This window comes from Paenalkalicoccus suaedae, assembly GCF_006965545.2.
In the GTDB taxonomy this organism is placed as follows: Bacteria; Bacillota; Bacilli; order Bacillales; family Salisediminibacteriaceae; genus Paenalkalicoccus; species Paenalkalicoccus suaedae.
In genome coordinates this window covers 2,073,864-2,189,206 of sequence record NZ_CP041372.2, presented here as the reverse complement: position 1 = coordinate 2,189,206, position 115,343 = coordinate 2,073,864, and the positions used below count along the sequence as shown (strand labels likewise).

The following is a 115,343-nucleotide window of genomic DNA, read 5'->3' as shown; positions in this document are numbered from 1 at the left end:
CGTATCGTGGAACATGTCCTTCGACTGCACGATCCACAGATAAACACCCTTCGCCAGAATCTAGATAGGTTGTTTCTTTTGAGGTACTGACAATTTTCGGATTAAATAACGCATATTCAATAGGTTCATCATTTTCATCTGACGTGCGCACAACGATCATGCGTTTAGAAACATTAATTTGTGGAGCGGCTAATCCAACCCCTGGACGTAAATCATATTTCTCCGCAATTTCAGGATCTTGACCATTTATTAAAAACTCCATCATTTGATCAAGTAATTTCTGATCCTCTTTAGATGGTGGTATCGCAACAGGCTCAGCAATTTTGCGAAGAGTAGGGTGACCCTCGCGGATAACATCCTTCATCGTAAGCATAGCTATCTTCTCCTCTCATTCATCAACTATTATCATAATACAGGTCAAAGTAAAAAAAAAGACATTGCTTATGTAAGAGTTAACGCCATCACATGGGATTGTGATGGCGTTAAGTCAAACAAGTGTATATGCTAATTCGTCACTACGCGTGACATTTAGAAGCTCCTACGATAATAAGTAGGATGAATAATACGACGATTAAAGCGAAGCCTTTGCCGCCGTTTGAGCTAACCCCAGCTACTTGTGTAGGGTACCCATAGTTGTAGCAATGATTGTTTCCTTGGTTGCCAAATCCGCAAGGATCACAGCAGAATCCGTTGTATCCACTCATGTTTTTGCCTCCTTTCGTAATCATCCGTGTTGGACGATTTAATCCATCTTATGTAAGAGGTGAAAAGCGGCGTGTGCCATCGCCTATGTGGAATGATTAGGAAGTTATACTTGTAATATGGAGAAAAGTAAGGTAATTTGTAAGACAGTGGGTCTAGCAATAAAAGTGTAGCTTGATATGCTTTTATATCACTTAAGAGAGACAAAGGTACATACATAGGAGGGGCTTTTACGTGAAAATTTGGAAAGGTGTTGCTATTGCACTGGTAGCATCCGTGTTAGCAGGCTGCAGTAATGACACAACGGTTGAAGATATGTATACAGAAATAGAAGCTGCGTTTGCAATAGAAAGAGAAATCGAAGAGCTACAAGCGCCGCTTATGGAAGCAGAACAAAACGAAACGACGCTTTATAATGATATGTTAACTATTTCAGAAGTGGAAGAGATTGAACCATTAGCTACCGAGGCAATCACATCGGCAGAAGAACGTCGGGGTATGATGGAAGATGAGAAAGAAGTGATTGATAACGCCTATGAGCAATTTCAAACAGCATCACCTCTTGTAGAGGATTTAGATGAGGAGCTTCAGCCCGATGCGGAAGCGATGTTTGGCACTATGGAAGAGCGCTATGGCGTTTACGAAGAGCTTCATCAATCTTATTTAACTTCTATAGAAGCAGATATTCTTCTATATGAAATGGTTCAAAATGAAGAAGTCGAAATGGAAGAGCTTCGAGAGCAGCATGAAACAGTAAATGCTGCTAATGCCGAAGTTTCTCAACTAAGTGAACAATTTAATGAACTTACAACACAGTTTAATGATGAAAAGTTAGCTTTTTATGAAGCGGCAGGATTAAATGTAGTGGAGTAACGAAAAAGCCTGATAGGTATTAACTTATCAGGCTTTTCTTTGTAAAATCATTGGTTAATCGAGCTTTTTTAATCAGCCGTACGCGACATTTGCACAAGCGTCACTTTTGTCGTATGATGACGAAAGAGCATGCGAATCACTATAACAGGTGCAACAGATGTTTGAAACAGATTGCTTTACCTACATAAGTCATTTTCCTTTTGTATGATGGTAGATAAGAGCATTTTGTTTGAGATAAAAGCGTTGACGAACATATTCGGCTTCGTGTAAACTAGTGTCGTATGTGAAGGGTTGTATCAATTTTCTTTTAAAATTATTGCTACAGTCCTTATAAATATTTCTCGTTATTTAAGGATTGATAGCCAGGAAGAAAGGGTATACGATCTCCGTGGTTAATTTCTGAACGAGTTAATAGTGGAATACCAGGAGAGACTAAAGCAGGACACTTGCGAGATCCGCCTAGATCCGCAACAATGTAAGTCAATTCGAAAGGATGAGGTGAAGAATTTCATGGAAAAGACGAAAGAACTTCAGCAAGTAGAAGAGCAATTTGAAATGTTTCAAATTCTCGATGAAAAAGGTAAGGTCGTAAACAAAGACGCAATGCCTGAGCTCTCAGACGAGCAATTAAAAGAAATGATGACACGTATGGTGTACACTCGTATTTGGGACCAACGTGCCATTTCATTAAACCGTCAAGGTCGTCTTGGATTCTACGCGCCTGTAGCTGGTCAGGAAGCATCAATGATTGGTACACAGTATGCATTAGAGAAGCAAGACTGGATCTTACCGGGATATAGAGATATTCCTCAAATCCACTTCCACGGATTGCCGTTACACCAAGCTTTCCTATGGTCACGTGGTCACTTCCAAGGTGGTCAAGTACCTGAAGGCGTACGAATTATGCTTCCACAAATTATTATCGGTGCACAAATCACTCAAACAGCTGGAGTCGCTATGGGACTTAAGCGTAATAAAGAAGATGCAGTAGCGATCACGTACACTGGTGATGGTGGAGCGTCTCAAGGTGACTTCTACGAAGGAATGAACTTTGCTGGTGCATACAACGTACCTGCTATCTTCGTTGTTCAAAACAACCGTTTTGCTATCTCTGTACCAGTTGAAAAGCAATCTGCAGCGAAAACAATCGCTCAAAAGGCTGTTGCAGCTGGAATTCATGGTCAGCAAGTTGATGGAATGGACATTCTTGCCGTTTATGCAGCGACAAAAGATGCTCGTGAGCGCGGCTTAGCTGGAAATGGTCCAACATTAATTGAAGCACTAACGTACCGTTATGGTCCTCATACAATGGCTGGTGACGATCCAACACGCTACCGTACTTCAGAGCTTGACGATGAGTGGGAAAAGAAGGATCCATTAGTACGCTTCCGTAAATTCCTTGAAGGCAAGAAGCTTTGGTCTGAAGAGGAAGAAGAGAAGATCGTAGAACAAGCAAAAGAAGATATTAAAGAAGCAATTAAAAAGGCAGACGGAGCTCCAAAGCAAAAGGTGACAGATCTAATCGACATTATGTTTGAAGATGCACCTGAGAACCTTGTAGAGCAACGTGAAGAATATGCAAAGAAGGAGTCGAAGTAAGCTATGGCGCAAATGACAATGATTCAAGCTATTACCGATGCAATGCGTAATGAGTTAAAGAATGACGAAAGCGTACTTGTGTATGGTGAAGATGTAGGTCAAAACGGTGGAGTATTCCGTGCTACTGAAGGCCTTCAAAAGGAATTCGGTGAAGATCGCGTATTTGATACGCCACTTGCAGAGTCTGGTATTGGTGGTTTAGCACATGGTTTAAGCTTAACTGGTCACCGCTCTGTTATGGAGATCCAATTCTTTGGCTTCGTATTCGAAGTATTTGATGCAGTAGCAGGACAAATGGCTCGTCTTCGCTACCGTTCTGGTGGCATGTACAACTCACCTGTTACAATTCGTTCACCATTTGGTGGAGGAGTTAAAACTCCAGAGATGCACGCTGACAGCTTAGAAGGACTAATGGCTCAAACTCCTGGTCTAAAGGTAGTTATTCCTTCTACTCCTTATGATGCAAAAGGACTTTTAATTTCTGCGATTCGTGATAACGATCCAGTTGTATTCCTTGAGCACATGAAGCTTTACCGTTCTTTCCGTGGCGAAGTACCTGAAGAAGGCTATGAGATTCCTCTAGGTGAGGCAGACGTAAAGCGTGAAGGTACAGATGTATCGATCATCACTTACGGTGCAATGGTTCACACCTCTCTAAAGGCTGCTGAGCAGTTAGAGAAAGAAGATATCTCTGTTGAGGTTGTTGACTTACGTACAATCAGCCCACTAGATATCGATACAATCATCAAATCTGTTGAAAAAACAGGTCGTGTTATCGTTGTTCAAGAAGCACAAAAGCAAGCTGGTATTGCAGCTAACGTCGTAGCAGAGATTAACGACCGCGCGATCCTAAGCTTAGAAGCTCCAATCGGACGAGTAACTGCTCCTGATACGGTGTATCCATTTGCAGCTGCTGAGGATGCTTGGCTTCCAAACGAAAAAGACGTTGTAGCAAAAGTTAAAGAAGTTATCGAATTTTAATTCGGGAGGAAGAGGGGAGCTTCCCCTCCTCCTTCTGTGCTTATATTACTTATATTATGAAACGGAGGCATTTCCATGGCGTATGAATACAAAATGCCCGACATTGGTGAAGGTATCCATGAAGGGGAAATTGTGAAATGGGAAGTAAAAGAAGGTGACGAAGTAAAAGAGGACGACGTACTGTGTGAAGTGCAAAACGATAAAGCAGTCGTTGAAATCCCTTCTCCAGTGGATGGAACAGTTAAAAAGATCCACGTTGAAGAAGGTGTTGTTACAACTGTAGGTACAGTCATCATTACTTTCGATACAGATGCAGAGCAACCTGACAGTGGCGAAGAAGAAAGCCAAGAGGAAGAAACTGCAACTGAAGAAAAGACAGAAGCTAAGGAAGAAACTACGGAAAAGAAAGAATCTGCAAGCACGGATTCTGAAGATGAGGAAGTAGACGAATCTGCACGCGTTATTGCAATGCCTTCCGTACGTAAGTATGCTCGTGAGCAAGGCGTTAATATCCGTAAAGTTTCTGGATCTGGTAAAAACGGTCGAGTTCTGAAAGAAGATATCGATTCATTTGGATCTGGTGAACAGCAAGAAACTTCAACAGAAGCTTCTAGCGAGCAGCCAGCAAAAGAAGAGAAGAAATCTGTCTCTGCTTATCAGCCAGTGAACGAAGAGCTTGAGACTCGTGAGAAGATGTCTGGTATTCGTCGTGCGATTGCAAAAGCAATGGTTAACTCGAAGCACACAGCACCTCACGTAACGTTAATGGACGAAATTGATGTAACTGCATTAGTTGAACACCGTAAAGCGTTCAAGCCAGTTGCACAAGAAAAAGGAATTAAGTTAACATACCTACCTTACGTTGTTAAGGCGTTAACATCTGCGATCCGTGAGTACCCTGTACTAAATACATCTTTAGATGATTCTACGGATGAAATCGTACAAAAGCATTACTTCAACATCGGTATTGCAGCTGATACAGAAAAAGGTCTATTAGTACCTGTTGTGAAGAATACAGACCGCAAGTCTATCTTCAAGATTTCTGATGAGATTAACGAACTAGCTGGTAAAGCACGTGATGGTTCATTATCTTCTGATGAAATGAAGGGTGCATCTACAACAATTACGAACATCGGATCTGCTGGTGGACAATGGTTCACTCCAGTAATCAACCACCCAGAAGTAGCAATCCTTGGTCTTGGTCGTATCCAAGAAAAAGCAATTGTGAAAGACGGAGAAGTAGTTGTTGCTCCAGTTTTAGCCTTGTCATTAAGCTTCGATCATCGTATCATTGATGGTGCGACTGCTCAGTATGCGTTAAACCATATTAAGCGTCTGTTAAACGATCCACAATTACTTGTTATGGAGGGGTAAAGCATGGTAGTAGGAGATTTTCCAGAAGAAGTAGACACGCTCGTCATTGGCTCCGGTCCCGGGGGATATGTTGCAGCAATTCGTGCGGCTCAGCTTGGTCAAAAGGTAACAATCGTTGAGAAGGGGAACATGGGCGGCGTTTGTTTAAACGTTGGTTGTATCCCATCTAAAGCACTTATCGAAGCTGGACATCGTTATCACGATGCTTCTAATTCAGAGGACATGGGTATCTCTGTTGGAGAAGTAAAGCTTGATTTCACAAAGGTTCAGGAGTGGAAAGCTTCTGTTGTAAATAAGCTAACTGGTGGAGTAGAAGGCCTATTAAAAGGAAACAAAGTAGACATCGTTCGCGGTGAAGCTTACTTTGTAGATAACTCAACTGTTAAAATTATGGACGACAAGTCTTCCCAAACGTATAAATTCAAAAACTGTATCGTTGCTACTGGTTCTTCACCAATTGAACTTCCAAACTTTAAGTTCAAAGAAGGCAAAGTCGTATCTTCTACAGGTGCATTAGCGCTTGAAGAAGTACCTGAGAAGCTTCTTGTAATCGGTGGAGGCTATATCGGTGTTGAGCTTGGATCTGCATATGCAAACCTAGGCTCTGAAGTAACGATTCTTGAAGGAACAAAATCTATTCTTCCAACATTTGAGAAGCAAATGAGTCAATTAGTTGCGAAGCGTCTTAAAAAAGCTGGCGTGACGATTGAGACAGAAGCATTCGCTCAAGAAATGGAAGAAACAGAGAACGGTGTGAAAGTTACTGCTGAAGTAAAAGGCGAAAAGAAAGAATATGAAGCAAATGTTCTTCTTGTAACTGTTGGACGTCGTCCAAATACTTCTGAGCTTGGACTTGAACAAGCTGGAGTTGAAATGAATGATAAAGGATTCATTCAAATCGACAAGCAGTGCCGTACTTCGGAGTCTAATATTTATGCAATCGGAGATATCGTAGCAGGTCCTGCTCTTGCGCACAAAGCTTCTTACGAGGCAAAAGTTGCTGCAGAAGCGATCTCTGGAGAAGCTTCTGAGATTGACTACACTGCGATTCCGGAAGTTGTATTCTCTGGTCCTGAGCTAGCTAGCGTTGGCTTAAACGAAGAGAAAGCAAAAGAGCAAGGCTATGACTACGTAGCTTCTAAATTCCCATTCCAAGCGAACGGACGAGCTCTATCTCTTAACGAATCTGAAGGATTCTTAAAGATGATTACACGCAAGGAAGATGGATTAGTACTTGGTGTTCAAATTGCAGGTAAAAATGCATCAGACATGATTTCTGAAGCATGTGTAGCAATTGAAGCAGGTATGACAGCGGAGGATATCGCTCTTACTATCCACGCTCACCCATCCCTTGGTGAAATCACGATGGAAACGGCTGAAGTAGCATTAGGAATGCCAATCCACATTGTAAAATAAGTATAGTAAAGAAGCGATCCGGTGATTTATCACTGGATCGCTTTTTACGTTAAATGATTAGAGGCTGAGACAAAGTGGTTTTCATTTGTGTCAGGCTCGTTTGTATTAGGATAATCGAAGCGTCTTATCGGATAATGGAAGGGCTTAAGTGGATAATCAAAGCACCTTTCCGGATAATGAGAGAGCAAAAGCGGATAATCGAAGCACTTTTCCGGATAATGAGAGAGCAAAAGCGGATAATCAAAGCACCTTTCCGGATAATGAGAGAGCAAAAGTGGATAATCGAAGCACTTTTCCGGATAATGAGAGAGCAAAAGCGGATAATCGAAGCACTTTTCCGGATAATTAGAGAGTAAAAGCGGATAATCAAAGCCAAACTTCTTATACATAAGCAAAGAATCTACTAATCGCCACTCGTGTCGAATGAACCACTCTACATACATTAAAAAAGCTGGGACAAAATAATCGGATTTGTCCCAGCTCTTTCAACTATATTATAGCAATCAATTATGATTTCGGTTTCGTTGATATAGGCATTGGTGTTTCTTCTTCTACTATTGATTCGTCTTGGATGACTGCCTGAAGCTCGTTTGATACCGTTTGGTAATCTTTATCACCTTCTAATACAATAGAGGCATTGCCATTTTCAACAAACAACATTGCGGGTACATCACTGACTCCAAAATAATCAATTAAGGCAGTGTCATCTTCTGTAACAAAATATATATCAGTGAGCATGCCAGGATGAGATTGTTGAAAGTCTATTAACGCGTCGTAATATGGATAATCCGTGCTTTCACTTTGACTTGTACTAGTAATAACAACTGTAATAATCTTCTCTTGATTTTCTGCCGAGAACAAATAAGCATGCTTTGATTCGACACTTTGAGATAAGCAGCTTGGGAAGAAAGCGACAATTAAACTAATGATACCTAACACTTTCAAGGCAGATTCTCCTCTCTTTTGCAAGATGATTAGTTATATCCTACCATAAAATGGCCAGAAGGTAGGTCCATGTCATACATTTGTTATGTAATTGAAATGATTATTCGATCCTTTTACACGTTACGGTCATTGTCTTATTAGTATCTATTTTGTCAGTTTATGTGTTAGAATCGAACAGAATGCTTGGAAGAGGGGATGTACAGTTATGAAAAAAATAATGATGATATCGAGTGTCGTACTTCTTGCGGTTGGTTGCTCAAACGCAGAAAATGAGCAGGGAAGTAACGAAGCGACTGAAGTAAATCAAAATAATACAACGAGCAACAACACGAACGTGAACGAGCCTCAAAATGAAGAAGAAGGTGTACATAACGAACAAAATGACGTAGATGAAGTGGATAATGATACGGCCGCTTCAGAAACGAATGTCGAAAATGAGGGTAACGAGGTAGAGATGGAAGATCAAGTCGAAGAAGAGGCGGAGACTCGCTATAGCCTTCAAACGGATCACACGGTTGCACCAATAGACGACGCACCAGCTGAGGTAGTGCTACTTACAATCGATGATGCGCCAGATAATTATGGAGTAGAAATGGCTGAGGTGTTAAGTGAATTAGAAGTTCCAGCGATCTTTTTTGTGAACGGACACTTTATCCAGTCTGACGAAGGTAAACAAGAATTACAGGCTATTTATGATCTTGGATTCGAAATTGGGAATCATACGATGTCGCACCCTAATTTGCGAGATATATCGGATGAGCAAGTAGAAGAAGAAATTGTTCAACTTAATAATGAAATCGAAGATATTATTGGAGAACGTCCTAGGTTTTTCCGTGCACCATTTGGAGCTAACTCAGATAAATCAGAAGAGGTAGTTGAAGCCGAGGGGATGCAAAGCATGAACTGGACATATGGCTATGATTTTACCCCTGAATATATGGAAACGGAAGCATTAGGAGAGATTATGGTCGAAACGGAGCTTTTACGCAATGGAGCAAATCTGCTTATGCATGATCGGGAATTCACCCTAGAAGCATTGCCTGCAATTGCAGAAGGCTTAAGAGAAAAAGGCTACGAATTTGTCGATCCGAAGGAATTGGAATAAGGAGCGCGTGCATGAGAATGAAAATGAATCTTGCTTTACTATCAGTACTACTACTTGCTGCGTGTAGCAATGCAAATGATCAAGTAGAGACGAATGACACAGCAGAGACAAATAACGAAGAATCTATCCCGAGTGATAACAATTCTACTGACGAGGATATCTCCATACTACCTGTAACAGACATGAATGGAGAGTCCTTCATCCCTGTCGCTTCCTTGATGAACGAATTAGATGGTGACTATACCTATGATGAAATTAACAAGGTCTTAACAGTACAACTAGACAATCAAACCTATGAATTTATTTATGAGGTGCCGGTTGTGGAAGCGAATGATATCTATCTGCCTCTTGATTCCGTTTATTTTGAAGAGGACGATAATGGAGAGGTTTATCTAACAACTGCCTTCTTAACAGATGTATTAGAGCTTTCTGTGGAGGAAGAAGCGGATCAAGTGTCGTTCGCTATAGCTGCCGAGGATAGAGAAGTATGGGAGAGCGAAGATCAGGATCGGATCGTTTTAGACGAAACCACACCTGAAGAGATGATTGACTACCTATCTTTTTTACAAACGCCTATTGAGGGTGCAACTGTTAGTACAATCGAATCTCACTTACCAGGAGCCCCTAGAGATTATCGTAACGGGTTTCATGAAGGGATTGATTGGTACGATTTTTCGTCGGGAGTAGAAGTAACGATTAACCGCGATACACCTGTATTAGCTATGGCGGATGGTGTTATCGTCCGAATTGATAACGACTACGAAGAATACCCATCCCCTGAAGTGCGTAATGAAGACTTAGCGGAAGCAGCAGAATTAGGGTTTACACCTAGTTACATTTTTGATCGACTTCGTGGCATGCAGGTCTGGGTACAGTATGAGGATGGCGTCATGATTCGCTTTGCGCACTTAGATGCTATTCCTGAAGGATTTGAAGTTGGTGACACTGTCACGTCTGAGACTGTTATTGGATTCGTTGGTAACTCCGGAACTAGTGGAGCAGTTAATCAAGACGACAGCGAGTTACACCTGCACAAAGATTTACTTATTTACGGAGAGCTTTTTTGGGAGCCTTATACACTTGACGAAACATTGCACATAATTGACACATTATGGGGTCTTTAAGATATCCTAATTAATGGGGCGTTCACAGGAGAGAAGACCTTTTGTGAACGCCTTTTTCTTCTATCTTTTTTCTTATTTTTGCTTATTCGGAGCATTTCGACATACGAAATGACAAAAGACGACATGATTTTATGTCCGTCTATGTTAAGATAATCGCAAATAACTTTTCGGGGGAGAAGAAATTTTAAGAGAGTAGGTGCGTTCTAGATGCGAAAATCAGATTTTCTTGATGAAATGAGACTTGAAGTAGGATTAGCATATGATTATGCAAGAAGTCAGGATGATTTTATAGCACGAATTTTAAAAACTATTTTTGCAATTAGTCGCAAAAAAGCGATGCTAACTCTTCATAAATATTGTGGTAGTTCGAATGAGCTGGTGTACGCACTTGGAATTAAAGGAATGACGAAAGAACAAGAAATGCTTGGACAGGGATTTGTTTCTCCGTCTAAAATGAGAGCAGTAACCTATATAAAAAAAGATCGTCAGCATGTACTGTTTTTACCAATTTATCATGAGGATCAATTAGAGCATATGGTAACGATCCGACTACTAGATAGCGATTATCGTATGTCTAAGCAGGACATGATTTTTGCTCAAGAATTAATTACCTTTATAGAGTCAAAGCGATCGACGCTATTGTAGCGTCGATTTTTAATTTCGTTTGCAAATAAGACAGAATTTTCGTATAATTTTACATAGAAAGGAGGGAGTCCGTTGACGAGTAAAGCGCTTTACAATGAGTTGGAGCAGGTCGACGTTCAGTTTGTAGGAGTAGAGATCTCAGGTGAGCGGCACGACTACTGTATGGTGTATACAAGCTTCTTTTTTGGTAAAGTACTAATGTTTTGCATGAGGACTGGAAAACAAATACTTTTATCGTCAGACTGTTTATTCGATGTGGATAATATGAAAAAAATGTTTCAAATAGAGGATGAGGAGGATATTAATCACTTAATTCTATTTTTAAAGGATGTGATGAGGAAGCGTGAAGATAGTCAGCAAGGTGTTCGTTAATCAAAAAGCAGGCTTTTCTCATTGCGAGAAAACCTGCTTCTTTTAATTAAATAAATGGCTTGCGCTCTTTAATTACTCGAATTGTTTTAAGACTAGCATCTTCTGGCCCTTGAACAGGTAAGCCAGTTTCAATGTTTCTTTCAATATAAGAAAGATTTTCAGCCTCGATGATTTCTCCGGGAATAAAAATTGGAATACCTGGAGGATAGACCATCATGAACTCAGCGCTAATTCTTCCTGCAGAGTCTGAAAGGGCGACTACCTCTGTCTCGGCATAAAACGCGTCTCGAGGTGACAGTGCTAATGTTGGAATGTTAGGCACTTGAACAACATGATCTGACTCAGACCACGTAGCTTTAGGTAAGTGAGCTTTAGATAAGTCTTGAAGTGCTTCAATTAGCTGACTCATTGTCGACTCATCATCTCCAAAGGTGACAATACATAAAAGGTTATAAAGATCAGATAGTTCTACCTCGATATTTTTATTCTCCCGAAGCCATACCTCTGCATCATAACCAGTTATATTTAAGTCACGAACGGAAATAGTAAGCTTCGTTGGATCTATTCGATAAATAGCCTCGTCGTTTAATAATTCTTCTGATGGAGCATACAGTCCTGGAATGTCAGCAATTGTTGCTCTTGCCTGTTTAGAAAGCTTGATAATTCGAGATAATTCCTTGTGTCCTTCCGTTGCGAGATATCTCCTTGCTGTATCAAGCGAAGCTAAGAGAATGTAGGACGTAGAAGTAGTTGTCAACATACTGATAATACTCTGCACGCGCTCGGGAGAAACTATTTTACCTTGCACATTTAAAACAGAACTTTGTGTGAGGGAGCCACCTAATTTATGAACACTCGTCGCTGCCATGTCGGCCCCAGCCTGCATAGCGGACATCGGAAGCTCTTCATGAAAGTGTGTGTGGACGCCGTGAGCCTCATCGACAAGTACCGGCACCCCAAACATGTGTGCAACCTTCACAATCTCCTCTAAATGAGCTGCTACGCCAAAATACGTTGGGTTGATCACTAGGACTCCCTTTGCATCCGGATGTGCCGTGAGCGCTCGATCAACGGCGTCTACTGTGATGCCATGAGAAATCCCGAGCTTTTCATCAACCACAGGGTGAATAAAAATAGGAGTAGCTCCCGAGAAGATGATGGCAGACATGATTGACTTATGGACGTTACGTGGGACGATAATTTTATCGCCAGGACCACATACGGTCATAATCATTGTAATAATAGCTCCACTCGTTCCTTGGACAGAAAAGAAGGTGTGGTCTGCACCAAAAGCTTTGGCAGCTAAATGTTGCGCTTCTTGAATGATTCCTTGTGGATGGTGCAGGTCATCTAATGGTGCAATGTTAATTAAATCAATACTTAATGCGTTTTCCCCTATAAAAGAGCGGTACTCAGGATCCATTCCGTGTCCTTTTTTATGACCTGGTATATGGAATTGAAGGGGGTTTTTATCACGGTGCGCAACCAATCCTTCGAATAACGGCGCACGCTCTTGATTGTTCCTTTGCAATTGCTACACCTCTTCATTGAACTTTTCAAATATGTCGATCTTTGTTAAGCTTTAAACAAGAGAAAGTATAACAGAAACTATGCCGGAAGGGTAGTAGTAAAGAGGTGTACATATGGCAAAGGATATTCCATTTCCATTATCGATGGATTGGTCAACAGAAGAGATAGTCGATGTCATTCATTTTTATGAGGCAGTTGATGCAGTTTACACAAAGGGGTATGATCGCGAAAAATTCTTAGAAGCGTATCGACGGTTCAAACAAATTGTCCCTTCAAAATCAGAAGAGAAACAGCTATTTAACGAATATGAAGAAACGACTGGACAATCCTCCTATCATGCCGTGCAAGCAGCACGCAAATCGGACGATAAGGTGATTAAGCTTTAAATATATAGGATGTTCTAGCATGCTGATGATAAAGGAAGAGCCGACGAGTGATTGCGGTTCTTCTTTTTTGTGTCGTGGGGGCCTATGCGAGGTGAGGAGAGTGTGGTGGGCAGGAGTGGGTAAACGTGCGAGTTGAAAGGTGAATCGCGCGAAAGTCAGCGTGAATTGCGCGAAAAAAGGGTGTGACTGCGTAGGGTAAAAAAAACCGCGCAAGTTGAAGCGCGAACCGCGCGAGTTGAAGGGTGAATCGCGCGAAAGTCAGCGTGAATTGCGCGAAAAAAGGGTGTGACTGCTTAGGCTGGAAAAAACCGCGCAAGTTGATGGGTGAACTGCGCGAGTTAGGGGGTTAATCGCGCGAAAGTCAGCGTGAATTGCGCGAAAAAAGAGTGCGACTGCGTAGGGTGAAAAAAATCGCGCAAGTTGAAGGGCGAACCGCGCGAGTTAAAGCAACAACCACGCAGAAATCACGTCGGAATGCGCGAAAAAGAGTAACAACTGCGCAAACCGAAAAATCCACACTACATGAACCGTAGAAATCTCAAATAGGACCGTCTCACGCCAACGAAGTTTTCACTCACCCGTTCACTCACTCAAAAAAAAGGCTAAGATCGATTATTACCCCGATCTTAGCCTTCTCTTATTTACATATGGACCAAAAATGATTACACAGTTTGCTCGTATAAAGCCATGCTGGACTTATACATAGGCATTAACGTCGAAAAGACGTCTTCTACCTTCGAAATAAAGGCATTGCCATCTTTTAAAATAGGGTCATTGTAATCAAACGTCATTCCGCAAAGCATCTCCGCTTTTTTGATAGTAGAAAGACGAGTAAATAAGCGCTCTAAGTCTTCCTGCTCCATAGAAGAGTGGGGCATTACAGTAGGCTTCATATGATCCTCGCTCCATACAAAAGAGGTAGGTATCTGCTTCGCAATCTCCTCTTGATCACGTAAAAACGCCTGACCAAGCTCACCTTTGACTGGTGATTCATAAATGACAGCGAACCAGACAAACACATGTGATCCGAATAGCCCGATTTGAAAGTGAGGAAGCTTTTTATACCCTCTATTATTATTGCAAAAAGCAACCCACGTATCATTTGGTGGATTCACTTTACGTCTCGCATGTTTCGCTACATGATAGTACATATCTTGCCCTGTAGCTTCTGTTAGGAACCCTTTGAAGTGTTCACCTAAGCCTTCGAGCTTCGGACGAACTTCTTCTTTGAGTGCCTCCATACGTTCATCTAGACCTTCTACAGAAAATACATCGAAGTCTTTCTGTGTAAAACCAGTAAATGTCATTTACAAAAACCCCTTTCATAAAGGCTATTTTAGCAAATCGAAGGGGGAAACGAAAGTAAGCAATACTGCGAAAACGGGTTTGAAAATGAGTCAATTGTGGAAAATTAAAAATAACAACAAGAAATAGTTGCAAATTTCAGATAAATAACATACTCTATGTATAACTATTTTATAAGTAACATAAAGCAATATAAAAAATAGTTAATTTTATGAAAAGGGGTGCGAATTATGGAGAAGGTCATTCAAACGCTGAAGAGAAGAGATGGGGAACGTCGTATCCCTGTATTAAAGCTAGAAATCGACTATGAACTACAAACTCTTTACGATGCAATGGAAGCAAATGAGTTCAAGCAGGTTATTGAAAGTAAAAAGCGACTAAACGAACTTCGAAGTGAATGGCTCCGCTTGGAGGCATAGAAGTGAAGGTAATCGACTGGACTAAATCTTATTCCCTCTTATGCAAAATAGAGACGTGGCATCGTTCAAATTCACTTTGCCCCCTTCATGTAGACATTCGTTTCCATGAGGGGATTTTTATGGGCTTTTCTCCCTTACTCCCTCCTTTTCTTCTGAATTACTAAAGACTCTCCATTTGCACTCCTATCAATCCCTATGATATAAGTGGTTATACATACTAAAGGACGTGATCTGACCTTATGAATAAATTTGAGTTAAAAGATACAGCCGTTTCATGGGTATATGAAGCTGCAACATTTATTAAAGATAAAATGAAGCAATCTATCGAAGTAGATACAAAATCAAATAAAGACGACCTTGTAACGGACGTTGATGAGGGCGTAGAAGCGTTATTCTTAGAAAAACTAAAAGAAACCTATCCAGAGCACCGACTCATGGGTGAAGAAGGCTCATTCGAATCGATTAAAGATTTAGATGGGATCGTTTGGATTTTAGATCCAATTGATGGCACCATTAATTTCGTACATATGGAATCGTTTTTCGCTATTTCAATAGGTATCTTCAAAGATGGAAAACCATTAATTGGTATTGTGTATGACGTGATGAAAGATGATCTCTTTGTTTCTGTAAAAGGAGAAGGGGCGACGCTTAACGGCGATCAATTGTTGCCTCATGCTGATAGAAAGTTAGATGAAGCAATCGTTAGTTTTAATACAGGCTGGTTACTTAAAGATAGACGATTAGAAGAAGTAGTGAAGCATGTCCGAGGGACACGTTCTTATGGCGTTGCGGCTTTAGAAATGGCATACGTAGCAGCAGGTAAACTAGATGCTTATATCAGCTATCACCTAGCTCCTTGGGATGTTGCTGGAGGAGCGGCTCTACTAGATGAGGTGGGCGGTAAGATGACGAATGTAAAAGGAGAGAAGTTGACCTTTTTAGAGAAAGATTCGCTCTTTGCTGCAAATCCATCTATATATGATGCAATTGTTGATGTGTCAGGAATCACGAAGGATTAATGGTAAAGACCAGCTCTAGTTCCATCTAGGGCTGGTCTTCTTTGTGATCTTAACTATTCAATCGTTTTTTACGCGCGAATCCAGTGCCAATGCTCCCAAACATTAAAATAGCAAAACCAATAATCATCAATGCGCTTGTTTGTGCAAAAGCTATACCAAGACCGATCATTCCGACTGTGCCACCTACGGCAAGTAAAAAGAAAATAGGATCAAATGATTTCATTCGTTTACGTCCTCCTTTATCTTCCTTAAGTGTAACGGAAAACGCTTTACGAGAAAAGTACTCCGTTCACGTTGTGTTCACTTTTTATGATGATTAGAGATTGATGTTAGGAGAGGCTTTAAGGTATGCTAAACTAATAGAGATCTTAAAACTAGGAGTGACAACCATGTTATTTGCTACAGCAACCCAACCGGCACCAGCACCGGAGATGACACCTATCGCCACATTTTTAGGTGCAGAGGATCCATCGAATTTTTTATTTGCTTATATTATTCTCTACTTAATTATAAACGCGCTTAGTATTCTTGTATTTAATTTAGGCTTCGCGCGTAGACTTCCAATTTTGCAAACAGTTATTGTTTATGTCTTAATGTTTTTCGGAAATATTTTTATAACGCTATTTGCTCTGACGCTTCCAATTATCGAATCGCTCTTTATCGCTGCATTAATCTTAGGGATTTATAAGTTCCAGCTTCGTCGTCATAAAAAAGAATTGGCGGAAGAAGAATAATACTGAAAAAGCCCTTCTCTATGTCTTCTAGAGAGGGGCTTTTTTGCATAGGAATTAAATATATTCATCTTCGGTTTCTTCTGTATGATGCTTTCTAAATTTCCCAGTTGCCTGTCTAGCCTGTGTTTTAACTTCAATACGGTCCTTACAGGGTTCGCACATGTACGTGTGAATAGGTCTATTGCGGAGCTTTTTGGCTAATGGGAGTTCATTATCAAGCTTCTCAATTTTATCGCATATTACGCATTTTACTCGCATATTCGGTCACCTCTAATTTATTCCTTCAGATACCATTAGTATACCATAGAAAATAGAGGAATATTTTCTTTGAAAAGAAGGAATTATGAAGGTAGAAAGAGAATTAATTGATGTACCACTAAAAGCTCATTTAAGCAACATGAGGGAGGGATTAGATGGCTAATCGTGTAGAAAACATGTTAACCGAAGAATTAGTGGCGAGCCTTCAAGAAGAGCGCTATGTCACGATTGCTACAGTGGATCACGAAACTGGTGGTCCAAATGTAAATGCTATATCCTGGATTTATGCGATTAATGAACAAACAGTTAGGTTTGCTGTAGATTCTAAATCGCGAATCCTCACTAATATTCGCGAGCAACCTTTAGTTACCGTTACAGTGATTGCTGATGGGTCAACTTTTTCCATGTCAGGACGAGCTAAGGTAATGAAAGACAGTATGGAAAATGTTTCACTTCGATTAGGTATGGTAGAGCTTACAGTGAGTGAAGTGAGAGACGTCATGTTTTATGGGGCAAGACTAACTTCTGAGCCTAAGTTTGAAAAAACATACGATTTAGAAGCCGCTGAAAAACTTGATAAGCAAGTTATGCACGCACTAAAACAGTGAAGGGAGGCGGTGTTACTATATCAGTAGCGCCGCTTTTTGTCGTCTTACCAGTTTGTCATGCTGAATCATTCAGGAGGTCTGATCTGTGAAAAAAACGTATATCTTAGACACGAATGTTCTTTTACACGATCCTCTATCAATCTTTGCTTTTGAAGATAATCACGTTATTATTCCAGCGGTTGTTTTAGAGGAATTAGATGCAAAAAAACGATATATGGATGAGATCGGCCGAAATGCAAGAGAAGTAGCTCGTTTACTTGACCAACTAAGAACGGAGGGTCCTCTGCATAAAGGAGTGGAGCTTCCTAATCATGGAACGTTAACCGTTGAATTGAATCATCGTTCTTTTGACAAGTTAGCAGCACAGCAACTCGAACCGTCGAATGATAATCGTATTTTGGCTATCACGTTAAATATTATAGAACAATCTAAACAAGCTGTTATTATCGTTAGTAAAGATGCTTTACTCCGAATTAAGGCAGATGCGTTTGGAATTCATTCAGAAGATTATTTAACTGATCGTGTTCCACAGTACGATCATATATATAAAGGCTACCAGGAAGAATGGCTTGACGCAGATTTAATGGATAAACTTTATAAAGAGAGAATGCTGACGTTTAAAGAAGCAGGTCTTACTCCAACTCATCCGAATCATTTTTACGTGTTTAAAGATGCTTCAAGTGGATCCCGTTCTGCCATTGCAATGACCGATGCGAAGGGAGCATCAATTAAGCTGTTTCACAGTGATACGGAAGGTGTTTGGGGAATTCGTCCTCGCAATGTTCAACAGAGAATGGCGTTAGAGCTTCTCACGAGAGAGGATATTCCTTTAGTAACGTTAGTAGGAAAGGCTGGGACGGGCAAAACCTTACTTTCGTTAGCAGCAGGATTATATTTAACGGAAGATTTGGGGCACTATAAAAAGTTGTTAGTAGCACGACCAGTCGTTCCGATGGGGAAAGATCTTGGGTATCTTCCGGGCGAAAAGGAAGAAAAGCTTCGTCCGTGGATGCAACCAATTTATGATAATCTAGAATTTTTATTTAACACGAATCGGGCAGGCGAATTAGATGATATTTTAGCAGGTATGAATTCGATTCAAGTGGAAGCTTTAACGTATATAAGAGGTCGAAGCATCCCGGATCAATTTATCATTATTGATGAAGCGCAAAACTTAACGAAGCATGAAGTAAAAACGATCATCACTCGAGTGGGTGAAAATAGTAAAATTGTGCTGATGGGAGATCCGAAGCAAATTGACCACCCGTATTTAGATGAATATACTAACGGGTTATCATATGTAACGGAACGAATGAAGCACTTAGATATTTCTGGACACATGAAGCTTGAAAAAGGAGAACGATCTGGCTTAGCTCAATTGGCTGCTGATCTTTTATAAAAAAACAGGAGCCACCGGCTCCTGTTTTTTTATGTAATCTTATACAATTTCAAAGCCGGTTACATTTACAATAGGAGCATCTTTATTCGATCCGTCACCAAAATAAAAGTGGAAGGGTCCATCGTCTTTAAGAGGCGATCCCTTTTCGGAGAATTTTATAAACCCGTTGTTAACAACATCTAGAGGTAAGCTTTCTTCTTGTTGCTCTGTAAGAAGTAGCTTTACCATTGTGGCTTCCTCTAGAGGCGAAGCATTTTGAATAAACGGAGCGATAGAGATTCCATAAGACTTTTCTTTAAGATCTCTTCTACTAACAGAAACAATATTCTGGTTGGATTGAGGCATTGCACCTTCCTTACGTTGACTATCAAATGCGGCTCCAAGCTGTCTATATTCTTTATCTGAAGGAGATTCCGCTTTCTCATCGAAAATGGTAGCCATGTCGACACGTCGTTCATCAAATATTAATGTACCTGGATCAATATACACAGGGTACTTAACTTGACCTTTAATCGAAACCATCATTTTATGCACACCCTTTCAATGGCTAGTATACGATATTATCTTACTAGTAGACAGACATTTGTTGCAATTTTGTTGCATAAAAGATAAGATAATGACAGAGCGCATCATTCGTTTGGTGCCTACACGTTAAGAAGCAGGAGGGATTCACATGTCAATTGAAACCCTATCCGAACAAAGTGAAAAAGCTTATGCCCTTCTTAAAGAGGATGCGAATAAGATCGTAAAGCTAATCGAAGTTCAAATGACGAATTTGACTATGCCACAATGCCCGCTTTATGAAGAGGTTTTAGATACTCAAATGTTCGGTTTATCACGAGAGATAGATTTTGCTATTCGACTCAAGCTTGTCTCAGAGGATGATGGGAAGCTTATTCTAAATGAGCTAGAACGTAGACTATCTGCGTTACATGATGCAACAATGAGAGCGAAGGAAGCAAATGGGTGAGATTGTTTACGTTCTCTAAAGGAAAAGTTGGTCCGTTTCAAAAATGGACTGGCTTTTTATTTTTGTCACGATTACAAGAGAAAAATGTTTATTAGCATGAAAACAGGGAAATAGTGATTGGTGTAGGAAGATGAATAGTTTAAGGAGATGATTCATATGGCACATAAACAAACTTCTGAAATTCTTAACAGACACGTTTCGAATTGGAATATTATGTTTGTTAAGTTGCACAATTATCACTGGAATGTAAAAGGTCATCATTTCTTTACCCTTCACGAGAAATTTGAGGAGCTCTATAACGAATCTGCTGAGCATATTGATGAATTAGCAGAGCGATTATTAGCACTTAAAGGTCGACCAGCGGCAACGATGAAACAATATTTAGAAATCGCGACAATAGAAGAAGCTGATGGAGAAAAAACATCAGATGAGATGGTGCATGCATTAATCGATGATTTCACCACTATCTCGGATGAACTTAAAAGAGATATAGAGACGTTAGAAGATGATGCGGATGACGAAGCAACAGCTGATATGCTAATTGCTATTCGTCAATCTGTTGAAAAACATCGTTGGATGCTTCGAGCGTTCGTTGGAGAATAAAAAACTGCCCCTTGGGGCAGTTTTTTTTACTTTGCGTCCGATCGTGACGCTATCAGAGCTGTATAGCACGCAGATCCAAACAATAGACTAACGATAAATGCGTGTGCAATTGTCGCATTAAGATTAAAACCTGAGAAAATAATAATGGCTCCACTAGTGACCTGTGCACTAATAAAAATAAATGTTAAAAGACCACTTAAAAATAATGGTTTATTGTCTCTATGGTGCTTTAACAGTTGAATAAATAACCCCAATACAATAAAGAATAGTAATCCAGCTACTACTCTATGACCGAACTGAATGGCAGCGGGACCAGTCAGAGTAGGAATTAATTCTCCGTTACATAAAGGCCAGCCTGCGCAGGCACCGCCAGAATTCGTATGTTTTACATAAGCACCTGTATAAACGACAAAATAAATGAACGCGACTACGAAATAAATATATCTGCGAACCCTTTTTTTAATAAATGGCTTCGTGAGCTTCGCAGGTTTTCCATCTTCAAAAGCTAGTAACGTTAAGAGTAACACGGATGCAAAAGAGATAAGAGAGAATCCAAAGTGTAACGCCATGACGGCATCAGATTGCCCCCAAACTACTGCAGCTGCTCCAAGAAGTCCTTGAAAAACAATAAAGATAACGGCCAAAATAGAAAATAGTTTTGTTTCTCTTAAATGACCGATCTTTCTCCAGGACCAAACCGCAAGGCCGATAACCATGAGACCTAGAACTGCGGAGACGACTCTATGTGTATATTCTATCATTGTTTCTATTGCTGGATTTTCTGGGATTACTTGGCCTAAGCAAAGGGGCCATTCAGGTCCGCAGGCGTCTCCAGATCCTGTTTGTGTTACTAGTGCTCCTTGAATGATGACTAAAAGCATTCCAAGTGTTGTCAGAATGCCAAACATTTTTAACGATCGATGCATGTGTTCACCGGCTTTCTATATGAATAAAAATATATTAGAATAACAAATGGCGCTTCTGTATAAAAAAGAAACATATCGTCAATAGTGTAGAGATGACAAGGTCACTTGTCAACGTGAGGTCTATTGGAGAGCTGTTTTTAGCTATCCTACAATTAATATAAATCAATCTGAGAAAGAATAATTCAATTTCACATAATTGTCACAAACATATGTGACGTAAAAAGGAACCTGAAAAAATGTGGTGAAAATACAGCAGTCTTCCTTTATAATGTGAATGAACGGTGCAAACCATTGTCTTTTCGCTTGAGACGACAGTTGTTGTCGTTTTCAAGAAATAATGATTCAGTGAATCAAAGATAATGTAATTGATAGTTAGATTAGGGGGTGAACGAAATGAGTAAACTGAGCACAATGTCTTCAGCGGATACAGTAAGCAATGTTCACGAAACAGAGCATAGTTCGGTGAATTGGCGAGATTACGTAGCAATCTCTAAAACTGGTATTGTCATGTCCAATTTGATTACTACGTTTGCAGGTTTATACTTAGCGATTTATTATACTGGTTCGACGCTTCTAGACAATGCGTTGACTGCTTTACTTACCTTGGTAGGATCAGCCTTTATTATTGCAGGGGGCTGTGCGTTAAATAACTTTGTAGATCGTGATATTGACCATTTAATGGAGAGAACGAAAGAAAGACCGACGGTTACTGGTAAATTATCCGGTCGTCAAACTCTCGCATACGGACTTGCCATTTCTTTAGCAGGTACGGCTCTATTAGCAGCGGCATCCTTAATGGCTGCATTAATAGGCGTGATCGGTCTCCTCATATATGTGGTTTTATACACGATGTGGACAAAGCGTACAACAACGTTGAACACAATTGTAGGAAGTTTCGCCGGAGCAGTTCCACCATTAATTGGTTGGGCAGCAATTGATCCGGGCCTTCATCCATATGCTTGGTCGATGTTTTTAATTATGTTTATTTGGCAACCGCCTCATTTCCTTGCATTAGCAATGAGACGGTCAGATGAATATAAAGCAGCTGGAATTCCGATGCTGCCAGTAGTAGCAGGCTTTGCACTTACAAAGCGTCAAATTATCTGGTACATCATTGCATTAATTCCAGTATCACTACTTGTGGCTAACTTTGGTATGATTTATACAGTAGCTGCTGTTTTACTCGGCGGAGGCTGGTTAGCGCTCGGGCTAGTTGGCTATCGTAAAAAAGACGACCTTGAATGGGCGACGGGTATGTTTGTTTATTCCATCAACTATTTAACGATCATGTTTGTCCTAATGGTTATTGTACACATGTTCTAAAAAGTTAGAGAGAAAGAGGGGTTTATAACGAGATGAAGCACTTATGGCGACTACTTCCATTTTCGTTCATATTGCTGTTAGCAGGATGCGGAGTGGAAAATCTTTCCGCACTTGACCCGCAGGGTCCTGTAGCTGACATGCAATTATCATTAATTCAGTTAAGCTTGTACATCATGATTCTTGTTATTGTGGTTGTATTTGCTGTGTACTTGTTCGTTCTTATTAAATTTAGAGAGCGTCCAGGCGACACACACATTCCAAAACAGGTTCATGGTAACAGAACACTGGAATTTATCTGGACAACTATTCCAATCCTTCTTCTATTAATGCTTGCAGTACCGAACGTCATGGATACGTTTACACTTGCTGAGACGAGTATTCCTGAAGCAGATGAAGATGGCGTGGAGCCAGTTCCAGGAGAAGATTATGTAACAATTCGAGCAACTGCTCACCAATTCTGGTGGGAATTTGAGTACCCAGAGTTAGAAATTAATGCTGGGCAAGAAATGTACATTCCAACAGATACACGAATTATTGTGGAACTTGAAGCGAGCGACGTTATTCACTCCTTCTGGATCCCCGCACTAGTTGGTAAGCAAGATAACGTACCAGGTATTACAAACGACCTTTGGTTTGAAGCACCTGAAGAAGGAGTTTTCTTCGGTAAATGTACAGAAATTTGTGGACCTTCCCACTGGTTAATGGACTTTAAAGTAATTGCAGTAGATCAGTCTACATTTACAACTTGGGCTGATACGATGGCGGCACCTCCAGCTGAATTTACGGAGCCACAAGGTGAAGTAGCTGTTGAAGGACGTCAAATCTTTGAAGCTAACTGTATTGCTTGTCACGCAATTGGTGATGAAGGTGGAGCAGTTGGTCCTAACTTCACAAACTATGCAGACCGTGAAGTTGTGGCAGGTTTCCTAGAGCACACAGATGAAAATCTACGCGAATGGATCCGTGATCCACAGAGCTTAAAGCCTGGAAACGAAATGCCTGCTTTCGATGAATCAACTTTATCTGAGGAAGAGTTAGATTCTTTAATTGAGTATATCGATACACTACAAATACTAGAGTAAACGCTCTTAAAGGAGGTAATTTCACGTGTCTAACGCTAAGGCGCAGCCTAAGAGTGTTCTCTGGGATTGGCTAACAACAGTTGACCATAAAAAGATCGGTATTATGTATATGGTCGCTGGTTTGTTCTTCTTTGCACTAGGTGGTTTAGAAGCCATCCTAATGCGAATCCAGCTCATGTTTCCAGAGTTTTCATTTTTAGGTTACCAAACATACAATGAAGTATTAACTATGCATGGTACAACTATGATCTTCCTAGCTGCCATGCCGCTATTATTTGGTTTTATGAACTTTATCGTCCCGCTTCAAATTGGAGCGCGTGACGTAGCATTCCCATTTTTAAACTCACTTGGTTTTTGGTTATTCCTCTTTGGGGGACTTCTACTTAACGTGAGTTGGTTTACTGGTGGAGCACCTGATGCTGCATGGACAGCTTATGTGCCACTATCGAGTGACTCTCCAGGTCACGGGGTAGACTATTATGTATTAGGTTTACAGGTGTCTGGTGCAGGTACACTTATCGGGGGGATCAACTTCCTCGTAACGATTATTAACATGCGTGCCCCTGGTATGAGTATGATGCGTATGCCACTATTCACATGGAGTACATTCGTAACATCAATGCTTATTCTATTTGCTTTCCCAGCATTAACAATTGGACTTTTACTACTTATGCTTGATCGCATCTTCGGAGGAGCATTCTTTGATGTTGCGGCAGGCGGTAACGTTGTTATCTGGCAGCATTTATTCTGGATCTTTGGACACCCTGAGGTATATATCTTAATCTTACCTGCATTCGGTATGTTCTCTGAGATCATCGCAACATTTGCAAAGAAACGCCTATTCGGTTATTCCGCAATGGTTTTCGCAACATTAATCATTGGTTTCTTAGGATTCATGGTATGGGCTCACCACATGTTTACAGTTGGTATGGGTCCAGTAGCAAACGCAATCTTTGCTGTAGCAACGATGGCAATTGCAGTCCCAACAGGTATTAAGATCTTTAACTGGCTCCTCACTCTATGGGGTGGTCGAATTAAATTTACAGTAGCAAACCTGTTTGCATTAGCATTCATTCCTTCCTTCACAATGGGTGGGGTAACAGGGGTTATGCTTGCAACAAGTGCTGCTAACTATCAGTTCCACGATACGTACTTTGTAGTAGCTCACTTCCACTACGTTATTATTGGTGGGGTAGTATTCGGTATCTTCGCTGGAATGTTCTACTGGTGGCCAAAAATGTTTGGTTATCGTTTAGACGAGACATTAGGAAAAATCTTCTTCTGGTTATTCTTAATTGGTTTCCACTTAACATTCTTTGTTCAACATTTCCTAGGCTTAATGGGTATGCCACGTCGTGTTGCATCTTTCCTAGATGGTCAAGGATTAAATGAAATGAACCTAATTAGTACTATCGGAGCATTTATGATGGGTGTAGCATTTATCATCCTTGTCATTACATTAATCGTATCTCGTAAGAATACAGATAACGTTGATGATCCATGGGATGGTCGTACACTTGAGTGGGCAACTCCATCTCCAGTACCAGAGTACAACTTTGCTCAAACGCCATTAGTACGTGAATTAGATGCTTTATGGCATGAGAAGTACGAAGGTGACGGTAAGATGAAGGCAGCAGAACCACTTGATGACATCCACATGCCTAACGGATCGATTTTACCTATCTTTATTTCTCTTGGTTTAACAGTAGCGAGTTTTGGATTAATTTATTCCACACACGTTATTACTGTAATAGGACTTCTGATCACGTTTGGAGCAATGTTCGTTCGATCTATTAAAGAAGATCACGGATATCATATTCCTGTTTCTGAAATCAAACGTGGGAAAGGGGAGCGCTAATAATGGCTACGAATGAAGCTGTAGATCAGCATACCCTTCCACCGAATCCCGAAAAAGCGACGCTGGAAGGTCGTAATAAGTACTTAGGATTCTGGTTCTTCCTTGGTGGAGAAACTGTCCTGTTTGCAAGTTTATTTGGTACGTACCTTGGTCTGCGTAATAGTACTGCAGGCGGTCCTGGTGGAGCGGATCTTTTCCACCTTGACTTAGTATTTATCATGACAATGATCCTTTTAACGAGTTCACTTACGAGTGTGTTCGCGATCATTAATATGAGAAGAAACAATTATAAAGGTTTATTAATGTGGATGTGGGCTACTGTATTATTAGGTCTTACATTCCTTGGCTTTGAGGTTTACGAGTTCTATGAGTATTACCACCAAGGTCTAGGCTTTACAACAAGTGCCTTTGCATCTTCCTTCTATACATTAGTTGGAACGCACGGAGCACACGTAACGTTCGGTGTTCTTTGGATTATCACATTACTCGTGCGTTATCGTAAAACTGGATTAACGTTAACAAATGCACCGAAGTTCTATACGGCTGTTTTATATTGGCACTTTATCGACGTCGTATGGGTATTCATCTTCACAGTTGTATATCTACTAGGAATTGGAGGTTGATCTTATGAGCACACATTTAGATCCAAGTGCACCGTTACAGGGCAGTGCTTCTAAAGCGACGGAGCGTAAGCTTAAGCAAGAGGCACGTACTCAGGTCGTCTCATACGTGTTTATGATCTTCATCACATCCACAGCATTCCTAACAATTGCGACAGATATTATTCCATCAAGCTTTGGTATTCCATTCATTCTATTGCTTGCAGGTGTTCAAGTCGTTATGCAACTTTACTTCTTCATGCACATGAAGGATAAAGGTACTGGTTGGGTAAATGCGATGATCTGGTCAGGGATGTTCGTTGCCGCTATTACTGTAGCAACGCTCATGCTTCTACTGGGTATTAACAAATACTAACGCGCGTACAGACTACTCTGGGTATCCTGGAGTAGTCTTTGCTTTCTTAAATTCGACACTTTCATGAACGAATGGATTATTCCTTGACCGTCATTAGTGCTAGGACTTATGATGAGGGAGGAAAATATCGTTTGTTACTTTAGAAAGCGAGGCAGCATGATGGCAACATTCTTACCGTTTATTAGCACAGTTTTTATTGGGCTAAGCGCCCTTTTTGTAGCAATTGGTTGGTACCTTGTTTCTCAAAGAAAGATAGAAGCTCATAAAAAAGTGATGTTTTGGGCAGCGGTATTAGCTGTAATCTTTTTTGTTACTTACCTGTCAAAAACATTCTTTATCGGCTCCACCTCGTTTGGAGGACCAGATAGTGTTGTTTTACCTTATACGATCTTTTTAATATTCCATATTACAATGGCTACAATTGCCGCAGTGTTAGGAATTATACAGCTTACAACCGGATATAAAAACCGGTTGAAGTCTCATAGACGTTTAGGGCCAATTACATCAATTATATGGTTTATATCTGCAACTACTGGAATTGCCGTGTATTTGCTCTTATATGTCATCTATCCACCAGGAGAGACTACTAACTTATTTAATGCTATCTTAAATACAGTTATTACGTCCTATTAGATAGTGTAGGGAAATGGAATAGAGAAAAAGCAGAAGCCGCTATGTGGCTTCTGCTTTTTTCAGTTTTATGATGAGATGCAGGAGAAAAGAAGAGTGTTTAGGCACGTAGTAAAGGAACAGAGTTCGTGTCAGGAGGGAAACTGTGCGTTTTGATGTTGAAAACACGAAAGGTAATAAAAACCACGCAAGTTGAAGGTGCGATCGCGCGAAAGTCGAGAGGAATCGCGTGAAAAAACGATACGACTGCGCAAGTTTGTAAAAATCGCGCAAGTTAAAGGGAGAACTGCGCGAGTTGAAGGTGTGAATGCGCGAAAGTCGAGGGGAATCGCGTGAAAAAACGATACGACTGCGCAAGCTCGTAAAAACCGCGCAAGTTAAAGGGAGAACTGCGCGAGTTGAAGGTGTGAATGCGCGAAAGTCGAGGGGAATCGCGTGAAAAAACGATACGACTGCGCAAGCTCGTAAAAACCGCGCAAGTTAAAGGGAGAACCGCGCAAGTTGAAGGTGCGATCGCGCGAAAGTCGAGGGGGACCGCGTGAAAAAACGATACAACTGCGCAAGCTGTAAACACACGCGTCACCTTAAATCTAGCTCAACAGCATAATAAAACAGCCGACAAAAAAGAGGCTGAGTCCTACCCCAACCTCTAAATTTTAAAATTAAGTTTGATGATCCCTGCTTCACGTGCGCTAGTGAATAAGATAACTGCTAGTGGTCCTAATACGAAGCCAATAGCACCAAATAGCATTAAACCCACATAGAGCGAAATCAGTGTTGCTAACGGAGACAAACCAATGTGATGTCCCATCACTTTAGGTTCAACTGTACGTCTGATTGCGAGTAGAATAAACGCGAGTACTAAAAGCTGAATGCCAATACTTGGATTTCCGACCATGAGGTGATATAAAGCCCAAGGGGCTAAGATAACAATAGATCCTATGATTGGAACGAAATCAATCAGCCAGATAATTATTGACATAATTAAAGCAACTTCTGGGGCTATAATTAATAAACCTATAAACGATACAACAAAAATGATAATGCTGACTAAAAACTGAGCTTTAAAAAATCCAAAGATGACATAAGAAAGTCTTGCAGACATAAAGCGAACTTTCTCAGCAGTTTCCTCTTTGAAATAGCCAAATAGTTTTGTTTTAAGCCTTGGTAAATCGACTAAAAACATGAATAAGGCAATAAGATAAACGAGCAATGAGACAATATACGAAGGTATACGTATCAAGATATTCGTCACATGTCCAATAAAGTCTACGCTCTGAATCGTATCTCGTAAGTCTGCGAGTTGCATCGTAACAGCTCTATCGATATCGTTAACGATATCCTGAGATAAGTAATCAAATTGTTCACGTAAATTCTCTAGGAAAACCATCCACGCAACATTTATATCGTTTATTATGTTTGGCAGGTTTTCAATAAATGAATTCAGTTGCGTAATCGCTCTTGTTAGTGCGAAGTAAGTAATTATAGCAAGCGTTGCAACAAACAGCATGAACACAATAAAGACGGAGAATGTTCGTGTTAACTTCGTCTTACTCTCGAGGGCTTTAACAGCTGGAGAAAGAAAAAGGGCTGTTATGAACGCTAGAATAAGCGGTAGCGATACTGGTAAAACGAAGTACAGCAGTAACGCAATAAGGATAACGCCTAAAAGTATGTATAGCGTTTTTTTCTTTTGCGGTGTCAAAACGTAAGCCCCTTTCTTTAACCCTACTAAGTGTTTAAAAAAACTTTCGATCAAATAAGACGTATTTCATGTCTTTAGCATTAGATCGAAAGTTAGCGTTCTAGATTAGTCCTGCTTTTCAGCTTCAATCTTGCCTTGTACAAGGTTGAGCTTTTGTGCGCATTTATCTAATACGCGTGTTGGGAATTCTTCATCATACTCGATGCCGTGTGGATAGTAGTGCTTACCTACGTAAGGTACCATCATGCGGACTGTTGAGCCTGCTTTAGGAATTTCGCCTTGTTCCACGTGGGCTGGGATTCGGAAATAGTACGTATCGTTTTTAACTTCATCAATCATTTTGTAATCGAATGTTACTCGTTCGTAGTCAAACTGATAGTCAAATCCTGATTCGTTCATAATTTCTTCTAGTACTTGGAACTCGATAATAACACCTTCGAGCTTATTTTCTTTAAATTTCATCGTGTGCCTCCTAACAGCGTGGTTACTTCATCTCTTTCATCATATTATGAAATCGCAGCGGTTGCAACGATGACTGAACAAAAGAGAGAATAAATTTTCTGTGACCACACATACTAGTCTCTGAACGATTTTAAAAGGAGGCTATTACTATGCAAAAAGTCCGTGATATTATGACAAAGAACGTAGAAACGTGTGACCCAACTGACACAATTTATGAAGTTGCAGTTAAAATGAGAGAGCAGGGAGTCGGATCTATTCCAATATGTGAGGGAGAGAAGCTCATTGGAATGGTTACCGACCGAGACTTGGTCATTCGTGATATCGCGTTAAAAAAAGCCAATTCTTCGCCTATTAGTGAAATTATGACCGATCAAATTTATACGGTTAAAGAAGAAGATTCTCTTGAGCGTGCTGCTGAGACAATGGCGAGTCACCAAGTCAGACGTGTCCCCGTAGTGGAGGGAGAAACGCTTGTCGGTATTGTCGCCCTAAAAGACATCTCTTTAACCAATACAATGGCTCATGAAGCGACTGAAACGCTTCACGATATTTCTGAATCACATGGACCAGTTAATTAACTAGGGGGCGCAATTTGCGTCCTCTTTACGTTCTTCTGTATAATAGAAAGTAGGAAGGACGTGACATGTGTGAAGTTTTTTGTGTTTGCTGCAGCATTTGTAGCTATTTTAGCCGTCGCATTTTTCTATCAGGAAGAAGAGCAAGTAGCTCCAGAGTCGCAGGTTGAGTATGAGGCTGAGACTGAACCTATCATGCAAGAAGATGGGTGGTCAAAAAATCTATCCTCATTGATGACTATGACAGAAACGGAGCTAATAGAAGTATTCGATGAACCTACAAGGATCGATGGTACACCATATGGCTATGAGTGGTATGTGTACGAAAATGAAGTACCTAGCTTTCAAGTAGGGATTAGTAATGGTGAAGTCGTAACAGCTTATTCAAATGAAGAACAGATAACGATCGAAGACTATATAGTAGGGGATGCTTCCACTTTTACATCACCAAACGAAATAACCCTCGCGAGTGGGCTAAATCGTTATACATTCCAATTAACAGATGAAGAGCTACAAACGAAGCCGCTAATAGAGGTTGGAGAAGGTTTATTTGCGCAAGTATATCTTGATCGGCACGATCAAACCATTTCCTCTATTCGATTAATGGAGGAGGACGTATTGCTAGCGCACCGTCCATACACGGTTTCATACCGAGGAGAACTACCTGAGCAGCCTACTAGCGAAGATTTTGTAGCAAATGATTGGCGAGATGGGCAGGAGGAGCAAATCCTTCACCTCACAAATGTGATTCGTGATAGACGAAGTCTTCAAAATGTCGAATGGCATGAGGAAGCAAGTGAGGTAGCGTATTCCCATAGTAGAGAAATGGATGAGCTTGGTTACTTCGCGCATGATTCTCCAGTCAGCGGGAGTTTGTCTGATAGATTTCAAGCACAAGACATTCTTTACATGCTTATTGGCGAAAATATAGCAAGTAATTACGTAGACGGGATAGATGCCGTTGAAGGCTGGCTAAATAGCCCTGGTCATAGGGAACAACTATTTAACGAAGAGTGGACACACTTAGGCGTTGGTGTGCACGATCGTTTTTACACGCAAAATTTTATCGTTCCTTATTAAGTCACAAGATAGGAGCCTCCTGCTTATACTAATAATAAAAGCAGGAGGTCTTTTATATGACTCAAGATAAATCGGTATTAATTGAAGAGTTTAAGCAGTACGTGTTGGATCATCCGGAGTTTATTGAGACAAACAAAGAAAAATCCCTTCAAGACTTATTTGAAGAGTGGCACTTATTTAAAGACGAGGAAAAGCCAAGTTCTGCTTCAGAGCTCCCCTTCCTAGATGTGTTGAAGAAGTTTAACGTACAAGATCTTCAGCAACATTTAATGCAGTTAGGCTCCGTATTGGGCTCGGTTCAAGAAGTTATGGCACCTTTTAAACAGCAGCAACAACCGCCGACACAACCCGAACCCCCTAGACAGCGTTCTATCTTTTCTTTAGGAGATGATTAAATGTCTCCAGAGCTACTTACCACTGTGCGAAACAATAAAGATCTGTATCGCTTCGTTCAGACTCACCCGAGCTGGTATCGTTATTTAAGCAGGCATCCTAGGTATTTAGAGAAGGCTCAAAAAGAGGCGATCATATTTGCGGGTAAATCAATTCCTCAGAGAATCGATAAGCTATCAAACCAAGTTCAGGCTGTTCAATTTTTACTTGAGGTTATAAATATGAATAGGGGCTAATAACGAGCCCTTTCATTTCAAGAATTAAACGTGTTATACTCTACCTTAGGAGGTGGCGTCTAACAAATGATGACATTAACGGATGTATCCATCCTTTTTGAAGCAGAGGATTTTGGTGACATAATTGTAGAATCGGAAGTTTTCCACCATTATATAGAAACAAAAGAAGCGTTACTACACGATGAGCTTGCTCAAAAAAAGCTCGCCCACTTTAGTAAACTAAAAGAAAAGTATGAAGAAGTGCAGCGGTTTGGTAAATATCACCCAGACTTCCGTACGGTTACAACGGAAGTGCGTGAATACAAGCGAACGGTAGATACCGAGCCTTCTATTGCAGCCTTTAAAAAGGCGGAAAAAGAGCTCGAAACATTATTAAGAGAAGTAAGTGAAGTAATTGCTCATAACGTATCCCCTCAAATTATGGTGCCTACTGGCAACCCATTCTTTGATGCGAAGGGATGCTCAGGTGGCTGTGGCTCCGGCGGAAGCTGTAGCTGTAGCGCTTAAGGAAAGGGGATTCGTATGACAGATCGCGTCGGTTTAGCCGTGTATATCCATTCTCTCAAGCAAGTGCGTCAGCTTAAGCGTTTTGGTCACATTCACTACGTTTCTAAAAAAATGAAATATGTCATTCTTTATTGTGACGTTGATCGTTCGGAAGAGACGATGAAAAAGCTCAAAAGCTTTCATTTTGTGAAAGAAGTGGCGATGTCTATGAGACCTTGGATTAAAACAGAGTATGAAAGTAAAGTACCAAACAAAGAGAAAAAAGATGACTATAAAATGGGCATTTAAAAAAATAACCTGCAGTTAAGTAACTGCAGGTTGCCTCATTGCAAGAACCACTCCTTGCAAGGCGATGGGAGAGGAGAAATAAAAGCGATACGCCTATGGGGAAGTAGGCGCATAGCTCTAGCAGCGCATGCTGCTTTTTTTAGTATAGACAGGCTTTTAGTGAAACATACATAGAATAACGAACACAGGTGATAACGATGAGAGTAATTAGTGGAGATAGAAGAGGGATGCAACTGAAGGCCGTTCCAGGTCAATCGACAAGACCTACAACGGATAAAGTAAAAGAATCTATTTTTAATATGATTGGTCCTTACTTTGATGGCGGAATGATGCTGGATTTATACGGTGGGAGCGGATCTATCGGTATCGAAGCGATTTCTCGTGGCATGAGTCATGCTATTTTAGTCGATAAAGATAAAAAAGCAATTGATACAATAAACGCAAATGTAAAACAAGCTCGCTATGAAGACGAGATTGATGTATATCGCAATGATTCGGAGAGAGCGCTTAAAGCGATTGTAAAAAAAGAACATCAATTTGCGCTTATTTTTTTAGATCCTCCTTATAAAAATCATCGTTTAGATAAGGAACTACTTTTTATAGCAGAAAATAAGTTACTAGAAAAAAATGGTATCATCGTCGTCGAACACGCTTTTGATGAACCGTTACAAGAACAGTACGAGGAATTAATGTGTATTCGTGAAGAACGTTATGGAGATACAATGATCAGCTTATTTGAGTGGAAGGAGCAGTCTGAATGAAAACAGCTTTAGTACCAGGTAGCTTTGATCCAATTACGGCCGGGCATGTAGATATTATTAAGCGAGCAGCGACGTTATTTGATCATGTCGTTGTAGCCGTGTTAACGAATAGTAAAAAGCAGCCCCTATTTTCGACAGTAGAACGGAAGGAATTAATCCGTACAAGTTTAGAAGGGGTCGAGAATGTTAGCGTTGAAGCCTTCGATGGGTTACTCATGGACATTGCTAAGCAAAAGGATGCTGTTGCCATAGTAAAAGGCCTTCGCTCGGTGACGGATTTTGAATATGAAGCGGCTATGTCTTCGATGAATCAAGCGATCGATCCATCCATTCAAACTGTGTTTTTACAAACAGACCCAGCACTATCCTTTGTTAGTTCATCTATTGTAAAAGAAGTAGCTAAATATGAGGCACTCCCAGAGAATTTAGTGCCTCCTCACGTAGCTGATGCGCTGCGTGCTAAATTTGCGGATAAGTAATATGCCGTAAATAAGTAAGGTTAATGCCGTGACCCAAGGAAGGCCGTACGTAGAGATGCTTAATTCAGGTTGATTAAAAACTGGAGTATCCGATAATGATAAAAATGGTAAAGCGATAGTCATGAGCCCAGCAGAGATGGTCCCGTGGAGAAGTCTGCTTAGTAAAAACATACGATACCTGACGGGTGTGTGTGCCAAAATGCTCGCTACTTGTGCGTGCACACTCAGCCCGTTAAAGCCGAGTAAAAAGGAGATGAGTATGAGTTTTATCTGGATGGAAGCAGAGGATGACCCAATTAACTCCGCACCAATTGTCAGCTCAAATATACCTGCTACGAGGCCATGCGTTAATGCCTCATCTAAGAATGGTAGAGCGATCAAGAGTACATCTGCGATGGGCAAAGACGCTTGTATGACAGAAAAGACGATCATTAGTCCACCAATGAGTAAAAGAGTTTCCGTCGCTTGCTTAATGGAATCCGATAATAGCTTACCAATTGGTGCTTCTGATCGAACCGGAGTTAGAGAAGGCATCGAGCGAGCGTTGTTTTTATAATACATTCGGAGTAATAGCCCGACGAATACATTTCCGATGTAGTGACACGCAGCTAAAAAAATTCCAGTGCGCGGCTCATGTAAAAACCCTACCGCAATGGCGCCCGTTATAAAGATGGGATTCGATGCATTTGTAAAGCAAACAAGATGCTCGGCAGTTTGCTTCGTAATGGCTCGCTTTGAATAAAGTTGTTCGGTTAATTTAGCTCCCATCGGAAATCCGGCTACTGTCCCCATTACAAGAACAAAACCGGCTTCTCCAGGAAGGCGAAACAAAGGTCTCATAAAAGGGGCAAAAAGCTTACTTACATAGGAGACAACTCCTCCTTTTATAAGCAAATCAGTGAGCACAAAAAAAGGTAAAAGTGAGGGGAATACGATATTCCACCACGTTGTCATACCGCGAGTAGCGGCGGTAAGTGCGGTATCCGGAGAGAGGATCATCATGATCATGGTCAAAGCTGTGAAGCAGCTAATAAGCTTTAGTGCAGTCATGGATTTTCTCCCCTTTAGAAATATTTCGCTACTAAAAAGCATATGACTGTATGGACAAGTTAGAACGAGGGCGACTTATTAGCAAAAGTAGTCTGATTACGGTAATCTTATAAGTAATAGATCACACCAAGATTGGAGTTGTCCTGTGATGAACGGTAAAAGCAGCTATATTAAATGGGGGATTGTCCTGCTAGTAGTGATAGCAGTGAATTTTATACGTCTTCCATATTATTTTACAGTACCTGGAGAAGCACTAGAGCTCTCTGAGGTTATTGAAGTAGAAGGGGCAGAATTCGAAGAGAATGGCTCCCTCATGCTGACGACAATTCGCATGGGCCAGGCAAATACGGTAAATTACTTATGGTCACTCATTAGTGATCGTCGGGATATTGTTCCTGAGGATCAAGTGAGACCTCCAGGTGAAACGGATGATATGTATAACCACCGTCAAATGATGCTCATGTCAAGCTCACAGGAGCAAGCAGTTATAGTCGCTTACCAAGCTGCGGGTGCAGAAGCGTATTTTGAAGAATACGGGGCACTCATTACGTCCGTCATCCCTGGTATGGGAGCGGAAGGGATTTTAGAAGCTGGCGACCGAGTTATCGGAATTGATGGTGAGGTTATAAGCGATGTAGATGAGCTGTTTGCAGCGCTTGAAGGTAGATCAATTGGTGATGTCGTTGAAGTAACGTTTGAACGCAACGAGGATGAAGTGACTGAAAACATTGAAGTATTAGCGTTCCCTGAGGATATGGGAGCGGAAGAGGGACGTGGCGGTGTAGGTATCGCGAATCCGATTACTGATCGCGAGCTCGTACGTAATCCAGACGTAGATATTGATACGAACCGGATCGGTGGTCCATCTGCTGGCCTCATGTTTTCATTAGAAATTTATAATCAGCTTACTGAGGAAGACATCACACAAGGCTTAAACATCGCTGGTACTGGCACAATTAATGAAGATGGCGACGTTGGTCCAATTGGTGGCGTGAAGCAAAAAGTATATGCATCACATGAAGCGAACGCAGACGCCTTCCTCGTGCCAGCTGAACCGCCTGCAAACGGTGGGAACTCTAACTATGAGGATGCTGTTGAGGTAGCGGATTCCATAGGAACAGATATGGATATCGTTCCAATTTACCACTTCGATGACGCCATTGATTATTTAGAGTCCATTTCTTAATGGAAGTGTGGAAGGAATGCCGAGCAGCGCTCGGCATTCTTTTTTTAAAGTTAGGGAGCTTATTCAAAGTTGCGCTTGAAGAGTTAACCAATGACGTATACTTAGGGTGAAGTGACGCACTCTCATTCTTGTTACATGCAAACGATATTTGAAGTGATGCAAACAAGCTTCTAACTGATGCAAAGCGATTTACTGAACGCAACAAGCACCCGCCTACCGCGAACAAATTTACATCCATATAATCGAACCTAATATGCTCAGGCAGTTTTACCTAATCTCGTATAATAATGCGTCGTTTGTATTCTGGGGTTGGACTAGACAGAACGGATTGATGAACGGTTGCCGCTAATTCATCTAAAACTAAAGCGGGATGATTATCTGACGCACCGCCGGTTGCCTTTGTTAACAAAGGTACCGTAAGCTTCTTTTTACGTTGATGTAAAAAGGTGCGACCTGTTTGTGACATTCCTAAAATACGTAAATAGGGTGGAGAGTCAGGCGCCAATAATTCATCCATGTCTCGTTTTTTGACATTGAGTAGAATATGAGAGAGCATGCGTTGAAGTCTTGTTCGCGTATAACGTTTGGTTTTTAGTTGCTCGATAAATGATTCAAACGTGAGAGCACTTGAAGCGGCCTTCTTTAATCGGTATTCAAGCCCTTCGACGCATTCATAGATGTCTCGGAGCTCCTCAACAGAGCTAGTTAAAATGCGATATCTTAAAAGAGAATAGTAATTCTCCCAAGTATGAAATGTTCCTTCTGACTGCAAGTAGTGTTGAAGCTCTTCGTAACTCGATTGTGGCATATAGTGCTGAATGGAGGCTAATTCACCACTTATGATGGACTTACGTATCGATGTTGCACTAGCGATGCTTTCCTGTGCTGGCAATTCCTCATCATGATAATCGGCAACGGATCGCGCGATTGTATGTAGCTCGATGGGGTGCTTTTTATCTAATGCAGCTTTTACATAATGATAGCCTAAGATATTGTTCGGCTTGTCGAGCGGCAAGACATTCGTTTCATCAGGCAAAGATTTGTAAGCACGTGCCATAGCCTCAGGATAGCTTACGCCAAGTGAGATCTCCTTTTTAAGCGTGTGCTGGATCGTTAATTCGTGCTTCTTCATCCACTCGTAAGTATGAGTAAAAGAGTGGATATCTCCGGATTCGCTACCAAAGCAGAGTGCATCCACTTGGAGGGCACTTAACAAATCCACTGCGCCTTGCGCAAAAAATTCAGCTTTTTGGACAGCATACATGTATGGGAGCTCAATAACGACATCCGCTCCGGCTTTTAATGCCATGTTGGTGCGACTCCATTTATGTACAAAAGCGGGTTCCCCGCGTTGCAAAAAATTTCCGCTCATCACAGCCACAACAACTTCCGCTTGTGCAATTCGTTTTGACTGCTTAAGATGATAGAGATGACCGTTGTGGAACGGGTTATATTCAACAATAACTCCTACGGATTTCATTTTCCTACCTCCTTTGTTATCCTATTAGTATACGCTTGTTTTTTGACAGAAAAAACAGTGTTTATAAGGTCAAAAAAGAAGGTAAATGTTTCGCAAGGAATGTAAAGAGATTATCTTGACAAACCTTTTTTAGAAAGATATAATTACATTTGTTGTCTTGAGGTGAATATATAATGAAATGGTCGGTACAACAGTTGCAAGCCCTTAAACATAAGGGTCTGCATGTAGACGAATCGGTCGATGTATCAACGTTGAAAGAAATAGACCGTGAAATTCGTGAGGTGACTCCCGTACATGTTGTAGGAGATGCTTCATTTGCGAAGGATATCATAACGTTTACGTTACAGATTTCTGGGTCGATGACATTGCCTTGCGCGCGTACTCTAAATGATGTGGAGTATCCTTTTTCCATCCAGGCAATGGAAACCTTCCAATTGTCAGAATGGGCCACCTTCGATGAGGATGAAGAAGTTCACGAATTGGTTGATAACACGGTTGATCTAATGCCTTATGTGCGAGAGCAGATTTTACTTGATAAACCTTTGCGTGTCTATAGCGATAAAACAGAAGGACCTGCCCCAGAGGAAGGCCCCGGTTGGACGCTTACGACAGAGGAAGCGCAAAAAGAAAAAGTAGATCCGCGATTGCAAAAGTTGCAAGAGTTCTTTAAGAATAACGAATGATCTCGAAGGAGGTGGGACTGATGGCAGTACCTTTTAGAAAAACGAGTAAGACTAAGAAAAGAATGCGTCGTACGCACATTAAGTTGCGTGTACCTGGAATGGTAGAATGTCCTGAATGTGGTGAGATGAAGCTTTCTCACCGTGTCTGCAAATCTTGCGGAACGTACAAGGGACGCGACGTTGCTAAATAAGTCGTGTTAAAACAGGAGGGTCTAACCCTCCTGTTTTTTGTGTTTATACATGCTTTTTGATCGTACATAGAACTATGCCATGTGAAAAGATCGCGCAAGTTTGCGGGTGGACTGCGCAAGTTGAAGCGCTGATCGCGCGAAAAGTAGGTAGAACCGCGCGAGTTGAGGCTCGAACTGCGTAATGAGAAAAAAATCGCGTAAGTTTGCGGGTGGACTGCGCAAGTTGAAGCGCTGATCGCGCGAAAAGTAGGTAGAACCGCGCGAGTTGAGTATCGAACTGCGTAACGAGAAAAAAATCGCGCAAGTTGGCGGGTGAACTGCGCAAGTTGAAGCGCCGATAGCGCGAAAAGTAGGTAGAACCGCGCGAGTTGAGGCTCGAACTGCGTAACGAGAAAAAAATCGCGCAAACCCACACACCACCGCCGCCTTTTTGCCTCATCCAAAACTAATCCATAATCCGCGGTGTCCGCTAACTCATGCGATACATATACATCCCCGCGCAGCAACATCATTCATCCAGCTCACTCATTTAAACTAACGAAAGGACGAAACCCTGATGAAAACGATCACTTACTCCATAAAAGATCAACTAGCTACCGTGACTCTCAATCGACCCGACGTGCGTAATGCCGTTAACTTTGACATGATAAAGGATTTCCAACACGTGCTCACTCTCATCAAACAAGACAAGCCTACGCATGTGCTACTAACGGGGGCGAATAATGCTTTTTGCAGTGGTGGAGACTTACGTGATTTTCATTCCTTAAAATCAGAAGAAGAGGCTAAGACAATGCTCGAGCCGATGGGGAAGGTGTTAAGAGAGTGGGTGCAATTGCCAGCTCTTACGGTCGCGTATATAAATGGTCCTTGTGTTGGAGGAGGGGCGGAGCTTGCGATCGCCTGTGACGTCCGCTATGGATCAGAGGAGGCGCGAGTTGGCTTCGTTCAAGCGAGCTTAGCCATCACAACAGGATGGGGAGGGGCTTCGCTTTTAAAAGAGCGAGTCGGCTATGCCACGGCCATAAATTTACTCTCACAAGCGACGATACATGATGCATCATCCTTAGAGAAGCTTGGCTTTTTAACAATTTTATCGAAACAAACGGTACTCGACCAACTAAACTCGTATCGAGGTAAACGGGAGTCGATTGCAAGCTATAAAGAGCAACTGCGCACGCCATACTTGTTAGAAAATATGGAGCAGGAGGTCGTAGCCTGTGCCAAGCTTTGGGAACTGGATGCGCACCATCAGGCAGTAGAGGCATTTTTAAACAAATAAAAAACCAGGCCGTTAAGCCTAGTCTTACATACACTTATTTTTGCTCTGTTACGCCTTGAGGGAACCACACAAATGGATTCTCGCCGCGATCGCGCACCGTGTCATACGTAACCGCCTCAAAGCCTTGCTTCGCCCAAAAATCGTCTGAACGTTGGCGAGCATTTGTTTTTACTGGCAATCCTAAGCTTTTCGCAAACTCAACGAGCGCGTGACCGATCCCTTTTCCTTGGAAACCAGGTAGAACCTCTAGCTTCCAAAGCTCATAATAGTCCTGTGGGGGATCGAAGTACTTATCGTACTTCCCTTCTACACGGTAAAGGCTCATTCGACCGACTAATTTGTTACCGAAATAAACACCATAAAAGGGAGATTCTCCATCGTTCTCCACGATATTATGTTCAAGATCTTCCTTCATCGAAAGTTCTTGTACACCATATTCACGAAAATTTTCGAATTCTTCTAATGTTTTAAAGTTAATATTAAGACGTACCACTTCATGTTTGTCCATTGTATACGACCTCCAGCCTGTAAATAAGAAAAAATGTAAGCGTTACCTCCTTAAGTATAATCTAAAAAAAGTACTTCGTGAAGAGATTCCTAGTATTGTGCTAGAATTAAATTTATTAGGAGGGAGACAACATGACAATAGCAGTGATTGGATCTGGTGCAATAGGGCTTTTACTAGCCTCCTACTTGGCAGAGGACCACCTTGTACAATTATATACACGAAGAAGAGAGTCAGCTAACGCACTTCGTGACGGTGTGATTCGATACGATGCAGCGCAAACTGCAAAAGCGATAAAGCAAGTAGATGGATACGTGTTATCTAAAGTCGATAGAATTGAGGCATCGCTCTGTATTGTCACAACGAAGGCGTATTCCATTCCATCCGTCATCGATGAACTATCATCTAAACTTCCAAAAGACACTCCTGTACTATTTGTTCAAAATGGGATGGCGCATGTAGAGATAGCAGAAGAAAGCTTTGCGAATTCAATCCTTGCGACAACAACACACGGTGCAAGAAAAATTTCTGAGAATGAAGTCATTCATACAGGAATTGGGGAGCTGACTGTAGAATATCCTTTACAGCTAACAGTACCAGATGACTTACATATAAGTGTAGACCCTGAGATTAAAAAAGCGCTTGAAAAAAAGTTGCTCGTTAATGCCGTGGTGAATCCATTAACAACCCTTTATGAGGTGAAAAATGGAGATCTACGCTTGTTTCATCATGAAGAGGTAAAAGAGATTGCGGATGAATTGTCGGCATTTTTGAGTATACAAGACGGGACGAGTTTTGTTGATTTAGTGTTAAACAAAACAGCAGCGAATCATTCTTCGATGTTAGTTGATTATGCAGCTAGTAGAAAAACGGAGTTTGACGCAATCTTAGGCTACTTAAAAAAACGAGCCGATAGAGAAGGCGTCCAACTACCTGCATTTATGCACATGTTTGACAGAGTGAAACGTAAATTGGGGGAGTAAATAGTGGGGGATATTGCAATTTCACTTATTGGATTAATTATCACAGTGCCACTAATAAGTATGCTACTTGTATACGTGGTTTTACGCAAAGTGACAAAGCGTAAACATAAATCGTTAAAGCTTGCGGTAGACAGCCATGTCCCTATTTTTGCTGTGTCTATTTATTTTTTAGTTAGGCAGCTATTTCATTTTTCGGCGGTGGGCGTATTATTAATTGCGCTTCTTACGTCTGCTCTCGTATTTATGATTATTCACTGGCGACTGACGGAAGAGATCGACATGCGCAGAATTCTTAGAGGTGCTTGGCGATTCCAATTCCTCCTCTACTTATCTGCCTATATTGGTCTCATTGTCACAGGGCTTATTTTAACGTACTAAGCATCTTGCGTTGGTCGTTCTACAGGTATCTGTTATAATAAACCAGACTTATGTACAGAAAGGTTGACCATCATGCAGGTACTAACAAACACGACTTACGAAAAACCATCATTTTTACATAGCTATATCAAGCACGATGCACAGGTTCATCGATATTTTGACTACTCCCTAGACGATACGCGCGCAAGGTATGATGAGATAACTAAGTATACGTATCAACGAACGGAATTAACGAGCGCATTACGCGCTTTCCAGGAAAACTATCATCCAGATCCATCAGCATACGCTCAGATTGAACGACTTAAGGATCCAACCTCTGTCGTTGTCGTTGGCGGACAGCAAGCGGGATTTTTAACAGGACCACTATATACAGTCAATAAAATCATTTCGATCCTGCATGAAGCAAAACGAGTGGAGCGAGCGTTATCGAAACCTGTCATTCCTCTGTTTTGGATTGCTGGAGAGGATCATGATGTGGATGAGGTCAATCACACCTATGTGCACGATAAAGAGGCAGTGAAGCGTATCCGACTACCGGAACGTAACGACGTAAAAACACCGGCTAGTGAACGTTATATTGATCCTAAAGCAGCCAAAGAGCAGGTGCTTACCTTGTTTAAGCATTTGCCAGAGACTATGTACACAGAGAGTCTCTTAGAGGAACTTTTAAACGACCTGACGAAAGAAGTGACATATACCACTTGGTGTGCGATGATTTTACATCGTCTATTCGAAGGGACTGGGCTTGTGCTCATGGACGCCGCTGACCCATCCATTCGAGAGATTGAACGACCGATCTTTGCTGATATGGTAAGTCAGAACGAACGTATTCGCGCCAATTTTTTAGAAACAGCGAGAACGTTCCAACAGGAAGGCTATGGAGAGCCAATTACGATTGAGGAAGAGAATGCTCATCTTTTTTATCATGATGGTGATCAGCGCTTTTTACTATCTGCTACAGAGACTGGTTTTGTTGAAAAGAACGGGTCACGGACTTGGACAAAAGAAGAACTCTCGGATGCGGTTCAAGCGGGTAACATACAGCTTAGTAATAACGTTGTGACAAGGCCAGTCATGCAGGATATGCTGTTACCGGTGCACACGTTTATAGCGGGTCCTGGCGAGTTAAAATATTGGAGTGTGTTAAAGGATATCTTCCACTTGTTCGGTCACCATATGCCTATAATCAGGCCGCGCCTGCAGGTAACTCTTCTGTCACGCTCAGTTTCAAAGTGGCTTGACCATTATGAACTTGATCTCGTCCGTGTTTCGCAGCAAGGGACAGAAGAGCTTCGAAATCAAGTGATTAATGAAAGTAAAGTGGTGGACCATGAAGCATTATTTGAACACGTGTCTCACGTAGTAAACAACGAATTAAACGATATGCTCCAAAAACTTGCGCATATTGAGCAAATAGAAGGCATTCATGAAACAGCAAAATCAAAGCTTATGAAAACGCTTGGCCATTATGAAGCGCGAGTGACAAAGAAAGTGGAACAAAAGCAGGCTGTAAAGCTCTCGAGATTATTAATGATTGAAGCAGAGATGAAGCCAGAGGAATCTCTACAAGAACGACAGCTCAATGTCTACAGCTTCTTAAATGCACATGGAGGCGACCTAGTTAAGAGAATTTCACACATTGTGGAAGAGTTAGATGTTGATGCTGCTACACACATTTATTTAAAGCTATAAAACAGGTTTAAAGCCCGTCTCATAACGGTTTATGAGACGGGCTTTTTGTATGTCTATAAACGTTTATGAGGGTAGTTTTGCTGTTTTGATAAATTTTCAGAAAATTTTACGTAGAATTGAAAATTCGTAGTGGTACAAAGTGGGGGATTGTGGTAGATTAGTGGTATGAAGTGGGGGAGGAGTGGACAATCATGTTCATCGGTGAATTTAACCATCAGATGGACACGAAAGGACGAGTTATTTTACCATCTAAATTTCGCGAGCGACTTGGAGAATCCTTTGTCGTGACGCGTGGTATGGATACGTGTCTTTTTGTCTATCCTCAGGAAGAGTGGAATAAGCTCGAAGAAAAGCTACGCGCCCTCCCATTTACGAAAAAGGATGCACGCGCTTTTACAAGGTTTTTTTTCTCAGGAGCTACGGAATCAGAATTTGATAAACAAGGAAGAGTTACCATTCCCCAGCCACTTAGAAGCTATGCGGGCCTCGATAAGGATTGCACCATTATTGGCGTTTCGGGGCGAGTAGAGATTTGGTCTAAGTCGACGTGGGACGAGTACTTTAATACGTCGCAGGAATCATTCTCGGATATAGCTGAAGGGCTAATGGATATTGACTTTTAGTGAAGGAGGAGCAGTTGTTGTTTGAGCATGATACGGTTTTAAAAGAAGAGACAGTCGAAGGATTGAACGTAAAGAAAGACGGGATATACGTTGACTGTACACTTGGTGGTGGAGGACATAGCGAGCGCATCTTAAAAGAGCTTTCGGATGAAGGCAGACTTATTGCGTTTGATCAGGACACTACTGCATTACAAGCAGCGAAAGAAAGGTTAAACAACTCCGAAAAAGTGACGTTTATACATAGTAACTTTCGGTTTTTAAAGTCAAGACTGGCGGAGATTGGGATTACGCAAGTAGATGGGATTGTTTTTGATTTAGGAGTTTCTTCTCCGCAGTTTGACGAGGCATCACGTGGCTTTAGCTATCGATTTGATGCTCCGCTTGATATGCGAATGGATCAGACTCAAGGCGAAACAGCGTATGACATTATTAATCATGCGAGCTTTCAGGACATTCATCGCATTATTGCTAGATATGGAGAAGAGAAATTTGCCAAGCAGATTGCTCGTAAAATCGAACAGGCGAGAGAGAAGGCACCGATCGAGACAACATTTGAACTTGTAGAAATCATTAAGGATGCAATTCCAGCACCAGCTAGACGCAAGGGTGGTCATCCAGCAAAGAGAACCTTTCAAGCGTTCCGTATTGCAGTAAACGATGAGCTTAACGTATTTCGAGAAGCATTACTTGATGCCATTGATATCGTGAAGCCTTCAGGCAGAATTGCAGTTATTACGTTCCACTCATTAGAGGATCGCATCTGCAAGCAGGTGTTTAAGGATAAAAGTAGTACGCCAGAGTTGCCTCGTGGACTTCCAGTTATTCCAGATCATTTAAAACCTGAATTAACGTTAATAGCTAGAAAGCCAATTCTCGCATCAGAGGGTGAGCTTGAAGCGAATAATCGTGCTCATTCAGCGAAGCTTCGTGTCGCAGAAAAAAATGAATAAAGGAGGACAGAATCATGAGCCCAATGCTTGAGAGACAGTATCAGCCACAGCATGAACCGAAACGACACAAAAAGGTTCGCGAACGCGTATTTAAAGGAGGAATAACAAAAGGAGAAAAGCTCGTTTATGGCCTTTCTATACCTGCAATTGTTATTCTAGCGTTTATGATAATTTCAAACGCTGCATCTCTTTACGCATTAAATCACGACATGCAAGTAATTGAAGCAGATATTGCTGCTCAAGGTGCGAGTAATGAGGCACTTTCTTTACAAGTAAAGGAGCTTGCTGATCCGGAGCGTATTCTTTATATTGCAAAAGAAGAGCTTGGTATGGAGCTTCATGACGAAAGTGTTAAGCTTATTCACGACTCGAACTAAGCGTAAAACATAGTGCCGTTTTTAGAATCGTTTACATAAATAACGGAGTCGAGGACAACTTACGTCAGTTTAAGGAGTATCAGATTCGATTGTTTTAGTAAACAGACACCTCCGCTATGGTCTATCATAGCGGAGATTTTTTCATAAGCCTTCAAAATAGTTATTAAAATAAAGAGGTGGCAGTATGCTTATGCAACAAAAAAGCAAAACGTTAACAAGGCGGGCACTCATGCTTCTTGTCGTTGTCGTCATTATGATAGGCGCACTATTCTCTCGGTTCATTTACATACAAGCAGCCAAAGAGGTCCAGGGAAGGGATTTACAGGAGTTACTTGAGCAACGATGGTCTCAAACAGCTGTGCTAGATGGTCAGCGAGGCACGATCTATGATCGCAATGGGGAGACGATCGCGGAGGAAATTCCCTCTTATACCGTATTAGCTGTATTAGACGATCAGTATGAATCACACGTTGCCGATCCAGAAGGGACAGCACGCGCATTAGCGGAGGTACTAGACGAGGAGCAGGAGTTTTTATACAACCAGCTAACTCGTGATGCCGTCCAAGTAGAGCTAGGACCAAGAGCCAAAAATATTAGTTATGAGAAGCGTCAAGAGCTTGAAGAATTAGAGCTTGAAGGGATCCTATTTCGAGAGGACCCAAGAAGGTACTATCCTCGTCAAACGTTTGCCTCTCACGTAATTGGCTACACAGAGCGAGATATGTCTGTCGCTCGTATGGGCCTTGAGAGTAGCTTAAACGATTATTTAGCAGAAGAGAATGGATCGATTCAATATCAAAGGGACGGACGCAACAGACGTCTCTATGGCGCGGAGGAAACGATTGTGGAGCCTAAAAACGGGAGCAATGTGTTCTTAACACTAGATTCTCGAATTCAGCAGTCCATGGAGCAAACAATGGCGCAGGTGGACGAGGAATATAACCCTGAGCGAATGATGGCCATCGTTGCGAACGCCAAAACAGGTGAAATATTAGGAATGTCGAATCGACCAAGCTTTAACCCAAATCAGTATGAGTCGATTGAGAACTATACGAATTTTGCTGTTTCGTCACGTTTTGAGCCTGGTTCTACGCTCAAAATCTTTTCTCTAGCAGCAATGATTGAAGAAGGCGTGTACGATGGAAATGCGTACTATGAGTCTGGTTCGTATCGTGCATTTGGAGAAACGATGCGTGATCATAATAATGGTAGAGGTTGGGGAACGATTACGTATGAAGAAGGTGTACAGCGCTCCTCAAACGTAGCCTTTGCTAAACTGACGAATGAATATTTAGGTGGAGAGAAGATTTATGAGTATATGGAACGCTTCGGGTTTAGAGAGCCGACGGGAGTCGATTTACCGAATGAAGCGTCAGGCGTACTAGCGGAAAATGGTCCACTTGATGCATTAACAACATCTTTTGGGCAAGCCTCGGTAGTAACTCCAATCCAACAAATTAAGGCAGCGACAGCTATAGCAAACGATGGACAAATGATGAAGCCATACATTGTAAAAGAAATCATCGATCCAAATTCGGGAGAAGCAACGCTCGTCAATGAACCAGAGGTGGTTTCAGAGCCGATTTCTGCTGAGACCGCAACGGAGGTTCGCCGTATTATGGAGACGATCGTTTCTTCTGAGAACGGAACTGGTCAACCGTATGCGATCGATGGATTTGAAATCGCAGGTAAAACAGGGACCGCTCAGCTTGTCGGAGATGATGGCCTATACATGAGAGGGCACGGTAACAATATTTTCTCCTTTATCGGAATGGCACCAGCAGATGATCCTGAAGTAATTGTTTATGTGGCAGTTGATAGACCGGATTTAGAGGAGTATCAGCTAGGTAATGAGCCTGTATCTCTTATTTTCCGTCAAGTTATGGAGCAGTCGTTGCAATACTTAAACATTGCACCGTCAGACGAAGAGGATACCGCAACGCTTGAGACGGGGAAGGAAATTAGAGACTATGAGGGCGAACGAGTCGACCTTGTCACAGAGGAGCTCACGGCAGCTGGACTTGAACCAATTTTAATTGGGGACGGGACGATGGTCGAAGCTCAGTCTATAGAAGCCGGTGTGTATTTGGCTAAGGGAGATAAAGTGCTTCTTTTAACCAATGCTGAAGCCATTAGCATGCCAGATATAACAGGCTTTTCTGTTAGGCAGGTGTATCGTTTAGCAGAGATGCTTGATATTACGGCTGATGTAGAAGGTATGGGATTTGTTTACGGGCAACAGCCTGAGCCTGGAGCGGATTTGACTAACGCTACGAAAATACTTGTAGAGGCAAGTCCGGAAGAGCCAGAAGAGCCGGAAGAATCTGAGGATGGCGAAGCGGAATCTGAGGAAGAGGAATTCTTCATGGACTAGAAGAAGGAGGAGGACAAGGTTCTACCTTGTCCTTTTTTTGCATATCGTGAATCAGTCCTGATAGATAGGGAGTGAGGAAGGAATGCGACAAATACCTAGCAGAGTGAGAAATAATCGTTTACTCTTCGTTTTGCTCATCGGCTGTGTGATGATTTGTGCATTAGCTATTCGATTAGCGTATGTGCAGCTCGTACAATCAGCTGATATAACAGAGCTTGCGAGCGATCTTTGGGGTCGAGAAATCCCATTTGAAGGTCGACGAGGCGACATTTTAGATCGTGAGGGGAAGCTTTTGGCGACCTCAATTACAGCGCAAACGCTGTTTGCAATTCCTCGTCAAATTAGCGATAAAGAAAAAACAGCAGAGGTATTAGCGCCATTATTATCGATGAAAGAGGAAGAAGTTTACGCTCTCCTCACACAAAATGAGTCGATAGTTCGAATGAAGCAAGGCGCAAGGAAGATGAGTGCAGAACTAGCATCAGAAATTCGAAAGCTTCAGCTCGAAGGGATTTATTTAGCAGAAGACTATAAAAGGTACTATCCAGAAGGAGCTTTTTTATCGCATGTCCTTGGATTTGCAGGTATTGATAATCAAGGACTTGCGGGACTTGAGCTGTTTTATGATAGTTCACTAAAAGGAGAAAAGGGGAATCTCTCTTTTTATGCTGATGCGAAAGGCAGACGCATGGAACAGATGGGAGATGAATATAAAAGCCCGAAGCCTGGCAATAATTTAGTGCTCACAATAAACAAAGATATACAACAAATAGTTGAAAGAGAATTAGATCAAGCTGAAGCGGCATATAGTCCTGATGGGGCAATTGCGATAGCCATGAATCCTAAGACTGGTGAAATACTTGCCATGTCTTCAAGACCTCACTTTGATCCGATGCATTTCCAAGACGTTGCACCTGAAATTTTTAACCAAAATAAACCTGTATGGAGTCAGTATGAGCCAGGCTCTACTTTTAAGATCATCACACTCGCTGCAGCACTGGAGGAAGGTTTAGTTGATCTTGAACGAGATCGTTTTTATGATCCTGGGTATATCGAGGTAGCAGGATCACGTCTGCGCTGCTGGAAAAAGGGGGGACATGGATCTCAAACCTTTTTAGAAGTTGTTCAAAACTCCTGTAACCCAGGGTTTGTCGTATTAGGAGAAAGACTTGGTAAAGAAAAGTTATTTTCTTACATTCGTGAGTTTGGTTTTGGGTCAAAAACGGGCATAGATTTACAAGGAGAGGGAACCGGAATCTTGTTTGATGAGGATAAGGTGGGGCCTTTAGAGCTCGCGACAACGGCATTCGGTCAAGGCGTTGCTGTAACGCCGTTACAGCAGGTTGTTGCCGTCTCAGCTGCTGTTAACGGGGGAAATGTGATGGAACCATACTTGTTAAAAGAATGGCGAGACAGTAACGGTACCATTTTGATTGAACGAAAACCAACGTTAAAACGTAACGTCATCTCTGAAAAAACGTCTAGTGAAGTGCGAAATGCGTTAGAACATGTTGTTGCAAAAGGAACTGGTAAAGGCGCATTTGTAGATGGATATCGTGTAGGAGGTAAAACCGGTACAGCCCAGAAGGCAAAGGATGGTCGTTACTTAGAAAACAATCATATTGTGAGCTTTATTGGTGTTGCGCCAATGGACGATCCTGAAATAGTCGTATATGTGGCGATAGACAACCCGAAAAATACGGTGCAATTTGGTGGTGTCGTTGCAGCTCCAATAGTGGGGAACATAATCGAAGATAGTCTCATTACGCTAGATGTACCAAAAAGAAAAGATCAAATTGAAAAAGAGCGAACGTGGCTTGATCCTGAAGAGACGCTTGTTCCTGATTTAATTGGACGCACCAAAAAAGAATTAATGGAAGGGCACTATCAGATAAAGATCGAGCCGAGAGGTGATGGCAATGTTGTTATTTCGCAATCACCTGAGCCAGGATCAAAAATTCAGGCGACGGATACGATTCTTATATATATGGGTGACAAATAAACAAAGGCAAAGTAAAATGAAAACTGAGCAAACGGAAGGTTCCGGGGGAGAAGGATGATTAGACATGAAGCTAAGAGATTTAGAAGCGTTATTACCAGTATCAAAACGAGTTGGACAAAATCAAGAAGATATCGACATTCTTCACATAGAAATGGACTCCAGAACTGTCTCTCCAGGGACGTTATTTTTTTGCGTGCCTGGGTACACAGTGGATGGTCATGATTTTGCAACACAAGCTGTTGAAAATGGCGCGAGTGCTCTTGTAGTAGATCGTGAGTTAGATGTGAATGTACCGATGATTCTGGTACCTAACGTTAGACGAGCAATGGCGCAGTTGGCAACACATTTTTATGATAATCCTAGCAAACATTTAAGGATGATAGGTGTAACAGGTACAAACGGCAAAACATCCGTTACTCATTTTCTCGATCAGTTACTAACAGAGCTTGGTGCAAAGACAGGGTTAATTGGAACGATGTATGCTAAATACGTAGGTAAAGAAGTAGCAACAAGTAATACAACACCAGAATCGCTCGTTTTACAAAGAACGCTTCGCGATATGTGTAAAGAAGGTGTAGAAACGGTGGCAATGGAAGTGTCTTCTCACGCTCTTGAGCTTGGGAGGAGTCATGGTACTTCCTTTGAAGTAGCGGTATTTACTAATTTATCGCAAGATCATTTAGACTATCATGAAACGATGAATGATTACGCTCATGCTAAATCACTATTATTTAGCCAGCTTGGAAATACGTTTGATCGACACCGTCAACCCAAAGCTGTCATTAACAACGACGATGCGTATGCTGGCAAAATGATTGCAAGTACAGCTGCGCCTGTCTTGACATATGGGCTAGGTGAAGCTGATTTTCAAGCAATAGATGTGCGCTTAACTCCTTCTAAAACGAGCTTTACCCTACTTGCTAAAGGGCAAAAGTATAAAGTTGAAACGCATTTACCTGGAAAGTTTTCTATTTCAAATATTCTTGCGACTATAGTAGCATCCTATGCATTAGGCTATGAACTGGAGCAGATAGTGAAAATCGTCCCTAGCCTTCGCGGCGTTCCGGGTAGATTTGAACCAGTCATTACGGAGGCTCCTGTGCATACTATTGTTGACTATGCACATACGCCAGATAGCTTACAAAACGTTTTAGAGACAGCAAGAGACTTAACGTCAAAACGAGTTATTGCTGTCGTCGGATGTGGTGGTGATCGTGATAAAACAAAGCGTCCTTTAATGGCGAGAATTGCGGAGGATTTAGCTGATAAGGTCTATGTGACGTCTGACAACCCTCGTACGGAGGATCCTCAAGCTATTTTAGACGATATGATAGTTGGACTATCTAAAGATAATCATGAAGTAATTGAAGACCGTGAGCTAGCTATTAAAACTGCGATTGCTCATGCGGAGCCTGAGGATGTTATACTTATTGCTGGCAAAGGGCATGAGACCTATCAAGAAATCGGTAAAGTCAAATACCCGTTTGATGATCGAAAGGTGGCATATGACGCGCTAAAGGAGTGGAAATAGATGAGTCGTATCTCCGTTAAAGATCTAAACGACCTGTTTGGAGGGACAGTTTTTAAATTAGATCCATCTACTTCGTTTGCTGGTATAAAAGCCGCAAGCGGCGACGTGCAACAAGGAGACTTGTTTGTTCCGATTCGTCACGGGATGTATGATGGACACTATTTTATTGAAGAAGCAATTGAGAATGGCTGTATTGCCTCTTTATGGAGGCAAGGGGAGCCGAGGCCCGCTTCCATATCAGACAAATTTCCACTCATCGTTGTTGAGGATCCGGAGACCACGTTTCAGAAGCTTGCAAGTTATTATGCGAGTACGTTGCCATCGAAGGTTATTTTAGTAGTAGGAGATTACACTACTCAATTAGTTGCATCTATTTTACAAAACCGTTTAGATTGCTCTGTCTTACACATTGATTCGTTACACTATACGAATATATATGAAGCAGTAGTAAATGCACCTAACGACCAACATGAGTATTTAATTATGACTGTAGTAGAGAAAGAGGCCTGCATACTATCATCTTTAGTCAAACCAGAGGTGTCTATTGTCACGTCTACTTTACCTAGTGAGATCGTTGAAGCCATTATCCATGATTCAAATAAGACGTTTATTGCAAATGAGGAGAACGATTTAATAAATCATGATTGGTTGCATGCTTTCAACAAACAAGTAACCGCATCGATTAACACATTACAGTACCTGGGCGAAAATGAAATCGAACCAATTTCCTCGTCTGACTTACATATTCATGTGAGTAACGTATTCCATTCTCAAGTAATCATGGAGGATGTTGCCTTTGATGAAGAACGAATGCATTATTCCATTGGTTTACTTGCTCATTTAGGCACAGCTTCTTCTCGCATTCTTATGATCGATGAAGGATTTTTGAATAGCTCAGACCATAAGATTATTCACGAATTTTTTGCTAAGCACTTGCCTCGTGAGATCACAGAAATTTATGCGATAGGCGAAAAAGCGTTTTGGGTCGTAGATGCATTGAAACGAAACGCTTCGTCAGTGAAGGCAACGTATTATAAAACGCACATCGAAGCTATCAGAGATTTATACGATGTATTACAAAGTGGCGCTTTACTTTTATATAAAGGCGCAAATAAAGAAATGATCAATTCCATAATGAACGAATTGTCATAGAAGTAGGAAGGGGATTGTTCCATGCTGGAACACGGTTTATTATATACACTTTTATTAGCATTTTTACTTACGGTGCTCATGTCACCGATTGTTATTCCATTTTTAAGAAGGCTCAAATTTGGCCAGAGTATACGTGAGGAAGGGCCACAGTCGCATTTGAAAAAAACAGGTACTCCTACAATGGGTGGAGTAATGATCATCTTTTCGATCATCATTGCATCTTTGATCTTTACAAGTCAGTTTGACACCATCGGTTACGATGTTTTATTACTCATCCTCGTTACTGCAGGCTTTGGTCTTCTAGGATTCTTAGATGACTATTTGAAAGTAGCGCGTAAAAAGAACTTAGGATTAACTTCAAAACAGAAATTTTTAGGTCAAGTTGTTATTTCGGCTATCGTATATGTGGTGTTACTTCAAGTTGGTTTATCTACGGAGATTGCGGTACCAGGTACCGATATGTCTCTTGATATTGGTTTATTATACTTCCCGTTGATTATTGTCATGCTCGTTGGTGCGAGTAACGCCGTTAACTTAACGGATGGATTAGACGGTCTAGTTGCGGGAACATCGGCAGTGGCTTTCGGTGCATTTGCTATTATTGCTTACTCGTTAGAGCTTTGGAGCGTGTCTATCTTTTCGATAGCGGTAGTAGGGGCTGTTCTCGGATTTCTTGTTTTTAACGCGCATCCAGCCAAGGTTTTTATGGGAGACACAGGCTCCCTAGCACTTGGTGGTGCTATAGCGATGATCGCTATTTTAACTAAAACGGAGCTTCTATTGGTCATCATTGGCGGTGTGTTTGTTATTGAAACGCTCTCCGTAATCCTACAAGTAGCATCGTTTAAACTGCGCAAAAAGCGCATATTTAAGATGAGTCCATTACATCATCACTATGAACTCTCCGGATGGAGTGAGTGGCGTGTCGTCGTCACTTTCTGGACAGTCGGTATTATTTTTGCCGTCATAGGCGTTTACGTGGAGGTGTGGGTATAATGACACATTCTCGCTGGCAAGGAAAACATGTGCTTGTATTAGGATTAGCAAAGAGTGGTACTGCAGCTGCCCGTATATTAAAACAGTTAGGCGCTAAGGTCATTGTTAATGATCAGCTAGCATTTGATCAAAATGATGCTGCCAAAGAGCTACAACAAGAAGGGTTTGACGTTGTTTGTGGAGAGCATCCTGAATCACTTGTTCACGAAGGACTTTACGCAGTCGTAAAAAACCCAGGAATTCGCTACGATCATTCACTTATTAAAAAAGCATTAAAGCTTCAAATTCCTGTATTAACCGAGGTACAAATCGCTTATGATATCGCGCCATGTGACATGATTGGAATTACTGGCTCAAACGGTAAAACCACAACCACAACATATATTCATGATATGTTAGTTGGTGGAGCCAAAACACCTCACATAGCGGGTAATATCGGTGTTGTAGCAGCTGAAGTGGCAAATCAAGCGTCCGAGTCCGATATCATGGTCGTAGAACTGTCTAGCTTTCAGCTAATGGGCACAGATACATTTGCCCCAAAGATTGCTATCCTTCTTAACTTAATTGATGCTCACCTCGATTATCACGGAACGAGAGACGAGTATATAGAAGCAAAAAAGCAAATTTTTATGAACCAAACAAAGAGCGATTATTTAATCTATAACGCGGACGATGAGATCGTGTGTGAGATGATTAAAGATGCTAAAGCAACACTCGTTCCGTTTTCAACAAAGAAAAAAGTGGACGGAGCATACGTGGAGGATGGATATTTACAATTTAAAGGAGAAAAGATTGTAACGGTCGACTCTTTCTCCTTACCAGGCGAGCACAATGTGTCAAATGCTCTCTCTGCGCTCGCAGCAGCTTTCTTAGCTGGAGGGAATATAAAAACAATTCAAAACGTTCTCCAAACGTTCAGCGGTGTCGAGCACCGTCTCCAGTATGTCACGACTAAAAAGGACCGTAAGTTTTATAATAACTCTAAAGCGACGAACGTTGCGGCTACTGTAACGGCTCTCCAAGCGTTTGAGCAACCCATTGTACTTATAGCTGGTGGACTTGATCGCGGATTATCGTTTGATGAGCTCGAAAAAGAGCTTACGAATGTTCACACACTAGTATCGTACGGAGAGACAAGTGAGCTATTAGCAGAGGCTGCTACAAGAGCTGGTGCAAAAGCAATTGTCACTGAGACCCTTTCTGAAGCAGTTCCGCATGCTTTTAGAGAATCAAACAAGGGCGATGTTGTTTTATTGTCTCCTGCATGCGCATCGTGGGATCAATTTAAGACGTTTGAAGAGCGAGGCAAAGCGTTCTTAGACGCTGTTTATCACTTAGACGATTAACTATCATAGGAACACGTTTGCATTCATAGATTAGTACGAGCAGAGGCTTGTACGCTTATGGAAGCAGAGGTGTTCCTTTTGAGTTATAAAAGAGATTGGTGGCTACTAAGCGCAATAACGGTACTGATTATTTTTGGTCTTTTAATGGTTTATAGTGCAAGCTCCGTGTGGGGAGAGTTTCGCTTTTCAGATCCCTTGTTTTTTGCTAAAAGGCAATCCCTATTTGTATGTATTGGCATTTTATTGATGATCGTACTTTCTAAAGTTCATTATTCCATCTTTGCCACATACAGTTATCTTCTTGTAGCAGGGTGCTTTTTATTTTTAATCCTTGTTTTAATTCCAGGAGTAGGGCTAGTGCGTGGAGGCGCTCAGAGCTGGCTAGGGGTTGGGATCTTCTCTATTCAACCATCTGAGTTTATGAAGCTTGGGCTTATTCTCTTTCTCTCTAAACGATTATCAATGGGGGACATTGATATAGCTTCGTGGAAAGGATTATTTCATATGCTTTTATGGATCCTCGCTGCATTTGGATTAATTATGCTACAGCCTGATTTAGGGACGGGAACGGTTTTAGTAGGCACGTGTATTGCCATACTATTTGTAGGCGGAGCATCTTTAAAGCATTTCTTTGTCTTATTTCTTGGAGCCGTGGCAGGCTTCGTTGCCTTAATTGCTTCTGCCCCTTATCGTTTGAAGCGTATTACTGCCTTTTTAGATCCATGGGAGGATCCTTTAGGAGCAGGATTCCAAAGTATCCAGTCTCTTTATGCAGTTGGACCAGGGGGGTTACTAGGTACAGGATTTGGGGGGAGTAGACAAAAACATTTTTATTTACCAGAGCCACAGACAGACTTTATTTTTGCTATTACCGCCGAAGAACTAGGGTTTATTGGAGCGTGCCTTATCCTTCTTGCCTTTTTTGTACTCTTTTGGCGAGGAATTCGGATCGCTATTCTCGCTCCGGATCGCTTTAGCTCGTATGTCGCAACAGGGATTACTTCTATGATCATGATTCAAGTTTTTATCAATATTTCTGTAGTCATTGGGTTAATGCCCGTCACTGGAATAACGCTACCGTTTTTTAGCTATGGTGGGTCCTCTTACACGCTTTTATTAGTGGGGCTTGGTATTTTAATGAATATATCTCGTCAGATCAAACGCTAATTACTCATTTGATGCTAAAAACAATGGTATAGTGTGAAAAACGAAGAATCACCTTAATTTTTATGCAAAAATGCTGTAGAATAGCTGTATAACGTCATTTAGGGGGAAAATAATGAAAGTATTAGTATCAGGAGGAGGTACGGGTGGGCATATTTACCCGGCACTTGCGCTTATTAGACATATAGCTTCAGTAAATCCAGAAGCTGAATTTTTATACATCGGTACAGAAAATGGACTTGAAGGCTCCATCGCACCAAAATCAAATATACCATTTAAAACTGTGACAATCTCAGGCTTCAAGAGAAAGATTTCCTTACATAATGTGAGAACTGTTTATCAGTTTTTAAAGGCCGTTACGGATTCAAAGAAATACATGAAAGAATTTCGTCCAGATGTCGTCATAGGTACAGGTGGCTACGTATGCGGACCTGTCGTCTATGCTGCTAGCAAACTAGGTATTCCCACTATTATTCACGAGCAAAATAGCGTCCCGGGACTTACGAATAAGTTCTTATCAAAATACGTGACGAAAGTGGCTATCTCTTTTGAAGAGGCAGCTTCGTATTTCCCTAAAGAAAAGACGATCTTTACAGGTAACCCAAGGGCGTCTGAGGTTGCGGCTAAAGCGAAGTCGGAGTCTAAAGAAGCAATTAAGCAGTTAGGTCTCGACCCAACTAAAAAGACATTATTAGTTGTTGGTGGAAGTCGGGGAGCTCGTCCACTCAACGAGGCCATGTTAGCATCACTTGAAGAGTTTGGATCTAAGTCCTACCAGTGTATTTATGTCACTGGAGACGTTCATTATGATTCGGTCAAGCAAAAGATGGGAGAGGCAACTCCGAACATCTTAGCGGTGCCATACATCCATGATATGCCAGCGCTATTACTGGAAATTGACGCTGTTGTGGCGAGAGCAGGAGCTACGACGTTAGCAGAATTAACAGCGCTTGGAATTCCATCTATTTTAATTCCTAGCCCATATGTGACAAATAATCATCAAGAAAAAAATGCGCGAGCTTTAGAGAAGGTAGGCGCTGCCAAAGTTATCTTAGAGAAGGATGTCACACCTAGTGTGCTCCTCAAAGCTTGCGATGATCTACTTGAGAATAACGAAGCATGGTCTCTTATGAGCAGAAGTGCATATGAAGCTGGAATGCCAGAAGCATCAGCTAAACTAGTTGGTGTCATGGAATCAATTATAAAAGTTAGTAAGTAAAAGGCGGGGAAGGCCAGTGGCAAAGCGTAAAGTGGTCGATATAGAGAATCGAATTCCGCAACTAAAAGAGCAGAGACGAAGGCGAACGAATAGGCGTCTAATTTCTTATATCATCGTTTTTTTCTTATTGATTGCCTGTATTGTTTATTTGCAAAGTCCTCTAAGCAACGTGCAATCTGTTTCGGTTGATGGGAATACTGAAGCGACATCAGAATCGGTGATTGAAGCATCTGGATTATTAAATGATGTAAATATGTGGAATCTTGATCAAGAAGCGAGAGAGGGTCGTATCGAAGCAAACCCTGCTATTTCCTCTGCGACTATTTCAAGAACCGGACTTACTAGCACGTCTATTACAATTGAGGAGCATGCAATTGTTGCATTTATGTACGAGAATGATGAATATATTCCATTACTTGACACTGGAGAAAGACTTGATCGGATCGAGTCGACACCAGCTGAAGCACCAATCATGCGAGATTTCAGCAGTGATTCTCTTCAGCGAGAGCTTGTTACCGAGCTATCGAAATTATCTACACAGGTAAGTGAGCGTATTTCAGACATTCGTCATACGCCAGTGGAAAACGATTCTGGGCGAATTACATTATTTATGACAGATGGTTTTACAGTTAGTTCAACGGTACGAAACTTTGCTTCACGAATGGCTACGTATCCAGCAGTTGTTTCTCAATTAGATGCATCTGTTGAAGGAGTCGTTCATATGAGAATGAATCCTTATTTTGAGCCAGCGAACGCCTTGGAAGAAGGAGAATTGGAGGAAGGAGAAGAGGTAGGTGAATCGTAGTACAACCTATATCATGTTAACATTTGTTTTACTCGTAACTGGATTTTTGGTTGCGTGGAGTATGCAAACGACGAGTAACCGAGCGAGTGAGTCACAAGTGGACTCGTGGGAGCTAGATGACGAACTTCGTCTAGAGCTGTTGAACGAGCAGGAAGCAACGCTTAGTTTGGAAGAGGAGCTACAGTCTGTGCAACAAGAGCTCCAAGTTCTTGAAGATACTATTTCTCAAGAAGAGCGCACCTATTTTAATTATATTGAGGATATTGATAGACTGAGAATGGTAACCGGAGAAGTTCCTGTAAAAGGTATGGGCATTGAGGTCACACTTGATGACGCGGAGTACATACCTGGGTCAGACAATCCGAATGACTATATTGTACACGAGCAACATCTACAGGTTGTGATTGATGAGCTATTAGTAGCTGGAGCGGAAGCCATTGCGATCAATGGATATAGGATTAACCATCAGTCAGCGATTAACTGTATAGGTCCGGTCATTGATGTGGATGGGAATACGTCGTTTGCTCCATTCGTAATTACTGCAATTGGCGAGCAAGAAACATTAGAGGAGTCTTTGCAGTTAACTGGCGGAGTTACGGATCAGCTCGTTAATGAGAATGTTCAAGTACGAGTGGAAAAGCAATCGGAAGTATATCTTGAACGAATCGCTAGTGAAAGAGGTTGATGCACGTGAAAAAGGCAGTTTTTGTTTTTACGTGTGTAACATTTGTTATTGGGTTTATGATAGCTGTTCAATTTCAATCAGTAGGAGAGACAGCGTCAAACGGAGAACGAAACGCTGTCGAAATTAGACAGGCTTTATTAAGTCAGCAGGAAAGACAACAGCAGCTGCGAGAAGATATTCGTACGCAACGAGAGCTTTTAGCTCAATATGAAGATATGGAAAATATTGAAGGCACAATGACGGAGATCCTTACAGCACTTGAAGAAGAAGCGGGACTGACAGAGGTATCAGGTCCTGGAGTTGTGGTTACAGTGGATATTGCTCTGTCATTAGACTATGACGGCGGAGGTATTTCTACCGTTCCTGCCTATCTACTCAGAATGCTTTTAAATGATATTAATACAATAGGAGCTGCTCATATTTCTGTAGGAGCAGAACGACTTGTTTCAACAACAGCAATTCGTGAAGCAAATGGACGAACGTTAGTAAATGGAAAGTGGCTTCCCTACTTCCCATTAGAAATTCATGTCATTACAGATAATCCAGAAGCCCTGCACTTTGCCTTAATGTCTGCAGAGTCGCGCGAATTATTTTTGTTGGAAAACCTCACCTTCCACTCTGAGCCAGTTGAAGAACTGACGGTACCAGCGTTTGATAGCTCTCACCGAGTAAGGTACATGGAGACAGTGGAGGAGGAATTATAATGTGGATGCTACCCGTACTAGGATTATTGCTCGGGCTGATCCTCGGATTTTTTGCTGATATTACGCTCACGGATGTCTACGCAAGTTATTTATCAATTGCTGTATTAGCAGCACTAGATACCCTTGTTGGAGGGGTTCGAGCACAGCTTGAAAAAGTATTTGATGAACAAGTGTTTGTAACTGGATTTATTACAAATATATTGCTTGCGACTAGTTTAGCTTTTCTCGGTGTATATCTTGGTGTAGACTTATATTTAGCAGCAATTTTTGCATTTGGCGTTCGTCTCTTTCAAAATATTGCAATCATCAGAAGAATATTACTACAAAGATGGAAAAGCCGGTCGTCAAAATAAAATGTTTTTCGAACAAATAAAAAGGGAATTGATTGTTCGTATCGAATAGGTTCAATAATGAACGTTATTGAATGAGTTTGGTCGCAAAAGGAGGTGCCTATAATGAATCAAGAAAGTACATACGTGGCGTTAGATATTGGCACATCATCCGTTAAGATTATTATTGGAGAGATGACGAACGGCTCTCTTAACATAATTGGAGTCGGAGAAGCTGAATCTAAAGGGATGAAAAAAGGGGCAATCGTCGATATTGATGATACCATTCAGTCTATTCGTTCCGCAGTAGAAAAAGCAGAACGAATGATTGGAATGTCTATTAAAAACGTAATCGTTGGAATTACAGGGAATCATATCAAACTTCAACACTGTCACGGGGTTGTCGCTGTATCAAGTGATGATAGAGAAATCGGGGACGTTGATGTAACACGAGTTATTGAAGCTGCACAAGTCATGTCAATCCCACCTGAGAGAGAAATCATTGATGTTATTCCAAGGCAGTTCATCGTAGATGGGCTGGATGAAATTAATGATCCTAGAGGCATGATTGGTGTTCGTCTTGAAATGGAAGGGACGATCATAACGGGTTCTAAAACTATGTTACATAATGTACTAAGGTGTGTGGAGAAGGCTGGACTAACTATTGCAGACCTAGTCTTCCAACCTCTTGCTGCAGGCTCTATTGCACTGTCGAAGGATGAACGTGGTCTTGGCGTTGCTCTCATTGATTTAGGTGGCGGTCAAACGACTGTCTCTGTTTTTGAAGGTGGCGTTATGCATGGAGCTACTCAAATACCAATTGGTGGTGACCATGTCTCAAATGATATCTCTATTGGCTTTAGAACGTCGGCTGAAGAGGCTGATGTCATTAAGCTGGAGCATGGACATGCGCTTATTAGCGAAGCATCAGACGACGATGTTTTCCAAGTAACAGAGATTGGGAGTAATCAAAAGCAAGAGTTCTCACAGTGGCAGCTAGCAAATATTATGGAGCCTCGTTTAGAGGAAATCCTTACACTAGTTGCTCGCGAAGTGGATCGTTTAGGATTTGACAATTTACCTGGAGGGTTTGTCTTAATCGGTGGTAACGCTAAAACCCAAGGTGTGTTAGAATTAGCAAGAGATGTCTTGAATGCCAACGTTCGCATATCTGTACCAGATTATCTTGGTGTTAGAGAACCACATTTTACAAATGGGGTTGGCCTCATTACATTTGCACATCGAAATGCGAAGATTCAAGGAAAAGAATTGCGTAATGGAATAACAGATCATGCGCCAAGAGAAGAAGAGCCAAAGCGTGATCGAAAAGAAAAGGTACCCGCCCAGAGGCAAGAGAAGGAAGGGCCTGGATTAAAATCACGAGTATCAAAAATGTTTAAGTCATTTTTAGAGTAAGCTAATTAGATTGGGGGATCGGATATGTTGGATTTTGAAATGGATACAGAGCAACTAGCCACGATTAAAGTCATCGGTGTCGGTGGTGGCGGTAGTAACGCAGTAAATCGAATGATCGAGAATGGATTACAAGGTGTTGATTTTATTGCAGTCAATACAGATGCACAAGCATTAAAGCTTTCAAAAGCTTCTGAACGTTTACAGTTAGGTGGTAAACTAACGCGCGGTCTTGGAGCTGGAGCGAATCCTGAAATCGGGAAGAAAGCAGCAGAAGAAAGCCGTGAGCAGTTAGAAGAGCAACTTTCAGGTGCTGATATGGTCTTCATCACAGCTGGAATGGGTGGAGGTACCGGTACTGGTGCTGCACCAGTCATCGCTGAAATCGCGCGCGAATGTGGCGCGTTGACTGTTGGTGTTGTTACTCGCCCGTTCACATTTGAAGGTCGTAAGCGTATGAACCAGGCTACTGGTGGTATTCAAGCCCTTAAAGAAAAAGTAGACACGTTAATCGTCATTCCTAATGATCGATTACTTGAGATCGTTGATAAGAATACACCAATGCTTGAAGCGTTCCGTGAAGCGGATAACGTACTTCGTCAAGGTGTACAAGGTATCTCGGATCTTATCGCAGTGCCAGGGTTAATCAACCTTGACTTTGCTGATGTTAAGACGATCATGAGCGAAAAAGGTTCAGCTTTAATGGGTATTGGTGTTGCTACTGGCGAAAACCGTGCCGCGGAAGCTGCGAAGAAAGCTATTTCTTCTCCATTGTTAGAAACATCGGTAGACGGTGCACAGGGCGTCCTCATGAACATTACTGGAGGAACGAACCTAAGCCTCTTTGAAGTACATGAAGCCGCTGAGATCGTTTCTAACGCTTCTGATAGCGAAGTAAACATGATCTTCGGTTCTGTCATTGATGAACACCTAAAAGACGAAATCATCGTCACAGTAATTGCAACAGGTTTTGAAGAAGGTAAACAAGAGCAAGCAAACCGTGCTCCTTCTAGCCAACCGAAAAAACAAGTTGCTAAAAAAGAAACTGCTGCTTCAACTGAAGAAGCACCACCAACAAGAGAACAGTCTCAAGAAGAAGTGGATACGTTAGATATTCCAACATTCTTACGAAATAGACGTAACCGTTAAGGGGCGTTATAAGAATAAGAGTTTTGGGATTGTGCTAATTAAATAAGTAATATAAAAAGAGAAACCGATGCATGATATCGGTTTCTCTTTTTTTGTGTTTAGGAGCATTAGATGGAGAGAGTAGTTGGTGGTTGGAGTATGTGAGGGAATTGAGTGAGTTAGTATGATGGAAAGAATGCAGATAGAGAGTGGGTGGTGGAATGCATACGAGCGTCTGAGAAATGCATGCTGTATGGGGAAAATGCACGCGGCTGAAATGAATGCAGACAGAAGAGGAGGAAATGCACGTGGTGAAGAGGAAAATGCACGCGAGCCAACAAGAAATGCACACCACGCAGAAGGAAATGCACACGGCAGAAAAGAATGCAGACAGAGAGAGTAGAAATGCACATGGTGAAGAGGAGAATGCACGCGAGCAGCCTATAAATGCACACCACGCAGAGATAAATGCACACGGTTGAAAAGAATGCAGACAGAGGGGGTGGAAATGCACGTGGTGAAAAGGAAAATGCACGCGAGCTGCCGATAAATGCACACACTCAGCCATTATATACGTGGTAACGATAAACCTTCACTATAGACCTCCTCAAAATAACTTCTTCTATACATAAAAGCCTTTCCTTACATAAACCGCCAAAACTAGTGCTAATTTTCCTCACTGTTAGACACACTTTTTAGACATGATCTTTTACACTTTTACTATGCAAGAAGGGGGGAGAGTGGGGCATGTTTGTTGATATTCTCTTTGCAATGAATATCATCATGGACTACATGATTTTAACGTTGACCGCATTGGTTATGAAGGAACAACCAAGCATAAAACGAAAGCTTGGTGGTGCGTTACTCGCTTCTCTGTATCTGTGGGTCATGCTAGTACCAGAGATTGGATTTTTACTGATGCCAGTAGTTAAAATTCTTTATTCACTCCTTATCATCCGTGCGACGTTTGGTAAACGACGTATTATCCGGCTGCTACAACTGACTGGGACGTTTTATTTTGTACAGTTTGCGATCGGTGGAGGGATGCTTGCGGTACATTATTTTCTGACAGTCGATCAATCGTTCGCGACAGCTTTAAAGAACCCTGGATTTAGCCCATATGGGTCCCCTTTATCGTGGGGGTTTATCGTGATCTCATTTCCAGGTCTCTGGCTATTTGTAAAACACCGAGATTTTTTACTTCGCGCGATTAAACGAATGGAAGAAAAAATAGTGCCTGTCATACTAGCATCTAAGGAAGCAACGGTGAGATTGAAAGGATTTATTGATACTGGTAATCAGGCAATGGATCCATTGACAAAACGACCGATTATATTTGTCAATGAAGACAAGCTTCAAGAAGTATTAGCAGAAGAGCAGATACAGAAGCTTATAACGAATAATATGGACAACCTGTCGATTGACATGACGGTTGTACCAATTAGAACGGTTGCTGGACAGGCACTACGAGTTGTTTGGAAACCAAGCTCTTGTAACTTAGAAAGGAACGGTCAAAAGGAATCATGTCACGTCTATGTTGCCCTAAGTGAAACATTAAGTGATACAGATAGATACAACTGCTTACTACACGAATCTATGGAAGGATGAGGGGGATAATCATGTTTGAGAAAATGTATGTAAAGCGCTGGTATTATAAGCTTCTAATGAGGTTTCATGTAAAAGGGAAAGAGGTCTATTATATCGGTGGAAGCGAGGCATTACCACCACCGTTGTCCAAGGATGAGGAGGCTGCGGTCCTTGCTAAGCTACCTGATGAAGCGGCACGCGCAACGCTAATTGAGCGGAATTTAAGGCTTGTTGTATATATCTCCCGTAAGTTTGAAAATACAGGGATAAACATTGAGGATCTAATAAGCATCGGAACCATCGGGCTAATTAAAGCAGTTAATACGTTTAATCCTGAGAAAAAAATAAAGCTTGCTACTTATGGATCTAGATGTATTGAGAACGAAATTCTCATGTATTTGCGTCGAAATAATAAACGCCGATCAGAGGTATCTTTTGACGAGCCTTTAAATATTGATTGGGACGGCAACGAACTACTATTATCTGATGTGCTGGGTACGGAAGAGGATATTATTACAAAAGGAATGGAGGAGACCGTAGATCGACGCCTCCTTAAACATGCACTACTCTCATTAAATGATCGAGAGAAGCAAATTATGGAACTTCGCTTTGGTCTATCGGGGGAAAAAGAGCGTACACAAAAAGATGTTGCAGACTTATTAGGTATCTCTCAGTCCTATATTTCTCGCCTAGAAAAGCGGATTATTAGACGCCTTCAAAAAGAATTTAACAAAATGATGTGAAAGAACGCATGTAGACGTCTGCATATAATTCTTCCTTAAGGAGATACTGAGCTTGTAAGTAATCTCCTGACTGGAGGGATCATCATGGCGCGAAATAAAGTGGAGATTTGTGGCGTGGATACTTCCACACTTCCAGTATTAAAAAATACAGAAATGCGGATTTTATTTAAACAAATGCAAGAGGAAGAGGACGACGATGCACGTGAAAAACTGGTTAGTGGAAATTTAAGACTTGTACTTAGCGTGATTCAACGATTTAACCATCGAGGAGAGAATGTCGACGATCTATTTCAAGTAGGCTGTATTGGACTAATGAAATCGATCGATAACTTTGATCTCTCACAAAATGTCAAATTCTCGACGTATGCAGTCCCGATGATTATAGGGGAAATAAGACGCTACTTGCGAGATAATAACCCAATTCGAGTCTCAAGATCACTAAGAGATACAGCGTATAGAGCGCTTCAAGTCCGAGACTCTCTCATGGCAACTAGACCACGAGAACAAGAGCCAACCGTGCAAGAGATTGCCAAAGAATTAGATATTCCTACTGAGGATATTGTATTTGCACTTGATGCGATTCAAGATCCTGTCTCCTTATTTGAACCGATTTATCAGGATGGTGGAGATCCAATTTTTGTGATGGATCAAATTCGTGATGACCGAGAAAAAGATACGAATTGGTGCGATCAGCTAGCGTTAAAAGAAGCGATGCTCCGCCTAAATGATAGGGAGAAAAAAATCGTTCGTATGCGCTACTTTGAAGGCAAGACGCAAATGGAAGTAGCAGAGGAAATTGGAATTTCTCAAGCGCAAGTATCGAGGCTTGAAAAATCGGCAGTAAAAGATATGAATCAGCTAGCACGTGACTAATAGGTTTTGCGAAATACCGAGACGAATTCTCGGTATTTTTTGCGTGTTTGAATCGTACGGTGTAGAAGTAGAGTAAATTGAGTTAGGGGGATGTATCATGATTACGATGACAGAGCTTGCAACAAAAGAAGTGGTGAATGTCTCGACTGGAAAGCTATTAGGCCACGTCGTAGACTTAGATGTCGATTTAGATAAAGGGCTTGTACAAGCTATTATTATCGGCCAAGGAAGGGTGAGATCCCTTTTTAATAAAGAAGCGGAGCTATTTATACCGTGGGTACAAATTAAGAAAATTGGACAGGATGTCATTCTCGTTCAAATCGCTGAAGCGGCTTCTATAGGAAAAGATTGATAGTACGACCAACTTTCTTTATTATTAAGGGTAGAGTCCTAAATGGTAAAGAAGGAGGTCTTTCCTTGTCTGTAGTAAATAACCTTGAAGAAATTCGTACGCGCATTGCACAAGCATGTCATAAAGTGGATCGTAATCCGAACGATGTGACAATTGTTGCGGTGACTAAATACGTTTCGATAGAGACAGCAAAAGAAGCACTTAAAGCCGGTATTACAGATTTAGGTGAAAATCGGTTAGAAGAAGGTATGAATAAATTTGATGATATTAAGCATGATGCTACTTGGCACTTTATCGGGACCCTTCAATCTCGGAAAGTAAAAGAGATGATTCATGCGTTTGACTTTGTACATTCGATCGAACGTGAGTCGATTGCGAAAGAGATTGAAAAACGAGTGGAAGATGGGCGAACTATCTCTGCCTTCGTTCAAGTTAATGTAACTGGCGAAGAATCGAAGTCTGGGTTAACACCGGACGAGGTGTTGCCGTTCATTGAGAAGCTAGCAGAGTATAAGGCGGTTCGAATCGTTGGGTTAATGACAATGGCTCCGCACGTCGAGGATCCTGAAACAGTCAGACCCGCGTTTCGTGCGCTAAGAGAGCTTCAGCAAGAGATCGCGTCAAAAAACTTCGCTCATGCACCGTGTACAGAGCTGTCTATGGGAATGTCTAATGATTATGAGGTAGCTATTGAAGAAGGCGCAACGTATATTCGACTTGGCTCATGCTTAGTTGGTAACGAAAAAAAGGGGTGACGTAAGTGACGATTAAAACGAAGATCAAACGTTTCTTTGAAATGGAAGATGATTATGAAGAGCGAGAGGTTGAAGTCGAGCAAAATCGTGACGAAGACATCCACCTCCCCGTTACAAACAAAAAGCAAACAAAAGGGGACAAGCCTAATGTTGTTAGCTTAAGCTCCATTCAACAAACGTCGAAGATGATTCTTTTAGAGCCTCATTCGTACGATGAGGTGCAGGAGATTGCGGATCACTTAAAAGATCGTCGCGCCGTTGTCATTAATCTGCAGCGCATCCCACGTGAACAGGCGAAACGAATAGTCGACTTTTTAAGCGGAACAGTTTACGCTATAGGTGGAGATATTCAAAAGCTTGGGGACAATATCTTTTTATGCACGCCTGATAACATTAATGTTTCAGGATCGATTTCAGAGTTATTTCAAGACTAGGAAGGTGAGAAAGAAATGGAAGTCTTATTAAATGTTATATTAACAGCAATGAATGTTTACTGGTTCATGTGTATTATTTATATATTTATGTCTTGGCTCCCTAATGCACGCGAGTCGAATTTCGGACAAGCTCTTGGTCGTATGGTAGAACCATACTTTGAGCCGTTCCGCAGAATTATTCCACCACTTGGAATGATCGATATTTCGCCACTTATTGCAATCTTTGTGCTCCGTTTTGCGCAAAATGGTGTTCAGTTCTTATTTTATAACTTTTTGATCTAAGGAGCGATTGTCTTGTCAGTCTATCAGCACTATCGAAAGGAAGAGCACGCGTTTGTCGACCAAGTGCTTGATTGGAAAGAAATCGTAGAACGAGAGTATCGCGCAAAGCTAACAGACTTTTTAGATCCTAGAAAGCAACGAATTTTACTATCGCTTATTGGGGCTAAATCGGAAGTGCTCGTCTCTTTTCACGGGGCGTATGAGGGTGCAGAAAGAAAACGAGCGCTTCTGCACCCAGATTATTTAGATCCAAGCATAGAAGATTTTGAGCTAGCTTGTTATGATATCCGTTATCCTGAAAAATATACGTCGATTGAACACCCTCAAGTACTCGGTTCTTTAATGGGGCTTGGAATGAAGCGAGAAAAATTCGGAGATATCATTATCGCATCCGAAAGAGCGCAGATCATTGTTGCAAAAGAAGTTTCTGGTTTTGTAGAACAGGAGTTTACCCACGTCGGTAAACACGGAATAACGCTAGATTCCTTACAACCAGGTTCTCTCGTGACACCTGACGAAGAGATGAGAGAGCAGTCAGGCACTATATCATCCCTTCGACTGGATGCTGTGTTGGCGGAAGTATTTAAGCTATCACGTGCTAAAGTAAAACCACTTATCCAATCTGAGAAGGTAAAGGTTAATTGGCAAATTATTGAGGATCCTGCATATCTTTTGAAAGAAGGAGATGTTCTTTCACTTAGAGGAAGTGGTCGCTGTCAAATTATCGAGCTTGGTGGCGAGACGAAGAAGGGTAAACAACGTATCATAGTTGGAATAATTGGCGCATAGCTACATATTTTAAATAAATTCGCATTTTTATTACTAACTTAGAGGATATTTGACTTGCTTGTCGAATCAAAGATAAATTACGTAAATTTTCGGAGGTGCAACATTAATGCCACTATCGCCATTAGATATTCATAATAAAGAATTCACACGTGGATTCCGAGGTTATGATGAAGACGAGGTTAATGAATTTTTAGATCAAATCATCAAAGATTACGAGCTTATCATTCGAGAGAAAAAAGAGCTGTTTGATCGTGTCAACGAGCTTGAGGATAAGCTTACGCACTTTTCAAACATAGAGACTACGCTAAATAAATCTATTTTAGTGGCCCAAGAGACTGCGGAAGAGGTAAAGCGAAGTGCCTCTAAAGAAGCAAAGCTCATCGTAAAGGAATCGGAGAAGAACGCTGATCGGATTATTAACGATGCGCTAGCAAAATCGCGAAAAGTGTCGTACGAGATTGAAGAGCTTAAAAAGCAATCATCTGTCTACCGTACAAGATTTAAAATGCTGCTTGAAGCGCAGCTTGAAATGCTACATACCGATGACTGGGATGAGCTTGCGGATGACGCAGAAGATCGCGAGCAATTGTCCTACGAGAGCCGCTAGTAGTACTTGACTCAGACATCATCCTCAGATATACTTTATAAGAAATTTACAGTTTGCGTTGATAGGGATAGTAAAGTCGAATGAGCTTTTAAAGCGAGCTAGGGACGGTGTGAGCCTAGCAAAGAAGTCGATTTGAAGATCACCCTGGAGCAGTGCACCGAAAAGCGATGCTTAGTAGGCTGCACCGAGTCATGATCGATACGTCATGCTAAGTGAGTGCAGGTTTGCACTACATTGGGTGGTACCGCGGGTGTAACTCGTCCCTTTTTAGGGGCGAGTTTTTTTGTGTTTTTACATCCCATTATACACGACAGGTAATCTATTAACTCTCTAAGGAGGATTTATCATGAATTATAAAGACACATTAAAAATGCCAAAAACAGAATTCGCGATGCGCGGTAATTTACCGAATCGTGAGCCGGATATGCAAAAGGATTGGGAAGAAAGACGTTTGTACGAGAAGGTACAGGAGCGTACAGCAGGTCGACCAACGTTTATTCTTCACGATGGACCACCGTATGCAAACGGTGATATCCATATGGGTCACGCATTAAATAAAATCCTCAAAGATTTTATCGTGCGACATAAATCCATGACAGGCTTCCATGCGCCTTACGTTCCAGGCTGGGATACACACGGACTTCCGATTGAAACAGCACTAACGAAAAAAGGCAAAGTGGATCGCAAGAAGCTAAGCATTGCTGAATTCCGAAAGCTTTGTGCTGAGTATGCGTTAGAGCAAGTAGATAGCCAGCGTGAGCAGTTTAAGCGTTTAGGTGTCCGCGGAGATTGGGATAATCCATACGTGACACTACATCATGGATACGAAGCACAGCAAATTAAAGTCTTTGGTGAAATGGCGAAAAAAGGCTATATCTACAAAGGTAAAAAGCCAGTTTATTGGTCTCCTTCTTCTGAATCTGCGCTAGCAGAGGCAGAAATCGAATATCACGATAAGCGTTCTCCTTCTATCTATGTAGCGTTTGATGTAACAGATGGTAGAGGAGTACTACAAGGGGACGAAAAGTTTGTCATCTGGACAACAACACCTTGGACGATCCCAGCAAACTTAGCGATCGCGTTAAACGCAACGCTTGACTACGTGACAGTTGCCGTAAACGGAGCAAAGTATATCGTTGCAGAAGGATTGCTTGAAGAGTTAGTTGGTCAGTTTGAGTGGACAGACTACGAAGTAGTCGCTACTCACAAAGGAGCGGAGCTTGAGCATGCAAAAGCAAAGCACCCTCTTTATGATCGTGAGTCCCTGATCATCTTAGGTGATCACGTGACACTTGATGCAGGTACAGGCTGTGTCCATACAGCTCCAGGCCACGGGGAAGATGACTATATCGTTGGACAGCAGTACGGCCTTGACGTACTTTGCCCAGTTGATGATAAAGGTGTCTTCACAGATGAAGCACCTATGTTTGAAGGACTGTTTTACGACGCAGCAAATAAGCCAATCAGTGAAAAGCTAGAGGAAGTCGGAGCGCTACTTAAGCTCAACTTCTTTACGCACTCGTATCCACATGACTGGCGTACGAAGAAGCCTGTTATCTTCCGTGCGACGTCTCAGTGGTTTGCTTCTATTAAAGACTTCCGCGAAGATTTACTCCGTGAAGTAGAAGAGACAACTTGGCTACCTAAGTGGGGCGAAACGCGCCTTTATAACATGGTACGCGATCGCGGTGACTGGTGTATCTCAAGACAACGCGTATGGGGAGTGCCAATCCCTGTTTTCTACGGCGAGAATAATGAGCCAATCATTACGGATGAAACGATTGAGCATGTATCTGACCTATTCCGTGAGCACGGATCAAACATTTGGTTTGAGTGGGATGCAAAGGAGTTACTTCCTGAAGGATTTACGTCAGAACACAGCCCGAACGGGACGTTTACAAAGGAAACAGACATTATGGATGTATGGTTTGACTCAGGATCCTCTCACCAAGCTGTCCTGCATGAGCGTGACGATTTAGTACGACCAGCTGACGTGTATATCGAAGGATCTGACCAATATCGTGGATGGTTTAACTCGTCTTTATCTACTTCTGTAGCTGTGACAGGCAAGGCACCTTATAAATCTGTCATCAGCCACGGGTTCACATTAGATGGCGAAGGGAAGAAAATGAGTAAGTCACTTGGTAATACGATCATTCCTAATAAAGTGATGCAACAGCTTGGAGCTGACATCCTTCGTTTATGGGTTGCTTCTGTAGATTACCAGGCAGACGTACGCGTATCGGATGCAATCCTAAAGCAGGTTGCTGAAGTATATCGTAAAATTCGTAACACATTCCGCTTCCTTTTAGGGAACCTAGAAGGGTTCGATCCAGCTAATCACCGAGTTAGCTACGAAGACCTGTCTGGTTTAGATCAGTACATGCTTGTGAAGTTAAATGACCTTGTGAGAGACGTTCGTAAAGGCTATGATGAGTACCAGTTCTCAACGGTCTATAACAAAGTTCACAATTTCTGTACGATCGAACTAAGCTCCTTCTACATGGATATCGGTAAGGACTACCTATATCTAAAAGAAGAAGATCATATCAGCCGCCGCCGCATCCAAACGGTGATGTATGATACACTAGTGACACTGACTAAGTTACTTTCTCCAATCCTTTCTCACACGACAGAGGAAGTTTGGGGATTCATTCCTGGCGTGTCAGAAGAGGCTGTTCAGCTAACGGATATGCCGGAGGTTCAAGAGTTTACTGGAGTCGAAGAGCTTGTAAAGAAGTGGGATCGTTTTGTCCTTCTTCGTGATGATGTCTTAAAGGCATACGAAGATGCTCGTAACGAAAAAGGGATCAATAAGAGTGCGCATGCAACACTAACTCTATCTGGTTCAGCAGATGATGTCGCACTGCTTCGTTCATTAAATGAGCTTCACCGCTTGTTTATTGCGGTCGATGTAAAGGTAGAAGACGAAGCGCCTGTTGGTGCAACAAACTACGAGCATGTAGCTGTATTAGTAGAGCAAGCTGAAGGGGAAGTATGCGAAAGGTGCCGCTATGTCTCAAATGAGCTAGGCACAGACAGCGATCATCCAACCCTATGCCCAGAATGTACAGAAACAGTAGTGACGCATTACCAAAATGCATAATGGATAGTCGGACGTATCAGAGACGTTGCTCTCTGGTACGTCTTGATGCGAAAACGGAGGACGATAAACGTGATATATTATGTAATAGCTCTCGTCATTATTGGGCTTGATCAGCTGACGAAATGGCTCGTCGTTCGCAACATGGAAATTGGAGAAAGTATTCCGATTATCGAAAACGTCATTTACTTAACGTCACACCGTAACGCTGGTGCGGCTTTTGGCATTCTTCAAGGTCAACAGACGTTATTTGTTATTGCGACGGTAATTGTTTGTTCAGTCGTTGTTTATATGATTAAAACGCAAGTAAAGAGTCCGTGGTATGGTATCGCACTAGGACTAATTTTAGGTGGGGCAATTGGGAACTTTATTGACCGCGTTCGTCAAGGCGAGGTCGTCGATTTTGTTGATACGTATATCTTTTCCTATAATTTCCCCATCTTTAACGTTGCAGATGCTGCGCTTGTAGTAGGTGTAGGTATAGCGATTATTTACATTTTCTTTGAAGAGCGAAGCGAAAAGAAGGAGAGAGTAGATGGAAAAGCATGAGTTTGTAAGTGATGTAAAAAGTGAGCGACTAGATAAGTGGCTGACAGATCAGCACGAGGATTTTACTAGAAGTGCTGTACAGCAATGGATTACAGAGGGACATGTGTTAGTCAATGGCGAAACGTCTAAAAGTAATTACAAGTTAAAGCTTGAAGATGCCATTGTCGTAAATGTACCCGAAGTACAAGAGTTAAAGATTGAAGCAGAGGATTTAAACTTAGATGTTGTCTATGAGGATAGCGACGTTATCGTCGTTAATAAGCCTCGTGGTATGGTTGTTCACCCAGCGCCAGGACATTCTAGTGGAACACTAGTCAATGGTCTTATGCACCATTGTCGTGACCTCTCAGGTATAAATGGTGTTGCAAGACCTGGTATTGTGCACCGTATTGATAAGGACACGTCTGGGCTACTTATGGTTGCTAAAAATGATAAGGCACACGTGTCGCTTGTTGAGCAACTTAAGAACAAGACGACAAAACGTCGCTACGAAGCGATTGTTGCAGGCATCGTTCCTCACGATAAGGGAACAATTGATGCTCCGATCGGCCGCGACCCTGAAGATCGTCAAAAGATGACAGTTACAGAGCAAAACAGTCGTGATGCTGTCACTCATTTCCAAGTAATGGAGCGCTTTGAGCGCCATACACACGTTGCGTGTGAGTTAGAAACTGGTCGTACGCACCAAATTCGCGTGCATATGCGATACATTGAATTCCCTATTGTAGGTGATCCAAAGTACGGACCAAGAAAAAAGCATGACTTCCCAATTGAGGGTCAGGCCCTGCATGCTCAGCTCTTAGGCTTTGTGCATCCGACAACAGGGGAAGAGATGATCTTTACTGCTCCAATTCCAGAAGATTTTAAGAAGTCTTTAGCGCATGCAAAGAAATTTGAGCGTTGACATCTAGTATTAAATCTGGCACACTTATGAAAGATTAATTGAAACATCCTTTAAGAAGCGTCCCGTGAGGCGGTCAAGGATACGTGTAAGCAGGATCAGTCTGTTTATTTATACACGCCCTGACGCTTCTAGCCGTCAGGGCTTTTTTGCGGCTAATTTTCATAAATAGGAGGGGTACAGATGTCCAAGACTATCTTAGACGAACAAGCAATCAGGCGCGCGCTAACTCGAATTGCACATGAGATCATTGAGCGCAACAAAGGGACAGATGATATCGTCCTAGTCGGGATTAAAACACGAGGAGCTTATCTTGCGGAGAGATTAGCAGCTCGAATTGAAGATATCGAAGGCAAACGTGTTGCCACTGGTGAAATTGATATTACGCTATACCGAGATGATTTATCTCACAAAAATGCGTCCAATGAGCCAAAGCTTCACGGGACAGATATTAAAACGGATATCGCGAACAAAAAAGTCGTGCTTGTTGATGATGTGTTATACACAGGCAGAACGGTGAGAGCAGGACTCGATGCCATTATCGATATTGCAAGACCCGCTCAGATACAGCTAGCGGTCCTCATAGATCGTGGACACCGCGAGCTACCAATCAGACCAGATTATGTAGGTAAAAACGTACCAACCTCTAAATCGGAGGTTGTGGATGTCAAGCTTACTGAAGTAGATCAAGAAGAGCAAGTACGCATCATTTAATAAACATCCTTTAACGTAGTCCAGAGAGGCTACAAAGGGGTCTTATTCCTGCATATATAGCGCGAATAAGCCTCTTAAGCTCAATGAATTTAGGAGGAATAAGACATGAATAAAGAAGTCGGCATTCAAGAAATCCCACGTTTTGACAAATGGTTCGTATTGAGCCTCCAGCACTTATTCGCCATGTTTGGCGCTACGATTTTAGTACCTCTACTAACTGGCTTAAGCCCAGCAGTCGCTCTCGTATCGAGTGGCCTTGGGACACTAAGCTATCTCCTTATTACAAAGGGTCAAATTCCTGCCTACTTAGGCTCATCCTTTGCATTTATCATTCCCATTCAATCAGCGATTTTAATTGGCGGACCAGAAGGCGCCATGATCGGAAGCTTCTTTGCAGGTATCCTATATGCAATTGTCGCACTTATTATTAAACGCACTGGCGTAAGGTGGTTGATGCAACTACTACCGCCGATTGTCGTAGGACCAGTTATCATGGTCATCGGTCTCGGCCTTGCCGGAGTTGCAATTGACATGGCCATGAACAATCCAGAGACTGGCGCATATGATGGCACGCTGTTTGCAGTCGCACTGGCAACACTCGCCATTACGATCATTGCTTCGGTGTTCTTTAAAGGGTTCTTCGGCCTTATCCCCATCCTCATCGGGATAGCAGCAGGTTACTCACTCGCGCTAGCTACTGGCATTGTTGATCTGACGGCCATTAGAGAAGCCGCTTGGATTGAAGCACCACCATTCTTAGTCCCATTCGTCACGTACACACCATCTGTGTCATGGGAGATCATCCTCATCATGGTGCCTATCGCGCTTGTCACATTAACTGAGCACCTCGGAGATCAAATGGTACTAAGCAAAGTTGTTGGCAAAAACTTAGTTAAAAAGCCAGGTCTACACCGCTCTATTTTCGGAGATGGTTTTGCGACGATCATAAGCTCCTTCTTAGGAGGACCTCCAAACACGACTTATGGAGAAAATATAGGCGTTGTCGCGTTAACGAGAGTCTTTAGCGTATTCGTCATAGGTGGAGCAGCAACACTAGCTATCCTCTTCGGCTTTATCGGTAAAGTATCTGCTTTTATTACAACGATCCCAACAGCAGTAATGGGCGGAGTATCCATCCTGCTCTTCGGTATCATCGCATCAAGTGGTTTACGAATGCTTATTGATAATAAAGTCGATATTGGGAACAAACGTAACTTAATCATTTCTTCTGTTATCTTAGTGATTGGAATAGGTGGAGCAATGATTCAAGTAAACGAATCATTATCCATTCCTGGAATGGCACTCGCAACAGTTGTCGGGATTGTATTAAATCAAGTTCTTCCTGGTAAAGATCCTGTGAGATCTGAAGAAGAAATGTTTGAAGCAATGTCGAGTGAACAAGAGAAACACCCAGCAGCATAATAAGCCCTTTAAGGCTGTCCCGTGAGGCAGCCAAGGGTGCAACGATCGAGGCTACTTGCCTCCTTCTTTCCTGCACCCTCCTTACCTTGGTTGGGTGCTTTTATGTGCAAAAAATGACGAGGAGGAAGTAAAATGAAGCATTTTTTAACGTTAGATGATTTTTCTGTGAGAGAGATCGAGGAGCTATTAAACCTTGCTGAACAGGATTTAACGCTAAAGGGGACAGTCGCGAATTTGTTTTTTGAACCAAGCACTCGCACAAAATACAGCTTTGAAATGGCTCAATATAAGTTAGGTCTACATCCCTTCGATTTTACAGAATCGCAGTCAAGCACACAAAAAGGAGAGACGCTCTACGATACAGTTAAAACGCTAGAAGCAATCGGCGTAGACGCAGTAGTGATTAGACATCCTCAAAATGCCTTCTATCAGGAGCTGTCGGGCATTACGATTCCAATCATCAATGCAGGAGATGGAACAGGAAATCATCCATCGCAAACACTACTTGATCTACTAACAATCAAGCAGGAGTTTGGCCATTTTCAAGGCTTAGATATTGTCATCGCTGGTGACATCTCGCATAGTCGAGTCGCACACTCCACGTCAAGAGCGCTTCTCAGGTTAGGAGCAAACGTCACCTTTGTCGGTCCACAAGAGTGGGGAGGGTCAGGTGTGTCCATGGATGATGCAACGAGAAGAGCGGACGTAGTCATGCTACTACGCGTGCAGACAGAACGCCATCAAATTAAGAAGCTATTTACAAAAGAGGATTACCATACAGCCTTTGGATTAACGGTAAAAAGAGAGAAGCGGATGCAAGATCATGCGATCATTATGCACCCTGCTCCAGTAAATAGAGATGTGGAAATTGCATCAGAGCTTGTGGAATGTGAGCGCAGCCGAATTTTTAAGCAAATGCAAAATGGCGTTTTAGCACGCAAGGCCATTATGTGGCAACTATTACATAGCAAAGGGGCGGTATTTGCATGAAAACGAAAATCGTAAATGGATCCGTATATTATAAAGGGATGTTACAGGAGCTTGAGCTACTACTTAAAGATGGTGTCATTGAAAAAATCGCTCCATTGATCGAAGAGTCAGCAGACACGATCATTGATGCAGGAGGATTGCTTGTCTCACCAGGACTCGTTGACATACATGTCCATCTAAGAGAACCAGGTGGCGAAGCAAAAGAGACGATTAAAACGGGTACAAGATCTGCAGCCCGCGGAGGCTTTACATCCATTTGTGCGATGCCTAATACTCGTCCAGTGCCAGATTCAAAAGAAAAAGTAGAAGAGCTCTACGCAAAAATCGAGCAGGATGCACTTGTGCATGTATACCCATATGGAGCGATCACGAAAAACCAAGTTGGTAAAGACTTAGTACCTTTTGAAGATCTGGATGTGTTCGCCTTTACGGACGACGGTGTAGGTGTCAAGGATGCTGGAGTTATGTATGAAGCGATGAAAAGAGCAGCTAATGAACAAAAAGCAATCGTTGCTCACTGCGAGGACTTAACGCTTGTAAACGGCGGAGCCATGCATGACGGTGAGAGAGCAAAAGAGCTTGGCATAAAAGGGATTACCTCTATGTCAGAATCGGTACATGTTGCACGAGATATTCTGTTAGCAGAGGCTGCGGGTGTCCATTATCACGTATGTCATGTGAGTACGAAAGAGTCTGTCCGCGTCATTCGCGATGCGAAGCGAGCAGGTATTAACGTGACCGCCGAGGTATCGCCTCATCACCTACTTTTAAACGAGAACGATGTGATCAACGATGCAAACTTCAAGATGAATCCACCATTGCGCTCAAAAGAGGATCAAGAGGCACTCGTCAGAGGCTTACTGGATGGCACGTTAGACTGTATAGCAACGGACCACGCCCCTCATACGGAAGACGAGAAGCGTCAGCCGTTTGAAGAAGCACCTTTTGGGATTGTTGGTTTGGAGACAGCATTCCCGCTACTCCATACCTTCTTTGTAGAAACAAAGCAGCTTGATGTCACACAGCTACTCGATTTTCTCACGAAAAAGCCTGCAGAAGTGTTTGGATTAAAGGCGGGAGTCATTGAGGTAGGAGCAGTGGCGGACCTCACGTTGATTGATCTAAATCGTGAAGAGACAGTGAGAAAAGAGGAATTTTACTCAAAGGGACGTAATACGCCATTTGACGGCTACAAGCTTAAAGGAATTCCAGTCACAACGATCGTACGCGGAGAAGTTGTGTACAGCAAAGAGGAGGCGCTCGTATGACGACATTGACATTAAGAACGGGAGAGACATTTGCAGGGAAAGGCTTTGGAGCTGACGTCGCATGTAGTGGCGAAGTGGTGTTTAATACGGGGATGACGGGCTATCAGGAAATGATGACAGATCCATCCTACGCTGGTCAAATTCTCGTCTTTACGTATCCGATGATCGGAAATTACGGAATTAACAGACGCGATGCGGAGAGCATTAAGCCGAGCTTAAAGGGTGTCGTTGTTAAAAAGGCATCGCATAGGCCACACCATCATCAAGCCATGATGAACCTGCACGAATGGCTGACGCTACACGGTATTCCTGGATTAATGGATGTAGATACGCGCATGCTCGCAAGACTCATTCGTGAGCGCGGCACGGTTACAGGTAGCTTTGGGGAAGGTGGAGACATCTTAACGAACCAAGTAGCACATGTTGCGAGTGAGAAAGCAACGTGGATACCTGGAGGAGAGAAGCGGGTTGTGTTACTCGACTTCGGGTCGAAGAAAGGCATTATCCGTGAGTTAACGAGACGAGGCCTAGAGGTGATCGTGGTGCCACACACAATTTCCGCCCGAGAGATTGATGCGCTTCACCCAGATGGGATCGTCATTAGTAATGGACCGGGAGATCCTGTCGATGTAAGTCATGTGTTACCTACGATTCAAACGCTTTGTAGCACGTATCCGACATTTGGGATTTGCCTTGGACATCAGCTGATCGCGTTAGCGCATGGCGCGAAGACAGAGAAGATGGTATTTGGTCACCGCGGTGGCAATCATCCCGTTATGGATAAGCGTAAGAACGTCGTCTCCTTATCCTCTCAAAATCACAGCTATTCTGTCGTGCGTGAGTCATTAGCTCAGACCGATTTTGTGGAAACATTTGTGAATGTGAACGATGATTCAGTGGAAGGAATCATGCATAAAGAATTGCCGGTAATGAGCGTGCAGTTCCACCCGGAGGCAGCTCCAGGCCCAGTTGATACAAGCTACTTATTTGATGAGTTTATGACAATGATGGTGAATGTGCAAAAGAGGGGGATGACGTATGCCTAAACGTACAGATATAAACAAAATCATGGTGATCGGTTCAGGACCTATTATTATTGGGCAAGCAGCAGAGTTTGACTATGCTGGCACACAGGCGTGCGAAGCGTTAAAAGAAGAGGGCTACGAGGTTGTTCTCGTAAACTCGAACCCTGCAACGATTATGACAGACAGTGATACAGCGGATACCGTCTATATGGAGCCACTTACGCCTGAGTTTGTTACCTCTATCATTCGAAGAGAGCGTCCAGACGGCATCATCGCTACGTTAGGTGGTCAAACAGGACTCAATCTAGCGATGGACCTTTCTAAAAATGGTGTGCTAGAAGAGTACAACGTGGAGCTACTCGGAACGGATTTGCGTGCGATTGAAATGGCGGAGGATCGTGATTCTTTCCGAACACTGATGAGAGAATTAGGAGAGCCTGTACCAGATAGTGAGATCGTCACAACGGTGGATGCTGCCGTGACGTTCGCAAATGAAATTGGCTACCCAGTCATCGTTCGACCTGCCTATACGTTAGGTGGAAGTGGCGGCGGAATGGCCTACAGCGAAGAAAATTTAAGAGAAATCGTCGCAAATGGCTTATTCGCAAGCCCTGTTAATCAGTGTTTAATTGAGAAAAGTATCGCAGGCTTCAAAGAAGTAGAGTACGAGGTGATGCGAGATAAAAACAATCAAGCAATCGTTGTTTGTAACATGGAAAACATTGACCCAGTTGGTGTGCATACAGGAGATTCGATCGTCGTGGCACCTAGCCAAACACTTTCTGACCAAGATTACCAAATGCTACGAAATTCCTCACTTAAAATTATTCGTGCATTAGGAATCGAAGGCGGCTGTAACGTACAGTGTGCGCTAGATCCTAACAGCGACCAGTATTATATTATAGAAGTAAATCCGCGCGTAAGTCGTTCGTCTGCTTTAGCTTCTAAAGCAACAGGATATCCAATAGCAAAGCTATCAACAAAGATAGCGGTAGGGTATACGCTTGACGAGTTGCAAAATCCTATTACAAAAACAACGTTTGCAAGCTTCGAGCCAGCGCTTGATTATGTCGTGACAAAGTGGCCGAGATTTGCCTTTGACAAGTTTGATTCTGCCAATCGTACGTTAGGCTCTCAAATGAAGGCAACTGGTGAGATTATGGCGATCGGTCGAACGTTTAGTGAGTCTATATTAAAAGCGGTGCGATCTACAGAGACAAATGCGATGCATCTCGTTCCCCCTAAAGAGCTTCCATTAGAAGAAAAGATCAAAAAGCAGGATGACGAAAGACTTCTGTACGTCGTCGAAGCGATTAGACAGGGAGTTTCTGTTGAGTTAATCCATGAGTGGACAAAGATTGACCCGTATTTCCTCTATGAGTTTGAAGATATTGTGCACATGGAAGAGCAGATAAAGAGGGAGCAAAAAGCGAGCTACGTAGAGGCAAAGCGAGCAGGATTCTCTCATGCTGCCATTGCGCATTATGCGGGAGTAGAGGAGGCGACAGTTGAGGCGTGGCAGGAAGAGTTTGCGCTTTATCCAACCTATAAAATGGTCGATACGTGTGCCGCTGAGTTTGCCTCTAAAACGCCTTACTTTTACAGCACATTCGAAGAAGAGAACGAGTCGATTGTAACGGATAAGCCCTCTGTACTTGTATTAGGATCCGGCCCGATCCGCATCGGTCAAGGCGTCGAGTTCGACTATGCAACGGTGCATACGGTGCGTGCTTTAAGAGCACAAGGCTATGAAGCGATTATGTTAAACAATAATCCAGAGACAGTATCAACCGATTTTGCAGAATCAGACAAGCTTTACTTTGAGCCATTAACATTAGAAGACGTGATGAACGTGGTACGTCTAGAGAATCCTCATGGTGTTATCGTTCAGTTTGGTGGTCAAACAGCGGTTAACTTAGCAGAGGGCTTAGCGCTTAAAGGCGTGCCGATATTAGGGACAACGCAGGATGCGATGGATATTTGCGAGGATCGCGACAAGTTTGAGCACGCGCTCAAGATGCTTGATATTCCAATGCCTATGGGCGAAACCGCGACATCAGTTGAAGATGCCGTTGCAATCTCAAGACGCATCGGATATCCAATTGTCATTCGACCATCCTACGTTCTTGGTGGACGCGCGATGGAGATTTTATATCACGAGGATGAGCTACTTACTTACATGGAACGAGCAGTAAAAGTAAATAAGCGCTATCCCGTGTTACTTGATCGCTACTTAACTGGGAAGGAAATCGAAGTAGATGCCATCTCTGATGGAGAAACAGTCGTCATTCCTGGGATCATGGAGCATATTGAGCGAGCTGGCGTTCACTCGGGGGACTCGATCGCGGTGTATCCTCCTCAATCACTAACAGAGGAGCGTAAACAGCAAATTGTTGATTATACGACTCGTCTAGCAAAGGGTCTACACATTAAAGGTCTCATGAACATTCAATACGTGATTCATAAAGAAGAGCTATATGTACTTGAAGTGAATCCGCGCTCTAGTCGAACGGTTCCATTCCTATCTAAAATTACGGAAGTGAATATGGCTAAAATTGCAACAAATATTATGATTGGACAAAGCCTAGTGAGTCAAGGGTTCACAAGTGGAGTCTTGCCTGAACCGAAGGAAATCTCCGTTAAAGTACCGGTCTTTTCATTTGCGAAGCTTCGAAGCGTCGATATTACGCTAGGACCTGAAATGAAGTCAACTGGGGAAGTAATTGGTCGAGATCACACGCTTGAAAAAGCGTTGTATAAAGGACTAACAGCTGCTGGAATGGCCATTCCGGAAGCGGGAACAGCACTTATTACCGTCTCCGATAAAACGAAGCAGGAGGCCTATGAGCTTGCGAAACGTCTGCAGGCACTCGGATTTGACCTTGTTGCGACAGAAGGAACAGCCAATTACTTAAGGGAGCGTAACCTGCGCGTAAAAACAGTGGCGAAGCTGAAGCAAGGAAAGCCAGACGTGGTTGATTTGATTGCATCAGGAAGCGTACACGTCGTGATTAACACGTTGACAAAAGGAAAAACGCCACAGCGTGATGGATTCCGAATCAGACGTGAGGCAGTGGAGAGAGGGATCCCATGCTTCACCTCCTTTGACACAGCTTCAGCCGTGATTTCGGTCATGGAATCGATGCATATGTCGACGATGCCAATGAACAAGAAGGAGGGTCTGCTCGTATGATGCTAAGCTTAGAAGTGACGAGCAATCGCTTTTTAACGAGTGACGTGGTGCAAATGGAACTTACGTCAGAGCAAGATCTAGGACGAGGCTCTGTCGGGAAATTTATTCATATTGACGTCGGTCGAACGCTTAGAAGACCTATTAGTATTTGTGAAGTAGATGGACATTCGCTTACGATTGTTTATCGAATCGAAGGTACAGGAACTGCCTGGCTGTCAGAGCGACAGTCAGGAGAAGTCCTGAACGCCTTAGGTCCACTCGGTTCGGGATATCCGATCATGAAGTCTGGCAAAGCGTTACTAGTAGGTGGGGGGATCGGTATACCGCCACTTCTTCAAACTGCAAAAGAGCTTGCTAGTAATGGGGTGCAGGTGACGACGATACTAGGCTTTCGCTCGGAGCCTTTTTTAGTAGAAGAATTTGCTACGTATAGTGACGTACACGTCGTGACAGAGGACGGCTCTCATGGAACTAAAGGCTTTGTCACAGACGTAATGGATGCATTCACCTACGACACGTTTTACTCGTGTGGTCCGAGAGCTATGCTTCAAGCAGTTAAACAGCGTGCGACGTCACCTGGCTATCTTTCGCTAGAAGAGAGAATGGGCTGTGGGGTCGGAGCCTGTCTCGCCTGTGTGTGTGACAAGGCGGATGGCACGTACGCAAAGGTATGTACGGATGGACCAGTGTTTGAATCAGAGGAGGTCGTACTATGACAAACATGCACGTATCACTCCCGGGACTAGAGCTTAAAAATCCGATTATGCCGGCATCAGGCTGCTTTGGATTTGGTCGCGAGTATGCACAGTTCTACGACCTCTCGAAGCTTGGCGCGATCATGGTCAAGGCAGTAACGCCAGAAATGAGACGTGGAAATGCGACCCCGAGAGTTGCGGAGACAGAGAGTGGGATGCTAAACGCGATCGGATTACAAAACCCAGGTCTTGAAGCAGTTATGGAGCATGAGCTACCATTTTTAGCTGACTACGACGTGCCGATTATTGCGAATGTGGCAGGCAAAACGCCAGAGGATTATGTCGAGGTTGCAGCAAAGATCTCCCAGGCTCCAAACGTCCATGCGTTAGAGCTGAACGTATCCTGTCCAAATGTAAAAGAGGGCGGCATCCAGTTTGGAAGCGATCAAGAGCAGCTAGCGATGCTAACGCGTGCGGTTAAAGAAGTGAGCGAGGTACCTGTTTACGTAAAGCTCTCGCCAAACGTCACGGATATTGTTGGGATGGCGCAGGCAGCTGAGCATGCTGGTGCGGATGGACTGACGATGATTAACACGCTAATAGGGATGCAACTTGATCGACGAACAGGTAAACCGCTTTTAGCAAATGGACGTGGAGGTCTTTCAGGACCCGCTATTAAACCTGTCGCGATCCGGATGGTGTATGACGTTAGTCAGGCGGTATCGATTCCGGTGATCGGAATGGGTGGGGTGTCGACAGCCGAGGATGCGCTAGACTTTATGTATGCCGGAGCGAGCGCAGTCGCTGTCGGCACAGCAAACTTCACAAATCCAATGGCCTGCATGGATATCATTCATGGCCTTGAGACGTTTATTCATACAGAAAATATCGACATAGGTGACATTGTAGGAAGGAGCTATCGAGCATGCGAGACGTTATCATCGCGTTAGACGTACCAACAAAGGATCATGTCACAACGTTTTTAGAGCCATTTAAGGGAGAGAACCTGTACGTAAAAGTGGGCATGGAGCTATTTTACCGTGAAGGGCTTTCGGTCATTTATGCGCTTAAGGAACAAGGGCACCGTGTGTTTTTAGATGTGAAGCTTCATGACATTCCAGAGACCGTGAAACGAACGATGCAACAGCTCTCAAGCCTTGAAGTTGATATGGTAAACGTGCATGCACTAGGCGGTAAACGAATGATGGAGGCTGCGCGCGTTGGCTTAACAAATCCTACTTCCACACTTTTAGCAGTAACGCAGCTTACAAGCTCCTCCGAGGAGATGATTCGAGGGGAGCAACAGCTTGCGATTTCTCTTGAAAAGTCGGTTCTCTCATTAAGCTCGCACGCAAAGGAATCAGGAATTGACGGAGTTGTGTGCTCGGCGCTTGAAGCAGAAGGTATTAAGAAACAAAACGGCTCATCATTTTTAACTGTGACTCCAGGAGTAAGACTCGCAGGCAGTGATCGGCACGATCAAGTGCGAGTTGTTGAACCAAAGGATGCGATTCACAGTGACTATTTAGTTGTTGGACGCGATATTACACGATCAGAACATCCAGTTGCAAGCTACCGTACATATATCGAAGAATGGGGGAAAGCATCATGCAAAACATCGCAATGACGTTATTAAATCTAGGTGCCGTGCAGTTTCGACCGGAGAATCCATATACGTGGTCGTCAGGAATTAAATCTCCGATCTACTGTGACAATCGTTTACTCATGTCAGATGTAGATGGACGTAAACAAACGACAGCGGCTTTAGAGGGCGCCATTAAAGAGCTAGGTCACATTGATGTCATTGCAGGGACGGCGACTGCTGGAATCCCACATGCTGCTTGGGTTGCTGATCGCATGGAGCTTCCAATGATTTATGTAAGAAGCTCTTCAAAAAAACACGGCAAGCAGAATTTAATTGAGGGGCAACTGCATCGCGGTCAAAAAGTAGTGATTGTGGAGGACTTGCTCTCAACAGGAGGATCGGCGATTGCAGCTGCAAAAGCCGTTGAAGAGGCCGGTGGTGAAGTGGTTGCCATTGTTGCGATCGTCACCTACGATTTGCCTATCCTAGCAGAAAGAAAGAAAAACCTTCCTTATCAAGTGCTAGCTCTCACTCATTTTGATACAATAGTACAAAAAGCAGTAGAGCGAGCTGATCTAACAGAGAAACAGGCTAAAGAAGTGTTAGCGTGGAAGGCATCGCTCCAGATGGAGGCAAATCGTGAGGAAATTTTCAGCAGCTGAATTTGATTCACGTACGGAATTTTTTGATGAAATGGCACAGACGAGTTGGTTAAGTGCGATCCACGAAGAAGTCATCGCTTTTGGTGGAGACTTAACGCAAACAAACATCGTTGATATCGGCTGTGGTACTGGACGTTTGCTGATGCGAGCTAAGTCGCTTGCTAGTTCGTTAACAGGCATTGATCTATCAGAAAAAATGATAGAAAAAGCTACTAGCTTATTTGGCGAGCACGCAACATTTTTAGTGGGAGATGCCACTGATTTACCATTAGATGATAGTGTCGCTGATGTTAGCTATACGACATGCTTACTGTTTTTACTTCCTCATCCAGAAGAGTCTATAACAGAGCAACGTCGCATTTTACGAAGCGGTGGTCTGCTTGTTACGTTAAATCCGTCCCCACAGTTAACTACCGAACAGGCTGATGTCTACGCGAACAAGCATCATTTATCAGAGGGAGAGGCCGACTTTTTAAGACAGTGGGCACGCGTTGCAGAACGCCGACATCAGTTTACACCAAAGAGTCTGCAGGAGCTGTTAGAAAAGCATGGCTTCTCTGATGTCGAAACAAGATTTTCGTCCAATGGGTTAGGAATGATGACAAAAGCAATTTTAGCATAGTAGTTAGAGCTGTCAGTGGAGGAACTGACGGCTTTTTGTAGTTGGAGTAGGTGCTTTCGTTATTTTGAGGGTTTTCGTTGGTATCATTTTATACTTTGTTTGCTGGAGGTCAGTTGCTTTGCATAAGTTCGATGCTCGTATGCATCACTTCGGAGGCCGTTTGCTTCAAATGGAAGCTTAAGTGTATCACTTCAATCCCCGTATGCGTTGAGTCAAATTGCTTTGCATCAGTTTAAGGCTAGTTTGCATCAGTCAGCCAGCTGTTTGCATCAGCTTGCAGTCCGAATGCGTCACTTCGATCCCCTTATGCGTCAAGGCAAACTGCTTTGTATCAGAAGAAATTGGTCATACGTAAAGGGGATTTCAAACAATCGTTCCCCACACCAAAACCGTAAATAGCAGGAAATAGAACGAAACAGTCTATAATTGCATGTAGACTCACAATTTTCACGCTATTTGCACAAATATGCCCTGATATACGTGTCGATTATTACTTCGGAAACCGATATATTAGAAGAACTGTCTAACTAACTACATAAAGGGAGGTGTCTGATTTGGACACATTTAAACGGCTTAAAGATTTTTACTGGCCGACAAAGCGTTATTTTATCTGGTCTATTATTTTACTACTATTTGTTACTGCTTTTACCGTTGCGTATCCAGTCATTCTACAAATCACAATCGACTCAATTATTTTAGATCAAAACTATAGTTGGATACCGTATGTTGCAATCGGTTTCTTCCTCATCACGATGTTAAAAGGGGTTGCGGTATTCTTTCATCAATATTTAGGAGATTTATTTGGGATTCACGCCGTTTACGAACTTCGTAATGCCCTCTATAAGAAGCTTCAATACTTACCATTCCGCTATTATGACAATGCGCGCACGGGAGACTTAATGTCGCGACTGACAGCCGATGTGGAGGCTTTCCGATTCTTTCTTTCCTTCGGGTTTGCGCAATTAATCAACATCGTTATGCTAGTTCTATTAAGTACTGCAATCATGTTTTATTATAGTATTCCACTTGCCCTCGTGACATTTGCGGCGCTACCATTTCTCGCGGTCACTGTGTATCAGTTTGATAAGCGCGTTCACCCCGCCTTTTCTGATATCAGAAAATCGTTAGCAGGGATGACAACAAAGGTACAAGAAAATATTAGTGGAATGTCTACGGTTAAATCGCTCTCAAAGGAATCGTATGAAATGGGACGATTTGATGTAAAAAACACCGACTACAAAGATAAGTATATTCACACAGCTAACATTTGGGCAAAATACTTCCCATTTATGGAGCTGATCGGACATATTTGTGTCGTCATTTTACTAGGCTACGGTGGGCTTTTAGTGATTAATGGAACGATTCAACCTGGAGTTCTAGTCGCATTCTTTAGCTTAATTTGGTTTATTATTAACCCATTAATGAACCTTGGATTTATCGTTAATACATTTTCTCAATCGAAGGCATCTGGAGAGCGTTTGATCCAAGTGTTAGATGAGCGAGAAGATATTTTTGATAAAGAAGGGGCACTCGAGATGGGGCGCCTATCCGGGCACGTTGTCTTTGAGCAAGTAAGCCATCAATATGATGAGGAAGAGGAGCTTGCCTTACAAGATATCTCCTTTGAGGCGTCGCCAGGTAAAACAATTGGATTAATTGGTGCAACTGGCTCTGGTAAAACGTCGATCACACAGCTTATCTCACGCTTTTATGAGCCGAGTCGCGGTCGAATTCTCATTGATGGTAGACCGATCACGGACTATACGTTAAATACGATTCGTCGCAATACTGGCGTTGTGTTGCAGGAATCCTTCCTATTCTCTTCTTCCGTAAAAGATAATATTTCTTACGGTAGACCAGACGCAACAATGGATGAAATCGTCGATGCTGCCAAGCGAGCGGATGCGCACGATTTTATCTCGGAGCTTCCGAATGGCTACGATACCGTGTTAGGAGAGCGAGGAGGCGGCTTATCTGGTGGACAAAAGCAACGTATCGCGATTGCGCGAGCTATTTGCGTCGACCCATCCATCCTCATTTTAGATGATGCTACGAGTGCCGTTGATATGGAAACAGAGGCAAAGATTCAAGCAGCGTTTAGGGAAGTCATGCACGGTCGCACAACGTTTATCATTGCGCACCGGATCTCCTCTTTATTACACGCAGATGAAATTATCGTGTTAGATAAAGGGAACATCGTCGAGCGCGGCACGCATGCTACGCTTATGCAACAAGACGGCGCATACAAACGAATTTACGATTTGCAGTATAAAGATCATAAACAGTTCCTGCAAGGAGCGAGATAGGAGGTGGCGAATTTGGATAAAAAGCAAAAGGAAGCACCGCGTACGCTACGGCGATTCCATTATTCGATGGATGAAGCAATTGAAAAGCCGTTTAACTGGAAGCAAATGTCCCGATTACTTACGTACATGAAGCCATATACAAAAACCATTTTACCAATCGCCATTTTAGGCATGTTGTTATCTACCGCAGTAAGGCTCCTTGCACCAGTCTTAATTGGAGCTTATGCGCTAGACCACATCATTGAGGTTGGGGACGTTAATTTCCTCATGATCATGGTTGGTGTTATCGCGTTTATGTACATGATCTCGTGGTTCGGTAACGTAATCCGTATCAAATACATGAACAAGCTTGGTCAATATATCATTTTTGATTTACGCAAAGCCTTATTTAATCATATTCAACGGCTGTCACATCGGTTCTTCGACCAACGATCAGCCGGATCGATTCTAGTTAGAATCACCAATGACGTAAACAGTTTACAGGACTTGTTTACAAATGGTGTCATTAATATGCTCATGGATATCATTATGCTTATCGGGATCATTGTCATCCTCTTTGTTATAAGCCCTGAGCTAGCATTAGCCATTATGGTCGTCCTACCACTTATGTTCTTTATCTCGACGAAGCTACGTAAAAACATTCGTCGCTCGTGGCAGGATGTGCGCTTAAAGCAATCTATGATCAACTCGCACTTAAACGAGAGTATTCAAGGGATTCGCATTACACAATCCTACACGCAGGAAAAGCATAATATTGGCTTCTTTAAAAATATGAACGGATTAAACTTCGAATCGTGGAGACAGGCGACGATGCGCAGTGCGTTCTTCCGTCCATTCGTTGAAATGAGTGGCGCGATCGGAACGGCTGTCCTCCTTTGGTACGGTGTTGTTTTGATTCAGCAAGGGTCACTATCCATCGGGGAATTCTTCACTTTCTCCTTATTTTTAGGAATGTTCTGGGAGCCAATCTCAAGGCTTGGTATGGTTTACAACCAGCTCCTTGTCGGAATGGCATCCTCGGAGCGAATCTTTGAATTCCTAGATGAAAAACCATCGGTTCCTGAGAAAAAAGAAGCAGTAAAGCTTAAGGATATGAAGGGACATATCATCTTTGATAACGTCGAGTTTGCTTATAATGCGGAACGAAAGGCGTTAAAAGGTATTAGCCTTGAAATGAAGGAAGGTCAAACAGTCGCACTTGTTGGTCACACCGGAAGTGGTAAAACGACGATCGTCAACTTAATCAGCCGCTTTTATGATCCAACAGGAGGAAGAGTTCTTTTAGACGGGTACGATATTCGCGATATTCGCCTAGATAGTTTGCGTGAGCGAGTTAGCATCGTCCTGCAGGATACCTTTATTTTCTCCGGAACGATCATGGATAATATTCGCTTCGGACGACCAGACGCGACAGACGAAGAGGTCATAGAGGCCGCAGCTACTGTTGGGGCGGATCCATTCATTCAACTCCTTCATAACGGCTACGAGACGGAAGTAGAAGAGCGTGGAAATGTGCTGTCAGTAGGAGAAAGACAGCTTATCTCCTTTGCCCGAGCACTCCTAGCAGATCCACAAATCTTGATTCTAGATGAAGCAACAGCATCAATCGATACAGAAACAGAGCAGTTAATCCAGCGAGCTTTAAAGCGATTATTGAAGGGACGAACTGCCATTATGATCGCTCACCGCTTATCAACGATCCGAGAAGCGGACAATATCTTTGTCTTAGAGCACGGCACAATTTTAGAGCAAGGCAACCACGATGAACTCATGGACCAACGTGGAGAATACTATGAGCTAGTCAAATCGCAATTTAAAGCGATCGAAGCAGGATAATCAAAAAAGGCGATTCCTTTATTAACAGAGGGAATCGCCTTTTTTTCACAAGGAGTGAAAGGCAATGATCGAACGCATCTTACAAGTAGCAAACGAATACGACGCTATTCGCGCGGTATCCTTGCACGGGTCTCGCGTGAACCCATCAGTTGAACCAGATCGCTATCAAGATTATGACATCGTCTATTACATCAATGAGGAGGAGCTTCCTGACTTTACGACGCTTTACGGAGACATTCTCATCATGCAACAACCTTCGCCTCACGCAAACAATACGGCTATTTATCTGATGCTTTTTGAAAATGGGGAAAGACTGGACTTAACCATTCGCTCTGTTTCATTAGGACTACAAGACGACTCCTTAACACAATTACTACTCGATAAAGATGATCGGTTTAACCCCGTCGAACCTAGCGAAAAAGGCTATGTAAGTCATTTGCCTTCGCAAGAAGACTTCGATGCAAGCTACAACGAAGTCTGGTGGTGTCTACAGTCTGTTGTAAAAGGATTTCGTCGAGGACAGTTCACCTACGCAAGTTCGATGCTCGAACAACCAATACGATCAGCCATCTTCGACCAGCTAGGCTGGATAGCCACATCCTATCATGACGAGCCAAAAAATATTGGGATGTGGGGCAAATTTACGGGGGAGCTCTTACCAGAACCATTCATAAAATTGCTCGAGCCTACATATCGAGAAGACTTAGCACAGGCAGTCGTTGCCGTGATGACACTAGCAGAGAAAACAGAAGCATTCTTAGCCGAGCGTGAAGGATACAAACGCACAGATTATTCACGGGTGAGGGCTTACTATGAGAAGTTACTAAATGAATGATTTTCTTATAGAATCTTCGATTCTCCTTCGCTTACGGCTGGCGCTTTCCAAGGTAAGAGCAGTCAGCTCTACGAACACCTTACGATATTAGCAGGGTCAGTGCCTAAGCCTACTCGTCGGCAGGTCGCGGCTTGCGCCTTCACCTAAACGCCTTCCTGCGTGGTCTCAGTCCCTGCCTATTCCTGCTAATTGTCTTCAGGTATTCTCCGAGTCTGCCTCCTCTTGAGCTTCTTTAAGGAGGTTTAAAACCAAAACCAGCTTTATAAGTTCTATTTGCTATTGCTACTAAACGTAAACCTTCGATTCTTCTATGCTTACTGACGAACGCGTTCGGCAGGGCTACAGAGGGCTTTCCACCCGGCTAGCGGCCGTGTGAAAGGATTCTCGGAAATGCTAAGTGCTCCTGCCTAAGTCGCCGCCAGATGCTCCGGAGAATCGAAGGTAACAGTTCTTTAATTGTACGAATACTTTTTCTTTACATCACTAGGCAAAAAATCGTTGCCTAGCTTTAAAATTATATCTTGCTCACGGTACATAAATCTCGTATACCGTACATAAATTTTCTATACGGTACATTAATCTCAAATACGGTACATAAACATCCTAATTACCTAAGAATTACTTATCAAATGCTAAAAAACAAACAAAAAAGAGCCTCTTTAAAAAAAAGGCCCTTTTATATGCCGTTTTTAAATCAAACAGAGAGCTGGCAGACCCGGAGGACATTCGGAGACAATCCATAGGAATAGGCAGTGGCTGAGACCACGCAGGAAGGCCGAACCTGCCTGACGAGTAGGCTCAGACACTGACCCTATGGATGTCGTAGAGTGTCCGTAGGGCTGACAGCTAGGAGTGAAGATTTAAACTAGTTAGCTCTTTAGCAATTGAAGCTCGAAGAGCTTACGAACTTGATCTTAAACTAGTTAGCTCTTTATCAATTTCAACCCGAAGGGTTGAAGCACTCTTTAAAAATCGAATCAACAACTACGCCTTAAGCTTCCTCACCACATCCTCATCCGGCGTTACATAAACCGTCGTCTGCTTATCATACGTCACATACCCAGGCTTCGCCCCACTAGGCTTTTTCACATGGCGAATGAGCGTATAGTCAACCGGAACGTTCCCCGACATACGACTTTTACTGAAGTATGCAGCTAAATTCGCAGCCTCCATTAATGTCTCTTCCCCAAACGACGTACTCCTGATTAACACGTGTGAGCCAGGGATATCCTTCGTGTGAAGCCATGTGTCATCCTGTCTACTTAGCTTCGTCGTTAAATATTCATTCTGCTTATTATTTTTACCTACATACAAATCGATACCCTCTGATGATACGTAGCGCTCGACGCTCGGTTTAGAAGGCTTCTTCTTTTTCTTTTGTTGCTTACGGTCACGCATGTATCCACCCGCAATAAGCTCTTCGCGAATATCTTCAATATCACGCGTTGATGCAATCGACATCTGCTCTAATAGATTCTCAAAATATGCAATTTCCTCATCGTTCACTCGTAGCTGCTCATTCACATAGTTCACGGAGTTTTTAAGCTTCGTATACTTTCTAAAGAACTGCTGTGCATTATCAGATGCTGATTTGTGTGAAACGAGGGGGATTGTGATTTCATTTTGATCTTCATCATAATAGTCCACGACTGTGATGCTCTTCATTCCGGGCTTTATTAGATGCATATTTGCTGTTAAGAGCTCTCCAAATTTCTGTTGCTCCTTCGCTTTATCCGCATCTTGAAGCGTTGATTCTAGCTTTTTGCGTTTCTTTTTATTCTTCTGATATTCATTACGAATAAACCGTTCTAAATCGTGCGCGCGTTGCTTCACACGATCTCGTTCCGATTTATCATGATAAAATCTATCTAACATCTCATGGACAGAAGCAAGCTCTGTACGCTCTCCCTCTATATGCGTTAAAGGAATCACGCTAAAGCCTTCCTTCTTCGCGTTACGATAAATAAAAGGCGAATAATCATGCTGCTTAACAGGCTCCAATGTTTCTAAAAAGGCTTGAGGTAGGGTATCACTATTCGCAAACTTAGCGCGATGTAAAATCTCCTCAATCACCTGTGGGCTCAGACCGCTATAAACCTGCTGGATTTGCTTCAATAGCTTCCCACTATTAAAATCAATCGCACGGAGTAGCTCGTCGCGATCGGTTTGTAGCGGATGCAACTTATCCATATGAGGCGGGCTCACATACATTTGTCCAGGCAATACCGTACGATATTGAGAGAGGGACGGTGGAATGTGCTTAATGCTCTCTAAAATCATCTCATTATCTAAGAAAATCAAGTTACTGTGACGACCCATTAACTCTAACTTTAACTTTTTATATGAGACATCACCAAGCTCATTACGACCTTTAAACGAAAAAGTAATGACTCTCTCGAGGCCATCCTGTTCAATTGCTTCCACGATGCTACCTTCTAAATGTTTTCGAAGCACCATGCAAAATAGTGGTGGTTCAGATGGATTATCAAACTTAATATTAGTTAAATGAAAGCGCGCAAAGGATGGATTGACGGAAATAAATAAGGAATGGTTCTTCCCATGCGCTCTTACTGTAATGACTATATCAGATGGGTGAGGTTGATGAATCTTAGTGATTCGCCCACTTACTAATGTTTGCTTTAGATCATGTGTTACGGCTCTTGTTACAATTCCATCGAAAGACAAAATCGTATCCTCCTTTACTCTTACAGACTACTAGCCATTATAGCAGAAAAAACAGTTGCAGGAACAACGAGCGAGAGAGCGAATAAGGTCATAACAGACAAGCCCTTGTTGAGAAGGCAAAAATTGTTTAGAATGAGAGAGTGGATGTGATACATATGATGAGAAGTATGACAGGATACGGACATGCTGAGGAGATAATCGCAGGAGGTCGACTAGCAGTCGAGCTTAAGTCCGTCAATCACCGATTTTTAGAAGTAAGTATTCGTATTCCAAAGGAATGGAATCGCTTTGAGTCAGCTATTCGCAAAGTAGTGTCTACAAATGTTTCGAGAGGGAAAGTAGATGTATTCGTTCGGATAGATGGTTCTTATAAAACGAGTCAGCTCGCAATTAATCAACAATTAATTGATCAATTTGAAGAGGCCTTTAACGAACTGAAGGGAAATTATGCTGTAACAGATACGTTTCCGCTTGCACAAATTCTTTTGTCTGACCAAGTTACTTCGATCGAAGAGCGTGAAATAGACGATCCAGAGCTCACGGACAAGCTTCTTGCCTGCGTGTCAAAGGCAACGCTCGATTTAGTAACGATGCGAGAGAATGAAGGACAAGAGCTATCAGCTGTTTTAAAAACAGGTGCTACTCGAGTGAAAGCATTAAACAGAGAATTACACACGTATGCAGATGACGTGCATCGCCATTATACAGATAAGATTATCAAGCGAATGCGCGCCATAGGATCTGATATTGATGAAAGCCGGATTTTGCAAGAGGCAGCCCTCTATGCGGAGAAAGCCGACGTCACTGAAGAAATAACTCGAATTGACAGCCACCTTGTCCAGTTTGACGAGATAATCCAGTCAGACGAACCGATAGGAAGAAAGCTAGACTTTGTGCTTCAAGAGCTAAATAGAGAAGTAAATACGATTGGCTCAAAAGCCTCCGTGAAAGAAATGAGCAAGCTTGTTGTTGATATGAAAGCAGAGCTTGAAAAACTTCGTGAACAAATTCAAAACATAGAATAACGCATTAGGGGGCATACGAACATGGACATTAAATTAATTAACATTGGTTTTGGTAACATCGTATCAGCAAATCGAATTATTTCGATCGTCAGCCCAGAATCAGCACCAATTAAACGAATCATTTCAGACGCACGTGATCGAAATATGCTAGTAGATGCAACGTACGGCAGACGCACAAGAGCCGTTATCATTGCCGATAGCGACCACGTCATTTTATCGGCCGTTCAGCCAGAAACAGTCGCGCAACGAGTGATTTCAAGTAAAGAGGACGCAGCGGAAGACTAACGTGTAGCGAGGAAAGTAAACATATACTTTCCTCGCTATTTCATGTTAAAATGATTTGTACTAATTGTTTGGAGGATAATATGAAACGAGAAAAAGGCTTATTGATTGTGCTTTCCGGTCCATCAGGCGTTGGGAAAGGCACTGTTTGTAGTGCGCTCCGTGAACAGGATACGCACATCCGTTACTCAGTATCAGCTACAACACGTCATCCAAGAGCAGGAGAAGTAGATGGCGTTAACTACTTTTTTAAATCCAAAGAAGAATTTGAACGATTGATCCAAGACGGTGAAATGATTGAATACGCACAGTACGTAGGTAATTACTACGGCACACCTCGTGCGTACGTGGAAGAAATGATCGAAAAAGGCCACGATGTCATTTTAGAAATTGAAGTTCAAGGAGCTATTCAGGTTAAAGAAACATTTCCTGAAGGTGTTTTTATCTTTCTAATGCCACCAAGCTTAAAAGAACTAAGAAATCGTCTAGCAGGCCGTGGGACCGAATCTGTCGATCTCATTGATAGCCGTATGACAGTAGCTCGCGAAGAGATTGAACTCATGGACAAATACGACTACGTTGTCGAAAATGACGAGGTGCATTTAGCTGTAGACCGTATTAAATCTATTGTAACTGCCGAGAACTGTAAGAAGGATCGTCTAATTCATCAATATCAATCATTAGTGAAGGAGTGATTTTGTCATGTTAAAACCATCAATTGATTCGTTAATGTCAAAAATCAATTCAAAGTATACATTGGTAACAATCTCTGCTCGTCGTGCAAGAGAACTACGTGAGCAACCAGAGCTTTTCAGTGAGCCAGAAAACGCACGTTCCGTAAACTACGTAGGAATGGCTCTTGAAGAGATTGAGTCAGAATACTTAAGCTACGATATTTCAGAAGATAAGGATAAAGAATACGCTGAAAGATAAGCCTACACGTGAGGCATTTCTTAGCGCTACATGTAAAAGCTACTGAATGGTTTGTTCAGTGGCTTTTATTTTGTTTTACTGACAGATCTTTAACCCCTTTTAGCAATCCCTTGGATTGCTGGTTGCTAAAGGGCCACTTATTTTTATGTGGTAACAGGAGTCAGCTCTACGAATACCCTTCGACATTAGAGAGAAGTCTGCGATCTTTGCAGACGATCGAAAGCATCAAAGAAGCGAGCGTTGCACTTAGAAATCAGTGGGTGCTTTTCCTGCTGATTTCAGGCTAGCGATTGATGCTAAATATATAAAAGGAGTCAGCTCTATGAACACCCTACGACATTAGTAGGGTCAGGACCTGAGCCTACTCGTCGGCAGGGTGCGGCTCACGCCTTACCCTAAGCGCCTTCCTGCGTGGTCTCATTCCCTGCCTATTCCTACTAATTGTCTCCGGGCATTCTCCGAGTCTGCCTCCTTCTGCACGAATAGAGAAATGAAGCGAATTATTATAATGATGAAAAGAATACAAGCTATTAAGTAAAGCAAAATGCCGGAAGTGACGCGCAATGAAGGGAATTGACTAACTATCTTCAAGTGATGCAAACTCTTAACGTTGTGAAGAGAAAACAAACTAGAAGAAATGACGAGAAAGAACACAATTATACATACTGACTTAAAAAACGCTCTTCTTTATGCTCCTTTTAAATCAAACGTAGAGGTGGCAGACCCAGAAGACATTCGAAGACAATCCATAGGGGAAAGAGGTCTTTGAGATCCCACAGAAGGCGTTTAGAGAGAGACGGCAGTCGAACTCTGCCAACGAGGAAGCTCAAAGACCGGCCCTATGGATGTCGTAGAGTGTCTGGCGGGCTGACAGCTCGGAGAGCAGATTTAAACTAGTTAGCCCTTAGTCAATTTAGCTCGAAGAGCTAAGGAAGTTAGATTTAAACTAGTTGGCACTTTATCACCATCAGCTCTAAGAGCCTATGCAATAGTTGTCTGACCGAGCTTTTTTAGGTAGAGTGAAGAGAGACAACTTATTGCTAAGAAAAAGACAGGAGAGAATATCCATGACACGAAAAAACCGAGTACTATTAGCTGTGACAGGAGGAATTGCTGCATTTAAAGCAGCCGCCCTTACAAGTAAATTAGTTCAAGCCAATTTTGACGTTAAAGTAATGATGACAAACTCTGCACAAGAATTCGTCACTCCTTTAACGTTTCAAGCACTCTCTCGTGATCATGTGTATACAAATACATTTATTGAACCAGATCCGACACATATTGCACACATTGATATCGCAGATTGGGCTGACCTTGTGCTCGTTGCGCCAGCGTCAGCAAACACAATCGGAAAGCTTGCTCATGGAATCGCAGATGATATGGTAACGACTACTATGCTTGCAACAACGGCAGAAGTCATGATCGCACCTGCGATGAATGTCCATATGTATAGTCATCCAGCAGTTACACGCAATATGGAGCAACTGAAAAAAGACGGCTTTATTTTTGTGGAACCAAACGAAGGCTATTTAGCGTGCGGGTATACAGGGAAAGGTCGTATGGCAGAACCCGAAGACTTACTTGCTATGGTCGAACACTATTTTATTAAGCGTGACTATCCTAACTGGCATGGGAAAAAACTTATCGTAACAGCAGGCCCAACCCAGGAAGTTATTGACCCTGTTCGATTTTTATCAAATCGATCATCCGGTAAAATGGGGTTTGCTATTGCACAAGAGGCCGCTGCAAGAGGGGCTCATGTCACACTAATAAGCGGTCCAGTTGAGCTAGATACACCGCATGGAGTCAATCGTATTGATGTCACATCCGCCGAAGATATGTATAAAGCCGTGATGCATCATGCAGACAATCAGGACGTCATTATTAAAGCGGCAGCAGTATCAGACTATAAGCCGAAAACATCCGAAGAAGAAAAAATGAAGAAATCAGATAAAGATATTCCATTAGAAATGGTGAGAACGAAGGATATCTTAAAAGATTTAGGTCAACAAAAAAAGAAACAGATTTTAGTAGGTTTTGCTGCAGAATCATCCAATATCGAAGAGTATGCGAAGAGAAAGCTAGAAACAAAAAATGCAGATATTATTGCAGCAAATTCCATTGTGGAAGAAGGACATGGATTTAGAGGAGATACAAATGCTCTTACGCTATTTACTCGTAAAGGTGACCAAATAGACGTCCCTCTAACATCAAAAAAACAAGCTGCTAAAGTATTATTAGATGAAGTAGAAAAGTTGTTTGGTGATGCTACATGATAGCAAGTGTTATTGTTGATGTTGCCGCAAGACAAACGGATCGAATGTTTGATTATCTCGTTCCAAATGAGCTTGCAGACACGATTGTACCCGGAGTTCGTGTGCATGTTCCTTTTGCAAACAGGAATGTGCAGGGGTTTGTGATGAAGCTTCACAACGAGCCTCAAATCGCGATCGAAAAGCTTAAACCAATTTCTGATCAGCTCGATTTAACTCCACCGGTAACGGAGGAGCTTTTACTCCTATCTGAAGCTATTAAAGAAGAAACGCTTTCTTATCATATAAGTGTTTTAAAAGCGATGCTACCGGCTGCCATGCGAGCATCCTATGATAAAGAGCTTTACTTGGAAGAGGAAGATCCTGAACTTACCGGTTTATTCGTTGATGGGGTGATTGCGAGCTGGAATGAGTTTACGAAACAAGCTCCTGAAAATGATATTCAGCTCATAACGAGGCATATTCGTAAAGGAACGATTCGCGTAAGCCCGATCGTTACAACAAAGGATGCAAGAAAAAAACAGTTGCAGGTCACGTACGTGCAAGAACCTGACCTTACCCAATTTTCGCAAGCGAAAAAGCAATTATTATTATCCGAGTATTTATTGACGTGTGAAATCGGCACAAGCTTTACGCTAAAGGGTCTAGCAGAGGAAGCGAACGTCACGACAGCTGTTATTAACCAGCTTGTTGATAAAGGTGTACTGAAAAAAGACTATGCCACAGTGGGGCGCGATCCATATGCAGGGCGAACGTTTAAGTCGTCGGTTCCGATGGCGCTCACAGAGGAGCAACAGGAATCCATACGTCCAATTGAGGAAGCCTTTCAGACAAACAAGCACGAAACGTTTTTATTGCACGGTGTCACTGGAAGCGGAAAGACAGAAATTTATTTACAGTCGATTGAGCAGGTGTTAGATAAGGGGAAGGAAGCGATCGTACTCGTACCTGAAATCTCGCTTACTCCTCAAATGGTAACGAGATTTAAGTCGCGTTTTGGCTCGAGGGTAGCCGTGCTTCATAGTGCGCTATCTAAAGGGGAGAAGTATGATGAATGGCGCAAGATTCGTGAGGGAAAGGTAGATGTCGTGGTAGGGGCTAGATCAGCTGTATTTGCTCCCTTTACAAACCTTGGCATTATTATTATTGATGAAGAGCACGAGATGAGCTATAAGCAGGAGGAAGCGCCACGCTACCACGCAAGGGATGTTGCAATAAAGCGCGCAAGCTATTATAACTGTCCTGTAATCTTAGGAAGTGCTACACCTTCTTTAGAAAGCTTTGCACGAGCAAAAAAGGGTGTTTATACGCTCCTATCGATGCAAGAGCGAGTGAACCAAACAGCGATGCCACCGGTGCATGTTATCGATATGCGAGAAGAGCTTCAAAACGGGAATCGCTCGATGTTTTCGACCTCTGTTTTGGAGGCTATGCAGGATCGATTAGCTAAAAAGGAGCAAATGGTGTTGCTCTTAAATAGAAGAGGCTATTCTACCTTCATTATGTGCCGTGACTGTGGGTACGTAGCGGAATGTCCGCACTGTGATATCTCATTAACCTATCACCGTAATGATCAATCCTTACAGTGTCACTATTGTGGACATCGCGAGACAATCCCAACGGTTTGTCCATCTTGTCAAAGTGACTCTATTCGCTTTTTTGGTACAGGTACACAAAAGGTAGAGCAGGAGCTTGCAAAAGAGCTTCCAGATGCAAGGGTAATTCGGATGGATGTTGATACCACAAGGCGTAAAGGCTCTCACGAAAAGCTTTTGCAGTCTTTTGAGAAGGGAGAAGCGGATATTCTCCTTGGCACACAGATGATTGCAAAAGGTCTTGATTTCCCTAACATTACGCTTGTCGGTGTCCTGGCCGCAGACTCTATGCTTCATTTACCAGACTTTCGTTCTGCCGAAAGGTCTTTCCAGCTCCTTACCCAAGTTGCTGGCCGTGCTGGGAGACATGATAAGCAAGGCGAGGTATTCGTACAAACCTATACGCCGGATCACTATAGCGTCCAAGACGTTAAAACGCATAACTTTCTTTCTTTTTACGAAAAGGAGATGAAAATGCGTCAGCTTGCTGGCTATCCTCCGTATTACTTTTTAGCGGTGGTGCACGTTAGCCATGCAGATCTTAACAAGGCTGTGGAGGTAACGACCAACATTGCGTCTTATTTACGAAGAAGTCTAAGTGACTCTGCTAAAATATATGGACCGTCAGCTAGTCCGATACCTCGAATAAAAGATAGATATCGCTATCAGTGCATGATAAAATACAAAATCGAACCAAACCTTCATCATGTTTTACAGGAATTGATTGAATCCTATCAAAAAGAAATAATGAAAACAGACTTGCAACTTCACGTAGATACTAATCCATATATGATGCTGTAAAGAGAAGAAAGGATGATTTGATGAATATCGTATTTATGGGAACACCGGATTTCGCGGTACCTGTTTTACAAACTATAATAGATGAGGGACATACAGTATCCCTTGTGGTTACACAGCCGGACCGTCCTAAAGGTCGTAAGAGAGAGCTTACACCGCCACCTGTTAAGGTAGCGGCCTTAGAGCTAGGATTACCCGTTTTTCAACCAGAAAAGATACGACATGACTATCAGGCTGTGCAAGAGGCTGCGCCAGATTTAATTGTAACTGCAGCCTTTGGTCAACTACTCCCAACGGAGGTCCTGGAGATTCCAGCTAAGGGCTGTATTAACGTCCACGCGTCTCTGTTGCCTAAATATCGCGGCGGTGCGCCTATCCATCAATCCATTATCGACGGAGAGGCAGAAACAGGGGTTACGATCATGTATATGGTAGAAAAGCTGGATGCTGGGGACATGCTTTTAAAAAGAGCTATTCCAATTACAGACGAAGATAACACGGGAACGATGCACGATAAGCTAAGCAAGCTTGGAGCGCAAATGATCAAAGAGATGCTACCAAAGATGGAGGCGTCCGTTGTAGAGGCAGAAAAACAGGATGAGGCAGCTGCAACCTTTGCACCTAACATAAAAAAAGAGCAAGAGGTCATTGATTGGACGCAGGATGCGAGAAGCGTCTTTAATCACATTAGAGGGCTTGCACCTTGGCCAGTTGCTTATACGACGCTTGGAGAGACAAGATTAAAGCTATGGTCCTCTGTAGTAGCGGAAGGCACAACAACAGAAGCTCCTGGTACTATCGTAAAGTTGGAGTCCGATTTACTGCATGTGGCGTGCGGCGACGAGACGGTGCTTGCATTAAAAGAAGTCCAGCCAGCTGGTAAAAAACCGATGAACGTAGAGACATTTTTGCGAGGAGCCGGCGCAAAGCTTGCGTTAGGCGATAAGTTAGGAGATTTATAGATGAAAAAACAAGAGGCAACAGTGCGTGAGGTTGCGTTAGATACGTTACTTAAGATCGAACAGCAACAAGCCTATAGTAATTTATTGTTAAATGATATGATTAAATCATCGAAGCTAGCTAAAGTAGACGTGCCATTACTGACTGAAATAGTCTATGGCACGATTCAGCGTCAAGCTTCGTTAGATTTTGTGTTAAAGCATTTTAGTAAAAAACCATTAGATAAACTGCAAGACTGGGTACTCGTGTTACTAAGATTAAGTGTTTATCAGCTACTTCATTTAGATCGCGTGCCTGATCACGCTATTTTAAACGAAGCGGTAACAATCGCAAATAAGAGAGGCCACAAAGGAATCTCTGGAATGGTAAACGGAATTTTACGTAACGTGTTAAGACAAGGTGCTCCGTCATTCGATTCTATTAAAGAGCCTATCGAGCGTTTAGCGGTAAAGGGATCCCATCCGCAGTGGTTTGTAAACCGATTAGTAGACCAATATGGGTTTGACGAAGCGGAGAAAATCGTTTTTGCTAACTTAGAGCACCCCGTTTCCTCCATTCGTGTAAATGAATTTAAGTCGGATAAGGATACAATTAAAGAGATGCTCTTAGAAGAAGGTGTCGAAGTAGAAGAAAGCCCGTTCATGCCGCATGCACTTCGAGTTACACGAGGGGCTGTTCAGCATACGGACGCGTTTAAAGAGGGATACGTATCCATTCAAGATGAAGGCTCGATGCTTGTTGCTCTCGCGCTTGATCCAAAGCCTGGGGAGCGCATTCTAGACGCGTGCGCAGCTCCTGGAGGGAAATCCATGCATATTGCCGAGCTCATGCAAAATGAGGGGCAATTAATTAGTGGAGATATTCACAAGCATAAAGTCGAGCTTTTAGAAGCACAACAAAAACGCCTAGGATTATCAATTATTGAAGGTGTCGCCCAAGATGCGAGAAAGCTTGATGAGGCGTCTGAGCCGTTTGACCGTGTTTTAGTAGATGCTCCTTGCTCTGGACTTGGTGTATTGCAAAGAAAGCCAGATATTAAGTGGAAGAAAAAAGAATCGGATATTAGCAGGTTACAAGAGATCCAAGCGGACATACTAGATGCTGTATGGAAAACATTAAAGCCGGGTGGTAGACTGATTTATAGTACATGTACTATAGATAAAAATGAGAATGATCATCAAATCACATCCTTTTTATCTAAACACAGTGATGCGTCGCGTGACACATCTCTAACCGCTGTGCTACCGAAAGCTTACCATAGTGCTATCGGTGAGGATGGTAGTATGGTCCAGTTACTCCCAGGTCAATTCGGTACAGATGGGTTTTTTATCACTTCTATCAAAAAAGCAGAAACTATAGAAGAAGTTGCCGAATGAACGGTTATGGGAAGTAGAAAGAGGGGATCGTTTTTGGAATATACATCGTTAACGGATATAGGTAAATTACGATCGCATAATGAAGATAGTGTTGCTGTTGCTAAAAAAGACAACGGCCAGCTATTAGCTTTAGTTGCTGATGGGATGGGTGGTCATCAGGCAGGAGACGTTGCGAGTAAGCTGGCAAAAAAAGTGCTCCTTGAATCCTGGCAAAGTAACGATAGTCTTCTCTCTCAAGAAGAAGCAGAAGATTTCTTACGAACAACCGTTGTAAAAGCAAATAAACACATTCTCGACTATGCGAATGAGCATACCGATTGTAAAGGGATGGGGACGACCCTCGTTGCGACGATATGCACAGACTCTTTCATTTCTTTTTGTCATGTAGGAGACTCTCGCATTTACTTGTATGAAGAAAATGAACTTACGCAATTAACGAAAGATCACTCTCTAGTAGGAGAGTTAGTTAGACGTGGAGAAATTTCCGAGCAGGAAGCAGAAGTGCACCCTCGCAAGAATGTATTAATGAGAGCACTTGGCACAGAGCCAACTATTGAAATTGATACTGGTGTCGTTGCGTGGAATTCAGGATCGTTACTTGTACTTTGCACGGATGGGTTAACAAACAAGCTATCTGCTATGGATTTGTCTGCGATCTTTAACGATCAAGAAATTCCGCTCGAGGAAGCTGCTCGCGCAATGATTAATGAGGCGAATAATCGCGGTGGAGAGGACAATATCACCGTAGCGCTCGTTAGGCATCAAAAGGAAGTGAATGCATCATGATAGGAAAACGTTTAAACGATCGCTATAAATTAATTCGTCCAATTGGCGGCGGCGGGATGGCAGACGTTTATTTAGCGAAAGATCTTATTCTCGATCGTCATGTCGCTGTAAAAATGCTCAAAACGCAGTTTTCTAATGACGATGAGTTTATTCAACGATTTAGACGCGAAGCAGAAGCGGCAACTAGCCTCTCTCATCCGAACGTTGTTAGTATATATGACGTCGGGGAAGAAGAGGATTTATATTATATTGTTATGGAGTACGTCGAGGGCGAAACGTTAAAGGACTATGTTGTTGCGAATGGGTCGCTTTCGGTTGATGAGTCTATTCGTATTTTAAAACAAATTGCCTCGGCGCTCTCTCACGCCCATGCGAACCATATCGTACACCGGGATATAAAGCCTCAAAACATATTGATTGGTGTAGATGGCATTGCTAAAGTAACAGATTTTGGGATTGCTCGTGCGATTAACGAAGCAACCATTACGCATACAAATTCTGTGTTGGGCTCGGTTCACTACTTATCGCCAGAACAAGCACGTGGTGGACAGGTCACCTTTAAATCGGATCTTTATTCCTTAGGGATAATCGGGTTTGAAATGCTAACGGGTGAAGCACCGTTCAAAGGGGACACAGCTGTTTCTGTTGCTATTAAGCATATTCAAGAACCCATTCCTTCTGTGACAGAAAAAGCGCCGCATGTGCCTCAAAGCGTGGATAATATGATCATGAAGCTAACAGCGAAAGATGTTACGAACCGCTATGAGTCAGCAGATGAACTGCAACGAGAATTAGCTACTATACTGGATCCTTCACGAGTGAATGAGGCGCCAATTGAGCGCGAGGACGATCCTGAAGCGACAAAAGCTATTCCTGTTATACCGGCTGATGCGCCGCTTGAAGGTGACCCAACGCTAGTAAGGAAGCCGGACGAGGCACCTGCTCAAGGTCCTGCAGCAGAACCTGCTAAAAAGAAGAAAAAGCGTGTAGGGAAATGGATTGGCTTATCGGCTCTATTTCTTGCTTTACTGTTATTTTTAGTGTTCTTCCTTATTCCAAGACTACTTTATGTAAATGATGTGACGATTCCTGAAGGGTTAGTTGGGCAGCCGTCCTCAGAAGTAGTAGCAGAGCTTGAAACGCTAGGTTTAGAAGTAGAGCTCACGTATAGAGAAGACGATACTGTGGAACCAGACCATGTTATCTCAACGAATCCTCAAGGTGGTAATAACGTAAAAGAGGGCTCTTTAGTGACGGTATTTGCTAACGAAGCGAATGGCACGGTCGACATGAATGATGTAGTTGGTCTATCACTTGAGGAAGCGGAAGAGCTTTTAGCAGATTTTGAGGATATAGAAGTTGTTTATGAAGAGAGTGCGACAGAAGATGAAGGAACAGTTTTATCGCAGTCACCAGAAGCAAATGAACCAGTCATTGCAGAAGAAACAGTTGTCACTCTTACGGTTAGTGAGGGTATGACGTATGTGATGGATAATTTGTTTGGAATGACGCGTTCTGAGGTACTCGATCAGATGGATGATAATCCTTATGTAACATTAAGATTCGAAGAAGATTTCCATCCATCCATTGAGTCAGGATTAGTTATTGCACAATCTCCATCAAGAGGGACAGAAATTAATGCTCCTGTAACAGTAGAGGTTACTTTCTCACGTGGACCTGAGCCATCGTCTTCAGGGGGATCTTCTGAGATTGAGACTCCTGAGCCAGATCCAGAACCGGAGCCAGAGCCAGATCCTGGCGAAGAGGACGGTCCAGTTACAAGTGACGTACCATTTTCAGTAGAAGTACCGCCTGCGCCAGAGGGATCAGAACCACCTGAGTATCGTATTCAAATCTCTATTATTGATTCTGAGAGCGATACACCTAGAGAAGTCGTTAGCGAGTCCATCACGGAGACGACTAGATTTACGCTACCTATGACGTTAAACCCAGGTGACACAGGATATCTGCTTTTATATGTGAATGGACAAGAATTCTCAGAGTCACCTTACGAATACACCTATGAGGAATTATTAAGCTATCAATAAATGGAGGTTTGCATGGCAATTGGGAGAATCGTAAAAGCATTAAGTGGATTTTACTATGTCGAAAACGAGGACGGCATTTTTCAGTGCAGAGGTAGAGGGAACTTTAGAAAGAGAAAGCTAACGCCACTAGTTGGAGACTGGGTTGTTTTTGAAGCGGAAAATCGTACAGACGGATATGTATTAGAATTACATGATAGGACGAATGAGCTCATTCGTCCTCCAATAGCGAATGTTGAACAGGCTGTACTCGTTTTTTCTGTCCATGAGCCGGCGTTTAGTCCACTATTACTAGACAAATTCCTTGTGCATATTGAAGCAAACGACATTCAACCACTTATATGCTTATCTAAGATGGATTTATTGCCAGAGGAAAAACTAGAAGAGATTCGTCAGTATAAAAAGGAGTATGAAAAAATCGGCTATGAAGTGATATCTACATCGGTTCACCAAGCGGATACGATCGAAGAGTTGAAGCCTGCCTTAGCAAATCGTGTGTCTGTTTTTGCTGGACAATCGGGTGTTGGTAAATCATCGCTGTTAAATGCGATAAAGCCGGAGCTAGATTTAGAGACGAATGCGATCTCAAAAAGCTTAAATCGAGGGAAGCACACCACGAGACACGTGGAGCTTATTCCTATCGAAGGTGGCTATGTAGCAGATACTCCTGGTTTTAGTTCTCTAGATTACCATGGTATTACCGAGGACTCTCTCTCCGCCTGCTATCCTGAAATGGCTGATCGAATACAGGAATGCAAGTTTAGAGGATGTACGCATTCAAATGAGCCTAAATGTGCGGTCAAGGCAGCTGTCGAAGATGGAGAGATTGCGCAGCATCGTTATGATAGCTATATTCAATTTTTAGAAGAAATTAAATCGCAAAAGCGGAGGTACTAGCATGTCAGTTAAAATTGCACCATCTATTCTTTCAGCTAATTTTGCCGAACTAGGTAAAGAAATTAAGGATGTCGAGGAAGGAGGAGCGGATTATATTCACATCGATGTAATGGACGGTCATTTTGTTCCGAACATTACGATTGGACCGCTTATTGTTGAAGCTGTGCGTCCGATTACGACATTACCGTTAGATGTGCACCTTATGATCGAAAATCCGGATCAATATATTCCTGACTTTTGTAAAGCTGGAGCGGATATTATTACGGTACACGTAGAGGCATGTCCTCACTTGCACCGTACGATTCATTTGATTAAAGAAAATGGGGTTAAAGCAGGCGTTGTATTAAATCCGGCTACTCCAGTAGATGTGATCAAGCCAATTATTGACGATATTGATATGGTATTACTTATGACAGTAAATCCAGGCTTCGGTGGGCAATCTTTTATTTCTTCCGTGCTACCCAAAATTACAGAAGTAAAAGAGCTTGTCGGAGATCGTGATATTGAGATTGAAGTCGATGGTGGCGTCAACGAAATGACAGCAAAACAGTGCGTAGATGCTGGTGCAAATGTTCTTGTTGCGGGATCGGCTATTTATAATCAAGAGGATCGACACGCTGCCATTGCGAAAATTCGTCAACAGTAGTAAAGTGAAATTACTTAAACGAAATTAAAATAATGAACCACAAGGGGAGTCTTAGAGGACTGAGAGGAAGCATGCGCTTCGACCCTTTAAACCTGTAAGTTGATACTTGCGTAGGGATGTGGAGATGATGCTAACAGACAGCTGTTGCCTTCTCGGCATAAGCTGTCTTTTTTTGTGGTTCTAAAAAAAGGGGATTATTTATTATGAGACAAAACAAACGATTACTTATTATGCTCGAAATCGCTATTATGAGCGGTCTTGCTTATGTGTTAGACTTAATTCCACTGTTTCAAATGCCTCAAGGGGGATCTATTACGCTCTCTATGCTTCCAATCCTTATTCTCGCTTATAGACGAGGAGTTATTGCTGGGATTATAGCTGGCGGATTGTTTGGCACATTAAATCTAATGTTTAATTCATTCGTGGTTCACTGGGCGCAGGCATTACTCGACTATCCGATCGCCTTTTTAGTGATAGGTTTAGCTGGTATTTTTCGTTTTTCAAGTCAGGCTTCGTTCCGTAAAAAGCTTACACTTCTTATCGCAGGAGTGGCATTAGCATCTGCATTACGATTACTTTCACACTTTACTGCAGGTGTAATTTGGTTCGGTAGCTTTGCCCCTGAAGGGATGTCGCCAGTATGGTATTCATTTATCTATAATCTAAGCTATATCGCACCTACATTTGTTATTTTAGTCATTATCATGGTCTTATTTGCTAATAAGGGAAAAGTCGTGCTACACCCCTCTAACGGACGTGTAGCATGACATATTTGTTAGTAGCAGGAGGTCCAAAAGTGGACCTTCCATCCCTTCAAGAGCTTTGCGACGAGCTTAAACCGACTGGCATTATAGGCGTTGATAGAGGAGCTTATTATCTTTTAGAGGCTTGTATTACACCAAATCTTGCTATCGGGGACTTTGATTCAATCGGAGAAACATATTTAAAGCAACTAAAAGCAGAATCAGTAGAACTAACCACTTTCCCTGCAGAAAAAGATCAGACAGATATGGAGCTGGCACTTGATATTGTTAAAGAAAGATTTAACGCTAAAAAGCTTATTATTGTTGGGGCGACAGGAGGCAGATTAGATCACTTTTTAATGAACGTGCAGTTGTTAGAGGTTGCTGCTACACGTGGGATTGAAGTGGAGATACTCAATACTTCCAATCGAATGAGTTATCTAGATAGCGGCGTCAAACATGTAAAGCATTCCATATACACCTATTTATCCTTATTAGCTATTACAGAAAAAGTTTCTGGAATAACGCTTACTGGAGTGAAATATGAATTAACAAATGCTCAATTAAAGCGTGGTTCGAGCCTTTGTGTTAGTAATGAAATCGTAGATGACGAAGCAATTGTGAAGATTGAATCAGGTAAAGTAATCGTGATTGAGTCCAAGGACGAAAATTAAGTGGTACTATCTGTGGCAGACTGAATATATATGTAATAGAATCGCTTTTTTCCGTCAGGAGGGAGTAGCATGAAGTTTTATACGATCCGTTTGCCGAAGTTTATAGGGGGCGTTGTGCGAGCTGTACTTGGCACAATTGGAAAAGGGTAATACAAAGAAAAGGACTCCTAATCCGATTAACGGATTAGGAGTCCTTTTACGTAATAGGTCACAAAATTATACGCGCTGAACTTTACCAGACTTAAGTGCGCGAGCTGAAACGTATACGCGCTTCGGCTTACCGTCCACTAAAATTCGTACCTTTTGAACGTTTGCGCCCCAACGACGCTTCGTTGAGTTAAGTGCGTGTGAACGCTTGTTTCCAGTAGATGGACCTTTACCTGTAATAACACATCTGCGTGCCATGGAAATCCCTCCTTCTTTCAAACCGTAACTTTCAATCACAGTTATTTCAAACAACATACTTGGATATATTAGCATAGCATTCTGTTAAATACAAGTGATTTCAGAGATATTTCAAGTAAAAAACCTTGACAGCCGATTCGCTTCAGGTAGTATATATACCGGAGTGCCTTTCATAATGTTCGGTTTTATAGTAAAATGGCGATAGCCTTTCGGTAAAAACCTTTTTGAGGAGGCAATGACATTTATGACGATCGAAATTAAAACAAACTATGGAAATATTGATGTATCTAAAGAAGTAACGGCAGTAATCGCTGGTGGGGCCGCAGTAGACTGCTACGGGATTGTTGGCATGGCATCTCAAAAGCAGCTAAAAGACGGCATTACGGATCTTTTAGGCCGCGAAAATTTAGCGCGGGGTGTTGTTATTCGCGAGGATAATGACGACGTACATATTGATATGTACATTATCGTAAGCTATGGGACAAAGATTTCAGAGGTAGCTCATAACGTACAACAAAAAGTAAAGTATCAGCTAGAACAAATGCTAGGACTTAAAGTAACGTCTGTAAATATTTTTGTATCAGGTGTTCGCGTAGCGAACGATTAGATGTGATTAGTTAGGAGGAACACGTGTGGTTAACAAGATCGAGGGAGATAAGTTTGCGCAAATGCTCATTGAGGGTGCAACAAACCTCTCTAATAACTCAAAGAAAATCGATGCACTAAATGTCTTTCCTGTTCCGGATGGTGATACAGGGACAAACATGAATTTAACCATTACTTCAGGAGTGAAAGAAGTAAAAAACGCACCGCATGACCATGTAGGAAGAATAGCTCAAGCATTTGCTAAAGGTCTTTTAATGGGTGCTCGTGGCAACTCGGGAGTTATACTTTCTCAGTTATTCCGAGGATTTTCAAAGTCTGTAGAGAAAAAAGAAACACTCCAGGCAAAAGATTTAAGCCTGGCTCTTCAGCATGGAGTAGACACTGCCTATAAGGCTGTTATGAAGCCTGTTGAGGGAACAATCTTAACAGTTGCTAAAGATGCAGCTAAACAAGCAGTAGCTTCTGCAGAGAAGAAGACAGACGTCATTGAGGTTATGTCTGATGTGCTAAAGGAAGCGAAAGCATCCTTAAAGCGTACTCCAGACCTACTACCTGTATTAAAAGAGGTTGGTGTAGTTGACTCAGGTGGACAAGGGTTAGTCACTATTTATGAAGGCTTCTTAGCAGTTCTTAAAGGAGAAGCGATTCAGACTGCAGAGGAATCAGCTCCATCTCTAGAAGAGCTTGTTAAATTTGAGCACCATCAATCTGCTCAGAGTCATATGGCTACTGAAGACATTGAGTTTGGTTATTGTACAGAGGTCATGGTGAAGTTTGAAGACAAGAAACTTGAGCAATATCCATATGATGAGCAGGCGTTTCGTGAGCAACTAGACAAATACGGTGACTCGTTACTCGTTGTTTCTGACGAAGATCTTTTAAAAATTCATATTCACGTAGAAAACCCTGGGAATGTTATTAATGATGCACAAGCATACGGTTCTCTTGTAAACGTTAAAGTAGAGAATATGCGCGAGCAACATTCTAGTTTACTAGGAATGGATACACCTCACCAAAAGCCGGAAAAAACGGAGTATGCGGTGATTACAGTCAGCATGGGATCAGGCATTAAAGAGCTCTTTGAGGGTCTCGGTGTTAAAAAGGTCATTGAAGGTGGCCAAACGATGAATCCGTCTACGGAGGACTTTATTCGCGCTATTGAAGAAGCCAATGCAGAAAAGGTCATCCTATTACCTAATAACAGCAATATTATTATGGCAGCTAACCAAGCAGCGGAAGTGGCGGATGTAGATGTACAAGTTGTTCCTTCTAAAACGGTACCACAAGGCCTTGCTGCTATGCTCGCTTTTAATGCTGAACAGGAACTATCTGATAACGTATCTGATATGACGGACGCGCTTAAAGGTGTTCGTACAGGAGAAGTTACGTACGCAGTGCGAGATACTAGCTTAAATGGCGTCTCCATTACAAAGGGTGACTTCATGGGAATCTCGGAAAAAAATATTGTTGCTAATGGCGCTGACGTTGCTAAGGTTGCAGAGGAGCTTGTGAAGAATCTTGTCGATGAGGATTCGGAGATCGTGACAGTTATTTACGGGGAAGATCGTACAGAATCTGAAGCTAATGCTCTATCTAACTATATCGAATCAAGCTTTGAAGACGTAGAAGTTGAGGTTCATAAAGGGAATCAGCCACTTTATTCGTACATTTTAGCAGTTGAATAAATATTGGAGGACATTCATATGACTATTCAAATTGTTACTGATTCAACTGCAGATATTCCAAAGGATATTCTGCAGGAGCTAAATATTCATGTCGTTCCTCTAAAGGTCCACTTCGGCGAAGAGACATATGAGGATGGAATAGACTTAACACCTGCAAATTTCTACGATAAGCTTGAGTCTTATGAGTTTGTCCCGACTACATCTCAGCCAACTCCACTCCAGTTTGAGGAAGTATATACATCATTATACGAAAAAAATAAAACGGAAATTATTTCGTTGCATTTATCCTCGAAGCTTAGTGGTACTTTCCAGTCTGCTTATATGGCAGAGCAAACACTCGGAGAAGAAGTACCTGTAACTGTAGTGGACACAAAACGTGCCTCTTATGCGATTGGTATTATCGTGGTAGAAGCTGCAATTTTAGCAAAGTCTGGTGCTACGAAGGATGCTATCATGCAACGGATTAACGAAATGCTTGAGACAACGTCTGTTTACTTCTTAGTAGATACACTTGAGTATTTACAAAAGAATGGTCGAATCGGTAAAGCATCTGCATTAGTTGGATCTTTATTAAAAATTAAGCCGATCCTTTCTTTAAATAAAGAGGGCGAAGTTTACCCGTATGAGAAGGTACGTGGACAGAAAAAAGCGATTCAAAAGATTATCGATCGCCTAAAAGATGAGTATGAAGGTAAAACACTTCATGTCGGAATCTCGCACGCAAAAGCTTCTGACGATGCAGCTATGATTATGGAAGCTGTTAAGTCTCAGTTTAAGGTGGAGCGAGAGGTTATCACAGATATTGGACCGGTTATCGGGACACACGTAGGCCCTGGTACGGTATCGGTCTCTGTTACACCTATGTAGCATACTAGGAGCTTTTCGTGTTCGTTCACGATCGGCTCCTTTTGTTTTGAAATCTTTTTGATAATTATTCGCTCTTCGATGCTTCGTTTGTTAAAATAGACATGTATGCGAAGAGTATAATGATGAAAGCGATTCCATATAGACGTACAAGGGGGAATCTATGGTGAAATATAGAAGTGTATTTGATATTATTGGTCCAGTCATGATCGGTCCTTCAAGCTCACACACGGCAGGAGCAGCAAGAATTGGCTTGGTAGCTCGCCAGCTTTTTAGAACAGAGCCCAAAAAGGCCATCTTTAGACTATATGGATCGTTTGCTAAAACGTATCAAGGTCACGGTACCGATGTAGCACTAGTTGGAGGGGTATTGGGGTTTGATACGTATGATGAACGATTAAAAGAAGCATTTAAATTTGCGGAAGAAAAAGGATTAGCCTATGAATTTATTGAAGATGATGCTGTTTCAGCGCATCCAAATACGGTTAGAATTACCTTATCCGATGACGAGAAATCGATGGAGCTTGTAGGTATTTCTATCGGCGGAGGGAAAGTAGAAATAAAAGAGCTAAATACATTTGAGCTTCGTTTAAGTGGAAATCACCCCGCAATTATCGTCGTACATGATGATAAATATGGAGCTATTGCGAAAGTCGCAACCTTACTTGCAAATAATGAAGTAAATATAGGACATATGGAAGTATCGCGTAAAGACCTTGGTAAAGAGGCACTGATGGTCATTGAGGTCGACCAAAATGTGACGGAGGAGCTTCTGCAAGAAATTGCGACGTTGCCTCATATTAATCAAGTAACGAAGATACACGAATAGGAAGGAGTGTCTACCAATGTTTCGTAACGTAGAAGAATTAGTAACGCAGGCAGAAGAACAAGGGGAGCTACTCTCCGAAATTATGATTAAACAAGAAATGGCTATTCATGACCGAACACGTGAAGAGGTTATGGCGCAAATGGAGCGGAATTTAGACGTGATGGAGCGAGCGGTTAATCGAGGAATTATGGAAAATGTCCGCTCCGTCTCTGGACTTACAGGAGGGGACGGCAAAAAGCTTCATGAATATATGATGATTAACGAAACATTATCAGGGACGCTTTTACTTGATGCGGTTGCTAAAGCGATGGCAACGAATGAAGTAAATGCAGCGATGGGAACGATTTGTGCTACTCCTACGGCGGGAGCCGCTGGCGTCGTTCCGGGTACGCTATTTTCGGTAAAAGAGAAGTTGAATCCAACTCGCGAGCAAATGGTACGTTATTTATTTGTAAGTGGAGCATTTGGATTTATTATTGCCAATAATGCGTCGATCTCTGGCGCAGCAGGAGGCTGTCAGGCGGAGGTTGGATCGGCTACTGGTATGGCAGCCGCTGCTATTGTAGAAATGGCGGGAGGTACGCCTAAACAATCAAGCCATGCGATGGCAATTGCGCTTAAGAATATGCTTGGCCTCGTCTGTGATCCTGTTGCAGGACTTGTGGAAGTGCCGTGTGTGAAGCGTAACGCATTTGGTGCATCTAATGCACTTGTCGCGGCAGACCTAGCACTAGCTGGTATTGAGAGTAGAATTCCGGCTGATGAGGTTATTGATGCAATGTATAAAATCGGACAAAACATGCCAACTTCGTTAAAAGAGACGGGTGAGGGCGGCCTTGCAGGCACGCCAACAGGTAGACGATACCGAGATCAGATATTTGGCACTGCTGGAAAGTAGGGGGAAGGCATGACACGAGGCATTCAAGAATTATCCGGGATCGGTGCAAAGGCGGCAGAAAGACTCTCCGCATTAGGTATTACTACCGTTTATGACTTGCAGTCGTATTTTCCTTTTCGCTATGAAGATCACTCTATTAGACGAATTCAAGAAGTGGATCATGAAGAAAAAGTAACCCTCTCTGGCACCGTTCACAGTGAGCCAGAGCTCCGCTTCTTTCGAAAACAATCATCTAGGCTGACCGTTCGCGTTCTCGTGGACGGTTTATTAGTTCAAGCTATTTTCTTTAACCAACCCTATTTAAAAAAGCAAATTGAGCTTGGACAAGTGATTAGCTTTCACGGCAAACTCGATAAGAATCGCCTCGCTGTAAATGGTGCAAAGCTCATTGGTAAAACAGAGGGGCAAGGGTTGGACCCCGTTTACTCTCTACGCGGCGACATAAAAATGTTTATGTTAAGAAAATGGATTAAACAATCCTTCGATGAGTTTCCTGATGACATTGAAGAGATCCTGCCTTATCAACTCATGCAAACGTATAAATTAATGGATCGTCGTGAGGCATTTTATCGTCTTCATTTCCCAGAGAAAGAGAAGGCATTCCTACAGGCAAAGCGTCGTATGATTTACGAAGAGCTTTTGTTATTTCAACTTAAAATGCAAGTTTTCCGAAAGAAGCAACGAGAATCCACGCACGGTGTGACAAAGACGCTTCATAAAGATGAGGTGCAAGCCTTTATCGCCTCGTTACCATTCCCACTCACGCAGGCTCAGGATCGTGTGATAAACGAGATACTTGAGGATCTTGAAGGCAAGCATCGCATGAGCAGGCTACTCCAAGGAGATGTAGGCTCAGGTAAAACGGTTGTTGCAGCCGTAGCGCTGTATGCCTCTGTCTTAGCTGGATATCAAGGTGCGTTAATGGTTCCTACAGAAATTTTAGCAGAACAGCACGTGGAATCCTTAACAGAACTTTTTGCGAACACCCCGGTGAGGATTGGGTTTTTATCGGGATCATCGAAAACAAAAGAGCGACGAGAAACGTTAGCAAAGCTCGAAGCACATGAAATTGACGTTTTGATAGGCACGCACGCACTTATTCAAGAGCCTGTTATATTCGCAAATTTAGGACTCGTCATTACCGATGAGCAGCATCGGTTTGGGGTTGGGCAACGACGCGTTCTAAAAGAAAAAGGATTAGAGCCAGATGTCTTATTTATGACAGCAACGCCGATACCTAGAACGCTTGCAATTTCTGCTTTTGGCGATATGGACGTATCCACGATCGACGAGATGCCGAAAGGACGTAAGGTTGTTGAGACGCATTGGGCAAAGCAGGACATGCTCCCTAGAGTCCTAACCTTTATTGAGAAGCATTTGAAGAAAGGGAATCAAGCATATGTAATTACCCCTCTTATTGAAGAGTCAGAAAAGCTTGATGTTCAAAATGCGATTGAGCTCCACCAACAGCTACAAATGGTTTTAACTGACTGGAATGTCGGGTTAATGCACGGGCGACTTCATGCAACCGAGAAGGATGAGGTAATGAAGCAGTTTGCTCAAAATGAGGTACAGGTACTTGTATCGACGACTGTCGTGGAAGTAGGGGTAAACGTCCCTAATGCAACAGTTATGGTCATTTACGATGCTGATCGATTCGGACTAGCACAACTGCATCAGCTTCGCGGAAGAGTTGGTCGTGGGTCTGATCAAGCTTATTGTATTTTACTAGCTGATCCTAAGTCTGAAAACGGGAAAGAACGCATGCAAATTATGACGGAGACTTCTAATGGGTTTGAGCTATCCGAGCGTGATTTAGAGCTTCGAGGACCAGGTGATTTCTTCGGAGTAAAGCAAAGTGGGTTGCCAGAGCTTAAGGTTGCGGATATTGTAGAAGACTATCGTATCCTCGAAATTGCACGAGATGATGCTACTAAGCTAGTGAAATCAACTGCATTTTGGGAGACTGATGACTATAGAGGAATTAGGGAAGAACTAGCTAGACAAGGCGCATTTTTGCAGGATAGGCTCGATTAAACGCGTTTTCTGTTGAAATTATGGCGCTACCTCTATATACTACAGTTAGTACCTAGTCCTAATAACGGATGTGATAGAGAATGAAGTGGTCAAAAAAAGAGCGACAACCAAAATTAAAAGAGAAAATTGAAACAGATCCTTTTGTAACGGATGATGCGCTGGCAGACTTATTTGAAGTCAGCGTGCAAACCGTTAGGCTGGATCGTTTAGAGATGAATATACCAGAAGTAAGAGAACGTATTAAACATGTGGCGAAAAAACAATATGATACGGTAAAAGCACTTCCTATTGATGAAGTAAT

The 115,343-nt window shown here is 42.4% G+C and carries 120 protein-coding genes, 1 riboswitch and 1 other annotated feature (2 of these 122 cut by a window edge); of the genes, 104 read left to right on the top strand and 16 right to left on the bottom strand.

What is annotated here, in order from left to right:
* Together def and FLK61_RS20340 are read right to left on the bottom strand one after the other, a co-directional pair.
* Positions 1-373, bottom strand: the 5' portion of a protein-coding gene (gene def / locus FLK61_RS11585; RefSeq protein ID WP_176009615.1) for a peptide deformylase. Its footprint begins 206 nt before the window's first position; only the first 373 of its 579 coding nucleotides appear in the window; its start codon is at positions 371-373; the stop codon falls past the left edge of the window.
* A 142-nt stretch (positions 374-515) separates the two neighbouring features.
* Complete coding sequence (locus tag FLK61_RS20340; RefSeq protein WP_176009614.1) at positions 516-704, bottom strand: YjcZ family sporulation protein; 189 nt, start codon at positions 702-704, stop codon at positions 516-518.
* Between the two features lie 232 nt (positions 705-936).
* Here FLK61_RS20340 and FLK61_RS11575 point away from each other — a divergent pair, with 232 nt between their 5' ends.
* The 5 genes from FLK61_RS11575 (at position 937) to lpdA (ending at position 6,945) form a co-directional block, all read left to right on the top strand.
* On the top strand, positions 937-1,575 hold the full coding sequence (locus FLK61_RS11575; protein WP_176009613.1) for a YkyA family protein: 639 nt from the start codon (positions 937-939) through the stop codon (positions 1,573-1,575).
* Positions 1,576-2,085: 510 nt separating this feature from the next.
* Positions 2,086-3,174 carry a pyruvate dehydrogenase (acetyl-transferring) E1 component subunit alpha gene (pdhA, locus tag FLK61_RS11570; RefSeq protein ID WP_176009612.1) on the top strand — a complete coding sequence of 363 codons (1,089 nt, stop codon included), beginning with the start codon at positions 2,086-2,088 and terminating at the stop codon, positions 3,172-3,174.
* A gap of 3 nt (positions 3,175-3,177) precedes the next feature.
* Positions 3,178-4,155 carry an alpha-ketoacid dehydrogenase subunit beta gene (locus FLK61_RS11565; protein WP_176009611.1) on the top strand — a complete coding sequence of 326 codons (978 nt, stop codon included), beginning with the start codon at positions 3,178-3,180 and terminating at the stop codon, positions 4,153-4,155.
* 75 nt (positions 4,156-4,230) lie between these two features.
* Positions 4,231-5,529: a dihydrolipoamide acetyltransferase family protein gene (locus FLK61_RS11560; RefSeq protein ID WP_176009610.1), complete on the top strand. Its 1,299-nt coding sequence runs from the start codon at positions 4,231-4,233 to the stop codon at positions 5,527-5,529.
* A 3-nt stretch (positions 5,530-5,532) separates the two neighbouring features.
* On the top strand, positions 5,533-6,945 hold the full coding sequence (lpdA, locus tag FLK61_RS11555) for a dihydrolipoyl dehydrogenase (RefSeq protein ID WP_176009609.1): 1,413 nt from the start codon (positions 5,533-5,535) through the stop codon (positions 6,943-6,945).
* 507 nt (positions 6,946-7,452) lie between these two features.
* On the opposite strand, the gene FLK61_RS11550 is transcribed toward lpdA, so the two are convergent.
* Entirely contained in the window at positions 7,453-7,890 is a 438-nt protein-coding gene (locus FLK61_RS11550; RefSeq protein WP_176009608.1) for a hypothetical protein, read from the bottom strand.
* A gap of 205 nt (positions 7,891-8,095) precedes the next feature.
* On the opposite strand from FLK61_RS11550, the gene FLK61_RS11545 reads away from it, so the two are divergent.
* From FLK61_RS11545 to FLK61_RS11530, 4 genes are all read left to right on the top strand, one after another.
* Complete coding sequence (locus tag FLK61_RS11545; RefSeq protein ID WP_176009607.1) at positions 8,096-8,995, top strand: polysaccharide deacetylase family protein; 900 nt, start codon at positions 8,096-8,098, stop codon at positions 8,993-8,995.
* Between the two features lie 11 nt (positions 8,996-9,006).
* Positions 9,007-10,119 (top strand): M23 family metallopeptidase, encoded by a 1,113-nt coding sequence (locus FLK61_RS11540; RefSeq protein WP_249777586.1) that lies wholly within the window; start codon positions 9,007-9,009, stop codon positions 10,117-10,119.
* A 207-nt stretch (positions 10,120-10,326) separates the two neighbouring features.
* Positions 10,327-10,764, top strand: a complete 438-nt coding sequence (locus tag FLK61_RS11535; protein WP_176009606.1) for a hypothetical protein — start codon at positions 10,327-10,329, stop codon at positions 10,762-10,764.
* 72 nt (positions 10,765-10,836) lie between these two features.
* Positions 10,837-11,136, top strand: a complete 300-nt coding sequence (locus tag FLK61_RS11530; RefSeq protein ID WP_176009605.1) for an SAV0927 family protein — start codon at positions 10,837-10,839, stop codon at positions 11,134-11,136.
* A gap of 46 nt (positions 11,137-11,182) precedes the next feature.
* On the opposite strand, the gene FLK61_RS11525 is transcribed toward FLK61_RS11530, so the two are convergent.
* Positions 11,183-12,667, bottom strand: coding sequence for an aminotransferase class I/II-fold pyridoxal phosphate-dependent enzyme (locus FLK61_RS11525; protein ID WP_176009604.1), 1,485 nt, complete (start codon positions 12,665-12,667; stop codon positions 11,183-11,185).
* A 112-nt stretch (positions 12,668-12,779) separates the two neighbouring features.
* Between FLK61_RS11525 and FLK61_RS11520 the strand changes: the two genes are divergently transcribed.
* Positions 12,780-13,052, top strand: a complete 273-nt coding sequence (locus FLK61_RS11520) for a UPF0223 family protein (protein WP_176009603.1) — start codon at positions 12,780-12,782, stop codon at positions 13,050-13,052.
* A 662-nt stretch (positions 13,053-13,714) separates the two neighbouring features.
* On the opposite strand, the gene FLK61_RS11515 is transcribed toward FLK61_RS11520, so the two are convergent.
* Complete coding sequence (locus tag FLK61_RS11515; protein ID WP_176009602.1) at positions 13,715-14,359, bottom strand: YktB family protein; 645 nt, start codon at positions 14,357-14,359, stop codon at positions 13,715-13,717.
* Between the two features lie 228 nt (positions 14,360-14,587).
* Here FLK61_RS11515 and FLK61_RS11510 point away from each other — a divergent pair, with 228 nt between their 5' ends.
* A complete protein-coding gene (locus tag FLK61_RS11510) occupies positions 14,588-14,776 on the top strand; it encodes a hypothetical protein (protein ID WP_176009601.1) in 189 nt (62 codons plus the stop codon).
* A gap of 239 nt (positions 14,777-15,015) precedes the next feature.
* The gene (locus FLK61_RS11505; RefSeq protein ID WP_176009600.1) at positions 15,016-15,795 is read left to right on the top strand and encodes an inositol monophosphatase family protein; all 780 of its coding nucleotides are present in this window, start codon (positions 15,016-15,018) and stop codon (positions 15,793-15,795) included.
* 49 nt (positions 15,796-15,844) lie between these two features.
* Here the strand turns inward: FLK61_RS11505 and FLK61_RS11500 are convergent, their stop codons facing one another.
* Complete coding sequence (locus FLK61_RS11500; RefSeq protein WP_176009599.1) at positions 15,845-16,018, bottom strand: DUF5325 family protein; 174 nt, start codon at positions 16,016-16,018, stop codon at positions 15,845-15,847.
* Between the two features lie 166 nt (positions 16,019-16,184).
* On the opposite strand from FLK61_RS11500, the gene FLK61_RS11495 reads away from it, so the two are divergent.
* Positions 16,185-16,529: a YlaH-like family protein gene (locus FLK61_RS11495; protein WP_176009598.1), complete on the top strand. Its 345-nt coding sequence runs from the start codon at positions 16,185-16,187 to the stop codon at positions 16,527-16,529.
* 54 nt (positions 16,530-16,583) lie between these two features.
* Here FLK61_RS11495 and FLK61_RS11490 read toward each other — a convergent pair whose 3' ends face one another.
* Positions 16,584-16,787 (bottom strand): YlaI family protein, encoded by a 204-nt coding sequence (locus tag FLK61_RS11490; RefSeq protein ID WP_176009597.1) that lies wholly within the window; start codon positions 16,785-16,787, stop codon positions 16,584-16,586.
* Between the two features lie 155 nt (positions 16,788-16,942).
* Here FLK61_RS11490 and FLK61_RS11485 point away from each other — a divergent pair, with 155 nt between their 5' ends.
* Both FLK61_RS11485 and FLK61_RS11480 read left to right on the top strand, forming a co-directional pair.
* The gene (locus tag FLK61_RS11485; RefSeq protein ID WP_176009596.1) at positions 16,943-17,395 is read left to right on the top strand and encodes a pyridoxamine 5'-phosphate oxidase family protein; all 453 of its coding nucleotides are present in this window, start codon (positions 16,943-16,945) and stop codon (positions 17,393-17,395) included.
* An 85-nt stretch (positions 17,396-17,480) separates the two neighbouring features.
* The gene (locus FLK61_RS11480; protein WP_176009595.1) at positions 17,481-18,794 is read left to right on the top strand and encodes a PhoH family protein; all 1,314 of its coding nucleotides are present in this window, start codon (positions 17,481-17,483) and stop codon (positions 18,792-18,794) included.
* 39 nt (positions 18,795-18,833) lie between these two features.
* Here FLK61_RS11480 and FLK61_RS11475 read toward each other — a convergent pair whose 3' ends face one another.
* On the bottom strand, positions 18,834-19,319 hold the full coding sequence (locus FLK61_RS11475; protein WP_176009594.1) for a peptidyl-prolyl cis-trans isomerase: 486 nt from the start codon (positions 19,317-19,319) through the stop codon (positions 18,834-18,836).
* Between the two features lie 148 nt (positions 19,320-19,467).
* On the opposite strand from FLK61_RS11475, the gene FLK61_RS11470 reads away from it, so the two are divergent.
* Together FLK61_RS11470 and FLK61_RS11465 are read left to right on the top strand one after the other, a co-directional pair.
* On the top strand, positions 19,468-19,764 hold the full coding sequence (locus tag FLK61_RS11470) for an Fpa/YlaN family protein (protein WP_176009593.1): 297 nt from the start codon (positions 19,468-19,470) through the stop codon (positions 19,762-19,764).
* A gap of 156 nt (positions 19,765-19,920) precedes the next feature.
* Positions 19,921-20,367, top strand: coding sequence for a Dps family protein (locus FLK61_RS11465; RefSeq protein ID WP_176009592.1), 447 nt, complete (start codon positions 19,921-19,923; stop codon positions 20,365-20,367).
* A gap of 26 nt (positions 20,368-20,393) precedes the next feature.
* Here the strand turns inward: FLK61_RS11465 and FLK61_RS11460 are convergent, their stop codons facing one another.
* The gene (locus FLK61_RS11460) at positions 20,394-21,293 is read right to left on the bottom strand and encodes a COX15/CtaA family protein (protein WP_176009591.1); all 900 of its coding nucleotides are present in this window, start codon (positions 21,291-21,293) and stop codon (positions 20,394-20,396) included.
* A 393-nt stretch (positions 21,294-21,686) separates the two neighbouring features.
* Here FLK61_RS11460 and cyoE point away from each other — a divergent pair, with 393 nt between their 5' ends.
* The 6 genes from cyoE (at position 21,687) to FLK61_RS11430 (ending at position 27,164) form a co-directional block, all read left to right on the top strand.
* Positions 21,687-22,616, top strand: a complete 930-nt coding sequence (gene cyoE / locus FLK61_RS11455; RefSeq protein ID WP_176009590.1) for a heme o synthase — start codon at positions 21,687-21,689, stop codon at positions 22,614-22,616.
* A 32-nt stretch (positions 22,617-22,648) separates the two neighbouring features.
* Entirely contained in the window at positions 22,649-23,698 is a 1,050-nt protein-coding gene (coxB, locus tag FLK61_RS11450; RefSeq protein WP_176009589.1) for a cytochrome c oxidase subunit II, read from the top strand.
* Positions 23,699-23,723: 25 nt separating this feature from the next.
* On the top strand, positions 23,724-25,556 hold the full coding sequence (gene ctaD / locus FLK61_RS11445) for a cytochrome c oxidase subunit I (protein WP_176009588.1): 1,833 nt from the start codon (positions 23,724-23,726) through the stop codon (positions 25,554-25,556).
* A gap of 2 nt (positions 25,557-25,558) precedes the next feature.
* Complete coding sequence (locus FLK61_RS11440) at positions 25,559-26,179, top strand: cytochrome (ubi)quinol oxidase subunit III (RefSeq protein WP_176009587.1); 621 nt, start codon at positions 25,559-25,561, stop codon at positions 26,177-26,179.
* A gap of 4 nt (positions 26,180-26,183) precedes the next feature.
* A complete protein-coding gene (locus FLK61_RS11435) occupies positions 26,184-26,531 on the top strand; it encodes a cytochrome C oxidase subunit IV family protein (RefSeq protein WP_176009586.1) in 348 nt (115 codons plus the stop codon).
* 111 nt (positions 26,532-26,642) lie between these two features.
* Positions 26,643-27,164 (top strand): DUF420 domain-containing protein, encoded by a 522-nt coding sequence (locus FLK61_RS11430; RefSeq protein WP_249777736.1) that lies wholly within the window; start codon positions 26,643-26,645, stop codon positions 27,162-27,164.
* A gap of 646 nt (positions 27,165-27,810) precedes the next feature.
* Here FLK61_RS11430 and ytvI read toward each other — a convergent pair.
* Together ytvI and FLK61_RS11420 are read right to left on the bottom strand one after the other, a co-directional pair.
* Complete coding sequence (gene ytvI, locus FLK61_RS11425; protein ID WP_176009585.1) at positions 27,811-28,866, bottom strand: sporulation integral membrane protein YtvI; 1,056 nt, start codon at positions 28,864-28,866, stop codon at positions 27,811-27,813.
* A gap of 105 nt (positions 28,867-28,971) precedes the next feature.
* Positions 28,972-29,328 (bottom strand): YugN family protein, encoded by a 357-nt coding sequence (locus FLK61_RS11420; protein ID WP_176009584.1) that lies wholly within the window; start codon positions 29,326-29,328, stop codon positions 28,972-28,974.
* Between the two features lie 149 nt (positions 29,329-29,477).
* Between FLK61_RS11420 and FLK61_RS11415 the strand changes: the two genes are divergently transcribed.
* The 8 genes from FLK61_RS11415 (at position 29,478) to coaD (ending at position 33,647) form a co-directional block, all read left to right on the top strand.
* The gene (locus tag FLK61_RS11415) at positions 29,478-29,906 is read left to right on the top strand and encodes a CBS domain-containing protein (RefSeq protein WP_176009583.1); all 429 of its coding nucleotides are present in this window, start codon (positions 29,478-29,480) and stop codon (positions 29,904-29,906) included.
* A 69-nt stretch (positions 29,907-29,975) separates the two neighbouring features.
* Positions 29,976-30,983: a CAP domain-containing protein gene (locus FLK61_RS11410; RefSeq protein ID WP_176009582.1), complete on the top strand. Its 1,008-nt coding sequence runs from the start codon at positions 29,976-29,978 to the stop codon at positions 30,981-30,983.
* A 56-nt stretch (positions 30,984-31,039) separates the two neighbouring features.
* Complete coding sequence (ylbD, locus tag FLK61_RS11405) at positions 31,040-31,378, top strand: spore coat protein YlbD (protein WP_176009581.1); 339 nt, start codon at positions 31,040-31,042, stop codon at positions 31,376-31,378.
* Entirely contained in the window at positions 31,379-31,612 is a 234-nt protein-coding gene (locus FLK61_RS11400; RefSeq protein ID WP_176009580.1) for a YlbE-like family protein, read from the top strand. It begins immediately after the preceding gene.
* 66 nt (positions 31,613-31,678) lie between these two features.
* Entirely contained in the window at positions 31,679-32,119 is a 441-nt protein-coding gene (locus FLK61_RS11395) for a YlbF/YmcA family competence regulator (protein ID WP_176009579.1), read from the top strand.
* Between the two features lie 15 nt (positions 32,120-32,134).
* Positions 32,135-32,407, top strand: coding sequence for a YlbG family protein (locus FLK61_RS11390; protein ID WP_176009578.1), 273 nt, complete (start codon positions 32,135-32,137; stop codon positions 32,405-32,407).
* Positions 32,408-32,604: 197 nt separating this feature from the next.
* Positions 32,605-33,168: a 16S rRNA (guanine(966)-N(2))-methyltransferase RsmD gene (gene rsmD, locus FLK61_RS11385; RefSeq protein ID WP_176009577.1), complete on the top strand. Its 564-nt coding sequence runs from the start codon at positions 32,605-32,607 to the stop codon at positions 33,166-33,168.
* Positions 33,165-33,647: a pantetheine-phosphate adenylyltransferase gene (gene coaD, locus FLK61_RS11380; protein ID WP_176009576.1), complete on the top strand. Its 483-nt coding sequence runs from the start codon at positions 33,165-33,167 to the stop codon at positions 33,645-33,647. Before rsmD ends, coaD begins: the two co-directional genes overlap by 4 nt.
* Here coaD and ylbJ read toward each other — a convergent pair.
* Complete coding sequence (gene ylbJ / locus FLK61_RS11375; protein WP_176009575.1) at positions 33,594-34,697, bottom strand: sporulation integral membrane protein YlbJ; 1,104 nt, start codon at positions 34,695-34,697, stop codon at positions 33,594-33,596. The two genes, coaD and ylbJ, sit on opposite strands and share 54 nt — an antisense overlap.
* A gap of 148 nt (positions 34,698-34,845) precedes the next feature.
* Between ylbJ and FLK61_RS11370 the strand changes: the two genes are divergently transcribed.
* Positions 34,846-35,883 carry a SepM family pheromone-processing serine protease gene (locus FLK61_RS11370; protein WP_176011223.1) on the top strand — a complete coding sequence of 346 codons (1,038 nt, stop codon included), beginning with the start codon at positions 34,846-34,848 and terminating at the stop codon, positions 35,881-35,883.
* 271 nt (positions 35,884-36,154) lie between these two features.
* Here the strand turns inward: FLK61_RS11370 and FLK61_RS11365 are convergent, their stop codons facing one another.
* A complete protein-coding gene (locus FLK61_RS11365; protein ID WP_176009574.1) occupies positions 36,155-37,363 on the bottom strand; it encodes a nucleotidyltransferase in 1,209 nt (402 codons plus the stop codon).
* Positions 37,364-37,536: 173 nt separating this feature from the next.
* Here FLK61_RS11365 and FLK61_RS11360 point away from each other — a divergent pair, with 173 nt between their 5' ends.
* From FLK61_RS11360 to FLK61_RS11350, 3 genes are all read left to right on the top strand, one after another.
* Complete coding sequence (locus FLK61_RS11360) at positions 37,537-38,046, top strand: YceD family protein (protein ID WP_176009573.1); 510 nt, start codon at positions 37,537-37,539, stop codon at positions 38,044-38,046.
* A 20-nt stretch (positions 38,047-38,066) separates the two neighbouring features.
* Positions 38,067-38,237 carry a 50S ribosomal protein L32 gene (gene rpmF / locus FLK61_RS11355; RefSeq protein ID WP_176009572.1) on the top strand — a complete coding sequence of 57 codons (171 nt, stop codon included), beginning with the start codon at positions 38,067-38,069 and terminating at the stop codon, positions 38,235-38,237.
* 556 nt (positions 38,238-38,793) lie between these two features.
* Entirely contained in the window at positions 38,794-39,516 is a 723-nt protein-coding gene (locus FLK61_RS11350; RefSeq protein WP_176009571.1) for an enoyl-CoA hydratase/isomerase family protein, read from the top strand.
* A 34-nt stretch (positions 39,517-39,550) separates the two neighbouring features.
* On the opposite strand, the gene FLK61_RS11345 is transcribed toward FLK61_RS11350, so the two are convergent.
* Positions 39,551-40,024: an N-acetyltransferase gene (locus FLK61_RS11345; RefSeq protein WP_176009570.1), complete on the bottom strand. Its 474-nt coding sequence runs from the start codon at positions 40,022-40,024 to the stop codon at positions 39,551-39,553.
* Between the two features lie 131 nt (positions 40,025-40,155).
* On the opposite strand from FLK61_RS11345, the gene FLK61_RS11340 reads away from it, so the two are divergent.
* From FLK61_RS11340 to FLK61_RS11110, 47 genes are all read left to right on the top strand, one after another.
* A complete protein-coding gene (locus tag FLK61_RS11340; protein ID WP_176009569.1) occupies positions 40,156-41,004 on the top strand; it encodes a 2-dehydropantoate 2-reductase in 849 nt (282 codons plus the stop codon).
* A gap of 3 nt (positions 41,005-41,007) precedes the next feature.
* Positions 41,008-41,382, top strand: a complete 375-nt coding sequence (locus FLK61_RS11335) for a DUF3397 domain-containing protein (protein ID WP_176009568.1) — start codon at positions 41,008-41,010, stop codon at positions 41,380-41,382.
* 72 nt (positions 41,383-41,454) lie between these two features.
* Positions 41,455-43,074, top strand: a complete 1,620-nt coding sequence (gene bshC, locus FLK61_RS11330) for a bacillithiol biosynthesis cysteine-adding enzyme BshC (protein WP_176009567.1) — start codon at positions 41,455-41,457, stop codon at positions 43,072-43,074.
* Between the two features lie 191 nt (positions 43,075-43,265).
* Entirely contained in the window at positions 43,266-43,697 is a 432-nt protein-coding gene (gene mraZ, locus FLK61_RS11325) for a division/cell wall cluster transcriptional repressor MraZ (protein WP_176009566.1), read from the top strand.
* Positions 43,698-43,714: 17 nt separating this feature from the next.
* Positions 43,715-44,647 carry a 16S rRNA (cytosine(1402)-N(4))-methyltransferase RsmH gene (gene rsmH, locus FLK61_RS11320; protein WP_176009565.1) on the top strand — a complete coding sequence of 311 codons (933 nt, stop codon included), beginning with the start codon at positions 43,715-43,717 and terminating at the stop codon, positions 44,645-44,647.
* A 14-nt stretch (positions 44,648-44,661) separates the two neighbouring features.
* The gene (gene ftsL, locus FLK61_RS11315; RefSeq protein WP_176009564.1) at positions 44,662-45,024 is read left to right on the top strand and encodes a cell division protein FtsL; all 363 of its coding nucleotides are present in this window, start codon (positions 44,662-44,664) and stop codon (positions 45,022-45,024) included.
* 184 nt (positions 45,025-45,208) lie between these two features.
* On the top strand, positions 45,209-47,398 hold the full coding sequence (locus tag FLK61_RS11310) for a penicillin-binding protein (protein WP_176009563.1): 2,190 nt from the start codon (positions 45,209-45,211) through the stop codon (positions 47,396-47,398).
* An 82-nt stretch (positions 47,399-47,480) separates the two neighbouring features.
* Positions 47,481-49,400, top strand: coding sequence for a stage V sporulation protein D (locus FLK61_RS11305; RefSeq protein WP_176009562.1), 1,920 nt, complete (start codon positions 47,481-47,483; stop codon positions 49,398-49,400).
* Between the two features lie 64 nt (positions 49,401-49,464).
* Positions 49,465-50,931 carry a UDP-N-acetylmuramoyl-L-alanyl-D-glutamate--2,6-diaminopimelate ligase gene (locus FLK61_RS11300; RefSeq protein ID WP_176009561.1) on the top strand — a complete coding sequence of 489 codons (1,467 nt, stop codon included), beginning with the start codon at positions 49,465-49,467 and terminating at the stop codon, positions 50,929-50,931.
* Positions 50,932-52,083 carry a UDP-N-acetylmuramoyl-tripeptide--D-alanyl-D-alanine ligase gene (locus tag FLK61_RS11295; RefSeq protein WP_176009560.1) on the top strand — a complete coding sequence of 384 codons (1,152 nt, stop codon included), beginning with the start codon at positions 50,932-50,934 and terminating at the stop codon, positions 52,081-52,083.
* 21 nt (positions 52,084-52,104) lie between these two features.
* The gene (gene mraY / locus FLK61_RS11290; protein WP_176009559.1) at positions 52,105-53,079 is read left to right on the top strand and encodes a phospho-N-acetylmuramoyl-pentapeptide-transferase; all 975 of its coding nucleotides are present in this window, start codon (positions 52,105-52,107) and stop codon (positions 53,077-53,079) included.
* Positions 53,079-54,425, top strand: a complete 1,347-nt coding sequence (gene murD / locus FLK61_RS11285) for a UDP-N-acetylmuramoyl-L-alanine--D-glutamate ligase (RefSeq protein ID WP_283811843.1) — start codon at positions 53,079-53,081, stop codon at positions 54,423-54,425. Before mraY ends, murD begins: the two co-directional genes overlap by 1 nt.
* A gap of 57 nt (positions 54,426-54,482) precedes the next feature.
* Entirely contained in the window at positions 54,483-55,592 is a 1,110-nt protein-coding gene (gene spoVE / locus FLK61_RS11280; protein WP_176009558.1) for a stage V sporulation protein E, read from the top strand.
* 112 nt (positions 55,593-55,704) lie between these two features.
* Positions 55,705-56,808, top strand: coding sequence for an undecaprenyldiphospho-muramoylpentapeptide beta-N-acetylglucosaminyltransferase (murG, locus tag FLK61_RS11275; RefSeq protein ID WP_176009557.1), 1,104 nt, complete (start codon positions 55,705-55,707; stop codon positions 56,806-56,808).
* A gap of 16 nt (positions 56,809-56,824) precedes the next feature.
* Complete coding sequence (locus tag FLK61_RS11270; protein ID WP_176009556.1) at positions 56,825-57,613, top strand: cell division protein FtsQ/DivIB; 789 nt, start codon at positions 56,825-56,827, stop codon at positions 57,611-57,613.
* Positions 57,603-58,298 carry a DUF881 domain-containing protein gene (locus FLK61_RS11265; protein WP_249777585.1) on the top strand — a complete coding sequence of 232 codons (696 nt, stop codon included), beginning with the start codon at positions 57,603-57,605 and terminating at the stop codon, positions 58,296-58,298. The genes FLK61_RS11270 and FLK61_RS11265 overlap by 11 nt, the downstream gene beginning before the upstream one ends.
* Positions 58,299-58,303: 5 nt before the next feature.
* Complete coding sequence (locus FLK61_RS11260) at positions 58,304-59,002, top strand: DUF881 domain-containing protein (RefSeq protein ID WP_176009555.1); 699 nt, start codon at positions 58,304-58,306, stop codon at positions 59,000-59,002.
* Entirely contained in the window at positions 59,002-59,355 is a 354-nt protein-coding gene (locus FLK61_RS11255; protein ID WP_176009554.1) for a small basic family protein, read from the top strand. The genes FLK61_RS11260 and FLK61_RS11255 overlap by 1 nt, the downstream gene beginning before the upstream one ends.
* Positions 59,356-59,457: 102 nt before the next feature.
* Positions 59,458-60,747 carry a cell division protein FtsA gene (gene ftsA / locus FLK61_RS11250; RefSeq protein WP_176009553.1) on the top strand — a complete coding sequence of 430 codons (1,290 nt, stop codon included), beginning with the start codon at positions 59,458-59,460 and terminating at the stop codon, positions 60,745-60,747.
* 24 nt (positions 60,748-60,771) lie between these two features.
* A complete protein-coding gene (ftsZ, locus tag FLK61_RS11245) occupies positions 60,772-61,893 on the top strand; it encodes a cell division protein FtsZ (RefSeq protein ID WP_176009552.1) in 1,122 nt (373 codons plus the stop codon).
* Positions 61,894-62,180: 287 nt separating this feature from the next.
* Complete coding sequence (locus FLK61_RS11240; RefSeq protein WP_176009551.1) at positions 62,181-62,354, top strand: hypothetical protein; 174 nt, start codon at positions 62,181-62,183, stop codon at positions 62,352-62,354.
* Positions 62,355-62,619: 265 nt separating this feature from the next.
* Positions 62,620-63,480: a sigma-E processing peptidase SpoIIGA gene (locus FLK61_RS11235; RefSeq protein ID WP_176009550.1), complete on the top strand. Its 861-nt coding sequence runs from the start codon at positions 62,620-62,622 to the stop codon at positions 63,478-63,480.
* A 23-nt stretch (positions 63,481-63,503) separates the two neighbouring features.
* Positions 63,504-64,202 (top strand): RNA polymerase sporulation sigma factor SigE, encoded by a 699-nt coding sequence (sigE, locus tag FLK61_RS11230; RefSeq protein ID WP_430708819.1) that lies wholly within the window; start codon positions 63,504-63,506, stop codon positions 64,200-64,202.
* An 84-nt stretch (positions 64,203-64,286) separates the two neighbouring features.
* Positions 64,287-65,075 (top strand): RNA polymerase sporulation sigma factor SigG, encoded by a 789-nt coding sequence (sigG, locus tag FLK61_RS11225; protein WP_176009548.1) that lies wholly within the window; start codon positions 64,287-64,289, stop codon positions 65,073-65,075.
* Between the two features lie 97 nt (positions 65,076-65,172).
* A complete protein-coding gene (locus FLK61_RS11220) occupies positions 65,173-65,427 on the top strand; it encodes a YlmC/YmxH family sporulation protein (protein ID WP_176009547.1) in 255 nt (84 codons plus the stop codon).
* A gap of 65 nt (positions 65,428-65,492) precedes the next feature.
* The gene (locus tag FLK61_RS11215) at positions 65,493-66,182 is read left to right on the top strand and encodes a YggS family pyridoxal phosphate-dependent enzyme (RefSeq protein WP_176009546.1); all 690 of its coding nucleotides are present in this window, start codon (positions 65,493-65,495) and stop codon (positions 66,180-66,182) included.
* Between the two features lie 5 nt (positions 66,183-66,187).
* Positions 66,188-66,616 (top strand): cell division protein SepF, encoded by a 429-nt coding sequence (locus FLK61_RS11210; protein ID WP_176009545.1) that lies wholly within the window; start codon positions 66,188-66,190, stop codon positions 66,614-66,616.
* Between the two features lie 15 nt (positions 66,617-66,631).
* Positions 66,632-66,898 carry a YggT family protein gene (locus FLK61_RS11205; RefSeq protein ID WP_176009544.1) on the top strand — a complete coding sequence of 89 codons (267 nt, stop codon included), beginning with the start codon at positions 66,632-66,634 and terminating at the stop codon, positions 66,896-66,898.
* Positions 66,899-66,910: 12 nt separating this feature from the next.
* Entirely contained in the window at positions 66,911-67,687 is a 777-nt protein-coding gene (locus FLK61_RS11200; RefSeq protein WP_176009543.1) for a YlmH family RNA-binding protein, read from the top strand.
* Between the two features lie 106 nt (positions 67,688-67,793).
* Positions 67,794-68,294 carry a DivIVA domain-containing protein gene (locus tag FLK61_RS11195; protein ID WP_176009542.1) on the top strand — a complete coding sequence of 167 codons (501 nt, stop codon included), beginning with the start codon at positions 67,794-67,796 and terminating at the stop codon, positions 68,292-68,294.
* A gap of 49 nt (positions 68,295-68,343) precedes the next feature.
* Positions 68,344-68,562: a binding site (T-box leader), on the top strand.
* 78 nt (positions 68,563-68,640) lie between these two features.
* On the top strand, positions 68,641-71,400 hold the full coding sequence (ileS, locus tag FLK61_RS11190; RefSeq protein WP_176009541.1) for an isoleucine--tRNA ligase: 2,760 nt from the start codon (positions 68,641-68,643) through the stop codon (positions 71,398-71,400).
* Between the two features lie 69 nt (positions 71,401-71,469).
* The gene (lspA, locus tag FLK61_RS11185; protein ID WP_176009540.1) at positions 71,470-71,946 is read left to right on the top strand and encodes a signal peptidase II; all 477 of its coding nucleotides are present in this window, start codon (positions 71,470-71,472) and stop codon (positions 71,944-71,946) included.
* On the top strand, positions 71,933-72,850 hold the full coding sequence (locus tag FLK61_RS11180) for an RluA family pseudouridine synthase (RefSeq protein ID WP_176009539.1): 918 nt from the start codon (positions 71,933-71,935) through the stop codon (positions 72,848-72,850). The genes lspA and FLK61_RS11180 overlap by 14 nt, the downstream gene beginning before the upstream one ends.
* 180 nt (positions 72,851-73,030) lie before the next feature.
* The gene (pyrR, locus tag FLK61_RS11175) at positions 73,031-73,561 is read left to right on the top strand and encodes a bifunctional pyr operon transcriptional regulator/uracil phosphoribosyltransferase PyrR (protein WP_176009538.1); all 531 of its coding nucleotides are present in this window, start codon (positions 73,031-73,033) and stop codon (positions 73,559-73,561) included.
* A gap of 105 nt (positions 73,562-73,666) precedes the next feature.
* Positions 73,667-74,983, top strand: a complete 1,317-nt coding sequence (locus FLK61_RS11170) for a solute carrier family 23 protein (protein WP_176009537.1) — start codon at positions 73,667-73,669, stop codon at positions 74,981-74,983.
* 132 nt (positions 74,984-75,115) lie between these two features.
* Positions 75,116-75,973, top strand: coding sequence for an aspartate carbamoyltransferase catalytic subunit (locus FLK61_RS11165; protein ID WP_176009536.1), 858 nt, complete (start codon positions 75,116-75,118; stop codon positions 75,971-75,973).
* Positions 75,970-77,241 carry a dihydroorotase gene (gene pyrC / locus FLK61_RS11160; protein WP_176009535.1) on the top strand — a complete coding sequence of 424 codons (1,272 nt, stop codon included), beginning with the start codon at positions 75,970-75,972 and terminating at the stop codon, positions 77,239-77,241. The genes FLK61_RS11165 and pyrC overlap by 4 nt, the downstream gene beginning before the upstream one ends.
* Positions 77,238-78,287 (top strand): carbamoyl phosphate synthase small subunit, encoded by a 1,050-nt coding sequence (locus tag FLK61_RS11155; protein ID WP_176009534.1) that lies wholly within the window; start codon positions 77,238-77,240, stop codon positions 78,285-78,287. The genes pyrC and FLK61_RS11155 overlap by 4 nt, the downstream gene beginning before the upstream one ends.
* A complete protein-coding gene (gene carB / locus FLK61_RS11150) occupies positions 78,280-81,459 on the top strand; it encodes a carbamoyl-phosphate synthase large subunit (RefSeq protein ID WP_176009533.1) in 3,180 nt (1,059 codons plus the stop codon). The genes FLK61_RS11155 and carB overlap by 8 nt, the downstream gene beginning before the upstream one ends.
* A complete protein-coding gene (locus FLK61_RS11145; protein ID WP_249777584.1) occupies positions 81,456-82,175 on the top strand; it encodes a dihydroorotate dehydrogenase electron transfer subunit in 720 nt (239 codons plus the stop codon). The genes carB and FLK61_RS11145 overlap by 4 nt, the downstream gene beginning before the upstream one ends.
* On the top strand, positions 82,172-83,104 hold the full coding sequence (locus FLK61_RS11140) for a dihydroorotate dehydrogenase (RefSeq protein ID WP_176009532.1): 933 nt from the start codon (positions 82,172-82,174) through the stop codon (positions 83,102-83,104). The genes FLK61_RS11145 and FLK61_RS11140 overlap by 4 nt, the downstream gene beginning before the upstream one ends.
* Complete coding sequence (pyrF, locus tag FLK61_RS11135; protein ID WP_176009531.1) at positions 83,080-83,781, top strand: orotidine-5'-phosphate decarboxylase; 702 nt, start codon at positions 83,080-83,082, stop codon at positions 83,779-83,781. Before FLK61_RS11140 ends, pyrF begins: the two co-directional genes overlap by 25 nt.
* Entirely contained in the window at positions 83,763-84,401 is a 639-nt protein-coding gene (gene pyrE / locus FLK61_RS11130; RefSeq protein WP_347338958.1) for an orotate phosphoribosyltransferase, read from the top strand. The genes pyrF and pyrE overlap by 19 nt, the downstream gene beginning before the upstream one ends.
* Entirely contained in the window at positions 84,379-85,023 is a 645-nt protein-coding gene (locus tag FLK61_RS11125) for a class I SAM-dependent methyltransferase (protein ID WP_176009530.1), read from the top strand. The genes pyrE and FLK61_RS11125 overlap by 23 nt, the downstream gene beginning before the upstream one ends.
* A 554-nt stretch (positions 85,024-85,577) precedes the next feature.
* Positions 85,578-87,329: an ABC transporter ATP-binding protein gene (locus FLK61_RS11120; RefSeq protein ID WP_176009529.1), complete on the top strand. Its 1,752-nt coding sequence runs from the start codon at positions 85,578-85,580 to the stop codon at positions 87,327-87,329.
* Between the two features lie 66 nt (positions 87,330-87,395).
* The gene (locus tag FLK61_RS11115; RefSeq protein ID WP_176011218.1) at positions 87,396-89,165 is read left to right on the top strand and encodes an ABC transporter ATP-binding protein; all 1,770 of its coding nucleotides are present in this window, start codon (positions 87,396-87,398) and stop codon (positions 89,163-89,165) included.
* Positions 89,166-89,229: 64 nt separating this feature from the next.
* On the top strand, positions 89,230-90,000 hold the full coding sequence (locus FLK61_RS11110; RefSeq protein WP_176009528.1) for an aminoglycoside 6-adenylyltransferase: 771 nt from the start codon (positions 89,230-89,232) through the stop codon (positions 89,998-90,000).
* A gap of 984 nt (positions 90,001-90,984) precedes the next feature.
* Here FLK61_RS11110 and FLK61_RS11105 read toward each other — a convergent pair.
* Positions 90,985-92,685, bottom strand: a complete 1,701-nt coding sequence (locus FLK61_RS11105; RefSeq protein ID WP_176009527.1) for an Rqc2 family fibronectin-binding protein — start codon at positions 92,683-92,685, stop codon at positions 90,985-90,987.
* 155 nt (positions 92,686-92,840) lie between these two features.
* Between FLK61_RS11105 and FLK61_RS11100 the strand changes: the two genes are divergently transcribed.
* The 15 genes from FLK61_RS11100 to spoVM all read left to right on the top strand — a co-directional run bounded on the left by FLK61_RS11100 (position 92,841) and on the right by spoVM (position 107,868).
* Positions 92,841-93,710, top strand: a complete 870-nt coding sequence (locus FLK61_RS11100; protein WP_176009526.1) for a YicC/YloC family endoribonuclease — start codon at positions 92,841-92,843, stop codon at positions 93,708-93,710.
* A 21-nt stretch (positions 93,711-93,731) separates the two neighbouring features.
* On the top strand, positions 93,732-93,995 hold the full coding sequence (gene remA / locus FLK61_RS11095) for an extracellular matrix/biofilm regulator RemA (protein WP_176009525.1): 264 nt from the start codon (positions 93,732-93,734) through the stop codon (positions 93,993-93,995).
* Between the two features lie 80 nt (positions 93,996-94,075).
* Entirely contained in the window at positions 94,076-94,687 is a 612-nt protein-coding gene (gmk, locus tag FLK61_RS11090) for a guanylate kinase (RefSeq protein ID WP_176009524.1), read from the top strand.
* Positions 94,688-94,694: 7 nt separating this feature from the next.
* Positions 94,695-94,925: a DNA-directed RNA polymerase subunit omega gene (rpoZ, locus tag FLK61_RS11085; RefSeq protein WP_176009523.1), complete on the top strand. Its 231-nt coding sequence runs from the start codon at positions 94,695-94,697 to the stop codon at positions 94,923-94,925.
* Positions 94,926-95,992: 1,067 nt separating this feature from the next.
* Positions 95,993-97,201 (top strand): bifunctional phosphopantothenoylcysteine decarboxylase/phosphopantothenate--cysteine ligase CoaBC, encoded by a 1,209-nt coding sequence (gene coaBC / locus FLK61_RS11080; RefSeq protein WP_176009522.1) that lies wholly within the window; start codon positions 95,993-95,995, stop codon positions 97,199-97,201.
* Positions 97,198-99,594 (top strand): primosomal protein N', encoded by a 2,397-nt coding sequence (priA, locus tag FLK61_RS11075; protein ID WP_176009521.1) that lies wholly within the window; start codon positions 97,198-97,200, stop codon positions 99,592-99,594. Before coaBC ends, priA begins: the two co-directional genes overlap by 4 nt.
* A gap of 17 nt (positions 99,595-99,611) precedes the next feature.
* Positions 99,612-100,553 carry a methionyl-tRNA formyltransferase gene (gene fmt, locus FLK61_RS11070; protein ID WP_176009520.1) on the top strand — a complete coding sequence of 314 codons (942 nt, stop codon included), beginning with the start codon at positions 99,612-99,614 and terminating at the stop codon, positions 100,551-100,553.
* A complete protein-coding gene (gene rsmB, locus FLK61_RS11065) occupies positions 100,554-101,927 on the top strand; it encodes a 16S rRNA (cytosine(967)-C(5))-methyltransferase RsmB (protein WP_176009519.1) in 1,374 nt (457 codons plus the stop codon).
* A 33-nt stretch (positions 101,928-101,960) separates the two neighbouring features.
* Entirely contained in the window at positions 101,961-102,713 is a 753-nt protein-coding gene (locus tag FLK61_RS11060; protein WP_249777583.1) for a Stp1/IreP family PP2C-type Ser/Thr phosphatase, read from the top strand.
* A complete protein-coding gene (gene pknB, locus FLK61_RS11055) occupies positions 102,710-104,761 on the top strand; it encodes a Stk1 family PASTA domain-containing Ser/Thr kinase (protein WP_176009517.1) in 2,052 nt (683 codons plus the stop codon). The genes FLK61_RS11060 and pknB overlap by 4 nt, the downstream gene beginning before the upstream one ends.
* 12 nt (positions 104,762-104,773) lie before the next feature.
* On the top strand, positions 104,774-105,655 hold the full coding sequence (gene rsgA / locus FLK61_RS11050; protein WP_176009516.1) for a ribosome small subunit-dependent GTPase A: 882 nt from the start codon (positions 104,774-104,776) through the stop codon (positions 105,653-105,655).
* Position 105,656: 1 nt separating this feature from the next.
* Positions 105,657-106,301 carry a ribulose-phosphate 3-epimerase gene (gene rpe / locus FLK61_RS11045; protein ID WP_176009515.1) on the top strand — a complete coding sequence of 215 codons (645 nt, stop codon included), beginning with the start codon at positions 105,657-105,659 and terminating at the stop codon, positions 106,299-106,301.
* Between the two features lie 32 nt (positions 106,302-106,333).
* Positions 106,334-106,435: riboswitch (TPP riboswitch) on the top strand.
* Between the two features lie 69 nt (positions 106,436-106,504).
* Positions 106,505-107,068, top strand: a complete 564-nt coding sequence (gene thiT / locus FLK61_RS11040; protein ID WP_176009514.1) for an energy-coupled thiamine transporter ThiT — start codon at positions 106,505-106,507, stop codon at positions 107,066-107,068.
* Positions 107,065-107,718 (top strand): thiamine diphosphokinase, encoded by a 654-nt coding sequence (locus tag FLK61_RS11035; RefSeq protein ID WP_176009513.1) that lies wholly within the window; start codon positions 107,065-107,067, stop codon positions 107,716-107,718. The genes thiT and FLK61_RS11035 overlap by 4 nt, the downstream gene beginning before the upstream one ends.
* 69 nt (positions 107,719-107,787) lie before the next feature.
* Positions 107,788-107,868, top strand: coding sequence for a stage V sporulation protein SpoVM (gene spoVM, locus FLK61_RS20335; RefSeq protein WP_176011217.1), 81 nt, complete (start codon positions 107,788-107,790; stop codon positions 107,866-107,868).
* Between the two features lie 66 nt (positions 107,869-107,934).
* On the opposite strand, the gene rpmB is transcribed toward spoVM, so the two are convergent.
* A complete protein-coding gene (rpmB, locus tag FLK61_RS11025; RefSeq protein ID WP_176009512.1) occupies positions 107,935-108,123 on the bottom strand; it encodes a 50S ribosomal protein L28 in 189 nt (62 codons plus the stop codon).
* 244 nt (positions 108,124-108,367) lie between these two features.
* Between rpmB and FLK61_RS11020 the strand changes: the two genes are divergently transcribed.
* The 7 genes from FLK61_RS11020 to fapR all read left to right on the top strand — a co-directional run.
* Positions 108,368-108,730, top strand: a complete 363-nt coding sequence (locus FLK61_RS11020; protein ID WP_176009511.1) for an Asp23/Gls24 family envelope stress response protein — start codon at positions 108,368-108,370, stop codon at positions 108,728-108,730.
* Positions 108,731-108,791: 61 nt separating this feature from the next.
* On the top strand, positions 108,792-110,414 hold the full coding sequence (locus FLK61_RS11015; RefSeq protein WP_176011216.1) for a DAK2 domain-containing protein: 1,623 nt from the start codon (positions 108,792-108,794) through the stop codon (positions 110,412-110,414).
* Between the two features lie 18 nt (positions 110,415-110,432).
* On the top strand, positions 110,433-111,281 hold the full coding sequence (locus tag FLK61_RS11010) for a DegV family protein (RefSeq protein WP_176009510.1): 849 nt from the start codon (positions 110,433-110,435) through the stop codon (positions 111,279-111,281).
* A 163-nt stretch (positions 111,282-111,444) separates the two neighbouring features.
* Positions 111,445-112,107 carry an L-serine ammonia-lyase, iron-sulfur-dependent subunit beta gene (gene sdaAB / locus FLK61_RS11005; protein WP_176011215.1) on the top strand — a complete coding sequence of 221 codons (663 nt, stop codon included), beginning with the start codon at positions 111,445-111,447 and terminating at the stop codon, positions 112,105-112,107.
* 16 nt (positions 112,108-112,123) lie between these two features.
* On the top strand, positions 112,124-113,005 hold the full coding sequence (gene sdaAA, locus FLK61_RS11000; RefSeq protein WP_176009509.1) for an L-serine ammonia-lyase, iron-sulfur-dependent, subunit alpha: 882 nt from the start codon (positions 112,124-112,126) through the stop codon (positions 113,003-113,005).
* Between the two features lie 9 nt (positions 113,006-113,014).
* Positions 113,015-115,042, top strand: coding sequence for an ATP-dependent DNA helicase RecG (gene recG, locus FLK61_RS10995; RefSeq protein WP_176009508.1), 2,028 nt, complete (start codon positions 113,015-113,017; stop codon positions 115,040-115,042).
* A gap of 80 nt (positions 115,043-115,122) precedes the next feature.
* Positions 115,123-115,343, top strand: partial view of a transcription factor FapR gene (gene fapR, locus FLK61_RS10990; protein WP_176009507.1) — the start only. It continues 349 nt past the right edge of the window; only the first 221 of its 570 coding nucleotides appear in the window; the start codon lies at positions 115,123-115,125; its stop codon lies beyond the right edge, outside the window.

Excerpts from the sequence above, each read along its gene's own strand:
- FLK61_RS11500 (WP_176009599.1), bottom strand. The coding sequence starts at position 16,018 with ATGAAATCATTTGATCCTATTTTCTTTTTACTTGCCGTAGGTGGCACA.
- FLK61_RS11035 (WP_176009513.1), top strand. The coding sequence starts at position 107,065 with ATGACATATTTGTTAGTAGCAGGAGGTCCAAAAGTGGACCTTCCATCC.
- FLK61_RS11470 (WP_176009593.1), top strand. The coding sequence starts at position 19,468 with ATGTCAATTGAAACCCTATCCGAACAAAGTGAAAAAGCTTATGCCCTT.
- pyrE (WP_347338958.1), top strand. The coding sequence starts at position 83,763 with ATGCAAAACATCGCAATGACGTTATTAAATCTAGGTGCCGTGCAGTTT.
- lpdA (WP_176009609.1), top strand. The coding sequence starts at position 5,533 with ATGGTAGTAGGAGATTTTCCAGAAGAAGTAGACACGCTCGTCATTGGC.
- pyrR (WP_176009538.1), top strand. The coding sequence starts at position 73,031 with ATGTCCAAGACTATCTTAGACGAACAAGCAATCAGGCGCGCGCTAACT.
- FLK61_RS11155 (WP_176009534.1), top strand. The coding sequence starts at position 77,238 with ATGACGACATTGACATTAAGAACGGGAGAGACATTTGCAGGGAAAGGC.
- mraY (WP_176009559.1), top strand. The coding sequence starts at position 52,105 with ATGCTGGAACACGGTTTATTATATACACTTTTATTAGCATTTTTACTT.
- FLK61_RS11495 (WP_176009598.1), top strand. The coding sequence starts at position 16,185 with ATGTTATTTGCTACAGCAACCCAACCGGCACCAGCACCGGAGATGACA.
- FLK61_RS11195 (WP_176009542.1), top strand. The coding sequence starts at position 67,794 with ATGCCACTATCGCCATTAGATATTCATAATAAAGAATTCACACGTGGA.
- rpoZ (WP_176009523.1), top strand. The coding sequence starts at position 94,695 with ATGTTAAAACCATCAATTGATTCGTTAATGTCAAAAATCAATTCAAAG.
- FLK61_RS11220 (WP_176009547.1), top strand. The coding sequence starts at position 65,173 with ATGATTACGATGACAGAGCTTGCAACAAAAGAAGTGGTGAATGTCTCG.
- FLK61_RS11435 (WP_176009586.1), top strand. The coding sequence starts at position 26,184 with ATGAGCACACATTTAGATCCAAGTGCACCGTTACAGGGCAGTGCTTCT.
- FLK61_RS11365 (WP_176009574.1), bottom strand. The coding sequence starts at position 37,363 with ATGAAATCCGTAGGAGTTATTGTTGAATATAACCCGTTCCACAACGGT.
- thiT (WP_176009514.1), top strand. The coding sequence starts at position 106,505 with ATGAGACAAAACAAACGATTACTTATTATGCTCGAAATCGCTATTATG.
- bshC (WP_176009567.1), top strand. The coding sequence starts at position 41,455 with ATGCAGGTACTAACAAACACGACTTACGAAAAACCATCATTTTTACAT.
- FLK61_RS11300 (WP_176009561.1), top strand. The coding sequence starts at position 49,465 with ATGAAGCTAAGAGATTTAGAAGCGTTATTACCAGTATCAAAACGAGTT.
- FLK61_RS11465 (WP_176009592.1), top strand. The coding sequence starts at position 19,921 with ATGGCACATAAACAAACTTCTGAAATTCTTAACAGACACGTTTCGAAT.
- FLK61_RS11350 (WP_176009571.1), top strand. The coding sequence starts at position 38,794 with ATGAAAACGATCACTTACTCCATAAAAGATCAACTAGCTACCGTGACT.
- FLK61_RS11100 (WP_176009526.1), top strand. The coding sequence starts at position 92,841 with ATGATGAGAAGTATGACAGGATACGGACATGCTGAGGAGATAATCGCA.
- FLK61_RS11145 (WP_249777584.1), top strand. The coding sequence starts at position 81,456 with ATGATGCTAAGCTTAGAAGTGACGAGCAATCGCTTTTTAACGAGTGAC.
- rsmB (WP_176009519.1), top strand. The coding sequence starts at position 100,554 with ATGAAAAAACAAGAGGCAACAGTGCGTGAGGTTGCGTTAGATACGTTA.
- FLK61_RS11460 (WP_176009591.1), bottom strand. The coding sequence starts at position 21,293 with ATGCATCGATCGTTAAAAATGTTTGGCATTCTGACAACACTTGGAATG.
- ylbD (WP_176009581.1), top strand. The coding sequence starts at position 31,040 with ATGACTCAAGATAAATCGGTATTAATTGAAGAGTTTAAGCAGTACGTG.
- FLK61_RS11340 (WP_176009569.1), top strand. The coding sequence starts at position 40,156 with ATGACAATAGCAGTGATTGGATCTGGTGCAATAGGGCTTTTACTAGCC.
- FLK61_RS11020 (WP_176009511.1), top strand. The coding sequence starts at position 108,368 with ATGACGATCGAAATTAAAACAAACTATGGAAATATTGATGTATCTAAA.
- coaBC (WP_176009522.1), top strand. The coding sequence starts at position 95,993 with ATGACACGAAAAAACCGAGTACTATTAGCTGTGACAGGAGGAATTGCT.
- FLK61_RS11490 (WP_176009597.1), bottom strand. The coding sequence starts at position 16,787 with ATGCGAGTAAAATGCGTAATATGCGATAAAATTGAGAAGCTTGATAAT.
- FLK61_RS11440 (WP_176009587.1), top strand. The coding sequence starts at position 25,559 with ATGGCTACGAATGAAGCTGTAGATCAGCATACCCTTCCACCGAATCCC.
- FLK61_RS11165 (WP_176009536.1), top strand. The coding sequence starts at position 75,116 with ATGAAGCATTTTTTAACGTTAGATGATTTTTCTGTGAGAGAGATCGAG.
- cyoE (WP_176009590.1), top strand. The coding sequence starts at position 21,687 with ATGAGTAAACTGAGCACAATGTCTTCAGCGGATACAGTAAGCAATGTT.
- rpe (WP_176009515.1), top strand. The coding sequence starts at position 105,657 with ATGTCAGTTAAAATTGCACCATCTATTCTTTCAGCTAATTTTGCCGAA.
- FLK61_RS11395 (WP_176009579.1), top strand. The coding sequence starts at position 31,679 with ATGATGACATTAACGGATGTATCCATCCTTTTTGAAGCAGAGGATTTT.
- ylbJ (WP_176009575.1), bottom strand. The coding sequence starts at position 34,697 with ATGACTGCACTAAAGCTTATTAGCTGCTTCACAGCTTTGACCATGATC.
- FLK61_RS11235 (WP_176009550.1), top strand. The coding sequence starts at position 62,620 with ATGTTTGTTGATATTCTCTTTGCAATGAATATCATCATGGACTACATG.
- murG (WP_176009557.1), top strand. The coding sequence starts at position 55,705 with ATGAAAGTATTAGTATCAGGAGGAGGTACGGGTGGGCATATTTACCCG.
- FLK61_RS20340 (WP_176009614.1), bottom strand. The coding sequence starts at position 704 with ATGAGTGGATACAACGGATTCTGCTGTGATCCTTGCGGATTTGGCAAC.
- FLK61_RS11180 (WP_176009539.1), top strand. The coding sequence starts at position 71,933 with ATGGAAAAGCATGAGTTTGTAAGTGATGTAAAAAGTGAGCGACTAGAT.
- FLK61_RS11535 (WP_176009606.1), top strand. The coding sequence starts at position 10,327 with ATGCGAAAATCAGATTTTCTTGATGAAATGAGACTTGAAGTAGGATTA.
- pyrF (WP_176009531.1), top strand. The coding sequence starts at position 83,080 with ATGCGAGACGTTATCATCGCGTTAGACGTACCAACAAAGGATCATGTC.
- spoVM (WP_176011217.1), top strand. The coding sequence starts at position 107,788 with ATGAAGTTTTATACGATCCGTTTGCCGAAGTTTATAGGGGGCGTTGTG.
- coxB (WP_176009589.1), top strand. The coding sequence starts at position 22,649 with ATGAAGCACTTATGGCGACTACTTCCATTTTCGTTCATATTGCTGTTA.
- rpmB (WP_176009512.1), bottom strand. The coding sequence starts at position 108,123 with ATGGCACGCAGATGTGTTATTACAGGTAAAGGTCCATCTACTGGAAAC.
- priA (WP_176009521.1), top strand. The coding sequence starts at position 97,198 with ATGATAGCAAGTGTTATTGTTGATGTTGCCGCAAGACAAACGGATCGA.
- murD (WP_283811843.1), top strand. The coding sequence starts at position 53,079 with ATGACACATTCTCGCTGGCAAGGAAAACATGTGCTTGTATTAGGATTA.
- FLK61_RS11485 (WP_176009596.1), top strand. The coding sequence starts at position 16,943 with ATGGCTAATCGTGTAGAAAACATGTTAACCGAAGAATTAGTGGCGAGC.
- FLK61_RS11170 (WP_176009537.1), top strand. The coding sequence starts at position 73,667 with ATGAATAAAGAAGTCGGCATTCAAGAAATCCCACGTTTTGACAAATGG.
- carB (WP_176009533.1), top strand. The coding sequence starts at position 78,280 with ATGCCTAAACGTACAGATATAAACAAAATCATGGTGATCGGTTCAGGA.
- FLK61_RS11295 (WP_176009560.1), top strand. The coding sequence starts at position 50,932 with ATGAGTCGTATCTCCGTTAAAGATCTAAACGACCTGTTTGGAGGGACA.
- FLK61_RS11520 (WP_176009603.1), top strand. The coding sequence starts at position 12,780 with ATGGCAAAGGATATTCCATTTCCATTATCGATGGATTGGTCAACAGAA.
- FLK61_RS11505 (WP_176009600.1), top strand. The coding sequence starts at position 15,016 with ATGAATAAATTTGAGTTAAAAGATACAGCCGTTTCATGGGTATATGAA.
- spoVE (WP_176009558.1), top strand. The coding sequence starts at position 54,483 with ATGGAAGCAGAGGTGTTCCTTTTGAGTTATAAAAGAGATTGGTGGCTA.
- FLK61_RS11360 (WP_176009573.1), top strand. The coding sequence starts at position 37,537 with ATGAAATGGTCGGTACAACAGTTGCAAGCCCTTAAACATAAGGGTCTG.
- FLK61_RS11390 (WP_176009578.1), top strand. The coding sequence starts at position 32,135 with ATGACAGATCGCGTCGGTTTAGCCGTGTATATCCATTCTCTCAAGCAA.
- ftsA (WP_176009553.1), top strand. The coding sequence starts at position 59,458 with ATGAATCAAGAAAGTACATACGTGGCGTTAGATATTGGCACATCATCC.
- FLK61_RS11540 (WP_249777586.1), top strand. The coding sequence starts at position 9,007 with ATGAGAATGAAAATGAATCTTGCTTTACTATCAGTACTACTACTTGCT.
- recG (WP_176009508.1), top strand. The coding sequence starts at position 113,015 with ATGACACGAGGCATTCAAGAATTATCCGGGATCGGTGCAAAGGCGGCA.
- FLK61_RS11475 (WP_176009594.1), bottom strand. The coding sequence starts at position 19,319 with ATGATGGTTTCGATTAAAGGTCAAGTTAAGTACCCTGTGTATATTGAT.
- sigG (WP_176009548.1), top strand. The coding sequence starts at position 64,287 with ATGGCGCGAAATAAAGTGGAGATTTGTGGCGTGGATACTTCCACACTT.
- coaD (WP_176009576.1), top strand. The coding sequence starts at position 33,165 with ATGAAAACAGCTTTAGTACCAGGTAGCTTTGATCCAATTACGGCCGGG.
- FLK61_RS11545 (WP_176009607.1), top strand. The coding sequence starts at position 8,096 with ATGAAAAAAATAATGATGATATCGAGTGTCGTACTTCTTGCGGTTGGT.
- FLK61_RS11310 (WP_176009563.1), top strand. The coding sequence starts at position 45,209 with ATGCTTATGCAACAAAAAAGCAAAACGTTAACAAGGCGGGCACTCATG.
- rpmF (WP_176009572.1), top strand. The coding sequence starts at position 38,067 with ATGGCAGTACCTTTTAGAAAAACGAGTAAGACTAAGAAAAGAATGCGT.
- FLK61_RS11015 (WP_176011216.1), top strand. The coding sequence starts at position 108,792 with ATGCTCATTGAGGGTGCAACAAACCTCTCTAATAACTCAAAGAAAATC.
- FLK61_RS11400 (WP_176009580.1), top strand. The coding sequence starts at position 31,379 with ATGTCTCCAGAGCTACTTACCACTGTGCGAAACAATAAAGATCTGTAT.
- FLK61_RS11305 (WP_176009562.1), top strand. The coding sequence starts at position 47,481 with ATGCGACAAATACCTAGCAGAGTGAGAAATAATCGTTTACTCTTCGTT.
- FLK61_RS11430 (WP_249777736.1), top strand. The coding sequence starts at position 26,643 with ATGAGGGAGGAAAATATCGTTTGTTACTTTAGAAAGCGAGGCAGCATG.
- ftsZ (WP_176009552.1), top strand. The coding sequence starts at position 60,772 with ATGTTGGATTTTGAAATGGATACAGAGCAACTAGCCACGATTAAAGTC.
- FLK61_RS11560 (WP_176009610.1), top strand. The coding sequence starts at position 4,231 with ATGGCGTATGAATACAAAATGCCCGACATTGGTGAAGGTATCCATGAA.
- sigE (WP_430708819.1), top strand. The coding sequence starts at position 63,504 with ATGTATGTAAAGCGCTGGTATTATAAGCTTCTAATGAGGTTTCATGTA.
- FLK61_RS11205 (WP_176009544.1), top strand. The coding sequence starts at position 66,632 with ATGGAAGTCTTATTAAATGTTATATTAACAGCAATGAATGTTTACTGG.
- ileS (WP_176009541.1), top strand. The coding sequence starts at position 68,641 with ATGAATTATAAAGACACATTAAAAATGCCAAAAACAGAATTCGCGATG.
- FLK61_RS11110 (WP_176009528.1), top strand. The coding sequence starts at position 89,230 with ATGATCGAACGCATCTTACAAGTAGCAAACGAATACGACGCTATTCGC.
- FLK61_RS11115 (WP_176011218.1), top strand. The coding sequence starts at position 87,396 with ATGGATGAAGCAATTGAAAAGCCGTTTAACTGGAAGCAAATGTCCCGA.
- pdhA (WP_176009612.1), top strand. The coding sequence starts at position 2,086 with ATGGAAAAGACGAAAGAACTTCAGCAAGTAGAAGAGCAATTTGAAATG.
- FLK61_RS11420 (WP_176009584.1), bottom strand. The coding sequence starts at position 29,328 with ATGAAATTTAAAGAAAATAAGCTCGAAGGTGTTATTATCGAGTTCCAA.
- FLK61_RS11370 (WP_176011223.1), top strand. The coding sequence starts at position 34,846 with ATGAACGGTAAAAGCAGCTATATTAAATGGGGGATTGTCCTGCTAGTA.
- remA (WP_176009525.1), top strand. The coding sequence starts at position 93,732 with ATGGACATTAAATTAATTAACATTGGTTTTGGTAACATCGTATCAGCA.
- FLK61_RS11255 (WP_176009554.1), top strand. The coding sequence starts at position 59,002 with ATGTGGATGCTACCCGTACTAGGATTATTGCTCGGGCTGATCCTCGGA.
- FLK61_RS11565 (WP_176009611.1), top strand. The coding sequence starts at position 3,178 with ATGGCGCAAATGACAATGATTCAAGCTATTACCGATGCAATGCGTAAT.
- ftsL (WP_176009564.1), top strand. The coding sequence starts at position 44,662 with ATGAGCCCAATGCTTGAGAGACAGTATCAGCCACAGCATGAACCGAAA.
- FLK61_RS11510 (WP_176009601.1), top strand. The coding sequence starts at position 14,588 with ATGGAGAAGGTCATTCAAACGCTGAAGAGAAGAGATGGGGAACGTCGT.
- FLK61_RS11345 (WP_176009570.1), bottom strand. The coding sequence starts at position 40,024 with ATGGACAAACATGAAGTGGTACGTCTTAATATTAACTTTAAAACATTA.
- mraZ (WP_176009566.1), top strand. The coding sequence starts at position 43,266 with ATGTTCATCGGTGAATTTAACCATCAGATGGACACGAAAGGACGAGTT.
- rsmD (WP_176009577.1), top strand. The coding sequence starts at position 32,605 with ATGAGAGTAATTAGTGGAGATAGAAGAGGGATGCAACTGAAGGCCGTT.
- pyrC (WP_176009535.1), top strand. The coding sequence starts at position 75,970 with ATGAAAACGAAAATCGTAAATGGATCCGTATATTATAAAGGGATGTTA.
- FLK61_RS11010 (WP_176009510.1), top strand. The coding sequence starts at position 110,433 with ATGACTATTCAAATTGTTACTGATTCAACTGCAGATATTCCAAAGGAT.
- pknB (WP_176009517.1), top strand. The coding sequence starts at position 102,710 with ATGATAGGAAAACGTTTAAACGATCGCTATAAATTAATTCGTCCAATT.
- FLK61_RS11415 (WP_176009583.1), top strand. The coding sequence starts at position 29,478 with ATGCAAAAAGTCCGTGATATTATGACAAAGAACGTAGAAACGTGTGAC.
- sdaAA (WP_176009509.1), top strand. The coding sequence starts at position 112,124 with ATGTTTCGTAACGTAGAAGAATTAGTAACGCAGGCAGAAGAACAAGGG.
- FLK61_RS11515 (WP_176009602.1), bottom strand. The coding sequence starts at position 14,359 with ATGACATTTACTGGTTTTACACAGAAAGACTTCGATGTATTTTCTGTA.
- rsgA (WP_176009516.1), top strand. The coding sequence starts at position 104,774 with ATGGCAATTGGGAGAATCGTAAAAGCATTAAGTGGATTTTACTATGTC.
- FLK61_RS11140 (WP_176009532.1), top strand. The coding sequence starts at position 82,172 with ATGACAAACATGCACGTATCACTCCCGGGACTAGAGCTTAAAAATCCG.
- gmk (WP_176009524.1), top strand. The coding sequence starts at position 94,076 with ATGAAACGAGAAAAAGGCTTATTGATTGTGCTTTCCGGTCCATCAGGC.